At 37.1% G+C, this 115,343-nt stretch carries 113 protein-coding genes and 1 tRNA gene (2 of these 114 cut by a window edge); 53 read left to right on the top strand and 61 right to left on the bottom strand.

Features of this window, described 5'->3' with window-relative positions:
- The 6 genes in view from KTH84_RS01915 to KTH84_RS01890 are tightly spaced (at most 20 nt apart) and all read right to left on the bottom strand, a layout consistent with a single transcriptional unit that may run on beyond the window.
- Positions 1-1,438: the 5' portion of an ABC transporter ATP-binding protein gene (locus KTH84_RS01915; RefSeq protein ID WP_262471759.1), read on the bottom strand. It extends 296 nt beyond the left edge of the window; only the first 1,438 of its 1,734 coding nucleotides appear in the window; the start codon lies at positions 1,436-1,438; its stop codon lies beyond the left edge, outside the window.
- 13 nt (positions 1,439-1,451) lie between these two features.
- The gene (locus KTH84_RS01910) at positions 1,452-2,594 is read right to left on the bottom strand and encodes an ABC transporter permease (RefSeq protein WP_133973825.1); all 1,143 of its coding nucleotides are present in this window, start codon (positions 2,592-2,594) and stop codon (positions 1,452-1,454) included.
- Between the two features lie 7 nt (positions 2,595-2,601).
- Entirely contained in the window at positions 2,602-3,540 is a 939-nt protein-coding gene (locus KTH84_RS01905; RefSeq protein ID WP_133973827.1) for an ABC transporter permease, read from the bottom strand.
- A 12-nt stretch (positions 3,541-3,552) separates the two neighbouring features.
- Positions 3,553-5,565 carry a M3 family metallopeptidase gene (locus KTH84_RS01900; protein ID WP_262471758.1) on the bottom strand — a complete coding sequence of 671 codons (2,013 nt, stop codon included), beginning with the start codon at positions 5,563-5,565 and terminating at the stop codon, positions 3,553-3,555.
- A gap of 20 nt (positions 5,566-5,585) precedes the next feature.
- Positions 5,586-7,409, bottom strand: coding sequence for an ABC transporter substrate-binding protein (locus KTH84_RS01895; RefSeq protein WP_262472472.1), 1,824 nt, complete (start codon positions 7,407-7,409; stop codon positions 5,586-5,588).
- Between the two features lie 15 nt (positions 7,410-7,424).
- Positions 7,425-9,203, bottom strand: a complete 1,779-nt coding sequence (locus KTH84_RS01890) for an ABC transporter substrate-binding protein (protein ID WP_005041044.1) — start codon at positions 9,201-9,203, stop codon at positions 7,425-7,427.
- 782 nt (positions 9,204-9,985) lie between these two features.
- Between KTH84_RS01890 and KTH84_RS01885 the strand changes: the two genes are divergently transcribed.
- From KTH84_RS01885 to KTH84_RS01865, 5 genes are all read left to right on the top strand, one after another.
- Entirely contained in the window at positions 9,986-12,658 is a 2,673-nt protein-coding gene (locus KTH84_RS01885) for a TonB-dependent receptor (protein ID WP_262471757.1), read from the top strand.
- A 144-nt stretch (positions 12,659-12,802) separates the two neighbouring features.
- On the top strand, positions 12,803-13,516 hold the full coding sequence (locus tag KTH84_RS01880; RefSeq protein WP_262471756.1) for an energy transducer TonB: 714 nt from the start codon (positions 12,803-12,805) through the stop codon (positions 13,514-13,516).
- A 40-nt stretch (positions 13,517-13,556) separates the two neighbouring features.
- Positions 13,557-14,435, top strand: a complete 879-nt coding sequence (locus KTH84_RS01875) for a MotA/TolQ/ExbB proton channel family protein (protein WP_004642645.1) — start codon at positions 13,557-13,559, stop codon at positions 14,433-14,435.
- A gap of 15 nt (positions 14,436-14,450) precedes the next feature.
- Positions 14,451-14,873 (top strand): ExbD/TolR family protein, encoded by a 423-nt coding sequence (locus KTH84_RS01870; RefSeq protein WP_003651506.1) that lies wholly within the window; start codon positions 14,451-14,453, stop codon positions 14,871-14,873.
- Positions 14,874-14,892: 19 nt separating this feature from the next.
- Positions 14,893-15,306 carry an ExbD/TolR family protein gene (locus KTH84_RS01865; RefSeq protein WP_000525670.1) on the top strand — a complete coding sequence of 138 codons (414 nt, stop codon included), beginning with the start codon at positions 14,893-14,895 and terminating at the stop codon, positions 15,304-15,306.
- 56 nt (positions 15,307-15,362) lie between these two features.
- Here KTH84_RS01865 and KTH84_RS01860 read toward each other — a convergent pair whose 3' ends face one another.
- The 4 genes from KTH84_RS01860 to KTH84_RS01845 all read right to left on the bottom strand — a co-directional run bounded on the left by KTH84_RS01860 (position 15,363) and on the right by KTH84_RS01845 (position 20,697).
- Positions 15,363-15,824 (bottom strand): GNAT family N-acetyltransferase, encoded by a 462-nt coding sequence (locus KTH84_RS01860; RefSeq protein WP_056479648.1) that lies wholly within the window; start codon positions 15,822-15,824, stop codon positions 15,363-15,365.
- A gap of 98 nt (positions 15,825-15,922) precedes the next feature.
- Positions 15,923-18,088, bottom strand: a complete 2,166-nt coding sequence (locus tag KTH84_RS01855; protein ID WP_262471755.1) for a malate synthase G — start codon at positions 18,086-18,088, stop codon at positions 15,923-15,925.
- A gap of 366 nt (positions 18,089-18,454) precedes the next feature.
- Complete coding sequence (gene zapE, locus KTH84_RS01850) at positions 18,455-19,597, bottom strand: cell division protein ZapE (protein WP_133973845.1); 1,143 nt, start codon at positions 19,595-19,597, stop codon at positions 18,455-18,457.
- Between the two features lie 77 nt (positions 19,598-19,674).
- Positions 19,675-20,697 carry an AraC family transcriptional regulator gene (locus KTH84_RS01845; protein WP_262471754.1) on the bottom strand — a complete coding sequence of 341 codons (1,023 nt, stop codon included), beginning with the start codon at positions 20,695-20,697 and terminating at the stop codon, positions 19,675-19,677.
- A 161-nt stretch (positions 20,698-20,858) separates the two neighbouring features.
- On the opposite strand from KTH84_RS01845, the gene KTH84_RS01840 reads away from it, so the two are divergent.
- Together KTH84_RS01840 and KTH84_RS01835 are read left to right on the top strand one after the other, a co-directional pair.
- Positions 20,859-22,367 (top strand): flavin-containing monooxygenase, encoded by a 1,509-nt coding sequence (locus KTH84_RS01840; protein WP_410374397.1) that lies wholly within the window; start codon positions 20,859-20,861, stop codon positions 22,365-22,367.
- 49 nt (positions 22,368-22,416) lie between these two features.
- On the top strand, positions 22,417-23,328 hold the full coding sequence (locus tag KTH84_RS01835; RefSeq protein ID WP_262471752.1) for a lysine exporter LysO family protein: 912 nt from the start codon (positions 22,417-22,419) through the stop codon (positions 23,326-23,328).
- Here the strand turns inward: KTH84_RS01835 and pyrF are convergent.
- The 28 genes from pyrF to KTH84_RS01695 form a co-directional block, all read right to left on the bottom strand.
- On the bottom strand, positions 23,325-24,023 hold the full coding sequence (pyrF, locus tag KTH84_RS01830) for an orotidine-5'-phosphate decarboxylase (protein WP_262471751.1): 699 nt from the start codon (positions 24,021-24,023) through the stop codon (positions 23,325-23,327). The genes KTH84_RS01835 and pyrF overlap by 4 nt on opposite strands.
- A gap of 185 nt (positions 24,024-24,208) precedes the next feature.
- Positions 24,209-24,574 (bottom strand): lipopolysaccharide assembly protein LapA domain-containing protein, encoded by a 366-nt coding sequence (locus KTH84_RS01825; RefSeq protein WP_005041071.1) that lies wholly within the window; start codon positions 24,572-24,574, stop codon positions 24,209-24,211.
- A gap of 26 nt (positions 24,575-24,600) precedes the next feature.
- Positions 24,601-24,903 carry an integration host factor subunit beta gene (locus KTH84_RS01820; protein WP_003651488.1) on the bottom strand — a complete coding sequence of 101 codons (303 nt, stop codon included), beginning with the start codon at positions 24,901-24,903 and terminating at the stop codon, positions 24,601-24,603.
- A 156-nt stretch (positions 24,904-25,059) separates the two neighbouring features.
- Complete coding sequence (gene rpsA / locus KTH84_RS01815) at positions 25,060-26,733, bottom strand: 30S ribosomal protein S1 (RefSeq protein ID WP_042896511.1); 1,674 nt, start codon at positions 26,731-26,733, stop codon at positions 25,060-25,062.
- 111 nt (positions 26,734-26,844) lie between these two features.
- A complete protein-coding gene (gene cmk / locus KTH84_RS01810; RefSeq protein ID WP_262471750.1) occupies positions 26,845-27,525 on the bottom strand; it encodes a (d)CMP kinase in 681 nt (226 codons plus the stop codon).
- A gap of 10 nt (positions 27,526-27,535) precedes the next feature.
- Positions 27,536-27,976 carry an SRPBCC family protein gene (locus KTH84_RS01805; RefSeq protein ID WP_262471749.1) on the bottom strand — a complete coding sequence of 147 codons (441 nt, stop codon included), beginning with the start codon at positions 27,974-27,976 and terminating at the stop codon, positions 27,536-27,538.
- A gap of 70 nt (positions 27,977-28,046) precedes the next feature.
- Entirely contained in the window at positions 28,047-28,550 is a 504-nt protein-coding gene (gene tadA / locus KTH84_RS01800; protein ID WP_075431386.1) for a tRNA adenosine(34) deaminase TadA, read from the bottom strand.
- A 5-nt stretch (positions 28,551-28,555) separates the two neighbouring features.
- The gene (locus tag KTH84_RS01795) at positions 28,556-29,680 is read right to left on the bottom strand and encodes an enoyl-CoA hydratase/isomerase family protein (protein ID WP_262471748.1); all 1,125 of its coding nucleotides are present in this window, start codon (positions 29,678-29,680) and stop codon (positions 28,556-28,558) included.
- Positions 29,677-30,390 (bottom strand): uracil-DNA glycosylase, encoded by a 714-nt coding sequence (gene ung, locus KTH84_RS01790; RefSeq protein WP_262471747.1) that lies wholly within the window; start codon positions 30,388-30,390, stop codon positions 29,677-29,679. Before ung ends, KTH84_RS01795 begins: the two co-directional genes overlap by 4 nt.
- Positions 30,391-30,439: 49 nt before the next feature.
- On the bottom strand, positions 30,440-31,036 hold the full coding sequence (locus tag KTH84_RS01785) for a 6-pyruvoyl trahydropterin synthase family protein (protein WP_262471746.1): 597 nt from the start codon (positions 31,034-31,036) through the stop codon (positions 30,440-30,442).
- A gap of 228 nt (positions 31,037-31,264) precedes the next feature.
- Positions 31,265-32,224 carry a type II secretion system minor pseudopilin GspK gene (gspK, locus tag KTH84_RS01780; RefSeq protein WP_262471745.1) on the bottom strand — a complete coding sequence of 320 codons (960 nt, stop codon included), beginning with the start codon at positions 32,222-32,224 and terminating at the stop codon, positions 31,265-31,267.
- Entirely contained in the window at positions 32,224-32,925 is a 702-nt protein-coding gene (gene gspJ / locus KTH84_RS01775; protein WP_262471744.1) for a type II secretion system minor pseudopilin GspJ, read from the bottom strand. The genes gspK and gspJ overlap by 1 nt, the downstream gene beginning before the upstream one ends.
- Positions 32,925-33,305, bottom strand: a complete 381-nt coding sequence (gene gspI / locus KTH84_RS01770) for a type II secretion system minor pseudopilin GspI (RefSeq protein WP_262471743.1) — start codon at positions 33,303-33,305, stop codon at positions 32,925-32,927. Before gspI ends, gspJ begins: the two co-directional genes overlap by 1 nt.
- Complete coding sequence (locus KTH84_RS01765; protein ID WP_262471742.1) at positions 33,295-33,849, bottom strand: type II secretion system protein; 555 nt, start codon at positions 33,847-33,849, stop codon at positions 33,295-33,297. The genes gspI and KTH84_RS01765 overlap by 11 nt, the downstream gene beginning before the upstream one ends.
- A gap of 9 nt (positions 33,850-33,858) precedes the next feature.
- The gene (locus tag KTH84_RS01760) at positions 33,859-34,467 is read right to left on the bottom strand and encodes a TetR/AcrR family transcriptional regulator (protein ID WP_042896519.1); all 609 of its coding nucleotides are present in this window, start codon (positions 34,465-34,467) and stop codon (positions 33,859-33,861) included.
- Between the two features lie 36 nt (positions 34,468-34,503).
- Positions 34,504-35,277 carry a TatD family hydrolase gene (locus KTH84_RS01755; protein WP_262471741.1) on the bottom strand — a complete coding sequence of 258 codons (774 nt, stop codon included), beginning with the start codon at positions 35,275-35,277 and terminating at the stop codon, positions 34,504-34,506.
- 17 nt (positions 35,278-35,294) lie between these two features.
- Entirely contained in the window at positions 35,295-35,636 is a 342-nt protein-coding gene (locus tag KTH84_RS01750) for a PilZ domain-containing protein (RefSeq protein WP_042896523.1), read from the bottom strand.
- Between the two features lie 10 nt (positions 35,637-35,646).
- Positions 35,647-36,627 (bottom strand): DNA polymerase III subunit delta', encoded by a 981-nt coding sequence (locus tag KTH84_RS01745; protein WP_262471740.1) that lies wholly within the window; start codon positions 36,625-36,627, stop codon positions 35,647-35,649.
- A 13-nt stretch (positions 36,628-36,640) separates the two neighbouring features.
- Positions 36,641-37,402 carry a 3-deoxy-manno-octulosonate cytidylyltransferase gene (gene kdsB, locus KTH84_RS01740; RefSeq protein ID WP_262471739.1) on the bottom strand — a complete coding sequence of 254 codons (762 nt, stop codon included), beginning with the start codon at positions 37,400-37,402 and terminating at the stop codon, positions 36,641-36,643.
- Between the two features lie 9 nt (positions 37,403-37,411).
- On the bottom strand, positions 37,412-38,422 hold the full coding sequence (gene lpxK, locus KTH84_RS01735; protein ID WP_262471738.1) for a tetraacyldisaccharide 4'-kinase: 1,011 nt from the start codon (positions 38,420-38,422) through the stop codon (positions 37,412-37,414).
- Between the two features lie 2 nt (positions 38,423-38,424).
- Positions 38,425-40,158 (bottom strand): lipid A export permease/ATP-binding protein MsbA, encoded by a 1,734-nt coding sequence (gene msbA / locus KTH84_RS01730; protein ID WP_133973871.1) that lies wholly within the window; start codon positions 40,156-40,158, stop codon positions 38,425-38,427.
- Positions 40,155-40,583, bottom strand: a complete 429-nt coding sequence (locus KTH84_RS01725) for an ExbD/TolR family protein (RefSeq protein WP_004642621.1) — start codon at positions 40,581-40,583, stop codon at positions 40,155-40,157. Before KTH84_RS01725 ends, msbA begins: the two co-directional genes overlap by 4 nt.
- 14 nt (positions 40,584-40,597) lie before the next feature.
- Entirely contained in the window at positions 40,598-41,233 is a 636-nt protein-coding gene (locus KTH84_RS01720) for a MotA/TolQ/ExbB proton channel family protein (protein WP_202742260.1), read from the bottom strand.
- A gap of 50 nt (positions 41,234-41,283) precedes the next feature.
- The gene (locus KTH84_RS01715) at positions 41,284-42,171 is read right to left on the bottom strand and encodes a ParB/RepB/Spo0J family partition protein (RefSeq protein WP_075431381.1); all 888 of its coding nucleotides are present in this window, start codon (positions 42,169-42,171) and stop codon (positions 41,284-41,286) included.
- Positions 42,168-42,950 (bottom strand): ParA family protein, encoded by a 783-nt coding sequence (locus tag KTH84_RS01710; RefSeq protein ID WP_003651453.1) that lies wholly within the window; start codon positions 42,948-42,950, stop codon positions 42,168-42,170. The genes KTH84_RS01715 and KTH84_RS01710 overlap by 4 nt, the downstream gene beginning before the upstream one ends.
- A 21-nt stretch (positions 42,951-42,971) precedes the next feature.
- A complete protein-coding gene (gene rsmG, locus KTH84_RS01705; protein ID WP_133973875.1) occupies positions 42,972-43,604 on the bottom strand; it encodes a 16S rRNA (guanine(527)-N(7))-methyltransferase RsmG in 633 nt (210 codons plus the stop codon).
- An 87-nt stretch (positions 43,605-43,691) separates the two neighbouring features.
- Positions 43,692-44,381: an N-acetylmuramate alpha-1-phosphate uridylyltransferase MurU gene (gene murU / locus KTH84_RS01700; protein ID WP_262471737.1), complete on the bottom strand. Its 690-nt coding sequence runs from the start codon at positions 44,379-44,381 to the stop codon at positions 43,692-43,694.
- Positions 44,381-45,394 carry an aminoglycoside phosphotransferase family protein gene (locus tag KTH84_RS01695; protein ID WP_262471736.1) on the bottom strand — a complete coding sequence of 338 codons (1,014 nt, stop codon included), beginning with the start codon at positions 45,392-45,394 and terminating at the stop codon, positions 44,381-44,383. Before KTH84_RS01695 ends, murU begins: the two co-directional genes overlap by 1 nt.
- Positions 45,395-45,514: 120 nt before the next feature.
- On the opposite strand from KTH84_RS01695, the gene KTH84_RS01690 reads away from it, so the two are divergent.
- Positions 45,515-47,953 carry an LPS-assembly protein LptD gene (locus KTH84_RS01690; RefSeq protein WP_262471735.1) on the top strand — a complete coding sequence of 813 codons (2,439 nt, stop codon included), beginning with the start codon at positions 45,515-45,517 and terminating at the stop codon, positions 47,951-47,953.
- On the top strand, positions 47,953-49,263 hold the full coding sequence (locus tag KTH84_RS01685; RefSeq protein WP_262471734.1) for a peptidylprolyl isomerase: 1,311 nt from the start codon (positions 47,953-47,955) through the stop codon (positions 49,261-49,263). Before KTH84_RS01690 ends, KTH84_RS01685 begins: the two co-directional genes overlap by 1 nt.
- Positions 49,264-49,381: 118 nt before the next feature.
- On the opposite strand, the gene fba is transcribed toward KTH84_RS01685, so the two are convergent.
- From fba to KTH84_RS01670, 3 genes are all read right to left on the bottom strand, one after another.
- Positions 49,382-50,419: a class II fructose-bisphosphate aldolase gene (fba, locus tag KTH84_RS01680; RefSeq protein WP_003651441.1), complete on the bottom strand. Its 1,038-nt coding sequence runs from the start codon at positions 50,417-50,419 to the stop codon at positions 49,382-49,384.
- A gap of 121 nt (positions 50,420-50,540) precedes the next feature.
- Positions 50,541-50,786: a hypothetical protein gene (locus KTH84_RS01675; protein WP_262471733.1), complete on the bottom strand. Its 246-nt coding sequence runs from the start codon at positions 50,784-50,786 to the stop codon at positions 50,541-50,543.
- Positions 50,787-50,909: 123 nt separating this feature from the next.
- Positions 50,910-52,097: a phosphoglycerate kinase gene (locus KTH84_RS01670; protein ID WP_262471732.1), complete on the bottom strand. Its 1,188-nt coding sequence runs from the start codon at positions 52,095-52,097 to the stop codon at positions 50,910-50,912.
- 138 nt (positions 52,098-52,235) lie between these two features.
- Between KTH84_RS01670 and KTH84_RS01665 the strand changes: the two genes are divergently transcribed.
- From KTH84_RS01665 to putP, 14 genes are all read left to right on the top strand, one after another.
- Positions 52,236-52,619, top strand: a complete 384-nt coding sequence (locus KTH84_RS01665; RefSeq protein WP_003651438.1) for a DUF2237 family protein — start codon at positions 52,236-52,238, stop codon at positions 52,617-52,619.
- On the top strand, positions 52,619-53,212 hold the full coding sequence (locus tag KTH84_RS01660; protein WP_262471731.1) for a Maf family protein: 594 nt from the start codon (positions 52,619-52,621) through the stop codon (positions 53,210-53,212). Before KTH84_RS01665 ends, KTH84_RS01660 begins: the two co-directional genes overlap by 1 nt.
- 31 nt (positions 53,213-53,243) lie before the next feature.
- The gene (locus KTH84_RS01655) at positions 53,244-54,407 is read left to right on the top strand and encodes a cupin domain-containing protein (RefSeq protein WP_262471730.1); all 1,164 of its coding nucleotides are present in this window, start codon (positions 53,244-53,246) and stop codon (positions 54,405-54,407) included.
- A gap of 368 nt (positions 54,408-54,775) precedes the next feature.
- A complete protein-coding gene (locus KTH84_RS01650) occupies positions 54,776-55,339 on the top strand; it encodes a TetR/AcrR family transcriptional regulator (RefSeq protein WP_042896539.1) in 564 nt (187 codons plus the stop codon).
- A gap of 467 nt (positions 55,340-55,806) precedes the next feature.
- The gene (locus KTH84_RS01645; protein WP_002121379.1) at positions 55,807-56,118 is read left to right on the top strand and encodes an ArsR/SmtB family transcription factor; all 312 of its coding nucleotides are present in this window, start codon (positions 55,807-55,809) and stop codon (positions 56,116-56,118) included.
- 411 nt (positions 56,119-56,529) lie between these two features.
- The gene (gene sstT / locus KTH84_RS01640; RefSeq protein WP_202742269.1) at positions 56,530-57,732 is read left to right on the top strand and encodes a serine/threonine transporter SstT; all 1,203 of its coding nucleotides are present in this window, start codon (positions 56,530-56,532) and stop codon (positions 57,730-57,732) included.
- 5 nt (positions 57,733-57,737) lie between these two features.
- Positions 57,738-58,418, top strand: a complete 681-nt coding sequence (locus KTH84_RS01635; protein WP_133973893.1) for a YoaK family protein — start codon at positions 57,738-57,740, stop codon at positions 58,416-58,418.
- Positions 58,419-58,421: 3 nt separating this feature from the next.
- Entirely contained in the window at positions 58,422-58,958 is a 537-nt protein-coding gene (locus tag KTH84_RS01630) for a DUF2058 domain-containing protein (protein ID WP_075431380.1), read from the top strand.
- 367 nt (positions 58,959-59,325) lie between these two features.
- The gene (locus tag KTH84_RS01625; RefSeq protein ID WP_262471729.1) at positions 59,326-61,173 is read left to right on the top strand and encodes an ABC transporter ATP-binding protein; all 1,848 of its coding nucleotides are present in this window, start codon (positions 59,326-59,328) and stop codon (positions 61,171-61,173) included.
- The gene (locus tag KTH84_RS01620) at positions 61,173-61,613 is read left to right on the top strand and encodes a MaoC family dehydratase (RefSeq protein WP_202742272.1); all 441 of its coding nucleotides are present in this window, start codon (positions 61,173-61,175) and stop codon (positions 61,611-61,613) included. The genes KTH84_RS01625 and KTH84_RS01620 overlap by 1 nt, the downstream gene beginning before the upstream one ends.
- 107 nt (positions 61,614-61,720) lie before the next feature.
- On the top strand, positions 61,721-62,746 hold the full coding sequence (locus KTH84_RS01615; protein WP_042896545.1) for an AraC family transcriptional regulator: 1,026 nt from the start codon (positions 61,721-61,723) through the stop codon (positions 62,744-62,746).
- Positions 62,747-62,783: 37 nt separating this feature from the next.
- The gene (gene gcvH / locus KTH84_RS01610) at positions 62,784-63,158 is read left to right on the top strand and encodes a glycine cleavage system protein GcvH (protein WP_042896546.1); all 375 of its coding nucleotides are present in this window, start codon (positions 62,784-62,786) and stop codon (positions 63,156-63,158) included.
- Positions 63,159-63,256: 98 nt separating this feature from the next.
- The gene (locus KTH84_RS01605) at positions 63,257-63,964 is read left to right on the top strand and encodes an SIR2 family NAD-dependent protein deacylase (RefSeq protein WP_262471728.1); all 708 of its coding nucleotides are present in this window, start codon (positions 63,257-63,259) and stop codon (positions 63,962-63,964) included.
- 410 nt (positions 63,965-64,374) lie between these two features.
- Entirely contained in the window at positions 64,375-65,865 is a 1,491-nt protein-coding gene (putP, locus tag KTH84_RS01600; protein ID WP_133973901.1) for a sodium/proline symporter PutP, read from the top strand.
- A 34-nt stretch (positions 65,866-65,899) separates the two neighbouring features.
- Here putP and KTH84_RS01595 read toward each other — a convergent pair whose 3' ends face one another.
- Positions 65,900-66,388: an Lrp/AsnC ligand binding domain-containing protein gene (locus KTH84_RS01595; RefSeq protein ID WP_042896550.1), complete on the bottom strand. Its 489-nt coding sequence runs from the start codon at positions 66,386-66,388 to the stop codon at positions 65,900-65,902.
- A 125-nt stretch (positions 66,389-66,513) separates the two neighbouring features.
- Between KTH84_RS01595 and putA the strand changes: the two genes are divergently transcribed.
- From putA to KTH84_RS01575, 4 genes are all read left to right on the top strand, one after another.
- The gene (gene putA / locus KTH84_RS01590; protein WP_262471727.1) at positions 66,514-70,266 is read left to right on the top strand and encodes a trifunctional transcriptional regulator/proline dehydrogenase/L-glutamate gamma-semialdehyde dehydrogenase; all 3,753 of its coding nucleotides are present in this window, start codon (positions 66,514-66,516) and stop codon (positions 70,264-70,266) included.
- A 107-nt stretch (positions 70,267-70,373) separates the two neighbouring features.
- Positions 70,374-70,853 (top strand): GrpB family protein, encoded by a 480-nt coding sequence (locus KTH84_RS01585; RefSeq protein WP_262471726.1) that lies wholly within the window; start codon positions 70,374-70,376, stop codon positions 70,851-70,853.
- Positions 70,854-70,955: 102 nt separating this feature from the next.
- Complete coding sequence (gene trmA, locus KTH84_RS01580; RefSeq protein ID WP_262471725.1) at positions 70,956-72,041, top strand: tRNA (uridine(54)-C5)-methyltransferase TrmA; 1,086 nt, start codon at positions 70,956-70,958, stop codon at positions 72,039-72,041.
- Between the two features lie 249 nt (positions 72,042-72,290).
- The gene (locus tag KTH84_RS01575; RefSeq protein WP_003651412.1) at positions 72,291-72,521 is read left to right on the top strand and encodes a hypothetical protein; all 231 of its coding nucleotides are present in this window, start codon (positions 72,291-72,293) and stop codon (positions 72,519-72,521) included.
- Positions 72,522-72,557: 36 nt separating this feature from the next.
- Here KTH84_RS01575 and KTH84_RS01570 read toward each other — a convergent pair whose 3' ends face one another.
- Positions 72,558-73,304, bottom strand: a complete 747-nt coding sequence (locus tag KTH84_RS01570) for a phosphodiester glycosidase family protein (protein WP_262471724.1) — start codon at positions 73,302-73,304, stop codon at positions 72,558-72,560.
- Between the two features lie 194 nt (positions 73,305-73,498).
- Between KTH84_RS01570 and KTH84_RS01565 the strand changes: the two genes are divergently transcribed.
- Entirely contained in the window at positions 73,499-74,089 is a 591-nt protein-coding gene (locus KTH84_RS01565) for a lecithin retinol acyltransferase family protein (RefSeq protein ID WP_133973908.1), read from the top strand.
- 43 nt (positions 74,090-74,132) lie between these two features.
- On the opposite strand, the gene KTH84_RS01560 is transcribed toward KTH84_RS01565, so the two are convergent.
- Positions 74,133-74,714 carry a YceI family protein gene (locus tag KTH84_RS01560; protein ID WP_133973910.1) on the bottom strand — a complete coding sequence of 194 codons (582 nt, stop codon included), beginning with the start codon at positions 74,712-74,714 and terminating at the stop codon, positions 74,133-74,135.
- A gap of 218 nt (positions 74,715-74,932) precedes the next feature.
- Here KTH84_RS01560 and KTH84_RS01555 point away from each other — a divergent pair, with 218 nt between their 5' ends.
- Positions 74,933-75,340 (top strand): OsmC family protein, encoded by a 408-nt coding sequence (locus KTH84_RS01555; protein ID WP_045432773.1) that lies wholly within the window; start codon positions 74,933-74,935, stop codon positions 75,338-75,340.
- A gap of 57 nt (positions 75,341-75,397) precedes the next feature.
- On the opposite strand, the gene tkt is transcribed toward KTH84_RS01555, so the two are convergent.
- Positions 75,398-77,386, bottom strand: a complete 1,989-nt coding sequence (tkt, locus tag KTH84_RS01550; protein WP_262471723.1) for a transketolase — start codon at positions 77,384-77,386, stop codon at positions 75,398-75,400.
- A gap of 539 nt (positions 77,387-77,925) precedes the next feature.
- On the opposite strand from tkt, the gene metK reads away from it, so the two are divergent.
- Entirely contained in the window at positions 77,926-79,092 is a 1,167-nt protein-coding gene (gene metK / locus KTH84_RS01545; RefSeq protein WP_016138342.1) for a methionine adenosyltransferase, read from the top strand.
- Between the two features lie 123 nt (positions 79,093-79,215).
- Here metK and KTH84_RS01540 read toward each other — a convergent pair whose 3' ends face one another.
- The gene (locus tag KTH84_RS01540) at positions 79,216-79,464 is read right to left on the bottom strand and encodes a hypothetical protein (RefSeq protein ID WP_016138343.1); all 249 of its coding nucleotides are present in this window, start codon (positions 79,462-79,464) and stop codon (positions 79,216-79,218) included.
- Between the two features lie 258 nt (positions 79,465-79,722).
- Between KTH84_RS01540 and KTH84_RS01535 the strand changes: the two genes are divergently transcribed.
- The gene (locus tag KTH84_RS01535) at positions 79,723-79,917 is read left to right on the top strand and encodes a hypothetical protein (protein ID WP_262471722.1); all 195 of its coding nucleotides are present in this window, start codon (positions 79,723-79,725) and stop codon (positions 79,915-79,917) included.
- Positions 79,918-79,979: 62 nt separating this feature from the next.
- On the opposite strand, the gene KTH84_RS01530 is transcribed toward KTH84_RS01535, so the two are convergent.
- Positions 79,980-80,543, bottom strand: a complete 564-nt coding sequence (locus KTH84_RS01530) for an FxsA family protein (protein ID WP_202742284.1) — start codon at positions 80,541-80,543, stop codon at positions 79,980-79,982.
- A gap of 494 nt (positions 80,544-81,037) precedes the next feature.
- Here KTH84_RS01530 and blaOXA point away from each other — a divergent pair, with 494 nt between their 5' ends.
- Positions 81,038-81,859, top strand: coding sequence for an OXA-213 family carbapenem-hydrolyzing class D beta-lactamase (gene blaOXA / locus KTH84_RS01525; protein ID WP_262471721.1), 822 nt, complete (start codon positions 81,038-81,040; stop codon positions 81,857-81,859).
- A gap of 67 nt (positions 81,860-81,926) precedes the next feature.
- On the opposite strand, the gene KTH84_RS01520 is transcribed toward blaOXA, so the two are convergent.
- Together KTH84_RS01520 and KTH84_RS01515 are read right to left on the bottom strand one after the other, a co-directional pair.
- Positions 81,927-82,472, bottom strand: a complete 546-nt coding sequence (locus KTH84_RS01520) for a GNAT family N-acetyltransferase (protein WP_262471720.1) — start codon at positions 82,470-82,472, stop codon at positions 81,927-81,929.
- A complete protein-coding gene (locus tag KTH84_RS01515; protein ID WP_262472470.1) occupies positions 82,469-83,062 on the bottom strand; it encodes a helix-turn-helix domain-containing protein in 594 nt (197 codons plus the stop codon). The genes KTH84_RS01520 and KTH84_RS01515 overlap by 4 nt, the downstream gene beginning before the upstream one ends.
- A 238-nt stretch (positions 83,063-83,300) precedes the next feature.
- Here KTH84_RS01515 and ruvC point away from each other — a divergent pair, with 238 nt between their 5' ends.
- Positions 83,301-83,846 carry a crossover junction endodeoxyribonuclease RuvC gene (ruvC, locus tag KTH84_RS01510; protein WP_003651385.1) on the top strand — a complete coding sequence of 182 codons (546 nt, stop codon included), beginning with the start codon at positions 83,301-83,303 and terminating at the stop codon, positions 83,844-83,846.
- A 4-nt stretch (positions 83,847-83,850) separates the two neighbouring features.
- Here the strand turns inward: ruvC and KTH84_RS01505 are convergent, their stop codons facing one another.
- Positions 83,851-85,311: an NAD(P)H-hydrate dehydratase gene (locus KTH84_RS01505; protein WP_262471719.1), complete on the bottom strand. Its 1,461-nt coding sequence runs from the start codon at positions 85,309-85,311 to the stop codon at positions 83,851-83,853.
- Between the two features lie 26 nt (positions 85,312-85,337).
- Here KTH84_RS01505 and queG point away from each other — a divergent pair, with 26 nt between their 5' ends.
- A complete protein-coding gene (queG, locus tag KTH84_RS01500) occupies positions 85,338-86,429 on the top strand; it encodes a tRNA epoxyqueuosine(34) reductase QueG (RefSeq protein ID WP_262471718.1) in 1,092 nt (363 codons plus the stop codon).
- A 96-nt stretch (positions 86,430-86,525) separates the two neighbouring features.
- Complete coding sequence (gene bioB, locus KTH84_RS01495) at positions 86,526-87,515, top strand: biotin synthase BioB (RefSeq protein ID WP_262471717.1); 990 nt, start codon at positions 86,526-86,528, stop codon at positions 87,513-87,515.
- Between the two features lie 52 nt (positions 87,516-87,567).
- On the opposite strand, the gene KTH84_RS01490 is transcribed toward bioB, so the two are convergent.
- Positions 87,568-87,780 carry a hypothetical protein gene (locus tag KTH84_RS01490; RefSeq protein ID WP_042896569.1) on the bottom strand — a complete coding sequence of 71 codons (213 nt, stop codon included), beginning with the start codon at positions 87,778-87,780 and terminating at the stop codon, positions 87,568-87,570.
- A 63-nt stretch (positions 87,781-87,843) separates the two neighbouring features.
- The gene (locus tag KTH84_RS01485) at positions 87,844-88,194 is read right to left on the bottom strand and encodes a hypothetical protein (RefSeq protein ID WP_262471716.1); all 351 of its coding nucleotides are present in this window, start codon (positions 88,192-88,194) and stop codon (positions 87,844-87,846) included.
- A gap of 408 nt (positions 88,195-88,602) precedes the next feature.
- Here KTH84_RS01485 and KTH84_RS01480 point away from each other — a divergent pair, with 408 nt between their 5' ends.
- From KTH84_RS01480 to KTH84_RS01450, 7 genes are all read left to right on the top strand, one after another.
- Positions 88,603-89,175 carry a fimbrial protein gene (locus KTH84_RS01480; protein ID WP_262471715.1) on the top strand — a complete coding sequence of 191 codons (573 nt, stop codon included), beginning with the start codon at positions 88,603-88,605 and terminating at the stop codon, positions 89,173-89,175.
- A 73-nt stretch (positions 89,176-89,248) separates the two neighbouring features.
- Positions 89,249-89,992 carry a molecular chaperone gene (locus tag KTH84_RS01475; RefSeq protein ID WP_262471714.1) on the top strand — a complete coding sequence of 248 codons (744 nt, stop codon included), beginning with the start codon at positions 89,249-89,251 and terminating at the stop codon, positions 89,990-89,992.
- Between the two features lie 139 nt (positions 89,993-90,131).
- Positions 90,132-92,588: a fimbria/pilus outer membrane usher protein gene (locus KTH84_RS01470; RefSeq protein ID WP_262472468.1), complete on the top strand. Its 2,457-nt coding sequence runs from the start codon at positions 90,132-90,134 to the stop codon at positions 92,586-92,588.
- The gene (locus tag KTH84_RS01465) at positions 92,585-93,604 is read left to right on the top strand and encodes a fimbrial protein (RefSeq protein ID WP_133973930.1); all 1,020 of its coding nucleotides are present in this window, start codon (positions 92,585-92,587) and stop codon (positions 93,602-93,604) included. The genes KTH84_RS01470 and KTH84_RS01465 overlap by 4 nt, the downstream gene beginning before the upstream one ends.
- A 557-nt stretch (positions 93,605-94,161) precedes the next feature.
- Positions 94,162-94,341 (top strand): hypothetical protein, encoded by a 180-nt coding sequence (locus KTH84_RS01460; protein WP_017390526.1) that lies wholly within the window; start codon positions 94,162-94,164, stop codon positions 94,339-94,341.
- Between the two features lie 84 nt (positions 94,342-94,425).
- Positions 94,426-95,430, top strand: a complete 1,005-nt coding sequence (locus KTH84_RS01455; protein ID WP_262471713.1) for an AraC family transcriptional regulator — start codon at positions 94,426-94,428, stop codon at positions 95,428-95,430.
- Between the two features lie 97 nt (positions 95,431-95,527).
- The gene (locus KTH84_RS01450) at positions 95,528-96,154 is read left to right on the top strand and encodes a sterol desaturase family protein (protein WP_133973934.1); all 627 of its coding nucleotides are present in this window, start codon (positions 95,528-95,530) and stop codon (positions 96,152-96,154) included.
- A 90-nt stretch (positions 96,155-96,244) separates the two neighbouring features.
- Here the strand turns inward: KTH84_RS01450 and KTH84_RS01445 are convergent, their stop codons facing one another.
- Positions 96,245-97,096, bottom strand: coding sequence for a LysR family transcriptional regulator (locus tag KTH84_RS01445; RefSeq protein ID WP_202742292.1), 852 nt, complete (start codon positions 97,094-97,096; stop codon positions 96,245-96,247).
- Positions 97,097-97,189: 93 nt separating this feature from the next.
- Here KTH84_RS01445 and KTH84_RS01440 point away from each other — a divergent pair, with 93 nt between their 5' ends.
- The 3 genes from KTH84_RS01440 (at position 97,190) to KTH84_RS01430 (ending at position 100,492) form a co-directional block, all read left to right on the top strand.
- Positions 97,190-98,119, top strand: a complete 930-nt coding sequence (locus KTH84_RS01440; RefSeq protein WP_262471712.1) for a DMT family transporter — start codon at positions 97,190-97,192, stop codon at positions 98,117-98,119.
- A 247-nt stretch (positions 98,120-98,366) separates the two neighbouring features.
- Positions 98,367-98,831, top strand: a complete 465-nt coding sequence (locus KTH84_RS01435) for a hypothetical protein (RefSeq protein ID WP_133973938.1) — start codon at positions 98,367-98,369, stop codon at positions 98,829-98,831.
- Positions 98,832-99,076: 245 nt separating this feature from the next.
- A complete protein-coding gene (locus KTH84_RS01430; RefSeq protein ID WP_262471711.1) occupies positions 99,077-100,492 on the top strand; it encodes a purine-cytosine permease family protein in 1,416 nt (471 codons plus the stop codon).
- A gap of 59 nt (positions 100,493-100,551) precedes the next feature.
- Here KTH84_RS01430 and KTH84_RS01425 read toward each other — a convergent pair whose 3' ends face one another.
- Positions 100,552-100,989: a PACE efflux transporter gene (locus KTH84_RS01425; RefSeq protein ID WP_042896576.1), complete on the bottom strand. Its 438-nt coding sequence runs from the start codon at positions 100,987-100,989 to the stop codon at positions 100,552-100,554.
- An 89-nt stretch (positions 100,990-101,078) separates the two neighbouring features.
- Here KTH84_RS01425 and KTH84_RS01420 point away from each other — a divergent pair, with 89 nt between their 5' ends.
- Together KTH84_RS01420 and KTH84_RS01415 are read left to right on the top strand one after the other, a co-directional pair.
- Positions 101,079-101,963 carry a LysR family transcriptional regulator gene (locus KTH84_RS01420; RefSeq protein ID WP_262471710.1) on the top strand — a complete coding sequence of 295 codons (885 nt, stop codon included), beginning with the start codon at positions 101,079-101,081 and terminating at the stop codon, positions 101,961-101,963.
- A gap of 1,219 nt (positions 101,964-103,182) precedes the next feature.
- Positions 103,183-103,259: transfer RNA gene (locus tag KTH84_RS01415), tRNA-Ile, on the top strand.
- A 185-nt stretch (positions 103,260-103,444) separates the two neighbouring features.
- Here the strand turns inward: KTH84_RS01415 and KTH84_RS01410 are convergent.
- Positions 103,445-104,308, bottom strand: coding sequence for an iron-containing redox enzyme family protein (locus KTH84_RS01410; RefSeq protein ID WP_197730903.1), 864 nt, complete (start codon positions 104,306-104,308; stop codon positions 103,445-103,447).
- Between the two features lie 278 nt (positions 104,309-104,586).
- Here KTH84_RS01410 and KTH84_RS01405 point away from each other — a divergent pair, with 278 nt between their 5' ends.
- The 3 genes from KTH84_RS01405 (at position 104,587) to KTH84_RS01395 (ending at position 106,792) form a co-directional block, all read left to right on the top strand.
- The gene (locus tag KTH84_RS01405) at positions 104,587-105,159 is read left to right on the top strand and encodes a TetR/AcrR family transcriptional regulator (RefSeq protein ID WP_133973948.1); all 573 of its coding nucleotides are present in this window, start codon (positions 104,587-104,589) and stop codon (positions 105,157-105,159) included.
- A gap of 176 nt (positions 105,160-105,335) precedes the next feature.
- Positions 105,336-105,881 carry a 1-acyl-sn-glycerol-3-phosphate acyltransferase gene (locus KTH84_RS01400; protein WP_042896580.1) on the top strand — a complete coding sequence of 182 codons (546 nt, stop codon included), beginning with the start codon at positions 105,336-105,338 and terminating at the stop codon, positions 105,879-105,881.
- A gap of 161 nt (positions 105,882-106,042) precedes the next feature.
- Positions 106,043-106,792: a YebC/PmpR family DNA-binding transcriptional regulator gene (locus KTH84_RS01395; RefSeq protein ID WP_003651352.1), complete on the top strand. Its 750-nt coding sequence runs from the start codon at positions 106,043-106,045 to the stop codon at positions 106,790-106,792.
- Between the two features lie 44 nt (positions 106,793-106,836).
- On the opposite strand, the gene KTH84_RS01390 is transcribed toward KTH84_RS01395, so the two are convergent.
- Positions 106,837-107,307 carry an Lrp/AsnC family transcriptional regulator gene (locus KTH84_RS01390; protein WP_004642558.1) on the bottom strand — a complete coding sequence of 157 codons (471 nt, stop codon included), beginning with the start codon at positions 107,305-107,307 and terminating at the stop codon, positions 106,837-106,839.
- Between the two features lie 344 nt (positions 107,308-107,651).
- Here KTH84_RS01390 and KTH84_RS01385 point away from each other — a divergent pair, with 344 nt between their 5' ends.
- Positions 107,652-108,953, top strand: coding sequence for a DcaP family trimeric outer membrane transporter (locus KTH84_RS01385; protein WP_262471709.1), 1,302 nt, complete (start codon positions 107,652-107,654; stop codon positions 108,951-108,953).
- A gap of 51 nt (positions 108,954-109,004) precedes the next feature.
- Here KTH84_RS01385 and KTH84_RS01380 read toward each other — a convergent pair whose 3' ends face one another.
- The 5 genes from KTH84_RS01380 to KTH84_RS01360 all read right to left on the bottom strand — a co-directional run bounded on the left by KTH84_RS01380 (position 109,005) and on the right by KTH84_RS01360 (position 113,571).
- Complete coding sequence (locus KTH84_RS01380; protein WP_042896581.1) at positions 109,005-109,748, bottom strand: amino acid ABC transporter ATP-binding protein; 744 nt, start codon at positions 109,746-109,748, stop codon at positions 109,005-109,007.
- Between the two features lie 13 nt (positions 109,749-109,761).
- Complete coding sequence (locus tag KTH84_RS01375) at positions 109,762-110,439, bottom strand: amino acid ABC transporter permease (RefSeq protein ID WP_133973950.1); 678 nt, start codon at positions 110,437-110,439, stop codon at positions 109,762-109,764.
- Positions 110,440-110,441: 2 nt separating this feature from the next.
- Positions 110,442-111,284 carry an amino acid ABC transporter permease gene (locus KTH84_RS01370; RefSeq protein ID WP_133973952.1) on the bottom strand — a complete coding sequence of 281 codons (843 nt, stop codon included), beginning with the start codon at positions 111,282-111,284 and terminating at the stop codon, positions 110,442-110,444.
- A gap of 92 nt (positions 111,285-111,376) precedes the next feature.
- A complete protein-coding gene (locus KTH84_RS01365) occupies positions 111,377-112,270 on the bottom strand; it encodes an amino acid ABC transporter substrate-binding protein (RefSeq protein ID WP_262471708.1) in 894 nt (297 codons plus the stop codon).
- A gap of 536 nt (positions 112,271-112,806) precedes the next feature.
- Positions 112,807-113,571 carry a glutathione S-transferase family protein gene (locus KTH84_RS01360; protein WP_042896583.1) on the bottom strand — a complete coding sequence of 255 codons (765 nt, stop codon included), beginning with the start codon at positions 113,569-113,571 and terminating at the stop codon, positions 112,807-112,809.
- Positions 113,572-113,915: 344 nt separating this feature from the next.
- On the opposite strand from KTH84_RS01360, the gene KTH84_RS01355 reads away from it, so the two are divergent.
- Positions 113,916-115,151, top strand: a complete 1,236-nt coding sequence (locus KTH84_RS01355; RefSeq protein WP_133973956.1) for an SfnB family sulfur acquisition oxidoreductase — start codon at positions 113,916-113,918, stop codon at positions 115,149-115,151.
- Positions 115,152-115,163: 12 nt separating this feature from the next.
- Positions 115,164-115,343 carry the beginning of an SfnB family sulfur acquisition oxidoreductase gene (locus KTH84_RS01350; RefSeq protein ID WP_262471707.1) on the top strand. The gene runs 1,044 nt beyond the window's last position, so only the first 180 of its 1,224 coding nucleotides appear in the window; it begins with the start codon at positions 115,164-115,166; its stop codon lies off the right edge, out of view.

Here is a 115,343-nt window from a genome sequence, read left to right as displayed (position 1 = left end):
AACATCGTGCAATCGCAATACGTTGACGTTGTCCTCCTGAAAATTCATGAGGATATCGATAATAAGCTTGCTCAGGTAAATTCACTCGTTCAAGCAGTTCAAGCGCAATTTGTTTACGCTCAGCATCATCTTTACCAATGTTATGGATTTGCATAGGTTCTAATAAAATCTGCCCAACCGTAAAGCGTGGATTAAGAGAGGCATATGGGTTTTGAAAGATAATCTGGATTTTCCGTTGATATTTAGCAAACTCTTTTTCAGTTAATGAAAGAATATCTTTTCCTTCAATGAAAGCCTGCCCACCAGATGCTTGATGTAAACGCATGAGTAATAGACCTACCGTCGTTTTACCTGAACCTGATTCGCCGACTAAACCTAAAGTTTTTCCTTTAGCAAGTTTAAAAGAAACTCCTTTTACTGCCTGAAACTCTTCTTTGCCAAATAATCCTTTACGGCTATAAAAGCTTTTTTTCAGATTTTTTACTTCTAAAATAATTTGCTCATCGCCATTTAAGCCACGTTTACGTTGTGGAATTTCGGAAGCATCAAAACTTTGCTCAACCAAGACATTATCTTCTTGGCGCATAAAATCACTGGTCACAGGCAACCGATAAGGACGCTGTGATATTTGGGGGCGACAGTAAAGTAATGCTCGGGTATATACATCTTGAGGTTGATCAAGAACCTGTTCAGCAGCGCCTTGCTCTCTAATCTCCCCCTGACGCATCACAATGACTTTATCTGCAATTTCACCGACCAACGCCAAATCGTGGGTAATAAAAAGCATCGACATTTGACGGCGCTTACGCAATGACTCGAGTAAATCAATGATCTGTTTTTGAATCGTGACATCAAGTGCTGTCGTCGGCTCATCGGCAATTAGTAGCTTAGGTTCACAAGCAATCGCCATTGCAATCATGACACGTTGCTGTTGACCACCAGAAAGTTGATTGGGATAGGCATCAATTTTAATTTCAGGTGAAGGAATACCGACTTCTTTAAGCAACTCCAAAACACGCTGGCGAGCCTGTTTACGGCTCAACCCCATGTGCAAACACAACACTTCAGCAATTTGATTACCAACCGTAAAAACTGGGTTTAATGATGACATCGGTTCTTGAAAAATCATGGCAATATCTTTACCACAGATTTTCCGCATGTCTTTACGAGATAAACTGAGTAAGTCTTTACCTTCAAATATAATTTTACTTTGATCATCAATTTTGCTTTGCCCTACAGGTAATAACCCCATAGCAGCTAATGAAGTTACCGATTTACCACTGCCCGACTCACCGACTAAAGCAACTGTAGTATTTGCTGGAATATCAAAAGAAATTCCTTTTACGGTTTCAATATATTGCTTATCTTCACCTTTAAAACTTACTCGTAAATTTTTAACATGAAGTAACGGCGCATTTTTATTTTCTTGTTCTATCATTTGGACCTTCCTCTTATTTTAGCTTTGGGTCTAACGCATCACGAAGTGCATCAGTAAACATTGAAAATGCGGTCACCAAAATAGCCATTGCGACAGAGGCTGCGACTAGCTGCCACCATTTACCTAAAAGAAGTTCACTTTGTGCTTCATTTAACATGCTGCCCCAAGACACCACACCGACTGGTACACCAAAACCCAAGAAACTCAAAATGACTTCAGATTTAATAAAAGAAACCACCAAAATCGACATTTGAACTAAAGCGATATGGCTGACGTTTGGAAAAATATGAATAAACATACGACGGAAATGTCCAACGCCAATTGCTTTAGCTGCAAGAACGTATTCACGTGCAGTATGCTTCATATATTCGGCACGAATTAACCGATAAACCCCGGTCCAACCCGTTAAACCTAAAATCAGAACAATAGATAAAATACCTTTTTGTTGAAGTACGGCAGCAATCGCAAGCACTAATAATAAATATGGAATTGAGGTAAAAATGTTGTAAAACCAGTTGAGAATATCATCGACCCAACCGCCAAAATATCCTGAAATTGCACCTAAAAGCGTACCGATACCTACTGCAAGTAAAGCAGATATAACCCCAACAAGAATTGAAGTTTCAGCCCCTTTAATTGTTTTCTTTAAAACATCTTGTCCCCACTTATCAGCTCCAAAGACAAGTGTACTTTTCAGTTCTGTTTGCTGGTCTAAAAGATGTCCACCAAGTTGCTGATCAATGGCTTTCATATCATCAGCTAATGGATCAGCTACGCCATAGTAATCAATCGCGTCCCCTGAACTCTTGCTTTGTTTAATCTGCGCATTCAGTTCTTTGATAACATCTTTTAAAGGATCTACCGGATTTATTGGTAACTCCTCGTCAACCGCCGCAGCATTTTGTTCAGCATCTGTTGTCTTATCTGCACCTATAAATGTGGGAGGTGCGTAGCTCACTGCAACCTCTTTATTCCAGTCAGATGCAATCACACCCGTCATTGATAGAACCAAGATAATAAAATAAAGCAATACGATCGCTAACGATGACATTGCGATCTTGTCAGCCCGAAGACGTCGCATGGCAAGTTTCCACAGACCAGATGAATGAGCTTCGGCTTTTGTTTGTTGTTTTCTTTTTGATAAAACGCTCAGCATAGCCCACCTACTTCAACTGTACACGTGGATCAACCACTTTGTAGACTAAATCAGCAATCAGATTAAAAATCATGGTTGCAGCTGCGATGTATACTGTAATTGCCTTAATAACAGGAAAATCACTTCGTTCAACTGCAATAATGACCTCTCGACCAATACCAGGAATACCAAAAAAACGTTCAATTAAAAATGCGCCTATGAGTAACGCCGGTAAAGTAGACATCACATCGGTAATAATCGGAATTGAAGCGTTACGTAGTACATGAACTCCCAAAATTCGGCTTTCACCGACACCTTTAGCACGTGCCGTTCTAACGTAATCTTGATTAATCTCATCAAGCACAAAACTACGATACAAACGTAAGGTCGGTGCAATACTCACAACCAACATGATTAAAACTGGAAGTAAGGCAAATTTAAATAAATTCTCAGTAAAGGTGTCACTCCAGCCTTGTACAGGGAACCAACTGAGCTGATAAGCCAGAACATATTGAAAAACAATAATGTAAACTAAAATGCTGATCGACATAGCAATAGTACATAACATCATTACCATACGGTCTGTTAGAGAACCTCGTACCGCTGCAACAGCTAAGGCCAAAATAATTGAAATAACGGTCTGTAAAATAGTGAGCGGAATTAAGAGCGTGAGCGACGGCCCTAAGCGGGTTAAAATAATTTGGGAAACAGGTTCGCCAGTACTCCAACTTGCACCATAATCAAAAGTTAGTATTTGTTTAATGAAAATCCAAAGCTGAACGTAATACGGCTGATCGACACCTAGCTGTTTACGAATGTTTTCGATCTGCTCAGGATTAGACATCTTGCCTGCTAAAATATATGCAGGATCTCCACCGACCCAGTTAAAAAGAATAAAAATAAGTAAGACTACCCCCAACATGGTTGGAATCATCTGCCATAAACGCCGAATAACATATGCCAGCATAGTGATAATTCCTTATTTAACCCGTTGTCCGGTAATTTCATTAAAGAACGCTTTGTTGTCAGGCTCACGACCAAGAAAATCTTTCACTAACTCAGCTGCTGGCTTTTGACTACCCTGCGATAAAATCGTTTGACGGTAACGTTGGCCTACTTGTGGATTATTGAGGTTATCACCATACGCAGAAAGCATGTCTAAAGCCAAAACTTCAGACCACATATAGCCGTAATAACCTGCTTGATATCCACCCATCAAATGCCCAAACTGACCTGGAAACTCGGTTGTTGGCACATAACCTAAGGCTGTAGCAGCTTCCATTTTTTGCCAATTTTCTAAAGGTTTTACTTTTAAAGCATCAGCAGTATGTAGTGACATATCGTACTGTGCATAGAGTGTCTGACGTGCATAACGCAAACCACGCCCATAGTTATGTACCGCTTTTAAACGTGCAATTAACTCATCATCAACGCGCGGGCATGCTGGATCACAATAATCAGCAACTTTAGATAAGGTTTCTTTACGGCGCGCCCATTCTTCATACATTTGAGAAGGTGCTTCTACAAAATCACGTTCTACGGATGTTCCTGACTGACTGGCATAACGTGTATTTGACAAAATGCCATGTAAGGCATGACCAAACTCATGAACAAAAGTTTCTAACTCATCGCTATTTAAACCTTTGCGGTTAAAGTTGGTAACTAGTGCTGAAACTGGTAAGCGGTTGGTTAAAGTGCTGCCACCATATACTCCCCAAACTGCGGCATGGCCATATTTCCCCTCACGAGGGAATTTATCCATATACAGACCACCCAAAAGCTTTCCTGTCTTTTTATCAACTACATCGTAATATTCAACTTCGTTCTGCCATGCTTTTACTTTGACAGGTTTAAAGTCAATACCGTAAAGGTCAGATGAAATGGCAAACAACCACTTTTGAGCAGCTAAAGTTGGGAAATAATCACGAAGCTTTTCCTGATCAATCTGATATTTACTCTTACGAAGTTTTTCACTCCAGTAAGCTTCACTCCAACGTGTTATCTCGGTTTTATCTAATGGCGTTTTTAAAGTTTGCGCTTTAAATGCTCGGAGTTCTTCGACTTCTTTACGTTCAAGTGGTGCTACTGTTTTTTGTACGTCTGCCAAAAACTGGTTTACAGCATCAGGGGTTTTAGCCATACGATCTTTTAAAACCCAATCCGCATAACTTGCTTTTCCAAACAATTGTGCCAACTCATAACGCAAATCTATTGCCTGCTTGAGTAGTTTTAAATTTTGCTCGGTACCACGTCTTGTAAAAGCAATCTGATACCTTTTTCGGGCATCATCATTATCTGCCAACTCCATAAATGGCCGATATTCTGGATATTCAAAACTAACCAAATAATTTCCTTTCGCATTCTTTTTCAAACCTGAAATATAACTTTCTGGTAAACCCTTCATCTCTTCAGGAGTAAACTCAAGTTTTTCAGGGTTATCACGAACGTTACGGGCATATTCTTGTTCTAATTTAGTCAATTCATCCAGAATAGCTTTCATTCTTGCGCGTTTTGTAGGTTCAAGTTGAACACCTGTATCTTCAAATTGGCTCAAGATATCTTGACGATATTTTTTATCAACTGGGTCAGTTGCTTGTGTGTTTTTAATTAAGTTATATAGTTTGGGATTTTGAAATATATCGGTGTGAAACTGATTAATTTTGATTTCACAATCTTCCGCCGCTTTACGCAATTTTGCATCTGGGTCTACGTTGCTATATAAGCTTATCGGACCTGAAAAATCTTCAAAATGAGCAAAAATTTTATCCCATTTTGCCAAAATAGGTGCCGCTGCTGCGTTGGCATCAACAGGTGTTTTCTCAAAGTCTGTAATCTGTTGCTGAATTTTTTTTAAATTAGAATCACACCATGTTGGAAGCTGTTTTGCTTTAAGTAATGGCAATGTAGCACGAGTTATTTCAGCTGAAGCATATTGGTTTATACCTATAGCTAACATACATAGCGTTGTCATTTTTAGTGTTTTATTCTTCATCATATCTCCAGATTTTTCATTTAATGATTAGATTTAGTATTTGTATCAATATCAATGTACATCCACTCAGCATGTAAAATTGGATGCTTCTTATATCCAATAATTTGTGGCTGGGCCAACATATTTCGGTAGCGGGCATAGGACATCTGCACAGGCATATAGACTTCTAACAAACGCGTCATTTTTCGATAAAGTGCATCCCGTTCAGGGCCAGCTTTCATTTGTTGAGTTTGGCGATACAACTGGTCAAACTCTGGAATCGGACCACAAGACCAGTTCGTCATATGTGTATTTGGACCATAAAAATTCTGCATAAAATTATCACCATCAGGATAATCCGCAATCCATGCAGAAGCACCAAACATACCTTCACATTGTTTTTGTGCACGAATTAGATCTGCAAACAGCATGGGTTTAAACACCATTCGAATATTCAAACTATCAAAGTTTTTTTTCCAAAGTTCAGCACTTTGCTGACCAATACTGTCACTGCGCGCCATATATTCAATGACGAGGGGCTTCCCGTTTGGTTGTGTGCGCCAACCTGATGCATCTTTTTTATAGTGATATCGATCTAATAGTAAATTTGCTGCTTTCACCGAATACGGCGTACTGGTTCTATACTGAGGGTCATATCCCACGACACCGGGTGGTACTGGAAAATGTAGACGCTCGGCATCATCATTTCTTACTAATTTAATTTCTTGATCTAGTGAGCGAGACATTGCAATTGCACGGCGTAATGCAATTTTTTCCTTACCCATTCCTCCAACGACCGGATTTTTAAGGTTCCAATAAATATAGCTAATTTCAGGATCAACAATACGAGATAAATGAACACCTTCTTTGGCAAGCTCAGGTCTTAATTTACCGTCTTTAATCGCCTTCGCGACCAATTGCCCTTCAAGCTGAAATATATCAATTTCACCACGCTGAAATGCCAGCCATCGTGATTGATTTTCTTCCATAACCTGAATATCAATTGTACCAATTTGAGGCATTTTTTTGCCTTTCAGGCGCTTCACAATTGCCTCATCCTCAGGGCTACTGGCTGCAAAGTTCCAAGTGAAACCACGAAAATCTGGATTAGATTTTAAAACAATACGCGAAGCAGGCACCCATTTACTGAGTACATAAGGTCCTGTACCTACAGGATGTCCCATGACAAAACCAGCTTTGTCTTTATACTTTTCGATGACTTCACGCGCCACAGCACCTGTCGGGTCATGTGCCAGTAATAAAGGAAAGTTATAGTCAGGCTGAACTAAACGAATAACTAAAGTGTATCTATCCGGTGTTTGTAAACCACTTACCTTTTGGTCATAGTTAAATTTTCCGGTTTTATTGGCTGCTTTTATTAGTGCATCCATACCTTCAATTTTGTTCTCTAACAACCAGCTGTTGGGAGAACGTAAATTCGGATCCAACAACCGTTTAAAAGAGTACGCATAATCATTGGCCGTTAACTCTCTAGGCTTCCCTTTAAAAACAGGGTCTGGCGTAAAATAAATGCCTTTTTTAATGTGAATGGTATAAGTCAGGCCGTCTGCACTCACTTCGGGCATCATGGTTGCAACTTGTGGGACGAGTTTGGCTGGCCTTGCTAAATAATCATAGGTATATAAAGTTTCAAATATTGAAGTGGTTACATGCGCCGAATATAAATCATGTGAGTACGCTGGATCGAAACCTGTTTCAGCTGTCGGGAATACATAACGTAAAACTTTATTTGGATCGGCTGGGCTTTTCGCAAAAATACTTGTAGATCCAGTTAATGCCATACTGGCGAATAATAGGCTGACACTACAATGCTTGAGCTGTTTTATTAAATTTTCAGTCATAATTATCTTTATCTAAAATTATTTTTTAACAGGAGTAATATCAAGATATTGCCAGTTCGTATTCATTATTGGATGAGGTTTAAATCCCTGAACTTGCGGCTGTATCAACCAGTTACGAAGTCGAGTTACATGAATAATCCACGGATTGTCAGCTTCAATCTGGCGGTTAAGCTTTTCATAATATGGTAGACGTTGTTGGGGTGGCAAATGAGTGACTTGATTATAAAGGGCATCATAAGTTTTAGACTGGTAACAAGCATGGTTTCCTTGCCCCGCGTTTGGACCATAAAGTAATTGTGCAAAATTGTCTCCTTCAGGATAGTCAGCAATCCATGCTCCACTCCAAATCATATATTTACATTGAGTTGCAGCTTTTAAATTATCCGCAAAATTACTCACCTTGAAGTCAGCGCGAATGCCAATGGCATCCAGATTTTTTTTCCAGAGTTCAGAATGAATAACCGATGCTGAGCTATTTTCATTATTAATTTTTAAAACCAAAGGTTTCCCGTTTGGTAAGTTTCGGTAACCATCAGCCCCTTTTTTATAACCATAATGATCAAGTAGTTTATTGGCTAATAGCGGATTGTATCCTACGCTACTTCTGTACTTCGGGTTATATCCATTTACACCTTCAGGTATAAACATTTCTGCTCTAACAGCTTGCCCTTTGTAAGCTTGTCTTATACTTTCTTTTTGATCATATGCCAAAGTAATTGCTCGACGAAGAGCTATCTTGTCTGGGCTAAAACCGCCAATCACCGGATCACGCATGTTCATCATCGTATAGGTAATTTCAGGTTCTTTATTAGGGAAATGCTTAATTCCTTTTTTTTGAAAAGATGCTTTAAGTTGTCCCTTATCTAAAGCTTGAGGAACTGCATTCGCAGTAAGTCTATCAAAATCCAATTGACCAGACTGAAAAGCTAACCATCGTGACTGTTGTTCTTCAATAATACTGACTACAACTTTACCAATTTGCGGCATTTTCTTACCGCTCATTTCTTTAACAAGCTGGTTATCCCAAGGTGTTCCTGTCGACTTAAAGTTCCACACGAACCCCCGATAATCAGGATTAGCAACCAATTCGACCTTACTTCTTGGAACATATTTACTTAACATGTAAGGTCCAGTACCTACTGGATGCATGCCAATACGATCACCGTAATAATCAACAACCTCCTTAGCAACACCACCAAATGCAATATAGGCAAGAATATAAGGAAAATTATAGTCTTGACGTGTCAAAGTGAATTGTAGAGTATATCGATCAAGCGCTTTCACTCCTGCAATGGGTGCGGCGTAATCAAATTTTCCAGTTTTCTTTGCCTTAGCTACAACCACATCGGCACCTAACAATTTCCCATCAATGAATGAAACAGAAGGTGCCCTATTTTCAGGATCTAAAATGCGTTTAATTGTATAGACGTAGTCTTCGGCTACCAGCTCACGGCGTTTACCTTTAAAAGCAGGATCATTGGTAAAATAAATACCTGGCCTAATTTTAAATGTATAAACTTTACCGTCTTGTTCCACCTTAGGCAGGCTTTCAGCCGTATAAGGAACTAACTGTACTGGACGAGCTAAATAATCATATTTGAGTAAAGGCTCGAAAATAGCTTCCACTATACTACCACTATAAAAATTGGTGGTTTTAACCATGTCAAAACCATCATCAGGCGCTTCATAAGCAACATGTAATATTTTGTTTGGTTGTGCAGGCGTTTGGGCGAAAGCACAAGAAACTGATGTAATAGCCAGACTTAAAATGGCGAGCTTAAAAATTTTTAATTTCAAGTTCCTACCTACTTAATTAATATTTTAAAGATATTATCCTTTTGAGTAACATCTAAATCCGCATAAGAAAAGTTCTTTCTCAACGGACTACTTTCTTCTTTGTAAATTACTAACCGTTTTATTCAATCTTTTATTTGATCAAATGGAAAAAGCTAACAATAAAATTAGAAAGCTGTAACTATCTAATATAAAGCGAATTTCATGCCATATTTTATGATCAAGAATAATCCATATAAAAATATTTAAAATTTACATTTTTATTAGGCACTTAAAACTTTTGGGACTATATAAATAAAAGTAAGTTTTTGCCAAATATTATATTTATATAACCTATCCACCATTAACCTATAATGCACAATTAAAAGTCATAAATGTTTCATTCTAGTTCAAAAAAAATAGTTATTTTTCACAAAAAACAACAGATCAATACTTTGATTTATAAATAGAAGTATATGAAATTATCATAATGTTACGTTATATAATTACATTTAACTAGGTTCTAAAAAGATACAGAAATGGATATGTATTACATGAAGATTCAAACAATGATTATTTTTTATACAAATAAATTTGAAACTTTTCGCCAACTCATTATTTTTTTCCAAATAGAAAAATAATTTGTTTGATTCCACCCTCTGAATTACAGCCGCAACCATAATAAAATCAATATTTATCAATATTTTGCATAAACTAAAAAAAGAAAAATATATAGTTGGCACTTGCTTTGCTTAAACACTTTTCAGCAATATCGCTAACTACAACAAAAAGGGATCAAATCCACGATGAAAAAAAAATACAATGTTCGATCTCAGGTAACCCCCAAGATCGGCAAAACAATTCTTAAATTAAGCACCCTTAGTTTAAGCATGATGTGTCTTACCCTGGCACAAGCAGCAGAAACTGAACCATCAAGTAATGATGATAAACCAACAAAAGTCGTCAAAGTTGCCGTTACAGGTTCTTCAATCAAAGGTGTTGCAGCGCAAAGTGCTTCACCCATTACTATCGTGAAAGTTGATGAAATTTTAAAACAAGGGGTAACAACAACAGAGGAAGCATTATCTAAAATCACCGCAAACCAAGCGGGATTTGTTACAGCACAAAATGTAGGAGCTAGCGGTACAGCTGGTTCAACAGCAAACCTACGTGGTATTGGCGCCAACAAAACCCTGATTTTACTCAATGGACGACGCCTAGCAGCCAATGCTTACGACAGTGGTGTGACTAACCTCAATATCATTCCACTTGCAATGTTAGAGCGCATTGAAGTGTTACGTGATGGAGCCTCTGCCATTTACGGGACAGATGCTATTGGTGGCGTTATTAATTTCATTACAAAAAAACAATTCACTGGTTTAAATATCAGCGCCGGGTTGACCCAGCCAGAACAAACTGGTGGAGATACGCAAGACATTAGCGTTTTTGGCGGTTTTGGTGATCTAGATGAAAATGGTTTCAACGTTTTTGGTGTTGTAGACTATCGTCATGGTAATGACATCATGGCCCAAGATCGTAAGGTTAGTAAGCGCGGTGGCTTACTTCCTGAACTAGGTGTTACAAGAGGTAGTAGTGGTGCATTTCCTGCAAATATTTCAAAAAATTTAGGGAATCCTTATGCTGCAACAGGTTGTGGAGATAATCCTCTTGTTTACGTTGATGGAAATACCTGCCGCTTCAATAGCCAAGCGGTAATCGGTATTGTTCCAAAAACAGAAGACATCTCAGCAATGGGACGTGCAACCTTTAAACTCAATGATAATTTTAGTGCTATAGCTGAATATGTATATGCGCGTAATGAAGTCACTACTTCGGTTGCACCAGATGTATTCTTCGACTTACCACTTGAAGGAAATAGTAAATACTATCCAGGTAACGGCATTACTCCTGCATTAACAGGCGTCAATGGACAAGACATTACCCTATCTCTACGCTCGCAAGCTGGTAATCGTGTAAATACAAGTGTCAATGAATCCCATCGTATCTTTGGCGGTATAGAAGGTGACGCTTATGGTTGGGATATCAATACAGGCATTACCTATGCAAAAAGTAAAGCCTCAGATGCGTTAGACAGCGGCTACTTAAACTACGGTAAGACTTCTGAAGCACTACTTGCAGGGAAACTTAACCCTTTTGGTCCACAACAACCTGAAGATGCTGGTTTATGGGGTACTTTAGGCGTAACTGGTAAATATATGGATGCCGATGTTGATTCAACCACAGTTGATTTCACAGCAAGCAGACCAATTTATACATTACCAGCAGGCGATGTAGGTTTCGCAGTCGGTGCTAGTTACCGTCGTGATGACTGGACATCGAAAGTAAATTCAGAAATCGCAAGTCTCGCACCGAGTACTGGTGTAGATCCAGATGAACCTGTCAACACAGGTAAACGTGAAATCAAAGCTGCTTTTACCGAGCTACACATTCCACTCCATAGAACATTAGAAGCTCAACTTGCCGCACGTTATGATGATTACAGTGACTTTGGCGATACTTTTAACCCTAAATTTGCACTACGTTGGGAACCAATCAAACAATTAATGTTCCGTACTTCTTATAGTACAGGTTTCCGTGCCCCTACTCTTTGGGAAATGAATGCACCAAACTCTATAACTAATACATCTGCCAGCTACGATGATCCAATTCTCTGCCCAGGTGGAAAAGTAAACGAAGCCGCTGGCGGTGATAAAAGCCGCGATTGTAATATGCAATTTGACCGTAAAAATGGTGGTAACAAAGACTTAGATGCAGAGGAATCAAAATCATTCACAGCCGGCTTTGTGTTAGAACCAATCAAAAACCTAGTCTTAACTTTAGACTATTACAATATCGAAGTTGAAAAACAAATTTCAGCTCTTCCAGAAAGCGATATTTTTAACAATCCAACCAAATATGCAGATAAATTTGTACGTAATTCTGATGGTTCACTCGCATATATCATCACTACTCAACAAAATATGGGAGATTTAAAAACCTCTGGCATTGATGTCAGCTTAAACTATGCTACACCAATGACAGCAACAGGCCGTTATAGCTTTGGTATTGATGGTACTTATGTCATCAAATATGACTATCAAAATGAAAAAGATGGTGAATGGATTCACAATGTAGGCAGCTACGAAGGTACTGGTCCAATCATTCGATGGAAACATGTTGCCAACCTAAACTGGAATTACCAAGACTGGGCACTCAACTTCCAACAACAGTTCACTCGTGGTTATGACGATCAAAACGCCAATGACCAAAACCATAAAGTCAGCGACTACACACTCTACAATGTTTCAGGCACATATAAAGGCTTTAAAAATTTAGAGTTAACGGCTGGTATCAAAAATATCTTCGATGAAGAACCCGCTGCAACCAATGTTGAGGACAACTTTCAAATGGGTTATGACCCTCGTTACAGCGACCCTACAGGCCGTACGTACTTCCTACGTGGTACTTACAAGTTCTAAATGGGTGTTTTTGCAAATATGGCTCCATAACGTTGATGGACCATGTTTGCAAAATGAAATTCTCACTTAGCCAAACAAGAAATGCATAAGTCTTTATCCAAGCATTTCAATATAAATTGTTTGTCTACAGTTTCAGGAGTAACTATGGGCATGACTTTTACAGACATAGAAAATAAATCTGCCAAACGCCTAATTGGTATTGCCGCAGTACTTTTTCTGCATCTTCTTGTTGCCTATATTCTGATGTCAGGTTTAGCAAACAATATTCAAAAACCAGCAGAAAAACCTGTGGAATTACAAATTATTCAGGATATTAAGCCACCGCCTCCTCCAAAACTAGAGGAGCCCAAGCCTAAGGAAAAACCGCCTGAGCCACCTAAAATGGTAGAAAAGGTAGCCAAATTACCTGAGCCGCCTAAACAAGTAGAGAAAGTAGCAACACCGGTACAAAAAACGACACCGGTAGCTCAACCAACTAAAGTGGCTACTCCAGCTCCTGCTGCACCTAGTACCCCATCACCAAGCCCTGTTGCCGCACCTGCTCCAGTGGCTGCTGCGCCGGCACCCAAACCAGCTGGTGTAAGTCGTGGTGTTTCAGAGGGTTCTGCTGGCTGTGAAAAACCAGAATATCCACGTGAAGCACTTATGAATGAAGAACAAGGGACAGTGCGTATACGTGTTCTGGTTGATACATCCGGCAAAGTTATTGATGCCAAAGTAAAAAAATCGAGTGGCAGCAAAATTTTAGATAAGGCGGCAACTAAAGCTTACAGCTTATGTACGTTCAAACCAGCAATGAAAGATGGCGTGCCTCAGCAAGACTGGTATGAAATTGAATATCCATTCGTAATTGAATAAACAACTGAATTAGCAAGAAATTAAAAATATTGGAGATAATATGATGAAAAAACCAACTCAACACCTAGTACGCTTCGCTTCTGCAAGTTTAATCGCAGCATGCTCTTTACTTCCATTAAGCTCGGTTTTTGCAGAAGAAACGAATACTCCTGTTGCAACAGCAACTACTGAAGCCACTTCAAATGCAAATACTCCAACTCCACCACCAAAGCCAGCAACTAGCGAAACTGTTAAAAATCCCTATGGCCTAGAAGCGCTTTGGCGTGAGGGAGATTTAGTTGCTAAATCTACTTTATTTATATTAGTACTCATGTCGATTGGTACGTGGTACATCATTATTTCTAAATTCTTACAGCAAGCTAAAGTAAAGCGCCAAGGTAAAGAAGCAGAGAAAAGTTTTTGGGAAGCAACTTCACTAGATAATGCAGCCGACAATCTAGAGCAAAGTAGTGCATATCGCTTTATTGCAGAAAAAGGCATTAATTCAACTAAATCACACGGCGGCTCTTTACTTGAACGTATTGACTTTAATACATGGGTAAGCATTTCAATTCAACGCGCAATTGAAAAAATACAAAATCACTTAGGTGGTGGTTTAGCTTTCTTGGCAACAGTTGGATCAACGGCACCATTTGTTGGTCTTTTTGGTACGGTTTGGGGAATTTATCACGCATTAACAGCTATCGGCATTTCAGGTCAGGCATCTATTGATAAAGTTGCTGGTCCTGTCGGTGAAGCTTTAATTATGACAGCTATTGGCCTCGCAGTCGCAGTACCTGCTGTACTTGGTTACAACTGGCTAACTCGCCGTAATAAAGCAGTTATGGAAAATGTCCGTTCGTTTGGTTCAGATTTGCATGCGGTTTTATTAAGCGGAGAAATTAATACCAATAACTCCATTAACCGCAGCATTAAATAATCAGGAGTAAACATTATGGGTATGAGTGTTGGCTCTGAAGATGATGATGAAATGATTGGCACAATTAACACGACGCCTCTCGTGGATGTCATGTTGGTTTTACTTATTATTTTTCTCATTACAATACCGGTAGTTACACATACGGTTCCTGTGAAACTACCAGAAGAAAAAAATACTCCGTACGCAACCACGCCTGAAAATATTCAACTGTCTGTGAACAAGCAAGGAGATATTTTTTGGAATGAAAGCTATGTGCCTAATAAAGAAATATTGTTATCAAAACTCCAAGCAGTTGCACAAAAAAGACCTCAGCCAGAGGTACATATTCGTGGGGATCAGCTTACCCATTTTGAGGCAATAGATCAGGTGATTAGCACGACCAAACAAGCCGGTATTGGCAAAATTGCCTTTGTTACTAGCCCTCCAGCCTCCCCGTAATTAACTTAAGGAGAATTTTATGGGTATGAATGTCGGCTCAAATAATGATGATGACGTGATGTTAGAAGTCAACATGACACCTCTTATTGATGTCATGCTGGTACTCATTATTATGTTTATTATTACCATACCTGCGCCAAACAACGCGATTAATATTAATTTGCCAAATGGTACACCGCCACCAACAAATGAAAAGCCACCTGAAGTCATTGATGTTCGTATTGATGCTGCTGGCAAAGTATTTTGGAATAACCAACAGGTTTCTGACCGCAAGGCACTAGAAACTTTATTTCAAGGTGTTGTTGCCAAAAAAGATCAAGACCAGATCAAACTTAAACCTGACCAAATGGCTGAATATAAAAACGTAGCAATGGTTATGGCTACAGCACAGCGTTTAGGTGTCACTAAAATTGGAATTGTGAGCAGTAACTAATATTGCTTTTAAATCTATTTAATTCTATTAACTCCTACGCTAACTTGAATCTTCAGTTAGCGTTTTTTTTGAAGGGAAATATTCAACTCTAAAATAATATCTCCACACTCATCATGTTCTCCAGTTTCTATAAAACCTATTTTTTTATAAAGTTTATTAGCAACGTGATTAGATGATTTATACATCGTTCGAATGCGTTTAGCTCCTTTTGTGAATATTTCATCAATCGCCATTTGCAAAGCTGCGGTACCATAACCTTTGGCTTGATTATTTGCATCAATCATAAAGCGAAACAACCAAAACAATGTCTCATCAGGTGGATCAATTTCGACACAATACATTAAGAAACCAACGACTTCATCATCAAAACAGATCACTCGTGGACAGTAATGTTCTTCCACTTTAGACTCAGCAATAGAATATACATTTGGTGCAACATAGTCTTTTTGAGATTCATCCAATGATAATCTTGCACATTGAATCCAATTCTTTCGATTGAGATTTTTTAAATTAATCAAACTTAAAACCTTTTAGCTATAAATCTACTTCTATAAGCACAAAATATACCGAAAATAAAAAAAGCCTCCGAAGAGGCTTTTTTTATGACAGGTTAAAATTAGTCACCTGTATAACCTTTTAACTTTAAACGAGCAGCGTGTAGTAACGGCTCAGTATAACCTGAAGGCTGTTCACAACCTTTAAAGATGAGGTCAGAAGCTGCTTGGAAAGCAATATTGGTTTCAAAGTTAGCTGCCATTGGTTTGTACAATGGGTCATTCGCGTTTTGCTCATCAACAATTTTTGCCATGCGTTTAAGCACTTCTTCAACTTGTTCACGAGTCACAATACCGTGACGTAACCAGTTCGCAACGTGTTGAGAAGAAATACGTAATGTTGCACGGTCTTCCATCAAGCCCACGTTGTTAATATCAGGAACTTTCGAACAACCCACACCTAAGTCAACCCAACGAACTACATAACCCAAAATACCTTGGCAGTTATTTTCAAGTTCGTTGTTGATCTCTTCTGCTGACCAATTTGTTTCTGGTGCAAACGGCGGAGTCAACAAGTCGTCTAATGACAACATTTCTTCAGCTTTTAACTGATCTTGACGCGCTTTTACATTAACTTGATGATAATGCATTGCATGAAGTACCGCACCTGCCGGAGATGGAACCCAAGCACATGATGCACCCGCATTTGGATGTGCAGCTTTAGTTGCTAACATATCTTTCATGCTATCTGGTTTTGGCCACATGCCTTTACCAATTTGTGCTTTACCTTGTAAACCAGACTTCAAACCAATTGCAACGTTACGGTTTTCGTAAGCAGCAATCCATTTTTGTGTTTTTACAGCTTCTTTACGAACAACTGGTGCAGCTTCCATTGACGTATGAATTTCATCGCCAGTACGGTCCATGAAACCAGTATTAATAAAGATAGTACGGTCTTTTGCAGCAGCGATACAGTTTTTCAAGTTTACAGATGTACGACGTTCTTCATCCATAATACCGATTTTTAATGACTTCGCTGGTAATCCTAACGCTTGCTCAGCACGTTCAAATAACTCTACAGCAAACGCAACTTCTTCTGGACCATGCATTTTTGGTTTAACAATATACATAGAACCTTTACGCGAGTTCTTGTTTTCGTTTTCACTACGAATGTCCGCAACTGACAACAATGGTGTTACCAATGCATCCATAATTCCTTCGAAAATTTCTTCACCATCTACCAAAATAGCTGGGTTAGTCATTAAATGACCTACGTTACGGAGTAACATAAGTGAACGACCATGAAGTTTTGTTGTGCCACCAATTAAATTTTTAATTTCGCGGTCTTTATTTAAATCACGAACAATCGTTTTACCATTTTTCTCGATAGATTCTTGAAGTGTACCCTTCATTAAACCTAACCAGTTACGGTAACCTTCAACTTTTTCTTCAGCGTCTACTGCTGCAACAGAATCTTCTAAATCCTGAATTGTTGTTACGGCTGCTTCGAAAGTTAAGTCTTTAACACCCGCTAAATCAGTTTGACCAATTGGGCTAGATGCATCAATTTCGATAATGACATGAAGGCCATTACTTAGAAGTACAACTTCTGTAGGATTCGCATCTTCACCGTTAAAGCCAACAAACTGAGCTTCATGAGCTAAACTTGTTTTTGAACCATCTTTCAAAGTTACAACAAGTTTATTTTGCTCAATCGCATATTTTGTCGCATCGGCGTGTGAACCTTCTGCAAGTGGAAAAACTTCATTTAAGAAATTTTTAGCAAACTCGATAACTTTTGCACCACGTACAGGATTATATCCTTTACCTTTTTCAGCTCCGCCTTCTTCAGAAATTACATCGAAGCCGTAAAGTGCATCATATAAAGAGCCCCAACGAGCATTTGCTGCATTTAAGCAATAACGTGCATTACGCACAGGCACAACTAACTGCGGCCCTGCCAATAATGCAATTTCTTCATCAACATTTTCAGTTGTAATTTGAAAATCTTCAACTTCTGGCAATAAATAACCAATTTCAGTTAAGAACGCTTTATAAGCACCTAATTCAAATTTATTATTGCGGTGCCATTCATCAATTTTTGCTTGTAATTCATCACGCTTAGCCAGTAGTGCTTTATTTTTTGGGCTAAGATCGACAACAACTTGCTCAAAGTTCTTCCAGTAAGTTTCACTATCTAAACCAGTACCTGGTAAAGCTTCATTTTCGATAAAATCGTAAAGTTCTTTAGCAATCGCTAACTTGCCTTTTTGAATACGTGCAGTCATTGTCTTTCCTGAAGTTGCTACTTTTTATACCAAGAGAATCCTAGTATACCGATTTAAATTAAGCTGAATACTAATATCACATTCCTAAATAGTAAGCATTTTCCCTTGTAAAACTATTGACAAAGATAAATTTTTCTATATAGGAAATATTAAAATTCTAACTAGGATTCCCAACAATTTATTCAATATTTAAAGATACTGAAACTAGACTTTTTGTTAACAGACAAAAAATTCCACTATCTTATTTTTCTAAAGCGTATTTAGTTATATCAAACTTTGCAGCGTGAAAAAGCATTATTTAACGAAATTTATCTATTTTTGTTGTAAAAAAAGCGCCCTATATAGAGCGCTTTTCATATCTATTTTTTATGCGTTTTTAGCTTCATCAATATGGCGATGCTCTGAATGCAAATATTCATCTGATTGCATTTCTAACAAACGTGAGCGAGTACGCTCAATTTCAAATGCTAACTTTTCGCCTTGATAAATATCAATAATACTATCTTGAGAAGTTAAAAGTAATTTTACGCCACGGTCATAAAACTCATCGACTAGATAAATAAAACGACGTGTACCTTCAGACAAGAAATCTGTTAAATGAGGAACATTACTCACCAGAACCGTATTATAGATATTTGCAATTTCAATAAAATCTGCTGGGCTACGCGGTTTAAAACAAAGTTCAGAAAACTCACACCACAACACATCTTCTGTATGTCCTAGCGTCTCAACAATACGATTATTGATTACAATAGGCTCTTGAGAATGAGCTTGTGTATGAGTTAATGCACTAAAACGTTCTGACATCCAGTTTTGGACTTCATTACTTAATGGTGATTTAAATAATTGAGCTTGCTTTAATACACGTAAACGATAATCTACGCCTGCATCTACATTTAAAACAGCGCAATTCTTTTTAACCATTTCAATTGTTGGTAAAAAGCGATCACGGTGAATACCGTTTTTATATAAACCGTCTGGTGCAATATTTGATGTTGCAATTAATGTCACACCACGAACAAATAATTTTTGAAATAAATCACTTAAAATCATTGCATCCGTTACATTTGACACAAAGAACTCATCAAAACAAATAACGACTGCATCTTTATAAATTTGGTCAGCTACGATTTCAAGTGGATTACGTTGGCCTGAAAGCTTATTTAACTCTTTATGAACATGTTGCATGAAATGATGAAAATGCATACGTGTTTTACGGCGAAATGGCACTGACTCATAAAATTGATCCATCAGCCAAGTTTTTCCACGACCTACTCCACCCCACATATAGACACCTTTAGGTGAAGTTTGGCGGCGAAAACGACGGAAAGCTTTTTTAGAGGCTTTATAACGGTTTAAAAGTTCTTTCCATACGCGATCTAATTCTTGCACTGCCTGTGCTTGCGCATCATCTGCCATAAACTGGCCTGAAGCTAAAGCCTCAGCATAGCGTTCTGCTGGGGAAGAAGGTGAGAATGCGGTACTATGAGAAGATTTTAAATTTAACATATCGTTTTATTTCAATTTTAACTGATAGGAGTATAGCGAACATTTTGTTCAACCACATTAGCTTTTAGCATCAAGAATTACGACGATGACTCTTTGCCATATTGTCGAGGACTTTGTCCAAACCATCGTTTAAATGCATGATTAAATGCTGCTGGTTCAGAATAACCGAGCAATTCAGCAATAACTTCTATTGAGTATTCCCTATATTCCATAAGCTTTAATGCCTTATTCTTGATAATTTGTTCACGAATTTGCTTATAACTCGTATTTAACTGTTGCAATTGATGCCTTAATGTCCTTTCAGGCATTTTCAATGCAAAAGCAGTTTCCGCCATGCTCGGGATAATTCCTTGCTGCAATTCAAGATAATCTTGCACACATTGTATGATATGTGGAGTTTGGTGATCTTGTTGATTTAATCTTGTTATTTCTGTAATACATTTTGATTCATAAATACGATGTGTAATGATATCCGCTGAAGGGATTTTGATTTCAAGCACGTCCTTGCTTAGGCTAAATGCTGCATATTTACCATTAAAGTGCACATCATCGCCATAATATGCAAAATAGCGAGATAAAGTATCTGAGTCAGTTGGTTTTTCAAATGGGAGTTCTATACGCATAGCGGGCATTTGTAATCCCATCATCGTATAAATATCTTGAATAAATTTATAAGTACCTGAAACTTCACATTGCGCCCGTAACTGTCCCACTTGAGTTTTCAAATCAACAGGCAAATAACTTAAAATTGTACGCTCATCAGTCTCATATAGACCTAAAGCACTAAATAAATGAGTAAGTCTTTGATATTTTATTCCTTTATTTAATGCAGTTTGAACATCATTACTTGTTACAAGCAACATAAGCAATGGTCCGTAACCCGCTAAAGCATAGTGCTGCCCAATAAATAGGCCCTTTTCAGGCTCTACATTTTCACTAATAATTTGTTGAATATCCCATTCTAAGCGATCATGAATTGTGGAACTCGGATCTAAAGCATCAACCTTAATTCCTATACCAGCCAAACGTGAGTCGACATCAATGCCTGCATTGCGCATTCCTTGAATTAAATACATTAAACCAAGTATCGACCGTTTCATTCTTCTATTAATTTCCCTAGACTCAAATGTTTTACTATAAAGATGAAAGAAAATTAATTGCCGAATCTATCAATTTTCACGTCGTTACAATCATGTTTAAACTGATCAAAAAACGTTAGTCTTGCATGCAATCCTCTTTTTCAGCTTATGCAGGGTTTCCAATGCTAAACGCAAAGCAAGATACTATTCAAAAAACTAAAATCGCTATTATTGGTGCTGGATTTGGTGGCCTAGCAATGGCAATCCGTTTACTGCAAAATCAACAGCAAGACTTTATTATTTTAGAAAAATCAAATGATGTTGGTGGAACTTGGAGAGAAAATCGCTATCCCGGTGCGGCATGTGATGTTCAATCTCATATGTACTCCCTCTCTTTTGCACCCAAAACTGACTGGTCAAAACGTTACGCTGAAGCACCAGAGATTTTCCAATATATTCAAGATATTACAAAAAAATATAAGATTAAAGATTACTGTAAGTTTAACCATGATGTAACTCATGTCCAATATGATGAAGCACGTCACGTGTGGACTCTAGATTTTAAAAATCAACCTTCGATCGAAGCTCAATTTGTTGTTTTTGCTTCTGGTCCTTTACACATTCCGCAAATTCCCCATATTCAAGGCATCGAAAAATTTAAAGGTAAAGTTTTCCATTCATCACAATGGGAACATGACTATAACTTAAATGGTAAATCAGTCGCATCGATTGGTACAGGTGGTAGTGCAATCCAATATATTCCAGAAATAGCTGGAGATGTTAAGCAGCTCTATGTATTTCAAAGAACGGCAGCGTGGGTAATACCACGAGATGAACGCAAATACTCAGGTTTGAGTAAAGCATTATTCAAATCTTCTAATATTTATCGCCAAATTCATCGTAGTCGTCTTTATTGGAGTAATGAGTCACGCGTTGTACCGATTGTTCAACCTCAAATTATGAAATATGGCCAAAAGTTGGCAGAAGCTTTCATCCGCTTCCAAGTGAAAGACAAAGAAGTGGCCAAAAAACTCACCCCGGACTTTGTGATGGGATGTAAACGTATTCTTATTTCAAATAAATACTTCCCTACATTTAACCGTAAAAATGTCGAACTAATAACGCATAGCATTCAAGAAATTAAAGAAAACAGTATTATTACTAAAGATGGTAAAGAACGGACTATTGACTGTTTAATTTACGGCACAGGTTTTATTACTGATCCACGTATTTACTTAAAACATTTCACTTGTATTGGACGCAATCAAATCGAATTAAAACAAGCATGGAAGGATGGCGCAGAAAGTTATTATGGCATTATGACTAAGAACTTTCCCAACCTATTTCAATTAGTCGGCCCTAATACAGTATTAGGTCATAATTCGGTTATTTTTATGATTGAATCTCAAGTAAATTACATTTTACAACTGATTCAACTTGTAGAAAAGTCTGGTCAAAAAGCAATTGAGATCAAACCAGAAGTTCAAGATGCTTTTAACGAGCGGGTTCAAACTCAGCTTCAGGGGACTGTATGGCAAGCTGGAGGTTGTAGTAGTTGGTATCAATCTGCCGATGGGAAAAACTTTTCGCTCTGGCCAACCTATACATGGAAGTACTGGTTAGAAACACGCAAAGTTAATCCTAAAGATTACCTACTCTTAAATAAAAGCTCACAGAGCTATGCAGCTTAAAATGTTCGAGACATAATAGGTGGGTTAAAAACAATCCATCTATTATTATATGCAATCTTTTTATCTCATCATTCAAATTTTTTTAGCACTTGCTTCCGGCTATTTTCTAGCACCCAAACTATCTCTAAATATCCGACAGTTTATTTTCAAAATACTGCCCTATTTTTCTTATATTCTCTTAGCGAGTGTGGCTTTAGAGTTAACACTGGCACTTGATCAAATTGAGAACCCTTCTGCGATACTTCCACCAGCTATAATCATTGCACTTACCACATCTTTTGGCTCTTTTTTTACATGTTTATTGGCTTATACAATTTTTGATAAACAAAGTGTAAAAGGAAAAATTTCACTTCAACTTTTTGTAAATGCTTTAAAGAATATTGCAAAAGCTTTTCTGGCCTTAGGTATCGGTGTTCTATTAGGAGCTATCGCCACTCAATTCAATTCACATATAGCATTTAATAGTTGGTATTTATTGTTACTATTTATTTTATTAATTGGCATTGAGCTTGCGTTTACTCACTTTAATCGTACGTGGTTAAGCTGGAAAATTTTAATTGTACCCTTAGCTGCTTTTATAGGTTCATGTATCGCCGGCTTCTTCAACTACTTTTTGCTTAACAAGCATTTTGCACTAAATGAAACGTTAGCATTAGCGCAAGGTTATGGCTGGTATTCAATGTCAGGCATTTTATTTACGCAGTTACACTCGGCAGAACTAGGTGGTATCGCGTTATTAACTGATTTATTTAGAGAAATTGTTGCTATATTTTTAATGTATACAATGGGATGGCGTTTTCCACGCCCTGCTATCTCAAGTGCTGGCGCGACTTCAATGGATGTTACATTAGCAATGGTGAAACAGTCATGCGGTACACATTATGTACCACATGCCATGATGAGCGGCTTATTATTAAGCCTACTCGCCCCGCTATTAATTAGCTTATTCCTAAATTTTTAATCAATTGAAGCAAGAATAGACTTCAACATTGCTGTTGGATCTTCTGCTTTAGTAATCGGTCGACCAATTACCAAATGTGTAGAACCATCAAGCATAGCTTGCTTCGGAGTTACAATACGTTTTTGGTCATCCGCATTTGTTCCTTCTGGACGAATACCAGGCGTCACCAAAGAGAAGTCTTGTCCAATCAACTCGCGAAGAATTTTAGCTTCTTGTGCAGAACAAACCACACCATCCAAGCCACTTTCTTTAGTGAGTTTAGCTAAGCGCTTTACATGCTCTACCAGTTCAACATCCAAACCAATATCTTTTAAATCTTCACGCCCCATTGAGGTCAACACTGTGACCGCAATTAACTGCGTTTGATAGTTACCTGCTTTTAAACGCTCTACACAAGTTTCCATCATTTTACGACCACCTGAAGCATGGACATTTACCATCCACACTCCTAAGTCAGCTGCTGCACAAACAGCCTGAGCGGTAGTATTTGGAATATCATGAAATTTAAGATCAAGAAAAACCTCAAAATTTTGTTCTTGAAGTTTTTTTACAACAGATGGACCTTCATGAGTAAAAAGCTCTTTACCCACTTTTACACGACATAAAGTAGGATCAAGTTGTTCAACAATTTTTAAAGCGTCATATTGGCTTTTTGCATCTAACGCAACAATGATACTCAAGAGACTTTCTTCCATCACATAAAATCAGCATCATTATAATAGACAAGTTATCAAGTAATAAAGGAATGTATAAGGAAGGCTTTCAAATTTAGAAACAATAATGCCAAGAGAACTGATTTTTAGAAAAATAAAAAGAAGAAAACACTGATAAATTAAGGAAGATACTACTCTTTACTCGTAAATAAAGAGTAGTGTTCGAATTATAACGGAGTAGAGTTTTTATCTTGAGGATAAACATCTAAAACAGTTTTTTCATGTCTTACATTTGCAGCGGCTTCTGCTGCTGCTAATTGAGCACTTTGAATTTGTTCTTTTCTCAAATGGTCAATATCTTTACGAAGACGTTTAATTTCCCAGCTTTGTTGAAACACTCTGAAAACCTGTACACCTAGCAAAAGACCAACCACCGTTCCAAGTACTAATGTGAGTAGCAATAATAAGCCTAATCGCATAGCTGGAACTTGGGTAAATAACAAATCAACAGAAAGCTCTGTTGGATTTTGCAATACAAGTGCTAAAGAATAACCAAATACAACAATAAGCAATGCAATTAAAATATAACGCATAGGCACACCCACTTATAAATTTTTATTTATTTCCCGGATTCGTTGACTGCATCACGCAGTGCTTTCCCAGGTTTGAAATGTGGAACAGCTTTAGCTGCCACTTCAACTGATCTTCCCGTTTTAGGATTGCGACCAACTCTTGGGTCACGGTGGTGTAAAGCAAAGCTACCAAAACCACGGATTTCAATTCGATTATCAGTTGATAGGGCTTCTATCATTTGATCAATCATAATTTTAACCGCCTCTTCCACTAAAGGTTCAGCTAAGTGTGGGTTTTTTAGCGCAATGCGTTCAATCAAATCAGACTTATTAAGAGCTTCAGTAGTCATCTACGACCTCGTTATTTATTGCTACTCTATGTCGTCTGATAATAACCTGTTTAAATACAAAACGGTAGCGCAGTATGTTGAATACTAGGCTACCGTTTACAGTAATTTGTATAAAAAGTACAATTCCGTTACATGAAACTGTACTTTGTTAACCTATTACTTCATTTGTGCTTTGATCAAATCACCAATAGTCTTAGGACCATTTTCTTGATTTGTTGTTACTGTACGTAAAGTAGCAACTGCTTCTTTCTCTTCAGCTTCGTCTTTCGCTTTAACAGACAAGTTGATAGAGCGAGATTTACGATCAACGTTGATGATTTTCGCTTCAACTTCTTGACCAACTTCTAAGAATTTAGTTGCATCTTCAACGCGGTCACGGTTGATTTCAGAAGCTTTAAGAGTAGCTTCTACTTCGTCAGCTAACTTAACAGTTGCGCCACGAGCATCAACTGCAGTTACAGTACCTTTAACTAAAGTACCACGTTCGTTAGCAGCTAAGAAATCATTGAACGGATCGCTGTTCAATTGCTTGATACCAAGGCTGATACGGTTACCTTCAGCGTCTACAGACAAGATAACAGCTTCAACAGTGTCACCTTTCTTGTAACGACGAATAGCTTCTTCGCCTTGCTCATTCCAAGAAATATCAGACAAGTGTACTAAACCGTCGATACCGCCATTCAAGCCAATGAAGATACCAAAGTCAGTGATAGACTTGATAGTACCAGATACTTTTTCGCCTTTCTCATGAGCTTTAGCAAACTCTTCCCATGGGTTAGCACGAGTTTGTTTGATACCAAGGCTGATACGACGACGTTCTTCGTCAACTTCAAGAACCATAACATCAACTTCATCACCAATCTGAACAACTTTAGATGGGTGGATGTTTTTGTTAGTGTGGTCCATTTCAGAAACGTGAACTAAACCTTCAACGCCTTCAGCGATTTCAGCAAAACAACCGTAGTCAGTTAAGTTAGTTACACGAGCTTTAACGATAGAACCTTTAGGGTAACGGTTCATGATCGCTAACCATGGATCTTCACCTAATTGTTTAAGGCCTAAAGATACGCGGTTACGCTCACGGTCAAATTTAAGTACTTTAACAGTAACTTCTTGACCAACTTCAACAACTTCTGAAGGATGCTTGATACGTTTCCAAGCCATATCTGTGATATGGAGAAGACCATCAATACCGCCAAGATCAACGAATGCGCCGTAATCAGTAAGGTTCTTGATAGTACCTGTAACTGTTTGACCTTCTTCAAGTTGAGCAAGTAATGCTTCACGGTCAGCAGAAGATTCAGCTTCCATAACAGCACGACGAGATACAACAACGTTATTACGTTTAGCATCAAGTTTGATTACTTTAAACTCTAACTCTTTACCTTCAAGGTGAGTAGTGTCACGGATAGGACGAGTGTCCACTAATGAACCTGGTAAGAATGCACGAACAGGACCGATGTCAACAGTGAAACCGCCTTTAACTTTACCAGAGATAACACCAGTAACGATTTCGCCATCTTCAAAGATTTTTTCAAGTTTAGTCCAAGTTTCAGCACGCTTAGCTTTTTCACGTGATAAAACTGTTTGACCCATACCGTTGTCAAGAGCTTCAACAACTACGTCAACAGTATCACCAACCTGAACTTCAAGTTCACGTTGTTCATTTAAAAATTCAGCACGGTCAACAATGCCTTCAGACTTTAGGCCAGTGTCAACAGTTACCCAGTCGCTATCGATGTTTACAACAACACCTTGGATGACTGCACCCTTTTCAACGTTGAGGTTTAATTCACTTTCTTCAAAGAGGGCTGCAAAAGATTCGGTCATGATATACCTGATAAATTCCGCGGTCTTGGATCAGACAAGGCCGGTTTAGTTAAGTATCGACATAGTCTTTATAGACTGATCAAGCTATGCGTCAACTGATAATTCTAATTGCTAAATGGTACGGCTATCGACATACTCAACCATCAACTTAAATACCTGATCGATCGTTAATTCCGAACTATCAATGATATAAGCGTCTTTGGCTGGCTTGAGTGGAGCAACTTCTCGCTCCATATCTCTTTTGTCACGCGCCTGTATATTAGCTAAAATGTCGTTTATTTTAGCATCTAGGCCCATGCCCTGCAACTGTTTTACTCTTCGCTCGGCACGCGACTCAGCAGAAGCCGTTAGATAAATTTTCGCATTTGCTTCTGGAAAAATAGCTGTTGCCATGTCACGACCATCTGCAACCAAACCAGGATTTTGTGCAAAAGCTCTTTGTCGCTCAAATAATGCCTGTCTAAGTTCTGGAATTGCTGCAACTTTCGATGCATATTCACCAATCCGTTCTGTACGAATTGTTTGGGATACATCCTCACCATCTAGAAAAACTAAAATTCCTGTTGTGGATGTTTCAAATTTAATATCTAGATGACGTGCATATTGAATGCATTCATCGAGCTGACTGTCTAATTTCTCTAATAAATCGTGTTTATGTAATGACAATCCTAATAAACGATATAAGGCACCCGAATCGAGTAAATGATATTGATAATGTGCTGCAAGTTTTGCGGCCAATGTTCCTTTACCCGAACCACTCGGACCATCAATAGTAATAATTTGAACTGTCATTGAACTCTCACTAAGAAGCAATTGCTTTAGCTAATCTCGAAAAGCCTAGTGTAATGGCTAGTTTTAGCTGTGCAAGGATTAATTTACTTACCACTGTAGCTTTTGCTGTTAACTCGATGCGGTATGTAACTAAAGTTATATATGGGGTGATTTCAGAAAACTCTATTCGACCTAAATGATGTTTAATCAAAGGATTGTCTATTAATTTATATTCAATACTTTTATTTTCTTCAAGTAATGTAATTTCTTCTTTAAGTGGCTTGATTGGACCAAATCCCATACGACGAACAGAGCCTAAACCATCAGGTCTTTTAGAATCTGCCGAGTCTTTCACACGTACAACTTGTAAAGGTGCAAAAGCAGTATTGTAAGTTGCATGTTTAGAGAGCAAGTTAAATACATCACTAAGAGGAGCATTAAATTCTTTTTTTACAGTAATTACATTACGCATTGAATATTTCCTATTAAATAGAATCATGGCAGTAAAATCGCGTTAGTTTGCCATAAGCTCGTGTTACTTTTTAATCATTTAAGGACGTTTTCTGTTGTTTTTCTTGTTTCTTTTGCTCACGTCTTTGTTTAAAAAAATGACTGAGTTGTTGGGCACATTTTTCTTGTAAACAACCTTGTTGAAAGGTAAATCTGTGATTGTAATAACCATGTTGTAGTAACTGACGAGCACTTACTAATGAACCTGCTTTAGGTTCTGTTGTACCAAAAACCACATGTTTGATTCTTGCATGTACTAATGCGCCTACACACATTGTGCATGGCTCAAGAGTGACATATAAAGTTGCATCTTCAGGCAATCGATAATTGTCTAATGATAAGCATGCTGCGCGGATAGCTTGAATTTCTGCATGTGCTGTTGGATCTAACAAACTAATTGGAGCATTATAGCCAGATCCAATTACTCGATTTTGGCTCACCACAACCGCACCAACAGGAATTTCACCCTGCTGTGCGGCTAATTCAGCTTGCTCGTATGCAAGCTGCATCCAATATTCATCACTATATTCAGTCATGTATTTTAGATGATCACACCATGTTGTTTAAGCAAAGCATTCCAGCTATCTATTGAAGTCACTGGCGGACAATCAGCTAATATACCTCTTAGGCTTAGGTCTTCACATGGTTTCCATTCTGGTGATAAATCTTTATCAACTAAGCGTGCACGAACGCCTTCTACAAAGTCTGGATGACGAATTTTCCACTCAGAAATTTGAGCTTCTAAGTCAAAGACTTCATCCCAAGAATGTATTTGTTTACCCCATTGCCACAGCAACCAAGTAATTGCCGCAGTACTAGGAGATCCTTTTTGCAAGTTCTCACTCGCTTGGCGAAGCCAATCACTGCTCGCATCACGCAAACTAACAATAGCTTGATAATCTTGTTCAAAATTAAAGCCACGGCAAACGCTATGAATCACATCAAGTGAGTTTTGCAATGGACCTGCCGCAACAGGACGATGCAAGCTATTTAAAGTATCATCAATTGCACGAAAATCCCCTGCAGGATAATGAGCCCAATTAATATTTAAAACTTTTTGCAAAACATTATCACGCTGTGCTTCACAAATATGAGTTGCCCAACCGATGCTATATGCTCCAGCGGCTGTCATGATTGAACCAGTTAAACCAGTAAACAAACCTATTGGACCACGATCTGCTAGGAAACGGCTCGCCCCGACATCTGGATATAAACCAATATTAATCTCAGGCATTGCCAAACGAGAATATGGGGTTACTAGACGGAACGGTGCTGCCATAAACAAGCCCAAACCACCACCCATAACATAGCCTTCGCCCCAAATAACCACAGGTTTAGCATAATTATGTAAAAGTAAATCTAAAGCATATTCTTGCTGAAAAAACTTATTCGCAGTATCTACCTCTTGATTTATAACAAGTTGACGCAATTTTCTAACGTCGCCACCTGCACAAAAAGCTTTTGGTGTAGTTGAATCTAACCAAATTGCTTTAACACTCTCATCATCACGAAAATCTTCAAATACACGTAATAATGCCGTTACGATTGACTCATCTAAAGCATGCAATGATTTAGGGCGATTCAATCGTACTATACGCCAGCCGTTTTTTGCTTCTTCAACCACCAAGTCCGGGTGATAGTTATTTACATTGGGAGAGTTCATCATGCGTCCAATTGCCAGTCTATGGGCTCAATGCCATGTTGTTTCAAATATTGATTTGTTTTTGAGAACACTTTACATCCAAAAAAACCGCCTCTGTTTGCAGCAAGAGGTGATGGATGTGCGGCGGTTAAAACCAAGTGTCTATCTCTATTTATACGTTGTCCTTTGCGCTGTGCATAAGCACCCCACAAAATAAATACCACATGTTCTCTTTGCTCATTCAAAACATCAATGACTTCATCAGTAAATGCTTCCCAACCTTGCTTTTGATGTGAAGTTGGCTGTCCAGCCTCAACAGTAAGCACGCTATTCAGTAAAAGCACCCCTTGTTTAGCCCATTTCGTTAAATCACCATGACGAGGAGCTGGAATACCCAAATCTGTATGTAATTCATGAAAAATATTACGTAAAGACGGTGGTAATGCAATACCTTTTTGAACAGAGAAACTTAATCCATTCGCTTGGTTCGGTCCATGATATGGATCTTGTCCCAAAATAACGACCTTCACATTAGCCAATGGTGTCGTATTTAGAGCACTAAAAATTTGTTTACTCGGTGGATATATTATTTTTTGTGCTTGTTTCTCTTGAAATAAGAAGTCACGCAAATTATCCATTTGAGGGCTTAACAAAAAAGGTGCTAAAGATATTTTCCAGCTTTCTTCTAATTGAACTTTACTGAGTTTATCTTGCTGTTGCTCAGTTAATTGCATTAATGTCATCCTAGATCAATTTTCAATTCTACAAATAGAGTAATTCGATTTACACTTCGACTTGCAAATCAACTTGAGGATTATTAAATTTCATCCCTTTTTTCAAGTCTTCATACATTTGCGGATTTGCCCACTCTATCTGAATTTGTTCTGAGAAAACAATTCTATCAAGACTTAAAATCCCCATTTGTTCATTTTGAATATCTTCAATAAAGCTTTGAGCATATCCAGTATCGGTCTCATGAACAATAACTGAATAAACCTCAACATCACCCTCCCCATTTTGAGTGTTTGTTGATTGCAAAACTTGCTGAGCTAGATAAAAGAAAATACGAGAGAACTGTTCAGCGGATGGCGAAACAGGTAAAGAAATCCAACGAGCACTAAAAGTCTGACAAGCATCAATATATTGAGAATCATCTTTTTCCCAAAAACAGATTGCATGATCAAAGCTATCAATCAGGTCTTTTATTACTCCTTTTAAAAGCCCAAAATCATAAACCATTTGTCCATGATCTAATTTCGAAGCTTTAAGCAATAATTCGACTTTGTAGCTATGTCCATGAATTGATCGCTTACAACGATCCGATGTACAGTTACGTACAATATGTGCATTTTCAAACTTAAATAACTTACGAATTAACATGTGCCAAATCGATCATTCCTTCTAGGAATATTATTATAAAGCAAAAGACAAAAACTTCGCACCACTTTTCAATTAGAAACAATTAGCGAAAAGTATGATAAGACTTGTGAAGAAATATTGAAGATAAACATATAGAAAATTTATATTTATTCTATTATGTCCACTAGAGAAATTCCTGACAACAACTTTTCAACAACATGACCAAAAAAATAAATTATAATTTTTCAACTAGTTAAATGGCGACATATTTCTAGAGTAGACATAAACCTGCTTATCATTACGCATGAGTGCACTTGTAAATTGTCTTTTCCGATTATTAAGCATAACCTCAATTTGTGCTTGAAAAAAACTCGACTTAACATCTAACAGGCTATTCACCTCAGTTCTGTTTTGAGTATCAACTGTTGAAAAAGCATTCAATTGCCATAATTCATCAACATTTTGAAAGAATTTTAAATTTTGTTGGCGCATTTGAAGCTCTTTTTCTACCGCCCCTAAATCTAATTTTTGATCAATACTCGCTAACACTAATGGTGAGGCGGTATTAATATTCACTTTTGTATTTTCGGGTAAAGCAGAAATATAAGGGGCAATTAAATCATATTTCTTGCCTTCAAAACCTCTTACTAATTTCAACTCTTCAATACGATGAAATTTAGCATTTGAAGCTAAGTAGCTAGGATCAAGTCCTTCATAATAACTACTTTCTGCGCCCATAGGTCCAAATGGTTCTTCATCTGGATCTTGCCAATCAATAATTGCTTGACTTAACTCTGCTGGCAAGCCTACACGTACAAGTAACCGCTCAAACCAGCTTTTAGCAGCTTCGTTTACCTTGCCTTCATTGGTCATTAAATTGTTTAGGTTAAATTTCCCTGACTCATCTATTAAACGCCCTGACACAGATCCATCTTCTATTGGAAAAGGAGGCATTGGCTGTGCCCATGTTTCTTTTAAATGATCAATGCCACCAGCATTGTTTGCATCTTGAATTAATAACTCAGAAAAAAAAGCTTCTGCACTTTTTGCATAGAGTAATGACTGATTTTGACGCATTAAATAACCAGTGTTTTCCATTGTATTGGTTTGATGCTTTGCAATAGAGGCAGCTAAAATTGTAGCCAATGCAACCATAATCAAAATTATGAGTAATGCTACACCTTGCTGGCTCTTTTTATTGTGCAACATTATACCCCTCCTTCTTTGGAGAGCGATAAATTCCCTTGGTTTAAGCTATAAATCCACTCATAACTTACACCAGCAACCGTAAGTTGTATTTTTATTCCTTTCGGCAGTTTTCTAAACTCTTCAGGCTTTGTAGGATCAAGATTAATTTCTGGCCACTTTGTCACTTCTTGCGGCGTTAACACCATAATTTGAAACTGTTCGACCTGATTCAACAAAGTGCTAGATAAGGGCTGCTCTCTGTTCGAAGTATTTAAATTGCTATATTTAAGACGATAAAGTTTTTTTTGATCAGGATCATACCGATATTCAATACGCTCAAAAGGTGATAAACCTTGTTTTAAAGGATCAGTAACACCAGCCTTACTAAAATAGAGCACTTGATTATCAAGTTCTAAGGCTGGATGAAGCTTCCCGCCTTGATTTGCCGATAAAGGTATAATTTGTAATGTATCTCGCAAAACTTGTTGATACGCATCTTGTAATTCAAATAGTTGCACTTCATGTTGAGCATTACGATCACGAACTTTTAATAAATAATCAAAAATTTTCCAACCCAACAAAGATAAAACAGCAAAAATTGCAATTGCGACTAAAAGCTCAACTAAAGTAAATCCTGAGGCACGAGTTAATCGAGTACTGCTCGATCGTGCCGCAAGACGTGAACCTGTGCTTTGAAAGCGAAAATATTTATTTTTTATCATTATTTTACTTTTATTGGATAATTAAAAAATACTAAATGGGTAATACCATTTTGAACTTTCCCTTTATCAGAATCATATAAGCTAACTTGCAAATCTACTTTCTGAACATTCGGGCTGATTGTGGATTCTGCTGATTTATCAATTTGCCAAGTTTCACCTTGAGAAGTTACCTGCTTACTTTGAGTGCCTTGAAGCCATTCCTGATTAATCTCCATTAAAGCAACTTCATTCATTGCTACAAACTGTGCTTTTGTTCTAAGAATTGCATTTGAGGTAGATTGGGTATATTGCATGGCCACTTTAGTTAACGCGACAGCAGCTACTGCAAAAATTGCTAAAGCTACCATTACTTCTAATAGAGTAAAGCCTTTAGATTTCATTTATTTTACCCAAATGATCAATTTGTATTTCTGAACCAATTGGTTTTTGTTCAAAGTAAAACTGTATTTTAACTGTTTTAGCTTCACCATTGCCGAACCAGATTAATTGAGGAGCCTGCCCGCCAACTAAATCGGTATTCGTCGCTTTTGAATAGTTCTGCCCATCTAGCGGTTGCACTGTAAAATATACATGTTTAGGCAATTGGCGCGTAGTAAATTCTGGGTATTTCTGCCAACGGTTTTTTAATTCTTGAACCTGTAATTTACTCTGATCGTGGTATTCATACAGTTCATAGGAAAATGTAGAAACATCAGTCTCACTCATAGTAGATAAAGCTAAAACACGAGACTGATCAAGCGACTCTTTACCAATTTTATGTGCATCAAGCAAAAATAACTCTCTTGCTTGCATCGCTTTCTTTTGGTCAACCCCACCTATATTGAGTACAACGAGAGAGGTCATAATTGTCATAATAACAATCACCACCATCACTTCAATGAGGGTAAAACCTTTTTGTGATTTAGGTGGTGATTGAGATTTCATATCGACCTATTAAGCATATTGTTCAACAGCTTGTTTAGGTAAGGCTAATGCCTGATCAATATAAGCCACTCTTAACGTGTCCCTTGAACCTAAATACCGTTGGTAAAAACTTGAGTTAAGAATAGCTGCTGCACCATGAGTTAATGACCAAATAGATGCAAGATAATCTCGGGTTGTCATATTGCTTTGAATCGATTCTAAATAGTGATCTGTCATGCGAATGATAATTCGTAATCGCTGTTTACGCACTTGATAGAGTTCATTAAAAAGGTGATGTACACCCTGAGCCGTAATCGAAAGTTTTTCTTCAATTTGATGAAATAAAACTGTCCGCTCAGGATGATGTAAATGATGCAACATAAAAAAGGCCAAGTGTTCTGGAAAGGCCTTTTCAGTATCTTGAATCATTTCGAGTAACATACGTTCATTACGAATAATCAATAGCATGTACAATTCATCTTTACTTTGAAAGTGTTTGTACAAAGTTCCTTTTGCTAAATCAAGCTCAGCAGCCAAGACATCAAGTGTCATCCCAGCTTCACCATTTTCTAGCAATAATTGCTCCGCAACCTGAAATATTAATACTTCTCTTGCTCGGAACTGAGCCTGACGATCCATCTTCACGCAATTACTCTCTTATATAGTTTCTATAACTTAAATCGCTTTTAGCAAGTTCTCAAAATTTTGTGAGGTGATCATTGCAATTTCCTCAACCGATTTATCATATACATCACTGAGCGCTTTGGCTACATAAGGCACATATTTTGGTTCATTTGTTTTACCGCGATATGGAACAGGTGCTAAATAAGGACTATCTGTTTCAATTAAAAGTCGATCTAGCGGAACTTGTTTAGCTACATCACGCAAATCTTGTGCATTTTTAAATGACACAATACCTGAAAAAGAAATGTAATAACCACAATCCAGCACAGCCTTAGCAGTTTCCCAATCTTCAGTAAAACAATGCAAAATTCCATGCGTGGAGTTTTCTGCACGAATAATATCTACCGTGTCATGCTTTGCTGAACGCGTATGAACGACGACTGGTTTTTTTACAACTTTCGAAGCTTGGATATGTCTTGCAAAACATGCCTTTTGCTCTTCAATAAAATCTGTACTGTGATAATAGTCCAGTCCAGTTTCACCCAGAGCCCATACTTTTTCTGATTGAGCTAATTCAATCAAGTGCTCGGTTGTTGCACGTGCCATTGTGTCCACATCCTCACAAGGATGCACACCTACCGTATAACCAACGTCTTCATGTCTATTTGCAATTTCTGCTAGTGCAATATGGTCATCAAGATCAACGGAAATTGCCATAAATTTAGACACTCCTTCTGCTCGCGCTGCAGCGAGCGCAAGGTCCAGGTCACCGTTATAAGGCGTTAAATCTAACATCGTTAAATGGCAATGCGTATCAACAAACACTTTTCTATCCTATTTGACTACATGGTATAACTTGGACGATCTAGAGACATACTACCAGCCAAAACTCTTTCTGCCTCAGCTTTATAGTAAATTCCCTTATCTCCACTTAATTGAATAGCGAAACCCTGAGGTTTAAATCCACTTTGCTTATGTGATATCCAAATCACCTTACCAGTGAGAGGAATTTTTTGAGATTGCTCAGGCAAAGTAGCTAAAATGAAAATTTCTTGTCCCATTTTTACTTTTTGTTTTGATGGTACAAATAGGCCTCCACCTTGCACATATCCCATATAGCTTGCTTGCAAAGTAGCTCTATCAGGAACATTTACCTGAATAATACCCCCCATTTGCGGCTGCATAATTTTCCCCTTAAATATTCATTAACGTTATAAACAATTGATCTATAATAAGTTGACTTTGTACATTTTGCTCAACAAGTTTTTTTGCTTGTTGTAGTTCACTATAAATATTAAATAAGCTTTCTAAATCGTAATATGGACTTAATTGATCAAAATCTAAATCCGTATTTTTCTGTGGCTGATTTAGCTTGACACAAATTAAATCTCCCAACAAGTACTCAAAAAGTACGATAAAATCGCTAAAACTTAATTCTTTTTGCCATTTTCCTGAGAAAAATAAAGGCATATTTTTTTGAGCTACAATTTTTAACCAGTCATTTAAGAAAATCTGTCGCTTTGTAAACCAATCACTTTTTGCAATTTCTATTGCTTGTAAAGGCATATCATTAGATAGACCAAGTAGTAAATCAGGTTGTACTTCTGCAAGTTCAGATAAATGCTCATTCAAATATGAAGTAGCTTGTTCATATGAAACGCGATCTAAAGCAAAATGCTGCAATCGGCTACGAATAGTGGCAGGTAATTTAAGGTAGTGATCAGCCAATAAAATTAAAACAACGCGTTCACCGGGTTCTTCTAAAGTTTTTAATAGCGCATTTGAGGATGCCAAGTTAAGAGCTTCAGCAGGCTCAATAAGAATAACGCGCCAGCCCTCGCCGGTTTGTTGCACGAAAGGCAGTAAATCTCGAATCTTTTCAATTTTTATTTTTGCATTCTGCTTTTTATTTTCTTCATCTGTTGTGATATGAACATAATTCGGATGAGTGTCTGATTTTAACCATTGGCAGCTACTACACTCACCACAAGCGCCATGAGACTGCTTATTGAGGCAAAGCACCCACGCCAAAAAATGCTTAGCAAAAGCATGTTTCCCACAGCCTTGCTTGCCATAAAATAATAGGCCATGTCCAATATTGGGGAACCTTGTTGTTAAGGTATCCCATGTTGTTTTTTGCCAAGGATAAACCTTTGAAGTTACATTCGGATTCATTAAAAATTAACGCTTATTCAAAAGATTCGACAGGCATTTTATTTAAGCGATCAAGATCAGCTTGAGTGTCCACACCAGGAGGTAAGTTTGCTTGAGCGACAGCAATGGCAATACGATGTCCATTTTCTAAAACACGTAATTGTTCAAGACTTTCTAACTTTTCAAGCTTACCCATATCCCAGGTCACATATTCTTGCAACAAGCTCACTCGATACGCATATAAACCTAAATGGCGAAATGCTTGGTTATGTAAACTTGGCTCAGCTTGCCCAGCCCCATCACGGTCGTACGGAATAGTTGCCCTGCTAAAATATAACGCTTCATTTTGCTTAGACATAACTACTTTTACAATGCTATCACGTTGAAATTCATCTAAGGTATGAATAGACTCGCACAATGTAGACATTGAACAATTTGGTTTATCGACCAAGAGTTTTGCAACTTGTTGAACAAGTTGAGCTGGCAATAAAGGTTCATCTCCCTGAACATTTACAATAATATCATCTGCTGCCCACCCCTTAATACGAGCAACTTCGCTTAATCGGTCTGTTCCTGACGGATGATTAGGACTCGTAAGCACAACGTCCACACCATCTGCACGGCAAATCTCAGCAATACGCTCATCATCTGTTGCCACACATAGATCATCAAAACCTTCGACTTTTTTTGCTTGATCCACCACACGTAAAATCATAGGACGGTCATGAATAAGCAACAATGGTTTACCTGGCAAACGCGAACTTGAGAAGCGTGCTGGAATGACGATGTGTTTCATTTTTTCTTCCTAAGATAATTGGATATCAAGTTTTTGCAGTTGCTGTTTTAAAACCTGATAACACTCTACAGACAGGATAGCTTTAACAGGAACAACCCAAATAGGCTGTTTAAATTCTGGATATTTTTCAAGCAAAGGTAATAATTTAACTGCATCTTTTTCAGTTGTAATAAGTGGCAGTTCATCATTAAAAATTAAATCATTGATTGAGTAATCATGATGGTCACGAAACGCATGTTCTTGAAACTGTTTCAAGCCTAAAACTTTAAGTGTCTGATAAAAGCGCTGTGGAAAGCCAATACCTACTACAGCATGATAACTATTTTGAGGATTGAAATTGTGCTCAGCCATTAAAGAAGGATTGAGTAAATATGGCTGTCCTGCCTCGAGATGCATATTTAATTCTGTAGCAGGTTTATACGCATGTTCAATTACTGTTCCAGTTTCTAAACGCTCAACTGGCTCTCTCAAATATCCTTCTGGTAATAGTTTTTTATTTCCTAAGCCACGATTTTGGTCAAGTACAATCCACTCAATTTGTCGCCCCAATGCCCAATGCTGTAAACCATCATCACTAATAATTAAATCCAGTTGTGTTGATGCGACCAAAAGCTCTATTGCAGCCTGTCTATTAGGACCCACCGCCATTGGTACGCTCGTCGATTGAACAATTAATGCAGGTTCATCTCCAACCTGATTCGCTTGAGCACCAGAAGTAACCAACATAGGAAAAGGGCCAGTACCCCCATACCCCCGACTAATTACTCCAACTTTTACATTATGTTGTTGTAGATAATTCACCAATTGTATTAATAATGGAGTTTTCCCACTTCCACCCACCGTAATATTGCCAATCACCATGACAGGTACAGGTGCTTTATAGACTGTCTTCAACCCAGTAGTATAAAAATTACGATTTAATAGAAACCCAGCACGATACAAACAAGATAATGGACGTAAAGCAATCAACCAACTCGATTGCTTATTCCATGCATTCTGGATCAGCTGGGCCAATGACATGCTTAGTTATCCTCAAAGTTACGCTGATGTAATTGATAATAAGCTCCATGTTTTTCAAGAAGTTCTTGATGAGTACCTTGCTCAACAATTTCCCCTTGATCCATCACTACAATACGATCAGCATTTTCAATTGTTGACAAACGGTGCGCAATAACAATTGTTGTTCGATCTTGATCTTGCATCGCTTCATCAAATGCTTGCTGAATAAAATGCTCAGATTCATTATCGAGAGCACTTGTAGCTTCATCTAAAATTAGAATTGGAGCATTCTTTAAAATTGCTCGAGCAATTGCAATTCGCTGACGCTGACCACCTGATAGGTTTAGACCTTGTGCCCCTAAAATAGTGTCATAACCGTTTGGTAAATTCATAATGAAGTCATGTGCATATGCTGCTTTTGCCGCTGCATAGATTTTTTCATCTGATGCACCTTCCAACTGACCATATGCGATGTTTTCACGAACAGTACGGTTAAACAATATAACTTGTTGATTTACCATTGCAATTTGTGTGCGTAGACTAGAAAGCTCAATATCATTAATTGGCAAATCATCTAAATAAATTTGCCCACTCGATACTTCTTGAAAACGTACCAACATATTGACTAATGAACTTTTACCCGCCCCTGAACGGCCAACCAATGCTACAGTTTGGCCTGGACGAATATCTAAAGAAAAATCTTTAATAGCTGCTACGCCATCAGCATAATTTAATGTTACATGGTCAAAACGGATTGCCCCATTTAACTTAGGTTTCAATTGACCGTTATTTTGCTCTTCAGGTAAATCTAGCAGTTCAAAAACAGAATGTGCTGCGGCCAAACCACGTTGTAACTTTTCATTAACATCAGTCAAGCTTTTAACTGGTTTTGCTAACAGACCAGCTGCTGTAAGGTAAGCCACAAACTCACCTGCACTTGTAGTGCCTAAAATCTGAGGTCGTAAAGCCAACCATACAATAAGAGCCATAGCACAAGCCATTACCACCTGAACAACTGGGCTATTCAGATTTTGTACAATTACCATTTTTAAACCGCGTTTTAAGTTCTCTTCTGATGACTTATAGAAACGTTTTTGTTCATATTCCTCACCAGCAAAACTTTTTACTACAGCATTACCATTAATACTTTCCTGGACGACGTGGTTCACATCCCCCATAGTATCTTGTACCTGTAATGAAAGTTTACGCATTCGTTTCGAAGCTTTACGTACTAAGACCCCAATTACAGGTAAAAATACAAAAATACATAAAGTAAGACGCCAATTGGTATAAAACAGATAGCCTAATAATCCGAGAGTAATCATCCCATCCCTAACGATGGTTCTCAATGACTCAGAAGAAGCAGCCGTAAGCTGTTCAACGTTATACATAATTTTGGCAGTAATATGACCAGATGAATTATCTAAGTAATATTGTGCTGGGAGTTTTAAAAGTTTCGCATAAACTTCCTGACGAATACTAAAAACCAAACTGCGTGAAATCACCGCAGTATAGTAGCCGCCCATAAATAGGCCTAAGCCGCGAAAAAATACTAATAAAATAATTAATAACGGGAACCAATCCAAATCTGCTCTACTGTTGTTTTGGATTGCATCAATAATAAATTTAATCAATTTAGCAACGGAAACTTCTGTTGCTGAGTTAATACCGAACCCGATAAGTACTAATAAGGCCACGCCCCAATAAGGTTTTAAATAGGCTATGAGACGCGTATAAACCTTAAAATCTTGATTCACTCAGAAAAACCTCTAGAAGGAACTTTGGTACTAATATTGATGTTAACAAAACCGAGTTGTCCTGCCACATCCATAACGCGAATTACATCCTGATGAGACGCTTTTGCATCCGCAGCAATGATGAACATAAAATCACGGTGCTCTTGAGCAACTTGCTTAATCGCAGTACTCAGATCAGCAACCTCTTTAGACGAAAGTGCTTGACCATTCACAGCATAATGACCAGCAGAGTCTACCACGACTTCAATTTTATGATCGTACTGTTTTGGTGGAACACCTTGTGCATCTGGTAATGTTAAATTGATGCGACTTGGCTGATTAAAAGTGGTCGACAGCAATAAAAAAACCAAAATGAACAACAAACAATCAATCATAGGCGTTAAATTGATATGAATGTCTTCAACCTGTGAACGTTTAAATTTCATCTGGCTTTCACTTCCTAACCAACACGGCGGTGTTCAGCTACAGACGCAGAACGCTTATAGAACAATGAGGCATGAAATAAGGTCGATTGCTGTTCTAATTCGGCAATATAATTTTGCACCACTCTTTGAAAATAGCGATAAGCAATTAAAGCAGGAATTGCAATTAACATTCCCACAGCTGTGGTAATTAATGCTTTAGAGATACCTGGGATCATTAAACTTGGACTACCAGCCGATCCAAAATCAATAACAAGAAATGACTCAATAATTCCCACTACAGTTCCAAGCAACCCGAGCAGCGGTGCTATAGCACTTAGAGTGCCCAAAAAATTAATATTTTTTTCCAAATAAGAAATTTCTTGAGAAGCTGCCACTTCCATTTGCGCACGAGCAAATTGCTCACCATGCTCGCGATGCTCAAAACCTGCTTTTAAAATATGTCCCAAGGCGCTACTTTGCGCTTCTACATTTTGTTCTAAACTTTCTACGACATCTTCAGCTCTTAAAGAGTCCTTACCGCTTAATGCTTCGGGTAGAACTTGTGAACGTCTTAACCGAACAAAACGTTCAATACTGATCGCAACAGTTAAAATCGAGCATAGAATTAAAGGCAGCATCAACCAGCCACCCGCTTTCACAAGTTCCCACATATGTTCTTCCCCAAGAATATAAAATTAGAAATACATGACCCAACTGCAAATTATTCTGGCAAACAAATATTTAAAATGCCATCTAACTCATCCAAGGTGTGATAATGAATAACAAGTTTACCCTTACCTTTTTGGTTATGATCAATTTTTACATTAGCGCCAAAACGCTCTGATAGTTTTTGTGTCAATTGCTCAATATCTGGTGCTACAGGCGCTTTTTCCTTCTCCTGCTTAGGCTCACTTCTATCACGCACCAATTGCTCTGTTTGACGAACTGACAATCCTTTCTCAATTACAATTTTAGCAACTTCTAATTGGTCTTTACCTTTTAACGTCAAAATTGCTCGAGCATGGCCCATATCAAGCTGACCTTGCTGCATAAAATCTTTAATGTCATCAGCTAAACTCAATAAACGCAATAAATTACTGACAGTAGTACGCGCTTTGCCTACTGTGTCAGCAATTTCCTGATGACTTAAACCAAATTCATCATGAAAGCGCTGTAGAGCCATTGCCTGATCAATTGGATTTAAATCTTGACGCTGAATGTTTTCAATTAACGCTAATGCAATTGCAACCTGATCATTTAAATCACGAATAATTGCAGGAATTTCAGTTAAACCCGCAAGTTGTGCTGCACGCCAACGACGTTCACCCGCAATGATTTCATATGGATGAGTTTCATCATCAACTGGACGGATGACAATAGGCTGCATCACGCCATGTTTTTCAATGGAAGACGCCAACTCTTGCAAATCATGCTCATGAATAAAACGACGTGGTTGATATTCACCACGTTTCAGTAAATTCACATCAACTTGCTTTAACTGTCCGTGGTCTAACGCCTGTGCTTCGAGTTGTAATTTTTCTTTTTGAATTGAACCAAGTAATGCATCTAAACCACGCCCTTTAGCCAATCCGCGTTTTTTGATGCTCATACTTTACTTCCTTTCTTCACTTTACTTCTCTTTAACATCTCAGCTGCAAGATTTAAGTATGCAACCGCACCTTTAGAACTTTTTTCAAAATAGATAACAGGTAAGCCGTGTGCTGGCGCTTCTGCTAAGCGAACATTACGTGGAACAACAGTATCATAAAGTTTTTTGCCGAAATACTGCTCTAACTCTGCAGAAACATCACGTGTTAAAGCATTTCGTGCATCGTACATCGTACGCAATACACCAATAATTTCTAAATCAGGATTGAGTGCCTTTTGAATGCGATCAATGGTTTGAGTTAAATCAGCTAGACCCTCTAGCGCATAATATTCACATTGCATTGGAATAATTACACTATCTACAGCCGCCAAAGCATTGACAGTAATCAAACTCAAGCTTGGAGCACAATCCACAATGATATAGTCAAATGAGTTTCTGATTTCATTCAAAGCATTCTTTAGAATAAATTCACGGCCTTCTTGCTCTGCAATAGCAAGCTCTACACCTGAAAGCTCACGATTAGAGCCTAAAACTTTATATCCAACTTCTGCTTTTTGAATGGCTGTTTCAATTGGAACTTCGCCAAGAAGAACATCTGTAATTGAATACAAAAGATCGTTCTTTTGAATACCAGACCCCATCGTAGCATTACCTTGTGAGTCCATATCTACAAGTAATACACGTTTCTTTAATACAGCTAGAGACGCTGCAAGATTTACTGCAGTCGTTGTTTTACCAACACCACCCTTTTGGTTTGCAATCGCAATAATTTGAGCCATGGTAACCTTAATACTTTTTATTTAGATACGTTGAAGTAAAAGTAAATGACGTTGTTCATCAAGTCTTGGTACGCGCAGTTCAATCACTTTACATGAAAAGTCCTGCTTGAGCTGCTCAATTTCCTCAACTGGCACTACACCTTTCATCGCTGCAATTATACTGCTCTGATGAAGGTATGGCTGAGCTGCATCCACAAAGTCCGTTAAAGAAGCAAAAGCTCGACTTGTTATGACATCAAACTGGCCAAGCTCATCAATTGTATCTTGATTCTCAACGCGTGTTTGTACTGCCACAACGTTGCTCAATTTAAGATCAGCAATAAATTGCTTCAAAAAACGAATTTTTTTACCATTAGAATCTAAAAGAACACATTGGCGTTGAGGCTGACAAAGCGCAATAATCATGCCAGGCATACCACCACCTGTACCCACATCAAGTAGTCTACCTTCAGGCAAATCTTTCAAAATACTTAGACTATCCAACAAATGCTTCACTAACATTTCTTTCGGATCACGAATTGCTGTCAGATTATATGCTTTATTCCAAAGTACCAAAGCATCTTGATACTTTAACAATAATACCAAAGCTTCATCGCTAAGCGATAAACCTAATTTTTGACTACCCTGTTGTAACTCTTGAAAAAACGGATGCATAAACAGATAACATCTAAGTAAAATTTAAAACAAAGTATACCCATTTATGCATCGTGGAACACTAGTTAACGATTAGGGATTACGCACTTAATCGTAGAAGCCTTCACGAATTTGCAAATCTAGCTCCATTAAACGCTCAGGCGTCCCCACATCTACCCATGCACCTTTAAGCTTTTCACCAGATATTTTTTGATTCTGCATCGCTTGCTTCAACAGTGGGGCTAAAGGACGCTTACCAGATTCCAATCCATCAAAAAGCTTAGGATGAATAACAGACACGCCACTAAAAGTGAGGTTCTCACCCATCACATCTTGATCGAATGTAAAAATGCGTCCATCGAACAATGTAAAGTCGCCTTCAGGATGCTGTTTAGGATTATCAACCAACACAAGATGTGCTAAATCATCATTTAGCTTAATTTGACATAGAGCTTCAAAATCCATCGTGGTCCATACATCTCCATTCACCAGAATAAACGGATCTGTTCCAAGCAGTGGCAAAGCATTAATAATTCCACCAGCTGTTTCTAGACCTTCATCTTCTCGTGTCCAACGGATATCCACACCAAATTGAGAACCATCCCCTAAGCTACTGATGAGCTTGTCAGCCAACCATGCAGAATTGATGACGATTTCGGTCACACCCATTTTCTTAAGTTTTTCAATATGCCACACAATAAGCGGCTTACCGCCTACCTCAAGCAGAGGCTTTGGTGTATATAGCGTGAGTGGACGCATACGATTACCCAAGCCAGCAGCAAGTATCATTGCCTTCATTATACTGCTACCTCGTAGTTACCATATTTCTCGATAAACTTTGGCATGACTATGTTATTTATAAATAACATAAACTCATCAAGCTCAGCATAACCGCGGCTTTCTTCAAGTAAATACCACATTACACGTGGTAAATCCTTTAAATACCCTGATTTACCATCGCGTTCAAACAGACGCACAAAAATGCCCAGAATTTTAATATGGCGCTGAATAGCCATTAAATCTGCATCACGTTTGAACTGTTCAAAACTACGGTTCTGTTTGGCAGACTCAGGTAATAAGTCATAAAAGACTCTAAACCATTGGTAAACACGCTCTGCATTCCACTGAACATATGCATCGCGAGTAATCGAGATTAAGTCATAAGTATCAGCACCAATCACGGCATCCTGAAAATCAATCACACCAAGCTCTGGTTCATCTGCAATTTTCATCAAATTACGACTGTGAAAATCACGATGTACAATCACTTGCGGCTGAGCCAATGCAGTTCTTGCCAATAGATCGAAAGCATCATCAATCACCTGTTGCTGTTCCACACTCGGAGTAATCTGCAAAGATGGCAGCATCCAGTCAGTCAACAGCTTCATTTCAGTTAACAATTTCTCATAGGAATATGCAGGAAACAGCTCCTGACCATTCACAGACTGCAAATGAATCAGCTGTTTAAAGCTTTGCTCATAATATTTATCGACTGTTTCCTCATTTAATAATGTCGACAACAGCACATCACCAAAATCTTCCAATAACAGAAAACCTTGAGCTAAATCTTTCGCGACGATCTGAGGGACGCGTACACCATGGCCTGCAAAAAATTCGTCAATGGTCACAAACGGAACACAGTCTTCTTTTTCTGGAGGGGCATCCATGAGCATATACGTTTTATTTTGTAACTGGATACGCGCATAACGGCGGAAGCTTGCATCACCTGCTAAAAAAGCGATCTTAAATTGATCATTTTCAAGAACAGATGTAAGCCATGTATATATCAATTGTTCACGTTGTGTATTCATTTGCAATAAAATCTAAAACAAGCTGAGATTTTTGAAGGGTTAAGTGTAGCCACTTATAAACTTTTTCTCTATGATGCGACAATAATTAATTGTGAATTAGCATACTTGGTTAATGAGACAATGAAGCATCAGTTTAAATTTAATCCTTTAGCGACAGCTATTTTTACGCTCTTATGTGGCTCCATACAATCAAGTTATGCTGAGTCAGCTGATGTTGTCTCCAATATAGACAATAATCAACTTAAAGCGAACATCAAAGAAGCCTACCCGGGTCAAGAGTTCTTTCAACAGTATTATGTTGATAAATCTGCACCTGAAGCACAGCTTCGTGATAATAAATATTTAAGCTCGGCATTTTGCCAGGGTACATGGGTTACACCGATTAACCCAGAGACCAAAGCCCTAGATGCAGATAAGACGACTTCGGTCGTTACGGCTAATTATGGACATTATAATCCTGCCGGTGACTCTGTTTTAGAAGGCGACGTCGTTATTGATCAGGAAGGGCGCACAGTTCGTGCCGATAAAGTTACGATTGATAAAACTCAAACCATTGCACATGCACAGGGCCGAGTACAATTAGCTCAAGGTGGATTACTTTCACAAAGTGATGAAATTAATTACAACTTAAAAACCCAAACCGGTGATTTAGACAATAGTTTTTATATTTCTGAACAGCAACATGCCCATGGTCATGCAGGAAAAATCGAAAGAACTTCTCCAAATATCATGGTGCTTAATGACGCAACGTACACGACCTGCCCACCTGGCCAAAAACCGGGTTGGAAAATTCAGGCTAATAAAATTGAGTTAAACCAGGAAACTGGACGTGGTGTAACTCGCGGAACAAAACTCTACGTTAAAGATGTTCCAGTTCTAGCAGTTCCCTATTTTAACTTCCCGATTGATGACCGTCGTACCACTGGTATTCTCAACCCACAATTTGGTTTCTCAAACGATGGCGGTGTTGAGCTTTCTGTTCCAGTTTATTTAAACCTTGCGCCTAACTATGATCTCACCCTTACTCCGCGTTATCTAGCAGACCGTGGTGCAATGTTAAAGGGTGATTTTCGATATTTAACTGATGGCTTTGGTGCCGGTGAAATGTGGGGTGGTTTCTTACCATCAGACAAAGGCTACAATGATAAAGATCGTAAAGATTTCCATTTTTTACATAACTGGGAAATCAATGATCAATGGTCAACCAATCTAGAATACAACTATGCCTCTGATAAAGACTATTTCTCAGATTTAGATAGCAGCCCTAACTCTAAAACAGACCTAAACTTACGTAGAGCATGGGAACTCAACTATCAACACGGCATTCCGGGTTTAAAAGCTCAGCTTAAAGTCGAAGATTTCCAGACACTTGATCCAGAAATTGCAGATGCAGATAAACCTTATGCACGTTTACCGCAATTCTTATTAAATTATGTGACTGGTAATCCATTAGGCTTACAATACGAATTCAATAACGATACTGCATACTTCAAGAAATCAATTACTGATGATTCTGCTCAGGAAAGTAGTGGTACACGTATCTACAACCAGTTTGCAACACGCTACAACTACCGCACACCAGCAGCATTCGTAATACCTGAAGTTTCCGTACGTTCTATTCAAACATTCTATGATAAGGACAGTATCGCATCTCAAGGGTTAGATGGCGGTTCTGAAAATAAATCAGTCGTTGTACCTCAATTTACATTGGACACTGGACTTAATTTTGAACGTGAAGGCAAGTATTTACAAACACTTACTCCTCGAGCATTTTATGCATATGCTCCATACAAAAACCAAGACAGCTATCCAAACTTTGACTCAACTTCAGCATCAGTAAGTTATGATCAATTATTTAACCCTTACCGCTTCTACGGACATGACCGCCTTGAAGACAACAACTTTCTATCACTTGGCGTAAGTTACAGCCTCTTTGACACAGTAGGCTTAGAACGTTTACGTGCAAGTGTTGGTCAAAGTTATTATTTTGAAGATCGTCGTGTGACATTAAAGCCACAAGATGAGATTGATACCGAACGTAATACTGGACCAGTTGTAAGTTTAACAAGCCAGTTAAACCAAAACTTCACTATCGCAGCCAACTCAGCATGGATGTCTAATGGTGATAACGCTCAGCGCGATTTCCAAGTTTATTATACTGGAGATAAAGGAAATCTTTATAACTTAGGCTATTTCTATCGCAAAGATATTGCAGGACGCCAAGATACTTACGATCAGGTTGTTGCATCGTTTATACAACCAATTAAAGACAATTGGCGTATTATGGGCCACGTACAATACGACATGGATAACGATGTTGCGCGTGAACTTTTATTAGGCGTTAACTATGAATCATGTTGCTGGGGTATTTCAGTCTATGGCCGCTCATACTACAACGACCTAGATGATCCAAAATCTCCAGATGTTAGTGAAAAACGCGCCATTATGGCCGAAATTACACTAAAAGGTTTAGGTGGTTTAAACAATAAACTCGCGTCTTTACTTGAAAATCGCGTTTTAGGTTTTAACAAAATTAATCAATCTTGGACACAACGTTAATGAAGACAAAGCATCTTAAACAGTTTTTTAAAGCAACTACCCTTGCTGCCCTAATCTCTTCATCAATGCATAGTTTTGCCCAACCCGCTGATGAAGTTGTGGCAATTGTGGACAATAGCGTAATTTTAAAAAGCGATCTTCAACAAGGGATGGCTGAAGCCGCTCACGAACTACAAGCACAAAAAAAAGAGGTTCCACCTCAGCAATATTTACAATTTCAAGTGTTAGATCAATTAATCTTGCGTCAGGCACAACTTGAACAAGTTAAAAAATATGGCATTAAACCTGATGAAAAAAGTTTAAATGAAGCTGTATTAAAAGTAGCAAGTCAATCTGGAACTAAGAGCTTAGAAGCCTTCCAGCAAAAGTTAGATGCTATGGCACCAGGGACTTACGAGAGTTTACGCGGTCGAATCGCTGAAGATTTAGCAATTAGCCGTTTGCGCCAACAACAAGTCATGTCTCGTATTAAAATTAGCGATCAAGATGTAGAAAATTTCTTGAAATCACCTCAGGGACAGGCGGCACTAGGAAACCAAGCACATGTAATCCATATGCGTATTACTGGTGATAATCCGCAGGAAGTTCAATCTGTAGCTCAAGAAGTACGTTCAAAGCTTGCGCAAAGTAATGATATAAACGTATTGAAAAAACTTTCAACTGCAAATGCAAAAGTTGATGGTGCTGACATGGGATTCCGCCCACTTTCAGACATCCCTGCCGAACTGGCAGCACGTATTACCCCATTACAAGAAGGCCAAACAACTGACTTAATTTCAGTACGTGATGGTGTACATGTTTTAAAGCTTATTGAACGTAAACAAAATGAGCAAAAAGCATTAGTACCTCAATTTCAAACTCGCCACATTCTGATTCAACCTTCAGAAGTGGTTAGCATTGAAAATGCCAAGCAAATTATCGATAACATCTATAAACGCTTAAAAGCTGGTGATGATTTTGCAACACTTGCGGCTACTTATTCAAATGATACGGGTTCGGCACGTGATGGCGGCAGCTTAGGCTGGGTAACTCCGGGCATGATGGTGCCTGAATTTGACAAAAAAATGCAGGAAATTCCTGTAGGTGAAATCAGCGAACCATTCCAGACTCAATTTGGTTGGCATATCTTGCAAGTAACTGAAAAACGTGAAAAAGATATGACTCACGAATATCAAGAGCGTATGGCACGTCAAATTTTAGGTGAACGCCAATTTAACACTGAAATCGATAGCTGGTTACGCGAAGTGCGTGCAAATGCATATGTAGAAATCAAAGATCCTAGTCTAGACAAAAAGAACTTACAAAAATAAGTCTTTTTCCCTTCATTAAAACCTGTGTTTATCGCAGGTTTTTTTATGAATAAAATTTACTTAATAAAAAACCGGTTATATAAATAACCGGTTTATATAAATTAAACCCTAACGGGAATTATTTATAACGATCAACCATTTTCTCTAAAGAAATTGGACGGATCTTGTCAGCATTTCCAGCTGTACCAAATGCTTCATAACGATCGATACAAATTTGCTTCATTGTATCAACTGTTTTAGCAAAGTATTTGCGTGGATCAAACTCAGATGGATTCTCCGCCATAAACTGACGAATAGCACCAGTTGAAGCTAAGCGTAAATCAGTATCAATGTTGATTTTACGTACACCGTGTTTGATTGCTTCTACAAGTTGCTCAACAGGTACACCATAAGTTTCGCCGATATTACCGCCGAACTCATTGATTACCTTTAACCATTCTTGCGGAACAGAACTCGAACCATGCATTACAAGGTGAGTATTTGGTAATGCTGCATGAATTTCTTTAATGCGGTCAATTGCCAAAATATCGCCTGTAGGTGGACGCGTAAACTTATACGCACCGTGTGAAGTACCTACTGCAATTGCTAGTGCATCAACATTTGTATCAGCAACGAACTGAGTCGCTTCTTCAACAGAAGTTAGAAGTTGAGAATGGTCAAGTACACCTTCAGCACCTACGCCATCTTCTTCACCTGCCATCCCAGTTTCAAGGCTGCCTAAACAACCAATTTCACCTTCGACAGAAACCCCACATGCATGTGCTAACGCAACAACGTTACGAGTCACATCAACATTGTATTCGTAAGATGTAGGTGTTTTACCATCTACACCTAATGAACCGTCCATCATCACTGAGCTAAAGCCAAGCTGAATTGAACGCTGACAGATATCAGGGCTTGTACCATGGTCTTGGTGCATTACCACTGGAATATGTGGCCATTCTTCAATTGCAGCCAAAATAAGATGGCGTAAGAATGGAGCGCCTGCATATTTGCGAGCTCCAGCTGATGCTTGAACAATTACAGGTGAATTGGTTGCATCTGCGGCAAGCATGATTGCGCGCATTTGTTCTAAGTTATTTACGTTAAATGCTGGTACGCCGTAGTTATGTTCAGCAGCGTGATCCAAGAGCTGGCGCATTGAAATGAGTGCCATAATATCCTCCCAGGTAGTGCGGGTTATTCTACCCTTTCATTTATTTCAATTCAGCAACAAATCACAGTATTTCAAAAAAAATCCCCGCATACGCAGGGATTTTTTAACAAAAAACAACAAATTAATGTGTTTCTGAAGCAGCAGCCTCACTTGGTACACTACCTTCAACCACATCGGTATTCTTTTCATCTAAAACTGGCTTGTCAATCGCATCAATTGCTGCTTGTTGCTCAGGTGTTACTTTTTCAGAAACAGCAGTAGAAGCTGCTGATTCTTGTCCAGCCTGAGATGCTTCGTCTTTCTTAGCACAAGCAGTCAACATCATCGGTACAATTAATAGAGCAGCAAATGTAAGCTTTAAATTCATCACTATTGTCCACAGTTGGTGATTTAATGCTCGCTATTTTATTGCAGATATATGACATTTTTATGACCTATCCATGAAAAAGGGACTGGTAACCCAATCCCTTTTTATTTTTAGATAACAGTATCAAGCACGCTCAAGTAAAACAGCCACCGCTGGCAAAGTCTTCCCTTCAACAAACTCAAGGAATGCACCACCACCTGTAGAAATATAACCAATTTGATCAGCAACGTTATATTTATCAATCGCAGCTAGAGTATCTCCACCACCAGCGATCGAAAAACCAGCAGATTGTGCAACAGCAAGAGAAAGTGCTTTAGTACCTTCACCAAACTGATCAACTTCAAATACGCCTACAGGACCATTCCAAAGAATCGTTTTTGATGTTGTTAAAATATTTGCAAATGCTTTAGCTGTTTCTGGCCCAACATCTAAAATCATATCGTTTGATGTTACGTCTTCTACTTTCTTCACAACTGCTTGCGCTGCTGCCAAAGAACCCAAGAAATCTTCAAAATTAATTTGTGATGCATCGGCAACTACTACATCTGTAGGAAGTGGAACACTTACTTTCGCAGCAATTTGTTTTGCAGTTTCAACCAAGTCAGCTTCGTATAATGATTTACCAACATTGAAACCAGCAGCTGCCAAGAATGTATTTGCAATACCGCCACCAACAATTAGTTGATCACAAATAGTAGAAAGTGAGTTTAAAACATCAAGTTTAGTTGAAACTTTAGAACCAGCAACAATTGCAACCATAGGCTTTTCAGGAGTTTGCATTGCACGGCCTAATGCATCTAATTCGGCAGCCAATAAAGGACCAGCTGCTGCAACAGGAGCAAAACGGGCTACACCTTCGGTAGATGCTTCTGCACGGTGAGCAGTACCAAATGCATCCATAACGAAGACATCACATAGTGCTGCATATTTTTGAGCAAGGTCTGGATTATTTTTCTTTTCACCATGGTTAAAGCGCACATTCTCAAGCAATACAACTTGACCAGCTTCAACTTCTACGCCATCTAGGTAGTCTGTTAACAATTTAACTTCTTGGCCCAATACTTCTGTTAAATAAGCAGCTACTGGTGCAAGTGATTGTTCTGGCTTTGGTTCACCTTCAACAGGACGACCCAGATGCGAAAACACCATCACAGCTGCACCTTTTTCTAAAGCAGCTTTAATAGTTGGTAATGCCGCGCGCAAGCGAGCATCGCTAGTAATCACACCATTTTTGACAGGAACGTTTAAATCTTCACGAATAAGGACACGTTTACCTGTTAAGTTAAGGTCAGTCATGCGCTGAAAATTCATGTAAAGCTCTCTTTATGATTTTAAAAACGCGCCAATTTTAAATGATTACATCAAAAAAGGTTAGTTTTTTTGCATAAAAGCTGTAGAAAGCCCCAGTTTTGATTATGATAGAGATAGTCATTTGATATTTCGTCCATTATGTCTATTCATCCAGATCCACAAATCAATCGTTTAAATGTTTTAGGGGAACCTTTAGCAAGCTGTTGTTTCGACCCTATTACTGGCTATTTTAGAAATGGCTTTTGCCACACAGCAGTAACAGACCTTGGTCAGCATACCGTATGTGCGCAAATGACCTCCGATTTCTTAAATTTCTCACAAAAAATTGGTAATGATCTTATTACCCCTTTACCAGAAGTTGATTTCCCTGGTCTAAAGCCCGGTGATTTCTGGTGTATCTGTGTTACTCGTTGGGTAGAAGCTTATCAAGCGGGTCAAGCCCCTCCCATCAAAATACATGCATGTCATCAAGCTGTATTAAGCTATGTGCCTTTAGATGTTTTAATGGAATTTGCAGTGTAATGGTACAGCCACAAATTATTTTGGCATCGAGTAGTCAAACACGCAAAGCCTTAATGGATCGCTTAGGGATTGACTATATCTGTGTTAGTCCAGATATTGATGAAAGTCCACGGGATGAGGTCCATGCAGATGAACTTGCGAAAAGATTGGCTTTCACAAAAGCCCAAGTGATTGCTGCACAAAACCCACATGCAATTATTATTGGTTCCGATCAGGTCGCATGGCGAGAACACGCCCCGAGTGATTTTATTGGTAAACCAATGACTATTGAAAATGCCCAAGCTCAGTTAGCAGAGAATTCTGGTCGAACTGTATTTTTTAGTACTGCACTCAGTGTGCAATGGCTTGAAAAGAATTTTGAGCAAACGCTTGTTGAACACTATCAAGTTAAATTCCGAACCTTAAACCAGGCCGAAATTGAACGATATATTGCATTAGATCAACCACTTCATTGTGCTGGTAGCTTTAAGTGTGAAAGTTTAGGAATTAGTTTGTTCGAAAAAATGACAGGCCAAGACCAAACGACTCTTATGGGTTTACCAATGATTCAACTTTGCCATATTTTAAGGCAGCTAGATCTCCAAATTCCTTAATTTTAGATATTTTTACAAATAGGTTATTTCCATGACAGAACCTTTAGCAGTTTTAGGCGGTATTACTGCCGAACAATTTTTAGCAGAGTATTGGCAAAAAAAACCTTTACTTGTGCGCAATGGGCTTCCCGAAATTGTAGGTCTTTTAGAACCCCAAGATGTGCAGGAACTTGCTTTGGAAGAACATGCAAGTGCCCGACTCATTCGTCAAAAAGATAGAAATCCAAATGAATGGCACGTCAAGTCTTCACCTTTAACCAAGGGTGACTTTCAAAAGCTACCAAAACTATGGACGCTTTTAGTACAAGCTGTAGACCACTACTCTTTTGATCTTTCTGAACTTTGGAAAAAATTTCCTTTTATTCCTCAATGGCGCCGCGATGATATTATGGTGTCTTATGCATCTAAAGGCGGTTCAGTTGGAAAACATTTTGATTTTTATGATGTGTTTCTCGTTCAGGGTCATGGACACAGGCGTTGGCAATTAGGACAAATGTGTGATGCAAACACTGCATTTGTACCTAATCAACCATTAAAACTTTTACCAGAAATAGACGTGCAATTTGACGAGGTCTTAGCGCCTGGTGATTTACTATATGTTCCACCTGGAATGGCACATTATGGCGTGGCCGAAGATGATTGCCTAACGTTCTCTTTTGGCTTTCGCATGCCAAACGTTGCTGGGATGATGGAACGTATTAGTGATCAATTTTCAGCTAATACTTTATTGCAAAATCCTGTTTTAGACATCACACGTAAGCAGATGAGTCAAATTGGTGAAATTAACGAAACTGAACTGAATCACTTAAAAGATTTAGTTTTAGCTCAATTACAAGATTCAGCAGCACTTGATGCCGCTATCATGTCTTATATGAGTGAACCTAAATATCCGGATAATATTCCAGAAGCGGATGAAATCGAAGCCGCTGACTTAAAAGAAATTTTACATGAAGGTTACGAAATTCTGTTAGAGCCAGCCTCTCGACTACTCTATACAGAGCAAAATGGAACCTTAAACTTTTGGGGAAATGGTGAAGCCTTATTTGTAGCTGAGTCCTTTGGGCAAAAATTAAAAGCAATTGCCAATGGAGAAAACCTGCCATTCGATAGCCAATTTAATAATGATGAAACACTAGAAAACGTTGCGCACTTATTAAACGAATCTATTCTGATGCTTTTACCCCCTGCAGAGTAAACATCTTAATAAAAAGTAGATTTTTTCATGAAAGTGGAAAAATCTACTTTTTAAATTAGATCTGAACTCAAATATATATTCTGTTATTACGCGTTAAATTTATCTACAAATCCTTAAATAGCGCGCAATTAAGATTATTAAGCTTAGAAATTTTGAAACGAGAATTAAAAATAGAAAGCCTTATTATTCACAAAATGAGCTACCTCTTACGTACTTTTCCCTTAAAATTTAAACGATACCGTTTAAAAAAATAATATCTTTTTTCTATCAATAACAAACAATACCTTGTAAAATTAAAGATCCAGATTCTCATTAATACAGATCACAGTTCAAGCGAATAGCAATTCATTTGTGAGAGGCTAAAAAATATGTCGAAGAAAGATGACATTATTAACACCGCATTAAGACTTTTTAACTCATATAGCTATAATTCTATAGGTGTAGATCGCATCATTAATGAATCTGGCGTTGCAAAAATGACTTTCTATAAGCATTTTCCATCGAAAGAAAAATTAATTGAAGAATGCCTACTTCTACGGAATACGCTTTTACAAAACTCGCTTACTTCTGCCTTATCAAAACATGATGAGTTAGAGCCTCTTGCGAGAATTAAAGCAGTATTTTTATGGTATTCCGACTGGTTTAATAGTGAAGATTTTAATGGGTGTATGTTTCAAAAAGCTTTGGAAGAAGTTTTAAAACAATATCCGTCAACACATCAACCTGCCACTTTGTATAAAGCTTGGTTGACTCAACTCATGCAAAATCTTCTTAACCAATATGATGTAAAAGAACCAGGTCCTTTATCTTTACTACTCGTTAATATATTGGAAGGTATGACCATTCAAGCTCAGGTCGAGCATGGTTCAATAAAAATTTATGATTATTGGAATCGAGTTGAAAAGTTAATCGACTTTGAAAGAGCTGCTTAAAAAATAAAGCGTGACATTCTTCTTCTTATATTAATATTCTTCTTATCTATCACGCTGCGTCTGAAAGTCATTTTGGTTCAAAATTAGACGTTTTTTTCGACCTTACTAAACCAAAATATACAGACCTGTCTGTACAAAACAGATTATATATTTAAAAAATAAAAACTCAATCATTTTTTATGTTTCATTCAAAGATAAATTGGATTTAACTATTTATTGGAGTGGAAAAGCACTTATTTCATGCTGATTTCAATTCACTTATACTTAACAATTAAACTTATAACACAATGCAACACTTTAAACACAAAAGAAATACAAACAACTGTTTTTAATTAAAAATACCACTTATTTATCAATTCCACTTATATTGCTTTTCAACAAAAACAATTGGATTGATTAGTTTTGCTACATTCATTTCATTAAGATCAATCTATACTATGCCCGCTATATTGATATAGGTATAAAGTATGAAAGATGGACTCCAAATTGAAGAAATGAAAAATGCGGCTGATTCAGTCGTTGGAATTCTCAAATCTCTGGCTAATACAGATCGTTTATTAATTTTATGTCATTTAGCTTATGAAGAGCTAAACGTCTCACAAATTGAAGAGAAGACCCAAATTACACAGCCCACTCTTTCACAACAGCTTATGATGTTACGTAAAAGTGATGTTGTATCAACTCGTCGTGATGGTAAGCAAATTTTTTATTCTATTAAGGATGACAATATGCATTCAATTTTAAATACGCTTCACCAGCTGTACTGTGCAAGTAAATAATATCTTTAAATTATAATTTTATAAAAATATTAGTAATTTCCTGAAATATGCGATTTTTCAGCTTGAAAGCTTAGAGTTTAGTATAAGCACAAAGTTTTGAAAATTCGCGTAGCTTTTCCAAAGTCTTATTTACCCCGTTTTCAGTTGCATCAATTCATAACTCTGTAGTTCACGTGGTACTTTCACAGCTTTTTGATATAATTCGTTTTCTTAACGAACAATTAACAAGCAAAGCCTCTAATAGAAAAAATTAAAGTTAAATAATAAATAAAATTAAAACAACACTTTAATATTACCAACCCTCATAAAAAGCTCTAGTTGGTATAAAAAAGCTTAAGATTCACATCACTTACGTATAAAATACTCCGCTTGTTCAACCTTTAGCCATGATTAGGTTAATAAGGCCTTTATATGCTTGCATTCTTTTCTCGATTAAGCTTAGTCACTAAGATTATTATCGCCATTATTTTAGGAATAGGCGTTGCATTACTATTTCCGAACGTTACGCCTTACTTAAGTTTATTTGGTGAGCTTTTCATTAAAGCCTTAAAATCGGTTGCCCCTATTTTAGTTTTTGTATTGGTGCTTTCTTCTATTGCCAACTTTCAAGTGGGTCATAGTGCAAATTTACGCCCAGTTCTACTTCTATATGTAATAGGAATGCTATTAGCCGCTTTTAGTGCTGTTATTGCAAGTTTATCTTTTCCAAGCACCTTATTCCTCAATACGATTTCACATAATGATTTACAAGCGCCTGGTAGTCTCGCAGATATATTAAAAAATTTGCTTTTAAGCTTTATTGCAAACCCTGTTCAAGCCATTAGTGAAGCTAACTTTATCGGTATTTTAGCTTGGGCAATTGGCCTTGGTTTAGCTATGCGCCATAGCTCAGATACGACAAAACAAGTAATGCAAGATGTTGCACATGCTGTCAGTGCTATTATTCATAAAGTAATTGCTTTTGCACCTGTCGGTATTTTCGGTCTAGTTGCTGTAACATTTGCTGATGCGGGTCTTGCGACACTTGAGAGCTATGCACACTTATTAGTCGTATTACTAGGGACAATGCTATTTGTTGCCCTCATAGTCAACCCTATTCTGGTAGGCTTAACTATCCGTGGTAATCCATATCCTTTAGTTTTTAAATGTTTAAAAGAAAGCGGTATTACTGCTTTCTTCACACGAAGTTCAGCAGCCAACATTCCAGTTAACTTAGATTTAGCAGAGCGTTTAGGTGTTAATCCATCTACGGCAAGTGTGTCTATTCCATTAGGTGCAACAGTAAATATGGCTGGCGCAGCAGTGACAATTACTGTACTCACGCTAGCCACTGTACATACACTTGGAATTCATGTTGATTTCGCAACAATGGTTATTTTATCAGTTGTTGCTACAGTTTCAGCATGCGGTGCTTCTGGTGTAGCTGGTGGTTCTTTACTTCTTATTCCCGTAGCTTGTAGTTTATTTGGTGTTTCAACTGAAATTGCTATGCAAGTCGTGGCTATTGGTATGATTATTAGTGTATTGCAAGACTCTACAGAAACAGCGCTTAACTCTTCTACGGATGTTTTATTTACCGCAGCTGTAGATATTCGTTCCAAACAAGCTTCCTAATCGAAATGCCATTTCAACGTCTACCAAACTGGTTCCAACTTGGGGCCTTTTTACTGGCATTTAATGCCGGAATGATTAATGTATTAGGGTTAATTACCCTTTTGCATCAATCTATTTCACATATGACTGGCAACGTTAGTATGCTAGCTATGAGTTTGGTAGAGTGGCAACCAGAACATATCATTTTCTTATTTCTGGTAATTATTTGTTATGTTTGCGGTTCATTTTATAGTGGTTTTATTTTAGGCAGCAGCCATTTTCGACTAGGTCGTCGCTATGGCTTACCTTTAAGCCTTGTTGCTTTATTCATTTTTCTTTGTTGGCTATTACTTCCTTATTTTCCACGCTATGGATTATTATGGGCTTGTACAGCAATGGGCCTACAAAATGCAATGGTGAGCCATTATAAAGGAACCATTATTCGAACTACCCATCTATCTGGCGTTTTAACAGATATTGGTTTAGCTCTGGGATATAAAGCTAGAGGCTTACCGGTAGAAAACCGACGTATTGTTTTACACTTACTTATTTTTGCAGGTTTTCTGCTGGGTGGAATTCTCGCTGCGCTAGTACATCCGCATTTAAAGTTACAAGCATTTTTATTGCCAGCAACTTTAAGCTTAGTCTTAAGTATTTCTTACTGGGTAGTTTACTTCTATAGCCCTTCAACTTCACATAAGGATTAAGTCATGGTTAAAAATGCCTTACAAGCACAGTTATTAAAAGCTGGGTTAGTGGATAATAAAAAAGCAAAAAAACTAACAAAACAAGCTCATCATGAACAACGTATCGGTCAAAGTGATGAGCCTGAAATCAAAGCGAATATTGAAAAAGCTCAACAAGAAAAGTTAGCTAAAGATCAGGCTTTAAACTTAGAAAAACAACAACAACTTGAGGAGAAAGCCCTCAAAGCATCAATCATTCAAATGATTAAACATCATAAAATTTCAAATACTGATGGTGATAGTGTTTATCAATTTATTGATGAAGGTAAGATCAAGAAAGTATATATTTCTCAGCAAGTATACAATGCCCTTGTTTCAGGCAGTTTGCTCATTGCTAAAGATCAAAATCAATATGCTTACCTACCTAAAGCATTAGCTGAAAAAATTGATCAGAAGATGAAAGGTTTTATTTTATTGAACAATGCTGAGTCCAATGAACAGACCACAGATGAAGAAGATCCTTATGCAGCCTATGTGATTCCTGATGATTTAATGTGGTAACACATACAATGGCCTTTATGATGTAAATATAAAGGCCTTTTCCCAATTAGTTTAAAAAGTATTAATTTAACAAATGATCAAAATATTAAGAAAAAATACTTAAAGAATAAATTCCTTCACCACTTTATCTATTAATCCCGATATAATAAATCATAATTTTTTAAGTCCTCGCGACATTCTTGAAGATTTCTTCAGGTATCCAAATTTTACGTCATGTACTCATGAATGACGTACAACATAATCAGTTCATGTGTATTTGCACATATTCAAAAGATCGAAAACTTAAGTGATCTTGATCTAACTGACTTTTTATAAATTTAATTGCAAAGACTTAATTAAGTGGCTTTTGTCTTAAAGGTAGTAATTCATGCTGAAGTGGTTTGAAAAACTTGTAGATCCCTACCCAACAAAAGGTCTGGATGAACCTTTACCAACTCGATTTTTTCCATTTGTATGGCAAGCAACGGAAGGCTTACGCCCTTACTTATTCTTACTTATTCTTTTTACAGCAGGTGCGGCAAGCTTTGAAGCCTTACTTTTTTCAAAGATTGGACAACTCGTAGATTGGTTAAGTAAAAGTCATCCTGAAAGTTTTTTAAGTCAGCACACGACTGATTTACTCCTTTTAATTGGTGTTTTATTTACCAACATCTTTTTTGTAAATATTCAATCTATTGTTAAACACCAGATTTTATATAGTACTTTTCCAATGCGTTTGCGTTGGCGTTTCCATAATCTTTTATTGAAACAAAGCTTAGATTTTTTTCATAACGACTTCGCTGGAAGACTTTCTGCAAAAGTGATGCAAACGGCCCTCGCAATCCGTGAATTCTGGATTATTTTGGGCGATATGTTGGCTTACGTCGCTATTTACTTTATTACCATTAGCATTGTTCTTGGGGCAATTTCACCAATTTTGTTAATACCACTTTTGGTTTGGTTAACTTTATTTTTATTAAGCGCATGGTTCTTTATCCCTCGTTTAAGTAAAGTTTCGCAGCAGCAAGCCGATGCTAGATCAGTTATGACTGGCCGTATCACCGATGCTTATACCAACATTCAAACTGTTAAATTGTTTGCTCATGCGGGACGTGAAAGCCAATATGCAAAAGCATCAATGAAAGAGTTTATGACAACAGTCTATGCTCAGATGCGTTTAGGCACTCTTTTTGAAATAAGTATCAACATGCTATCCGCCATTTTATTTATTGGCGTTATTGGTACTTCAGTATGGCTATGGACTCAAGGTTTAGCAGCATTAGGTGTAATTGCAGCAACTACTGCCATGATTTTAAAGCTGAATAGTATGGCTGAATTTATGATGTGGCATATGTCCGCGTTATTTGAAAATGTTGGAACCATTCAAGATGGTATGCAAACATTAGGTAAAAAAATCAATATTCAAGACAAACCAGATGCAAAAACGCTTAACGTTACCCAAGGCGAGATTGTATTTAAAGATGTAAGCTTTGCTTATAACAATAAAAATGTGATTGATCATTTCAACTTACATATTAAAGCAGGTGAAAAGATAGGAATTGTTGGACGCTCTGGAGCCGGAAAGTCTACGCTTATTCAATTGCTTTTACATTTTTATCATCTTAAGCAAGGTGCAATTTTAATTGACGGGCAAAATATTGAAGATGTGACTCAAGATAGTCTAAGAGCAAATATTGCCTTAGTGACACAAGACACTTCTTTATTACATCGTTCAGTGGCTGAAAATATTAAATATGGGCGTCCAGATGCATCTGATGCCGACATGGAAAATGCTGTAAACAAAGCAAAAGCCACCGAATTTATACCTCAGTTGGTTGATTTAAAAGGTCGTAATGGATATGACGCCCAAGTAGGTGAACGTGGTGTAAAACTTTCTGGTGGTCAAAGACAGCGTATTGCTATTGCACGTGTATTTTTAAAAGATGCACCTATTTTGATTTTAGATGAAGCCACTAGTGCATTAGATTCAGAAGTTGAAGCGGCTATCCAGTCAAGTTTAAATGACCTTATGGTTGATAAAACTGTTATTGCAATTGCACACCGATTATCTACTATTGCACAAATGGACCGTTTAATTGTTCTTGATGAAGGAAAAATTGCTGAGCAAGGAACACATGAAGAGTTAATTGCTCAAAATGGAATATATGCACAATTATGGAAACGTCAAACAGGCGGCTTCCTGTTTGAACAAAAAGTTTTACAGGGTCAAGATTAATGCTTTATTTAGAAGATTTGAAAATTGGTGACCGTTTCATTAGCCGTGAATATGAAATCACCTTAGATGAAATCAAAAAATTTGCAAATTCTTATGATCCTCAACCATTTCACACAGATGAAGAACAGGCTAAGCATGATCCTATTTTTCAGGGGATTGCTGCCAGTGGTTGGCACACTTCTGCCATCACTATGCGTTTATGGACAGAATGCATGCCTATTCATGGCGGTTTGATCGGTTCAGAATCGAGTTTGCGGTGGCCACGCCCCACCCGACCGGGTGATAGAATTCATGTTGAAACTGAAATTTCAGCAATCACACCATCCAAAACAAAATTAGATCGTGGTATTGTAAGTTACGTTACGCAAGCCTTAAATCAACATGGGGATGTCTTACTTATTTCAACAACAAAAATTGTTGTCTTTAAAAAAAATGTTTAAAAATGGTTGATATGATTGTCTAACAGTTTTTATAAACTCAGATTATATTTCATGACAAGATGTGTAAGAAATGCATGTGAAAAATTGATGAGAGCAATGGAACGCATATGAAAATTACCTCAGCTCGTCAAGATCAGGGTATTCCGGGTGTCTATGGCCTATTGCTATTAGATGTCGTTTCACGTTGGGGATACAATGATGAAACATTATTTGCTCCATTTCATCTTACCAGCGAGCAACTAGCTGACCCTGACTATCGTATTTCTACACCAGTAGCGAATGAACTGGTTAAACACGCGCTTAATCTAACTGGTGAAACTACTTTGGGTTACCATCTTGGTACTCAAATGCGTATTTCAATTCATGGTTTTATTGGCTATGCAATTATGACAGCCAAAGATATTACCGAAGCAATTGCTCTCGCAGCACGCTTTATTCAACTACGCTTACCCTTTTTACAATTATATTTCTCAACTTTTGGGCCCAAGGCGACCTTACAATTACAATGTGATATTGAACTAGAACCTTTGCGAACAGAAATTGTTTTAGGTCTAACTATTGGCATTATGAGCATGGCGAAAGCCATGACTGGTATTGAAGATTTAGCTGGTGATGTAGATTTAGATTTCGCAGAGCCAGAAGGTTTCGAGAAATATAGAAGTAAGTTAAGTAGTACGATTCGCTTTAACCAACCCCATTTAATTTCAAGTTTTGATAAAAAATATTTAGGACTTAAATTAATTAATTCAGATCCAATCGCCAGTCAAGTTGCCATTAATCAGTGTGAATCTGAACTTTCTGCTTTGGGTGAGCGCCGTCGTTTAGCAATGCGAGTTCGCGATATTTTAACTAACTCGGAACAACATTACTTAAGCATTGAAAATGTAGCAGAATACCTACATATGTCGGATCGCACCCTCAAACGTCAATTGGCAGCAGAAGGAACTTCATTTTCTACATTAGTTGATGAAGTACGCTATCGGCACGCAACATCTCTGCTTTCCCGTACAGATTATAGTCTTGAACAGATTGCAGACGAACTTGGCTATTCGGACGTTGCAAATTTTAGCCGTGCTTTTAAACGCTGGAGCGGCCGCAGTCCGAGCAACTGGCGTAAAGACCCATACTTATAATGTTTAAAACTATTGGACACAAGCTTAAGGAGTTACCATGAATCATCCTTCGGAACTGAAGTATGCACGTACACATGAGTGGGTAAAAATTGAAGGTGATCTTGTTATTACAGGGATTACTGACCACGCACAAGATGAACTGGGCGATTTGGTATATGTCGAAACTCCTGAAGTTGGTCGTCAAGTTACAGCTGGCGAACAAGCTGGAGTTGTTGAATCAGTGAAAACTGCTTCGGACATTCATGCTCCTGTTTCAGGCACTGTAGTGGAAGTAAATACTGACCTTGAAGATGATCCTGATTTCGTAAATGACGATCCATATGGTAAAGGCTGGATTTATAAAATCAAACCAGACAATATTGCAGATGTTGAAAAACTTTTAACAAATGCAGAATATGAAGCTGGCCTATAACATAGGTATCGTTTTCAAGATTTAATAAAAACCAGTTTAGATTTAAGCTGGTTTTTTCTTTGTTTATGCAGTTAATTTAAAGTCAGCTATCTGATTCGGTGACGTATATGACAAAACTTGTTGTGTTCTCTGGCGCGGGTATGAGTGCCGAAAGTGGAATTAGCACTTTTCGTGACAGTAATGGTCTATGGGAAAATTATGATATTCAACAAGTTGCTACACCAGAGGCGTGGGAAAAGAACCCTGCTTTAGTTCAACGTTTTTATAATGAACGACGTAAAAATATTTTAGAATCTCAACCCAATAAAGCTCATCAATATATTGCCAAACTACAAGATTATTTTGACGTACAGGTTATTACTCAAAATATTGATGATTTGCATGAACGTGCGGGAAGTCTCAACGTTTTACATTTGCATGGAAACATTCGTTTATCAAAAAGTTCAGGACCAGATGCACAATTCACAACTCGGTTTTATGACATTAATGGTTGGGAATTAGATTTAGATCGTGACATTTGCCCAGATGGCTACCCCCTTCGCCCACACGTTGTTTGGTTTGGAGAGGCTGTACCTGCTTATGAAGACGCAATTAGATTAGTGCAAAGTGCAGATGTTTTTATTGTAATCGGCTCAACATTAAGCGTATATCCTGTTGCTGGTTTAGTGCATGAAATTTCAGCTCAATGTAAAGCTTATTATATAGATCCAAAAGCAGATTATTTACGTGTTCCTCAACAATACGAATTGTTAAAGTTGTCAGCCACTCAAGGAATGCATCAACTTTTTGAAAATTTAACCAAATGACTGCAATTTTTAAGGACTAAATAAATTTAATTTGAATAAAAATTATTATTTTTTGGATAAAATTTTGTCGAATTCTCTAATTTTGTTTTAATTTTCGGCAATAAAATTTTGCCTACCACCCTTTTTATAAATAAAAATGGATTTATTTTTTATAAAACTTATTTTTCTTAGAATAATTTAAAAAAATAAAATATTAAAAAATTTATAACCAAATGATAAATAATATATTTTTCAAGTTTGTAATCTAAATTACACCAACTTACACAAAGATACAAAAATACAATGTAAAGATAACAGAGCAAAAAAATTCTTTTGTGGTTGAATCTCAACCTCTTGAATGCCGTACAAGAAAACAGCGACCTGGATTAGGTTACAATCACGGATTATGGATATAAGGACACACATCCATCATGAGTTATTTTGATCCCACCCTCATCATGTTTATGGTGTACATTTTAGCAATGGTACTTATTGGCTTATTTGCCTACCGTGCTACAAGCGACTTCTCAGATTATATTCTTGGTGGTCGTAGTTTAGGCAGTTTCGTTACTGCATTATCCGCAGGCGCATCAGACATGAGTGGCTGGCTACTCATGGGTTTACCAGGAGCGATTTATCTTTCTGGTCTATCTGAAGCTTGGATTGCAATTGGTCTAATTATCGGTGCTTGGCTTAACTGGCTACTGGTTGCTGGTCGATTACGCGTTCATACTGAAATACAAAATAATGCATTAACTCTGCCAGATTATTTTACCAGCCGTTTTGATGACCAGAAAAAAATACTTCGTATCTTTTCGGCGGTTATTATTTTAGTTTTCTTCGCAATTTACTGTGCTTCAGGCATGGTAGCTGGCGCACGTTTGTTTGAAAATTTATTCGGAATGTCCTACAACACTGCAATTTGGCTCAGTGCTATTGCGACCATCAGTTATGTTTGTGTTGGCGGATTCTTAGCAATTAGCTGGACGGATACTTTTCAAGCTGGCCTGATGATTTTTGCTCTGTTGTTAACTCCAATCGTGACCTACCTTGCGATCGGTGACACAACTCATTTCGTTACCCTCATTGAAACTGCTCGTCCGCATGCGTTTAATCTCATCTCGGATTTTGGTGTAGTAGCAGTTTTATCCTCCATGGCTTGGGGTCTCGGTTACTTTGGTCAACCGCACATCCTTGTACGTTTCATGGCGGCTGATTCAGTAAAATCTATTCCTGCTGCTCGTCGTATCGGTATGACATGGATGATTTTATGCTTAATCGGTGCTGTAGGTGCTGGCTTCTTCGGTATTGCTTATTTTGAACAACACCCTGAGTTAGCAGCCGTTGTAAGCAAAAATCCTGAAACTGTATTTATGGAATTGACTAAAATTTTATTCAATCCATGGATTGTTGGTATCATTTTGGCTGCAATTTTAGCTGCTGTTATGAGCACATTAAGCTGTCAACTTTTAGTATGTTCAAGTGCTTTAACTGAGGATTTATACAAAGGCTTCCTTCGTAAAAATGCATCTCAAAAAGAACTTGTATGGGTTGGTCGTCTCATGGTTCTTGCAATTGCAGTTCTTGCAATTTTTCTTGCAGGCAACCCAGACAGTAAGGTTCTTGGTCTTGTTGCTTATGCATGGGCCGGCTTCGGCGCAGCATTTGGTCCCCTTATCATCTTGTCATTGTTCTGGAAACGTATGAATTTACAAGGTGCTTTAGCGGGTATGATCGTTGGTGCAGTTGTGGTTATTGGCTGGAAAAATCTTTTCGCAGACACTGGTGTTTACGAAATTATTCCTGGCTTTATCCTTGCATTTATCAGCATCATTGTTGTTAGTCTTTTAACTAAAGCGCCAAATTCAACAGTAACTGGACGCTTTGAAAAAGCAGATGAACTCTACAAAGAAAGCGTATAAAACCATCTAAATAAATAAAGGGGCTTCGGCCCCTTTATTTATTTTTAGTTTTGATTTTAATTTTTGAAGTATCTTTCACTGCCTGCATCACTGGGTAACTCCGGGTTTCTTTTACCCCAGGTAACTGCCATAGCACTTGTCCTGCAATACGTCTAAATTCTTCCATACTTCCACTTCGTAATTTAATTAAAAAATCGAAGCCTCCACTTACCATGTGGCATTCCACAATTTCTGGATAGTGCACCACAGCATCAATAAACTCATCCAAAACATTAGGTGTCGTTTTATCCAGTAATATCTCAACAAATACCAGAAAATTAGCATTTAATTTGACAGGGTTTAACTTAGCCTCATATCCCAAGATGAATTCATCTTTCGTTAATTTTTGCACTCGAGCCATAACAGCGGTTGGTGATAAGTTCACAAGTTCGGCTAATTTACTGTTAGAAATTCGCCCATCTGTTTGAAGAATATCCAAAATTTTTAAATCAGTGCGATCAAGGCTTAATAATGGGCCATTCATCTGAATTTTCCTCTAAAAAATGGGCTAAATATAGTGAGTTATTCGGTGTTTCTTCTGTAATGATAAATTATCTAAACCTCTCTACTCAAGATAAATAGTATGAGAGCTAGTTGGCGGACACAGATATGAACACAATGGATACTTTTCATCAAATGGATAAATCTCACCAAGGCTATATCACCGAATTCAACGATAAAAGTGAGTTTGAACAACGCATTAATACAGCTTGGCGACGTGCGGAACCAGAAGCTGTAGAAGAATTATTACAAGCTGCGGCTGTATCTGACGATTTAGATCATAAAATTTATGATCTTGCTTTTAATCTTGCCCATAATTTACGTGAACGTAAAACTTCTTCGGGTAAAGCTGGAATTGTTCAAGGGTTATTACAAGAATTCTCTCTTTCTTCTCAAGAAGGCGTGGCGTTAATGTGTCTTGCTGAAGCTTTGCTTCGTATTCCAGACTCAGCAACACGTGATTTGCTTATTCGAGATAAAATCAATCAAGGTAACTGGAAAGAACACGTTGGCCAAAGTAGCTTAATGTTTGTAAATGCTGCTGCATGGGGCCTTATGCTGACTGGTAAACTCATGGAAACGCCAAAGCAAACTAGTCTTTCAAGTGTACTTACTGGCTTATTAGCGCGTAGTGGACGTGGCATTATTCGTAAAGCAGTCGATGTTGCAATGCGTATGATGGGCGAACAGTTTGTTACTGGTGAAACTATTGAAGAAGCCGTTGACCATGCAAAAGTATTGGAAGACAAAGGTTTCCGCTATTCTTACGACATGTTGGGTGAAGCTGCTTTAACCGAACATGATGCTGAACGTTATTTTAACGACTATACGCAAGCCATTCATGCAATTGGCAAAGCATCTAACGGTAAAGGCGTTTACGATGGCCCGGGTATTTCCATTAAGCTTTCTGCTTTACATCCTCGCTACCAACGTGCACAAATTGAACGTGTTCATCAAGAGCTTTACGGCAAAGTTTTTGAGTTAGCGCGTTTGGCTAAACAATACAACATTGGCTTGAATATTGATGCCGAAGAATCAGAGCGCTTAGAGATTTCTCTTGAGTTGCTTGAGCGTCTTTGTTTTGAGCCGGAACTTGCAGACTGGAAAGGCATCGGTTTTGTCATTCAAGCTTATCAAAAACGCTGTTTCTTCGTAGTTGATTATATCATTGACCTTGCGAAACGTAGCCAAAAACGTCTCATGATTCGCCTCGTGAAAGGTGCATATTGGGATAGCGAAATCAAGAAAGCTCAAATCGATGGTATGGATGACTACCCTGTCTTTACCCGTAAAGTACATACAGATTTATCTTATATTGCTTGTGCTAAAAAGCTACTTGCTGCACCTGACTATATCTATCCGCAATTTGCAACTCATAATGCACAGACATTGGCAACGATCTATCATTTAGCTGACCCAAGCAAATATTATGCTGGTCAATATGAGTTCCAATGCTTGCATGGTATGGGTGAACCACTTTATGAACAAGTCGTTGGCCCACGTGAGCAAAATAAATTAGGCGTGCCATGCCGTATTTATGCTCCGGTTGGTAACCATGAAACTTTGTTGGCTTACTTAGTTCGTCGTTTACTTGAAAATGGTGCGAATACTTCATTTGTTAACCGAATTGCAGACAAAACGCTTAAAGTTGAAGATCTCATTCAATCTCCAATTTACGATATTCGCAACGCAGCTAAACTTGAAGGTTTGGTAGGTTTAAAACACCCATCTATCCCGTTACCTTTAGACATGTATGGATCACTCCGTAAAAACTCTAAAGGCTATGATTTAGCAAATGACGAACCGCTTTCAGCACTTGACAATACAGCTCAACAACTCCGTAATCGTATCTGGCAAAGTCATCCATTATTGGCAACGACAGAAACATTAGAGCAAGGTCATTCCATTGCAATTACAAACCCAGCACAAAATGATGAAATTGTTGGGCATGTGCAAGAAGCTGATCTTAAGCATGTTGAAATTGCACTTAATGCAGCTGAGCAAGCTCAATCTGAGTGGTCCACTACGTCTAAAGATCAGCGCGCTCAGTACTTAAAACGTGCAGCAGACCTTATGGAAGGTCGTATGCAAGAACTTATGGTTCTGCTAAGTCGTGAAAGTGGTAAAACATATGCAAATGCGATTGCAGAAGTTCGCGAAGCTGTAGATTTCTTACGTTACTATGCAACTCAAGTTGAGAACCTTCCTACAAATACAAAAATTCAGCCTTTAGGTACTGTACTTTGTATTAGTCCATGGAACTTCCCTCTTGCAATTTTCTCAGGTCAAATTGCGGCAGCACTAGGCAGTGGTAACTGTGTTATTGCTAAACCTGCTGAACAAACACCTTTAATTGCAGCTCAAGCAGTTCAAATTTTATGGGAAGCCGGTATTCCACATGGTGCTGTACAGCTACTTCCAGGCCGTGGTGAAACAGTTGGTGCTCAGCTTAGCCAAGATAATCGTATCGATGGCATCATGTTTACTGGCTCAACTGAAGTTGCCAAGATTTTACAGAAAACTGTTGCAAAACGCCTATCTGAAAATGGCCAATCCATTCCTCTCATTGCGGAAACTGGTGGTCAAAATGCAATGATTGTGGACTCATCAGCTTTAACTGAACAAGTTGTACTTGATGTTGTCAGTTCAGCTTTTGATAGCGCTGGTCAACGTTGCTCTGCTTTACGTATTTTATGTGTACAAGAAGACAGTGCTGCAAGCGTCGTAAAAATGCTTAAAGGTGCAATGCAACAGTTGATTGTAGGTAACCCTGCTATTTTGAAAACTGACATTGGTCCTGTAATTGATGATGAAGCAAAACAGACAATTGATCAGCATATCCAAAAAATGAAGTCTAAGGGCTATCCAGTACATCAGCTGATGTTTGGTGCAACGAGCCAAAATGAATTAAGTAAAGGAACTTTTGTTGTACCAACAGCAATTGAGTTACCTAACCTTGATGATTTACAACGTGAAGTCTTTGGTCCAGTTTTACACATCATTACCTATAAGTATGGCGAACTGGAACAGCTCATCTCGCGAATTAATGCCAAAGGTTATGGTTTAACAATGGGTCTTCATACACGTATTGATGAAACGATCCAAACAGTGATTCGACATGCTGAAGTTGGTAATCTTTATATCAACCGTAATATTGTGGGTGCTGTTGTTGGTGTTCAACCATTCGGTGGTGAAGGTTTATCGGGTACAGGTCCAAAAGCTGGTGGTCCGCTTTACATGTATCGCTTAATGCAGCAGTGTTCAAACAAAGTATTGGCAACACCATTTGCCATGAAGACTGAGCAAACTGCTTTTGAAGGCTTTAACCGTGAGGTTTATCAGAGCTTACAAAATTGGGCGAAACAGCATTTACCGCAGGCAAATCGCAACATTGAACCATTTGGTGTTGGTAAGTTTTATGAGTTACAAGGCCCTACTGGGGAAAGTAACCAATATATTATTCTGCCGCGTCATCGAGTTCTTTCTATTGCTGACACAGAAGAAAACCAACTACATCAATTGCTTGCAATTTTTGCGGTTGGTAGTCAAGCTGCGGTAATGCCGAACAGCCCACTCTTGGCAAAATATAAACAAACCTTGCCGAAAGATGTGCTTGCTGCAATTACTACGGTCAAAAACATCGCATCAGATGCTTTTGATGCAGTTTTACATCACGGTAAACGTGAAGAAATCTTCTCATTACAGCAAGAAGTGGCTACTCGTTCTGGAGCAATTGTAGGTATTACACATGTTGAGCCAAATGAGAATATTCCACTTGAGCGTTTAGTGATTGAACGTGCAATTAGTGTGAATACAGCTGCGGCTGGTGGTAACGCAAGCTTAATGACAATGACTGATTAACGCATAACTTTTTAAAAAAAAGCCCAAATCTTAGTATTTGGGCTTTTTTATATACTGAAGTAATCTATTCTTAAATATATAAATTTTATCTCTTAGAGAATCTAATCATGATTTTTTTAGAACCAGAACAATATCAACAAAAATGCGCTCAGCTTTTTAATTTATACCAAAAAGATATTTCCACATTACTACCATTTGCAAGAATTGAGCATATTGGTTCATCTGCAATTCCTAATGCAATTTCAAAGGGTGATCTCGATATCTATATTGAAGTCATGCCTGAGCAGTTCGACTTTGCAATTGAACAGTTAAAAACACTTAACTTTATCGAAAAGCAAAATACGCTAAGAACACATGAACTTTGTATGCTTGAATCACTCAATAATGATGAGGTTGCTTTTCAAGTAGTGGCATCTCATTCGGAGTTCATATTTTTCTTAACCTTTAGAGATAAGCTTATGGAATCTCCAACCTTGGTCAACGAATATAATCAATTAAAATTACAATGTAGTCATTTAGATCCCGATCAATATAGAACAATAAAATCAGATTTTATTAGCCATGTTCTAAAAAGCTCATCATTTTAGATTATGCTCGCTCCTTAATGATATCGGGCTAAAATTGGCTCCTGTAACCCCGTTTTTTTTGATACCATTCACTATTTGATTCTGTCCAATTTTTCTTTGTCTATGACCTCTTCTTATCGTCAACAACTTCAAACTAAAATTGATCGCATTACTGCACAATTTTCTGAATATACACCACCTGCATTAGATGTGTTTGATTCACCTGAACAACATTTCCGGATGCGTGCTGAGTTTCGAATCTGGCATACAGATCATGATATGTTCTATGCAATGTTTGAACGTAATGATGATGACAAGCAAAAAACTGTTGTCCGCATAGACGAATTCCCTATTGCTGATAAAAGCATTAATGATTTAATGCCAAGGCTTTTAGAAGAACTTAAAGCAGAGCCTAAACTTTCCGCACGTTTATTTGAAGCTGATTTTTTAGCAACTCTTAGCGGTGAAATGTTAGTTACATTAATCTATCATCGTAAGCTTGATCAGGAATGGGAACAAGCAGCTAAAGCGCTTGCTGAGAAGTTAGATATTAAAATTATGGGTCGTAGTCGTGGCCAGAAAATTATTATTGGTGATGACTTTGTTGTTGAAGAGTTCGAACTATTAGGCCGTTCATTTAAATATAAGCAAATTGAAAGTAGCTTTACTCAGCCTAATGCAGAGGTTTGCAAAAAAATGCTGCAATGGGCCTGTGATGCTGCTGAAGGATCTAAAAAGCATTTATTAGAACTCTATTGTGGCAATGGGAACTTTACCCTTCCACTTTCATTAAAGTTCGAACGTGTTTTAGCAACCGAACTTGCCAAGTCTTCTGTTTATGCAGCTCAATGGAATATTGAGCAAAACCAGATTGATAATATTCAGGTTGCTCGTCTTTCAGCCGAAGAATTTACTCAAGCCTACCAAGGTGAACGTGAATTCCGCCGCTTACAAGAAGCGAATATTGATATTCAAAGTTATGACTTTGATACCGTATTTGTTGATCCCCCACGCGCAGGGATTGATGATGAAACCTTAAAATTGCTACAAGGTTTTGAGCGTATTATTTATATCTCGTGCAACCCAGATACACTGTATGAGAACTTAAAAATATTAGGTTTAACTCATCGTATTAGCAAGTTCGCTTTGTTTGATCAGTTCCCCTATACCCATCATGTTGAATCAGGTGTATTACTTGAGAAGATTTAAACAAAATCTTTCATTGTAAATGCTAAAAATAAGGAGGTTATATACCTCCTTATTTTTTATAGCCTTTTCATCTAAGTAATTAAATTTTCAAAAAATATCAAGTCATCTATTCGTCATAATTTCGTTTAACTCGAGCATTCCTATCGAAAATTCTTGAGTTCAATTGGTCGATTTATCACTTATAGAGACTTGTATTTTATTTTAGATTGGCTATATTTCGAGCTATGTTAGATTGTATATGAAGGCTCTATGAGTTTTTGGCAAAAGCTGTTCTTGGCAGATCAACAGCATAACGAGCATAAGAACCAAACTGCTTGTGTTGAAAATGACTGCTCATGTAAAACAAATGAACAACTTCTAAGTGCTCTTGCACTAGCAACAGATGAAGATGTCATTAAGGGAATAAAGAAAGTTCTTATTTCCCGTGGTTATAGCCGAAAAGAGTTGAATGAACTCACTCAAAAACCATCTATTCACTAATAAAAAAAGCCAGTCTTGTACTGGCTTTTTTATATTTCACTTCAAGCGACAATCTGTCTGATCTACCCAACCAACAATTGGCCCCATTGCAAATTGTTGATCATTACGTTTGTCTTTTTGAACGTATAAACTAGAAATAGAACCATCCAGATATAAAGCCTGCTCCACCCTAAGATTTCTTTGAAAAAACTGAGCAAACTTGTAAAAACTCACGCTATTCTTTGATATTACAAAGTAGAGTTTATTATTCCGAATTCCGACCCCATTACGAATTTTATTTGATTGAGAATCTGGTAAAAAAAGGGAGTTTATCTTTCCATCAATAACTAACATCGGTCCAGATTGCGTCGCATAATCAACGTTAAAATCTCGTCGACTATATTGCTGCGTTGTTAAAATAAATGCCTGTTTTTTATTCCAACCTAGCACGCCATTAGGCTGTAAAAAGAAATTCCCCAATCCTTTACTTTTATTTAGTGGCTGAATCACCTTAGTTCGTTCAACATACAGCCCTACTGGAGAAAATCCCGGATGGAACATTCCTGCATTCATTGCAAAAGAAAGTCGCTCACATTGCTTTAAATGTTCCTGCACACTATTAAAGCTTTTGTAATACTGTTGATTATTAGAATTCTTAAGAAACAAACGTAACTGTTTTAAATTGCTAATTGCAACCACATCATATTGGTCGCCTTCCGCTGTTTTAACTTGCTGGTGTTCTATTGCATAGACAGACTGAATCAGAAGCCCATATATAGTTAAGCACCACATCAACCATTTCATTTACTACCACCATACATGACATTTTTTCTTCATATTAAATCTTTAAATTAGATACAATAAACACAATTATAATTGGATATGTACCAAACTCATCCATTCGACGTAATCAATACACTCGAAAATGTCTATCTTGGTTATAATGATGAGCAGCTTTTCAATAAAAGCCATTTACACTTTATTGGATCAGCGTAAGCATGCAACAACCAAATAAGCTCTACCCTTTAGGGGCTCACCTCATTGTAAAGCATCTCGGCTATAGCCATCATGGTATCTATGCAGGGAGAGGTCGAGTTATCCATTATTCAGGCTTAGCGCATTTCATCAAAAAACGACCGATTGAAATCACTTCAATAGATACATTCTCGCATGGCAAAAAAATACATGTTCGCTCTTATGACACGCCACGTTATAAAGGAAAAGCTGTCGTGCGCCGAATGCGTTCACGCATGAATGAAAACCACTATCATCTGATTATTAATAACTGTGAACATTTATGTAGTTGGGCAATTACCGGCGTTGAAAGTAGCACCCAAGTCGAACGTATGATGCATCGATTAACGACCATTGGTTATGTAAGCTCAATTATGAGCTATATGAATGGTATGATGCTCACTGTTGCAACGACATGTTTTGCTCTTGTACTTTACATTAAAAAGAAACTACGCGAGCAGGCAAAAATGAAAGTCCCTACTTACCAATTCCTTAGAGAAAAATCTGAAAAAAGGAATATTGACCCTTCAGTACCGTTAGTATTTATAGATCCAGATAAAGAAGAACCAATTTAATAAAAAAGCCCTCAAATATGAGGGCTTTTAGAAAACTTAAAACTTATTTTTTATCAACTGTTGCTTCAGTTGTAATATTTACAGTGATTTTATCACCCACGTTTGGAACGTAATTACCTAAACCAAAGTCAGAACGTTTGAACGAAGTTGTAGCATTAAAACCAATTGCTGGAACTTTTGCCATTGGGTGTTCGCCTTGCTTGTTTAAAACAGCGTCAAGTACCACAGGCTTAGTTACGCCTTTAACCGTTAAGTCACCAGTAATTTTAAAGTGTTTTTTGTCTTTTGTTTCAACTTTAGTACTTTTAAACGTGATATTTGGATATTTAGCAGCATTAAACCAAGCTTCTTCTTGGAACTCTTTATCTAAAGCAGGAACGTTTGTATTTACGCTGCTTAAAGGAATAGTCACATTTACAGATGAATTTGCTGGTTTAGCATTATCAACTTTAATTACACCTTGGATATCCGAGAAGTTAGCGCTTGGAGTAGAGAAACCAAAGTGATTCCACGAGAAAACAGTAGCTGTATGTGTTGGATCAATTTTGTAGTCCACTGGCGCAGCTAAAGTAACTGAACTAGCCAATGCTACTGCCAAACCGAAGCTTAATGTTTTAAGATGCATTTTTCGTATCCTTTATTGATATAGTCGTTAGTGTATACATCAAGTAATTTAATTCACTATTCTTTATAAAACGATATGTTTCATCCATGCAACAATAAAAGCGTTACAGTTATTATTTAAAAACAATATTATAAAATATCGGTATTGTCATACCGTTTCCGAATTTTCAAATTAATTCGTTTTTATTTCGACTTTATTGATCAATAACAAGGTAAAACATGGCTAATACTGCTCAAGCACAAAGTACTTCCACTCCATATCGAGTAACTCTGACCGATCCTTCGGGTCACCAATGGTTTGCTGATGAACCTACAGATAAAGGTGGTCTAGATACTGCTCCAAACCCAGTTCAAATCTTACTGTCTGCTTTAGGCGCCTGTACCACCATCACATTAGAGATGTATGCGAATCTTAAAGGTATTAAGCTTGATCATGTTCAAGTTGATTTAGTATTAAACCCAAATGGTGAACCTGAGAAAGGTCAAAATAATATTGAACGCAAAATCACGCTCAAAGGTGAATTCAGTGAAGATCAACACAAGCGTTTATTAAAAGTTGCTGAGAACTGTCCTATTCATAAGTTACTCACTTCACAAATCAATATTCAAACCGAACTTAGCATTTAACCTTTCAGATATAAAAAAGCGCTCCCTATGGAGCGCTTTTTTACACTAATTTGATATTTAAGCAGTTAATTCTTTTACTGCTGCAACAACAGCTTCAGTTGTAATACCAAAGAATTGGAACAAATCTTTTGCTGGTGCAGATTCACCATAAGTTGTCATACCAATTACTTTGCCATCAAGTCCAACAAACTTCCACCAGTAGTCAACATGAGCAGCTTCAACAGCAACACGCGCACGGATATGAGCTGGTAATACAGCTTCACGATATGCAGCGTCTTGTTTCATAAATTCTTCTGCACATGGCATAGAAACTACACGTACACCGTCAAGTTGAGCATAAGCTTCCATTGCTAAAGAAATTTCAGAACCAGTTGCAATAATAATTGCTTTTAATTCGCCTTTTTCTTGAGCAAGAACATAACCACCTTTTGCAACATTTTGAATTTGCTCTTCAGAACGTGTTTGGAATGGTAAGTTTTGACGAGAGAAAATGAGTGCTGTAGGGCCATCTTTACGCTCTAAAGCAGATTTCCACGCAGTAGCAGTTTCTACGGTATCAGCAGGACGCCATGTATTTAGGTTAGGCGTACCACGTAAAGAAGCAATTTGTTCGATTGGTTGGTGAGTTGGACCATCTTCACCCAAACCAATTGAGTCATGTGTATAAACATGAATTACACGTTGTTTCATCAATGCAGACATACGTACTGCATTACGCGCATATTCCATAAACATTAAGAATGTTGCAACGTAAGGAACAAAACCACCATGCAATGCAACGCCATTGGCAATTGCAGTCATACCAAACTCACGTACGCCATAATATACGTAGTTACCAGCTGGGTTTTCTTGAATGCCTTGGCAACCTTTCCAAAGCGTTAAGTTAGAACCCGCTAAGTCAGCAGAACCACCTAGCAATTCAGGCAATAAAGGACCAAATGCTTGTAATGTGTTTTGGCTCGCTTTACGTGTTGCGATTGTTTCGCCTTTCGCATTTGTTTCACGAATGAATGCCTCTGCTTGCGCTGCAAATTCTGCTGGCAAGTCACCGCTAATACGACGAAGTAACTCAGCTGCTTCAGTTGGATATTTTGCTTGATACTGTGCAAATACTGCATTCCAAGCTGCTTCAGATTCAGTACCTTTTGCTTTCGCATCCCATGCAGCATATACGTCAGAAGGAATAACAAATGCTTCTTCTTTCCAGCCTAATGCTTCACGAGTTAAAGTAATTTCATCTTTACCTAATGGTGCACCATGACAGTCTTCTTTACCCTGCTTATTTGGTGAACCTAAACCAATAATGGTTTTACACATAATAATGGTTGGTTTTTGATTTTCAGCTTTTGCTTCGATTGTTGCTTGACGAATCGCATCAGCATCATGACCATCTACACGAAGAACTTGCCAACCATAGGCTTTGAAACGCTCTTCTGTATCATCGCTGAACCAGCCTTCTACTTCACCATCAATTGAAATGCCATTATCATCATAATAAGCAATCAATTTACCAAGTTGTAAAGTACCTGCTAAAGAACATACTTCGTGAGAAATACCTTCCATTAAACAGCCATCACCTAAGAAACAGTAAGTGAAATGGTCTACAACTTTTAAATCATCTTTATTGAACTGGGCAGCTAAAGTCTTTTCTGCCAATGCAAAACCAACAGCATTAGCAATACCTTGACCTAAAGGACCAGTCGTTGTTTCTATACCCGGCGCATAACCATATTCAGGATGGCCCGGAGTTCTAGAATGCAATTGACGGAACTGTTTTAAATCTTCAATTGAAAGATCATAACCTGTTAAATGAAGCAAAGCGTATTGCAACATTGAACCATGGCCGTTTGATAAAACGAAACGGTCGCGGTTTACCCATTGTGGGTTAGTTGGGTTGTGATTTAAAAACTCGCGCCAGACGACGTCAGCAATATCTGCCATCCCCATTGGAGCACCAGGATGCCCTGAGTTTGCCTGTTGCACAGCATCCATTGCCAATACACGAATTGCATTTGCAATACGACGTTCGTTTAAAGGGGTCGTCATAAGATCAGAATCCAATTTTAATAGATTGATGAAAAGAAGAAGATGAATAACAATTCAATGCCGCTATATTGTCTTAAAAAAAGGGCTGAGGGTAAACCCCAACACGGTATATTTCTTTATTTTTAATCGTTTCTTGGTTACACAAAAAACATTTAGATCTTTAAGTTATATAAAACAGTGATCATTTTCTTAAATACTGCTCCCCTATGCGGGCAGGCAGTTCTATTAGACTTTGATATATAGATAAAATATTTGGAAATATCTATCTAGCTCAATCATGTTTCTTTTCTTTAGAATCTAGCTTGTGGGACACAATTTTTTTTGTTAAGTCATATGTCTAAAAAATGCACTAATAACAACTTATTAAAATACCAATACTTTAACTAAACACTCTTTATATCAATTTTACTAATACACTTATCAATTAAAACACAGTATAAATGAAACAAATTCATGCTTTTTGGTCAGTATGAACTGGTCCTCAAGCTCAAGTCGATGTAACATATTATGTCTTTTGAAATAACCAAGATAGGACTTTCATGCGCGAGTACGCTGTTTTTACCTCGGAATCTGTAAGCGAAGGTCATCCCGATAAAATGGCCGACCAAATTAGCGACGCTATTTTGGATGCAATCTTAAAAGAAGACCCATACGCACGTGTTGCTTGTGAAACACTGGTAAAAACAGGCGCTGTTGTACTTGCTGGTGAAGTAACAACGACTGCTAATATTGATGTTGAAGCTGTTGTTCGTAATACCGTTAACGGTATTGGATATCACCACTCTGATCTTGGCTTTGATGGATCGACATGTGCTGTAATCAATATGATTGGTAAACAATCACCTGAGATTGCACAAGGTGTAGATCGTCAAAAACCTGAAGATCAAGGTGCTGGTGACCAAGGTTTGATGTTCGGTTACGCAAGCCGTGAAACAGATGTGTTAATGCCTGCTCCGATTTCTTATGCTCACCGTTTAATGGAACGTCAGGCTGAACTTCGTCGCTCAGGCGCACTTCCATGGTTACGCCCAGATGCAAAAAGCCAAGTTACTTTTGCATATGAGAATGGCAAGCCTGTACGTTTAGATGCAGTCGTTTTGTCTACTCAACATGATCCTGAAATTACTCAAAGCCAGCTTAAAGAAGCGATCATTGAGGAAATTATCAAGCCGATCATTCCTGCTGAAATGTTCCATGCTGCTACTAAATTCCATATTAACCCAACTGGCATGTTCGTTATTGGCGGACCTGTGGGTGACTGTGGTTTAACAGGTCGTAAAATTATTGTTGATACATACGGTGGTATGGCTCGTCACGGCGGTGGTGCTTTCTCTGGTAAAGATCCATCTAAAGTTGACCGTTCTGCTGCATATGCAGGTCGTTATGTTGCAAAAAATATTGTAGCTGCGGGTCTAGCTGACAAATGTGAAATTCAGGTGAGTTACGCAATTGGTGTAGCAGAACCTACTTCAATTTCAATTAATACGTTTGGTACAGCAAAAGTTTCTGATGAGTTGATTATTCAACTTGTACGTGATCATTTCGATTTAAGACCGTTTGGTATTACTCGTATGTTGGATCTTATTCAGCCAATGTATAAACAAACTGCGGCTTATGGCCACTTTGGTCGCGAAGGATCAGACACTGCATTTACATGGGAAAAAACTGATAAAGTTGAAGCTCTTAAAGATGCTGCTGGCCTCTAATAGAATTTCATAAAAAAGCCCGCCAATGAGCGGGTTTTTTTATAGTTAAAATTTTCTAGTATGTAGGGTTTACTCTTCTAGCAACCATCCTTGATGCCATATCATTTGTAACTTTGAACAAAATTATTGCCTTGTCGTTTTATCATCCTGATTTAGCACATCAAGTAATGTTGACTGCATTGGCGTATCTTGATGGTTCTGGACATAAATATGGACAACTTTAAATACGACGACAACCGCTAGACAGGCCATCACACAAAACATCCACAAACCATATGGGCTTCGAATATGTTGCGAACCGCAATATGGACATGATTTATCAGTTGATGCCACAACTTTGTCACAACACGCACAATGGTATTGATATAGCATAGGTAACCCTCCTTCCCTCATTTCAACCGTTGTTGTTTTAATAGGTTTGCTACATTTTTAATTTATACATCCTTTATATTTATCCTATGTGAAATGAAAAGATAATTCAATCTGAATGAACAATTGAGTCAATTTAAAAATTTTATTAAAATACAAAAAGATAAGTTAAATATTATTTTTTTAGCACTATTTTTCTTATTTTGATATTTTACCGAATTTGTTAAAATAAGCGAATAGTCTCACATTCTAGGCAAATGCATGTCACATACAAAGCTCATTAATAAGGGTGGCTTTCGCGAAAGAGCGAACAGAAGTCGAGGTTATCAACAATCTGAAAACAAGCAAACCGCTCTACCTTCAAATAAATATCAACCGCAGTCGAAATCACAAGAAGAAAACAAATCAGAAATGAAAGATATTGATTCATCTACTTCAGTTTGCCAGAATAAATAATAGTTTTAAAAATAAAAAAAAGCTTAAACCCATGAGGTTTAAGCTTTTTCACAACACATTTATTAGTCTTTATTTTTATGTTCTATTTTTTTGTGGTCTGGAGTAATGTCTCGCGCTTCACCATCAATAATGTTTGAATCATGGTATTGGCCTTGACCACCACCCTGCTGATTCTGCATATCTTGCATTTGACGCATTAAATCAGCAAATGGGTTTTGTCCCGAAGCATTACCGCCCATGCCACCCATCATTTTATTCATCATAGCTTGCTGACGTTTTGCAAGAGTTCTCATCGCTATATTACGAAATGCAGTTTGAACACCAGGAATCAAAATTAAAACAGCTAAAACATCAGATACAAGACCTGGTAGCATTAATAGGAAACCTGCAAAAGCATAAGCAAGTTTTTTAGTTACTGTTGGATCACTACCTAGCTGGCCTGTCATTTGCATTTGTTGTAATTGAGGCATAATACCCGCAGTACTTCTACGAATAAGCCCAAAACCAATAAAGAAAGCAATAATGAACCAAAAGAACACGTACCAGCCACTGATGAACTGTGCTACGCCAATCCATACGGCAATTTCAACAATCGCACCCAGAACTACAATAAGAAGTAAATTCATTTAAAACTTTATCTATCTCAAAAAGAAAATTCATTGCAGTTTTATTTGACCTAACCTTATCTAAGTTACAAATAAGGACTAAGCATTCCTCTTCGCTCCGATTGTTCCATCTAATTTGTAAAAATTAACATAAGCAATCGTAACAACAAGAGTCTGCAATACTAGAGTACATTTGATTTTAACTCGATAAAAACAAACATGCTTTATTATTAATGAGTGCTGTATCAACTTTATCAAGTGCCACTTCAAGCAGATTTGAATTTTTTTACTCTATTTAAGTAAAAACTCATTCAAAAAAGGGCTCTTTATTCAAATAAAGTCTTATCTGCTGAGCGAAATTAGAAGCATTTCTTTGTTTATGTTCTACTTTTAGAGAACTTTAAAAGTAATACCTAATATAAAATTTCCTAGATAGCTTACATTTCCACTATCTAAGGCTGTTCTATTCAAGTTAAATTAATTAGTAATATTTCAAATTAAACTTAGTCAAACTTATGTATAAAAAAGCCCTTATCGTTGCAACAAGCCTCCTATTTTTATCTGCCTGTTCTTCTAATACGGTGGAACAACATCAAATATATTCTATTGCTGCCAATAAAAATTCAGAAGAAATTAAATCGCTGTTTGATCAAGCGCAGACCACAGGCGTTTTGGTTATTAAGCGAGAGCAAAAAGAAGAAATTTATGGCAATGACCTTAAAAGAGCATCAACTGAATATGTTCCAGCTTCTACCTTTAAAATGTTAAATGCTTTAATTGGACTTGAACACCATAAGGCAACTGCAACTGAAGTGTTTAAATGGGATGGGCAAAAACGTTTATTTCCTGACTGGGAAAAAGACATGACGCTGGGCGATGCCATGAAAGCTTCTGCAATTCCAGTTTATCAAGAATTAGCCCGACGAATTGGTCTAGACCTTATGTCTCAAGAGGTGAAACGAATTGGTTTCGGTAATGCCAATATTGGTTCAAAAGTAGATAATTTTTGGCTTGTTGGTCCCCTAAAAATCACACCTCAACAAGAAGCCCAGTTTGCTTATCAATTGGCCCATAAAACACTTCCATTTAGCAAAAATGTACAAGAACAAGTTCAATCAATGGTATTCATAGAGGAAAAGAATGGACGTAAAATTTATACTAAAAGTGGTTGGGGATGGGATGTTGAACCGCAAGTTGGTTGGTTAACAGGCTGGGTCGTTCAACCACAAGGAGAAATTGTCGCATTCTCACTGAATTTAGAAATGAAAAAAGGAACTCCTAGCTCTATTCGCAAAGAAATTGCTTATAAAGGCTTAGAACAACTGGGTATCTTATAAATTGAACTCTATAGCCCAAGCATAGACTGGGCTATTATTCTGTTTTTTTGAAATGTGAAGTTTTTAATTATCCATCGATAGGATGAAATGGTGTGCTCAAATTTAACTGGTAAAAAGCAGCATCGAGCCATTCCCCAAATTTAAAACCGACTTGTTTAAAAGTGCCTGCATGAGTAAAGCCCATTTTTTCATGTAAACCGATGCTTGCCTGATTGGTCGCATCAATACAACCAATCAATACATGGAGCTCGGCCTTTTGAGCTCGCTGAATCAACTCTTCCATTAAAATTTTGCTTAATCCGCTACCACGATGCTCATGATGAATATAAATACTATGTTCAACGGTATATTTATAGGCAGGAAAAGCCCTAAAGGTTCCCCAGCTTGCAAAACCCAATAACTTGTCAGTCTCATCAACAATCCCTATCACGGGAAAGCCATTTTCTCTTTTAACTGAGAACCAATTTTTCATCGACTCTTCGGAACGCGGTACATAATCATATAGAGCGGTAGAATTGATAATTGCTTCATTCAGAATCTCTAAGATAGCCACTGAATGTTCTGCTTCATTACAATCAATTAAGTGGAAATTAGAATCGAGGGCATAGGTCATAAAGATTCCTTAACGGCAGAGACAAGTTGACTAGAGACAACTAAAATATAGCGAGCGACTTGAGATGAATTATTACTGTATATAACGGGCTGGTTTAGTTGCATTGCCAAACAATCCCCTGTGCTTAAAGCATAAGAAGATTCACCTAATTGAATATCAATTTTCCCTTCCACTACCCAAAGTTGCTGTTGTACCACCTTGGAAGTTTCGCTAATTTCATAAGTAATTCTTGACTGAGCTGGAAACTCAATTTCAACAATCTGAAATGGAGACTTCCAATTTGGAGGTGAAATTTGACGGCGAATATAACCTGTTTCTGGATCTTTCCATTCTGATTGTTGACTACGCCGAACAATGGGCTCAGGTGATTGATTATCTTGTTGGTTAGCGAAGAGTTGAGTCAAAGGTACATCTAAACCATTTGCCAGCTTTTCAAGGACAACCGCAGTTGGGCTTGCCTCACCTCTTTCAATTAAAGAAATTGCAGAGCGGCTCACCTGACATCGTGTAGCAAGAACATCAAGGGTATATCCACGAGCTAAACGCAGTTCACGTACTTGCTGTGCAATGCGAATATTAATATCTTCCATACAACCACAAACTTCACTTCCAAAATTCAAGATAAATATTCCACTAAACTAGAATCTTGTCAATTATCAAAGATTTTTTCTTTTTTAGAAATCTTGAAAAACTATACTTTGTAATAATCCCAAAAAATCTATTTAAAAAACGAAAAATAACCATTCATAAATGACTTGCTTAAATAACTCATGCAGATCATATTTTGGTATGTAACAATACCTTTAAATTATTTATGTAAGCCTTCGCATGTCTTTGATTATTGGGATTGACCCTGGTTCACGCTTAACAGGTTATGGAATCATTGAAAAAGATGGTAGCAAATTACGTTTTATTGATGCAGGAACCATTCGAACAGAAACTAAGGAAATGCCCGAACGCTTAAAACGTATCTTTGCTGGTATTGAACGTATTGTTAAATTTCATGGTCCAACCGAAGCTGCCGTTGAACAAGTGTTTATGGCCCAAAACCCAGATTCGGCTCTAAAACTTGGGCAAGCACGAGGTGCAGCAATAGCCGCTTTAGTTAATTTAGATTTACAAGTTGCAGAATATACCGCCCGCCAAATTAAACAATCCGTTGTTGGTTATGGAGCCGCGGATAAAGAACAAGTACAAATGATGGTCATGCGATTACTTAACCTGACCATTAAACCTCAGGCGGATGCGGCAGATGCACTAGCAGCAGCCATTTGCCATGCTCATGCATCTGGAAGTATGAGTAAACTGTCGGTTCTTAATGCCTTAGGTGGTATGGCACGTGGACGAAGTCGCTCTAGCAGTCGTAGACGTTAAAGTTTTATTGGTTCACGACTTGAGTAATTGCCTGATTCATCTCAAAAGCCTGTAAACCCCGCATACCTTGTTTTGCAAGTCGGTCACCAGCTTGAGCATGAAGGGTAACAATTTCATGTAATGCAACTGCCTTATGGAATTGTGCTTTTAGACTTGCAATCATTCCTGCTAGCACATCTCCCATCCCTCCAGTTCCCATACCAGCATTACCTTGGGTACAAATATAAAGAGTATCTTCTAAAATCAGACTACCTGCTCCTTTAAGCACCCACTGCCCTGCATATTTTTGTTGTAAGGCATAAATCGCAGAGATTCGGTCATTCTCAATCTGAGTAGTGGAACACCCAAGTAATGTTGCAGCTTCTCCTGGGTGAGGCGTTAAATAAATATGTACATTCAATTTTTGGGGTTGTTTTGCTAAAAACCATAAAGCATCTGCATCTAAAACAATTTCGAGGTGTGTACTCTGATTTAACAAATTAAACCATTGTTGGTAGATCTGCTTTGCCCAATCATCACGCCCCAACCCCATTCCAAAACATACTGCATCAACCTGAGATAAAATATCCTTAATAGACTTTTCAGTTAAGGCATTAATATCACGGAGCATAATATTTGGTGAACGAGACAAAATAGCCTGATGATGCTTTTGATGACAAACTACCGTGACTTTACCTGCTCCTGCATGAAAAGCAGCTTCGGCAGCCATAATTACAGCACCGCCCATTTGTTCATGCCCGCCAACGACTAAAACATGCCCATAACTCCCTTTATGACCAAATGCTAATCGCTTAGGAAGTTTAATATTTGTTGATGTTAAATAGGCTAATGGTTTCAGCTCTTGGTCTATAGGAATTAAATCAATTAAATGAAGCTCACCTGTATATTCTTTACCTTGACCTGTAAATAATCCGGCTTTAAGTCCTAAAACTGTAAATGTATGATCAGCTCGTATTGCGCAAGGTAAGGTACAACCTGTATTTGCCTGCAAACCACTTGGAATATCAACAGAAACTTTTAGGCCCGTTTGTTCATTAAATTGTTGAATAGCCTGTTTCCAATCGGCATTCAACTCACGATTCAAGCCAATACCAAATAAAGCATCAATATGACAATCAAAAATTCTTTCAACATTAAAATTTTGATGAATCGGGACTTTCTTTTCTATAGCGAATTGCACAGCACAATGTAGATTAGCTGACTGGCCTAATTCAGCCGCAAATATTTCAACGTGGAATCCTGCTCGTTTTAGATAACTTGCTATAAAGTAGCCATCGCCAGCATTGTTGCCCTGTCCACACCAAACAGCAATATTTTTAATAGACTGCTCTTTAAAAAATTTAATTAACTGTTGAGCAATTGACCAAGCCGCTTGTTGCATTAAACCTAATGATGAGTTTTGTGCAGCAAACCAGCGTTGCTCCCATGCTTGAATAGCATCGCTATGGTAAACTACCGTCTGCATATTATTATCCTCTTCTGTTTTGGTTTATGACATCTTCCGATACATCACGCATTACGGTGCAACAACTTGATCTTCATGAATTAAAAGCATGGATCAAGGCTCAAGCATTAGACTTGGGTTTTGCTGATTGTGTCATTGCAAAACCAGATGCTCAAGAGCAAATGCCTCGTTTTTTAGAGTATCTTGAACGTGGCTATCATGCAGATATGACCTATTTAGAAGAAAATCTAGAAAAGCGGGCTGACCCCAAGTTATTAGTTCCCGGCACAAAAAGTATTATTTGCGTTCGTATGAACTATTTGGTTGAGTCACCAAAGCCGCGTTATGTACCTTTCGAACCGAACTCTGCCATTATTGCCCGTTATGCACGTGGTCGAGACTATCACAAGGTCATGCGTGGTAGATTGAAAACTTTAGCCACACGCATTCGTGAAAAAGTTGGTGATTTTGAATCACGTCCTTTCGCTGATTCAGCCCCTATTTTTGAAAAATCACTAGCTGAAAGTGCCGGAATGGGCTGGACGGGTAAACATACATTGCTCATTCACAAAAAGTCAGGCTCTTTTTTTGTATTAGGTGAACTATTTACATCTCTAGATTTACCGTTCGACGAACCTACAACAGCACATTGTGGTTCATGTAGTGCTTGTATTGATATTTGTCCAACTCAAGCAATTGTCGAGCCTTATATGCTCGATGCACGGCGTTGTATTGCATATTTAACCATCGAATATAAAGGAATCATTCCAGAAGAATTACGTGCTGGTATTGGTAACCGAGTTTTTGGTTGTGATGACTGTCAATTAATTTGCCCTTGGAACAGTTTTGCCAAAACTGCATCCATTAGCGATTTCAATCCTAGAAATGGCTTAGACAGCATCAGTCTTTTAGACATCTGGCAATGGGATGAAACCACTTTTTTAGCTAATACAGAAGGCAGTCCAATTCGCCGAACAGGTTATCAATCATTTAAACGTAATATTGCTATTGGTTTAGGAAATGCTCCCTATTCAACGGAAATTGTAGCTCAACTACAAAATGGCAAAATTTTGCATGATGATATTGTCAATGTGCATATTGATTGGGCAATTGAGCAACAACTCAACCAACTTCAATGATCAAATTAAAAAAATGATGTTTTTTGCCCTATAGCTTTAATACGAATTCTGTATGATTATGTGTAGTGAATTAATGCCATCATCATGGATATGACAATGACTCTACGTAATGATTGGAATCGTGAAGAAATCCAAGCTTTATATGAACAACCCTTCTTGGATTTAGTTTTCAAGGCTCAGCAAGTACATCGCGAGCACTTCACTGCCAATGCGATTCAGGTCAGCACCCTTTTATCAATTAAAACGGGTAAATGCCCTGAAGATTGCAAGTACTGCTCACAATCTGCACATTACGAATCAAAATTAGAAGCAGAAAAACGTATTGCTGTAGAAAAAGTGATTAGCGAAGCAAAAGCTGCAAAAGATTCAGGTTCTTCACGTTTTTGTATGGGCGCAGCTTGGCGTAACCCACATGAACGCGATATGCCTTATGTGTTAGAAATGGTACGTGAAGTAAAAGCGTTAGGTATGGAAACCTGTATGACTTTAGGCATGCTTAACCAATCTCAAGCAGAGCGCCTACAAGTTGCTGGTTTAGATTATTACAACCACAACCTAGATACATCTCGTGAGTATTACTCTCACATCATTAGCACACGTACTTTTGATGATCGTTTAAATACCCTAGATTATGTTCGCCAAGCTGGAATGAAAGTTTGTAGTGGTGGCATTGTGGGTCTAGGCGAAAGTCGTGAAGACCGTGTTGGTTTATTACATGAATTAGCTACCCTACCAATTCATCCTGAATCTGTACCAATTAACATGCTTGTTCCAATTGAAGGAACGCCTTTAGCAGATGTTGAAAAGCTTGATGTAATTGAATGGATCCGTACTATTGCGGTTGCACGTATTATTATGCCGCATAGCTATATTCGTTTATCTGCTGGTCGTGAGTCATTAAGTGATTCAGATCAAGCATTAGCATTTATGGCGGGTGCAAACTCATTATTCTCTGGTGATAAGTTACTCACCACACCAAATGCAGGTGAAGGTAAAGACCAAGCGTTGTTTAATAAGCTAGGCTTAACTGCAGAAAAACCAAAAGCAACAGTTGCTGAATTATCAGTAAATGCCATGAGTGCGTAACTCAAGGCATTAAAATAAAAAAAAGCCCTGATTATTCAGGGCTTTTTTTTATTTAGACAGAAGTAACTAAAATTCCATAAGTGGCATTAAGAAATGTCCCTACTCGAATAATGTCTTTTCCTGCTGCATGCGTTACAGACAACTCTTGGCTCAACACATCAAAATTAAAAGCATCAAAAACATCTTGATGATGTAAAAGCCAAGACACTGTATCTGCTATATTATCATCCGCAATATAAGTTAAGGCCTTAAAGTCTTTACTCATAAACAACTCTTAAAATTAAATTTTATGAATTTTATATGAGTTAACTCTACCTTAAAAGCAAATCTAAGCTGCTTTAGGGTTTAGTAAAGAATGACCTGACAATAAGCTTGTCAAAGCTTGTGGTGAAAATTCCAAAGAAAGCACATGATTCTTGAGATTAACAGAGTGCTTATTGATCAATGGAAGTAACCCTTCTTCTGTTTCAAAGACATATTCATCTGCAATATTTAAGATACCTTCAAGATTAGTTGTACTTGAAGCAAGATCATGGCTAAAGATGTCATAAATCGTTTGTAAGTTAAACGATGTCTGCTGCTCCGTTGGGTGCTTAATGAGATAATCCTTCAAAAACAAAACTAGTTTATGAGCAAAGAAAAAGTAATTAGGTTTATAGCTATACTTCATACTATTCATGGAACGGAACTCCAGATTATCTTTTATTGAATTACAACTAAGACAGTAGGAATTGAATCTTAAAAAATTCTTAAAAAATAAATATATTTACAAGATAAATTAAAAAATACTTTTTATATATAAAACAACATCTTAAACAAAAATAACAAGCAATTCTTATCTTAAATATTTCAAAAATAAATTAATTTAATAAAATACAAATACTTAAATATTACTAATTTTTTAATTTTATTTTAAAAATGAATAAAAAGATATTTTACCAAATGATAAAAAATATATTTTCAAAATATTCATTAATAAAAATAACTGATCAAAATATATATAAATATAATGTTTTTCTTGTTTTTTGATTGAAAAGTGATATATTTCCTTCGCCTTACTTAAGCAGAATAAACTTGCTAAAAAGTAATGGATTTTATTTTAAAAGGCTATTCTGGGGATTTTATGAAAAAGTTTATTTTTATAGCGGCAGTTTCTCTCTTAAATATAACAAATGCACAAGCTGCAGATGGCACAATTACTATTAATGGTCTTGTCACTGATAATACTTGTACGATTGATACTGGAGATAAAAATCTAACAATCAACCTGCCTACAGTTTCATCTCAAACCTTAAAAAATGCAGGTGATGTGGCTGGTCGTACTCCATTTCAAATTAATTTAACGAACTGTTCTTCTGCTGGCAAAGTAGCCACTTATTTTGAGCCGGGCGCTACCGTTGACTTTAATACGGGTCGTTTATTAAACCAAGCAACCTCGAGCGGGGCAACAAATGTGAATATCCAGTTGTTAGGCAGTAATAACGCTGTAATTCCTGTACTCGCTACAGGCACAAATGGAGCTCAGACCAATTCACAATGGGTGAATGTTTCGGCAGGTGGTGATGCTGACCTTAACTATTATGCTGAATACTATGCTACAGGTGCTTCTACTGCGGGTACGGTAACATCGCAAGTAAAATACACCATTATTTATCAATAAAATTAAAATTGAAGCTTCTATTTAAAGATAGAAGCTATCTCCTATCTATTATTCATTATTGAGAATATGACTCATGCTTTTTCGTGGTCGTAAGTTTTTTTGGGGATTAGTTTGCCTACAGGTAGCACTGACTACCACCGGTCATACTGAAATTGTTTTACATGGAACTCGTGTCGTTTATCCTTCAAATGCACGTGAGATCACTTTGCAACTGAGTAATAACGGTACAGCTCCGTCTCTTGTTCAGGCTTGGATTGATGATGGAAATGCAAAATTAACTCCTGATGAAGCAAATGTGCCTTTCATTATTACTCCACCGATTTCACGAGTAGAAGCAACTAAGGGCCAAACTTTAAGAATTACAGCTCTACCTAATACTTCTCAATTAAGTCAGCAACAAGAATCAATTTTTTGGCTTAATGTTTTAGATATACCTCCTAAACCTGAAGGTAAAACTCAACAAAACCAGACCACTTCTATTTCTAATAATTTTTTACAGCTTGCTGTTCGTTCGCGCATTAAATTTTTTTATCGCCCTATAAATCTAAAAGAAAATATTGAACAACTAAGTGAGAAAGTTCAATGGAAAATGAATGATAAATATCTAGTAGTGAAGAACCCGACACCCTTTTTCCTCACTATTACATCCATTTTTCAAGGAGGTGAAAGCCATAAAACAGACTTATTACAACAAGGTTTAATGGTTGCTCCATTTTCCGAAGATAAAATAAAAATAAAAAATAAAAATGTAGCAGATATGAGCTTTGTATATATCAATGATTATGGTGGAAGAGTTGAGCACCCAATAAAGTTCTAACCTTACTGTATTACTTAAAAAACCTAAATACCTATCATGAATAGGCTCTAAAACTATGTCTAAATGGTTTATACCTTATATATGTTTAAAAAGCCCTTTTACTTATTATGTGGCCTCAAGTATTGCGGTATGTATGCCTTTGGCTGCATATGCCGAAAATAGTACTGATGTTTCAGGTTTCTCAAAAGCAGAGTTTGATAGTAATTTTTTAGTAGGTAATGCGCAAAAAATTGATATTGGTCGTTTCAAATATGGAAACCCCATCTTAGCTGGTGAATATAGCTTAGATGTCTATATTAATGGTCAATGGCTGGGTAAGCGGCGCATGCGCTTTAATGCCAGCTCTCCTAACCTACATGCCGAAACCTGTTTTACAGAAGCCATGTTACTAGAATATGGCATAAAAGCTGATGTGCTTAACAAACATTCTCATACATCGTCTCTTTCTTGTGACGCACTCGGAACTTGGATAGATAATGCTTTTTATTTATTTGATAGCTCCCGTTTAAGAATTGATATTTCTATTCCCCAAGTCACATTAGAAAAAAATGCACAGGGCTATATCGACCCACATTTGTGGGATCGAGGTATTAATGCAGCTTTTTTGACATATAACGCGACTGCTTATCGGATAGTTAACGAACAACATGAAAGTACATATGCCTTTATGGGGACTAATCTTGGAGCAAATTTAGCAAGTTGGCAATTTCGCCATAATGGACAATGGAAATGGCAAGACCATACTGATTTTCAAACTGATCATTCTTCTTATACTTCAACAAATACATATATACAAAAAGCATTTCCAAAAATTCATGGGGTTCTGACTTTAGGCGATTATTTTACTAATAGTGATTTTATCGATTCGTTACCGTATCGCGGCGTAAATATTTCAAGTGATGACCGAATGCTTCCCAACAGTATGCTTGGTTATGCTCCCAGAGTAAGAGGTTATGCAAAAACCAATGCGAAAGTCGAGGTTAGGCAACAAGGCAATTTAATTTATCAGACAACGCTCCCCCCCGGAAACTTTGAAATTAATGATCTTTACCCAACAGGATTTGGAGGCGAGCTACAAGTTTCTGTAATTGAGTCTAATGGAGTAATTCAAAAATTCTCTATTCCATATGCCTCTGTCGTCGAAATGCTACGCCCTCAAATCAGTCGATACTCTTTTACTTTAGGGCAGTTTCGAGATTCAAACCTTAGCCTAAATCCATGGCTGATACAGGGTAAATATCAACGAGGAATTAATAACTACCTCACAACTTACAGTGCGGTTCAAGCAACCCAGCAGTATCTCTCGTTATTAGTAGGCACAGCTTTTTCAACACCCATTGGAGCTGTCTCTTTTGATGCCACTCAATCAAAAGCTGAGTTTGATCATCAATCTAAAATGACAGGGCAAAGTTATCGTTTAAGTTACAGCAGATTATTTTCATCAACAAATACTAATTTAACATTGGCTACTTATCGCTATTCAACAGAGAACTATCTCAAATTACGTAATGCAATTTTAATTCAAGATTTACAACAACAAAATATTGATAGCTTTTCCGTAGGCAAACAAAAAAGTGAATTCCAGATTACTTTAAATCAAGTTCTTCCAAAGCAATGGGGAAATTTTTATTTAGTGGGTTCATGGATAAACTATTGGAATCAACCCACGACCAATAAACAGTTCCAATTAGGTTATAGCAATCAATTTAAAGATTTAACTTATAGTTTATCTGCAATGAGCAGCAAAGTTGAAGAAGGTGGTACTCGCACAGGTCAAGATACGCAGTACCTAGCTTCTTTATCTTTTCCACTCGATTTTAAGAAAAATTCTTTAACTTTTAATAGTGTTGTTGGTGAGGATAGTCAGACTTTAAGCTTCAGTGGCTTTACAGGAAGTCGCTTAAACTACGGCGCATCAATTTCTAATCAGGACCATGGTCAAACCAACCTAAATATTAATGGGACCTATAAAACAAACTATACAACACTAGGTGCCTCATTAAGTCACGCAGATTCCTACCAACAAGAAATGCTTAGCTTCAGTGGCAATGTTGTTGCTCATTCCCAAGGAATTCTGTTTGGGCCAGATCAGGCTCAAACCATGGTGTTGGTCTATGCACCGGATGCTACTGGAGCACAAGTCGGCAATACATCAGGGCTCAGTATTAACAAAAAGGGATATGCAGTTATTCCCTATGTTACGCCTTACCGTATGAATGACATCAGCCTTGATCCACAAAACATGTCCACACAAGTTGAACTTGGTGAGAGCAGTTTACGGATTGCCCCTTATGCAGGTTCAATCACTAAAGTTCAATTCTCAACAAAAAAAGGTTATGCACTTTTTATTAGTACAACAACATTAGATGGCTCACATCTACCTTTTGCCGCACAGGTATACAACCAGAATAACGAAGTAATAGGCATTGTCGCGCAAGGCAGTCGCATTTATTTACGAACACCCTTAACCCATGACCGTTTATATGTGAAATGGGGAAATACGAGTACTGAAAAATGTGAAATTGAATACGATATAGCGGATCAAATAAAGCATAACAACCAACCAATTATTATGACAAAGGCAGTCTGTAAATGAATAATATTTTAAAAAAAATTGGATTTTTGGCAGTGAGTTTATTTGCTTATAGCCATACAAATGCAAATTGTAATTTAAGTAAAGGATTTACTACCGTCGATATTCCAATGAATATAGGTAAAATCGTAGTAAAACCAAATGATCCAATAGGAACAATCTTACAAAAGAATACTTTTACAATATCTCCTAATAATTCAACTGCAACTTGTAATCGTGCAAGTGATCAAATTATTGCAGCTCTCCCCTTAAATTATCCAATTAGCCCAATAGGTAATAATGTTTATGCGACTAATATTCCCGGTATCGGTATTCGTCTTTATCGCGAAGCAGCCGATGCTTCAGATTTTTCAGGATATTATCCCTATAGACGCACATTAACACCAAATAAAGCATATACGCTTTCCCCAGGGTATTTTGTCATGGAGGTGATTAAAACTGCCATGACAACAGGTTCTGGAGCACTAGTAGCAGGCCGTTACAGCACTTATTATGTATCAGGTCAACAGAACCGCCCATTTTTAACCACTACCGTATTAAGTAATGCCCCTATTCTTATTGCATCCTCATCTTGTGAAATTCAAAATGGTGTAGATTCACCAGTTCAACTTCCAACCGTGATGAAATCAGGCTTTAGAGCGATTGGGTCAACCCAAGGAGAACAGAATTTTAATCTGTCAATCTTATGTAATGGCGGCGAAAACAACTCTGGGATCGCTACGAGCAATACGATCAGCTTAAGTTTTGATTATAATTCTGATAACTCAAATAATCAGGTGATTAACAACAGTGCCGCGAATTCAATCAAAGCCAACGGTGTGGGTGTCGAACTGTTATGGAATATGAATGGAGCAAATCAGCCGATTCAAAAAGCAAGCAAACTAAATATAGGTATGGTGAGTTCCAACCAAACTGTTGAATATGATATTCCTTTAACTGCTCGTTACTATCAGACTGCCACCAATGTAACCGCAGGTGAGGTTAAAGCCACAGTGACGGTGACGATTCAATATGATTAACAACTATCTATAAAATTACTAAAAAATAAGCTCAATGCTACCAAGAGAACTCAAAAACTCATAATTTTCAAACTTTGTAGTTCTATTAAAAAATCACATAAAAAAATGCTCATAAGCAAAAATAGCAAATGAGCATTAGTGATAACCACTTAACCTGAAATACAAATTGTGGGAAATAGATCACAATTTGCATGAGTATAATTTCAAAAATCAGCTTAAAGATCAAGTCTTTTTTTTAACAAAAATTCTAAAAGACAACATAAGACATTGTTCTAAATAAATTAAATAAATAAATTTTATTTATAAAAGCTATTTTATAGTGTTTCTAAAGAATTATCATTCTATTAATTAATAAAAACTTAATTTTAAGAAAAATTAAAAGATAGCCCTCAAGTCACCCAAATAAAAATTTATTTTTAATTTCAAATATTTAAGTCAAAACCATAAAAATTTAAATTTCAGAGAATTACATAATTTATAATAAAAAAAACATAAATAAATTTAGAAATCCCCTTCAATTGCCAATAATATCTTTAGACTTTTTATCAGAACGTAACATGCTCATTTTTTGGAAAATATTATGTATCTTATTACTAAGTCTAGGTGCTACAAGTATAGGTTTTGCGATTAGTAACATTGATCTTTTTCTTTTTTTTATAGGTTTACTTTTATTAACCTCCTTTATCTTAGCTTTAAAACAAGCACGTGAAGATGCGGGTTTCTTTCCTGATAATTAAACTAATATAAGTTTCTTAGATATAGAATCAGCAATAAAATCATGGTTGAATATGCGCTATAGTTTATAGGGTGGTCATCAAATTATGTCTAAAAATTCTTCAGACGCTGGAATTTTTTTATGGATGACTTACCAGACTATGCAAAAGATGGGCTTAGATGCAGCATCTATTTTTGCAAGTGTAAATTTGCCTAATCAACCACCCGATAAAAATATTCGCAGAGATAATTCTACCCAACAACGATTTTGGACAGCCGCTGAAGAAATTAGCCAAGATACAGACATTGGTCTACATGTAGGTAAGCAAATGCCCCCTTTCAGAGGGTTGGTCATTGAATATTTATTTTTGAGCAGCTCTACATTTGGTGAAGGATTGCAGCGCGCACTAAGATATCAAACTCTACTTACAGATGTATTTAGCCTTTACTTAACCATTAATGAAGATAAAGCTATATTATCGGGTTTTGAGCATCCCGTAAGACATTATCTAGAATGTGGAATTGGTATTTTTCTTAATTTTTTTAAATATATTACGAATAATGAATTCAGACCTACTCACATTACTCTACCTTATCAACAAGGTGCCTCGCCTGAAACTTATCAAGAGATGTGGGAATGCCCCGTCATTCTAGACCAAACAAAAGGTACTATTGTTTTTCCTAGTGTACTATTAAATAAGAGCTCGCCAGCTGCTGAACCAGAATTATTAAAAATCCATGAAACTCTTGCGGAACAACAGTTATTAAATTTAGAAAAGCACCAGCTCATTCATGCGATTGAACGTTTGCTTAGTAATGGATTACTTGAATCTGGGCAATTTGATCAAAAATTGATTGCAGAACAATTAAACCGCAATCCTCGGACTCTTCGCGCTGATTTACAAGCTATTAATACAAATTATGAAAAGATTCTAAATCAACATAGAGAAAAACTTGCCAGACGGTTGCTTGCTAATACACAAGAAACTATTGATCAAATTGTTTATTTAACCGGTTTTTCAGAGCCCTCTGCATTCACACGCGCATTCAAACGATGGACCAATGAAACTCCAAGTGCTTATCGACACCGCAAACAAAAACAATCAAATTGATTCTAAAGGCAATTGGTCTACTGCCTATTAGGTCAAAGGGATAAAACGTTCTTCTTTTACAATGAATTTAAATTGTGATTAAGAAGAAGTACTCAATATGTTTGGATTTCCTGTAGGTGTTTTTGTTGCCAATGGTCTTGAATGGTACTTTCATAAAGTCTGGTTACATGAATTTCCAAGCAAGTATCGCAATAGTCCACTTTTCACCCATATCGCACATCATAAGCGTGCCCGTTTAAATGGCTTTCATGATGAAGGCTATGCCGAATCTATGCTTAAAAATGCTGAAATTTATAATGAAAAAACAGCCTTAATTGGATTAGCAGGTGCTGCTACCATTTTTTTACCTGTAGCTCCTTTTTTTGCAGCGGGCCTTTATTATGGTATATGGAATTATTGGCGTGTGCATGCTAAGTCTCATTTAGATCCAGAATATGCAAAAAAGCGTATTCCTTGGCATTATGATCACCATATGACAAGTAATCAGAATGCTAATTGGTGCGTTACTAAACCTTGGTTTGACTATATTATGGGAACAAGAGTAACTACCGAAGTATCTCAGACCGAAACTAATCCTTTAGGGATAAAATTACCTAAATGGGTAGAAAAACCTATTAATTCAGCTGCTAGACGTTTACTTGCTAAGTCTTTTGCCAAAATTGATTTAAACTCTCGTCAAGATGAATCTAATTTACGTGAAGGCATAGAAGTTAGTCTGACCTAGTGTATTGATCTAACTAAATTCAAAAGAAGCTGTGGAAAAATGGCAGCTTCTTTAAACAGACGTCTAAGATTTAGCATTTATTAGCCAAGTTTATATTCTAAAAGACTCGAAACAACTCACCAGAAAATCCATGACTACACGTATTGCAGGGCTATGCCGTAAATCTTCATGGGTTACCAACCAGATTTCAGCACTCATAGGATGATCGTCTTGCAATCTTATCAAGTTACTCAGTGTTCCTAAAAAATCAGGTAAGACAGCTAACCCAGCTTCACCACATGCTGCTCTCCACTGAAGTTCAGGATGGTTTGTGACCATTATAGGTTCTTTATGGCCTAATTTTTCTTTTAATTTCTGCTGTTTTTGGCCATGTACTCCACCTACCTCTACGCTAATCCACTCATAATTTTCAGGCTCTGTTGAAGCCAAATAATTTGAAGCAGCATATATTCCAAAAGGAATTTCACCTACTTTACGAGCAACTAAATTTTCATCCTTAGGACGTCCAAATCGTACAGCAATATCAGCTTCACTATGCTGTAAAGATACATAATGAACATCACCGAGCACACGTAATTTTAATTGTGGATAATGACGATAAAATCTTCCCAGATGAGGCATGATAAGATGCGCCGCCGTTAAAGGAGGCATACTAATAGAAACACTCCCCATTACTTCTTGCTGACCTGCCTGAGTTAAACGTTCAATAGAAAAAGTTTCTTCCATCATACGACCGACGACTTGTGCAAGACGTTCCCCATCTGGGGTAAGTATGTATGTGCGTGGTCTACGATCCACTAATTTAAGTTTTAAGTTTTGTTCTAGCTGCGCAATTCTTCTGGATACAGTTGCATGATCTACGCCCAATTTTCTTGCGGCAGCAGACAGTGACTTCTCTTCAGTAAAAACTGAAAAGTAATGTAAATTTTCCCAATCTATCATTGTGCAAATTTTCACATCAGAAGTGTATTAATACGGAATTGTACACCTTTATATAATTGCCCAGAATAAAACCTTTCTTAAGGGAGCCTGTCGATGAACAGAACGGTGGCTTATGCCTATGCTGGTGTTGTAATAACGATGTTTTTTTGGGGATCAGCATTTAATGCAATGTCTTATATTATTCAACATATGCCTCCGCTATCTGCCGCATCTGAACGGTTTTCAATTGCAAGCCTAGGCTTACTCCTGATCTTTTCAATAACAGGCAAACTAAGATGGGCAGCCTTAAGTCAGAATTTATTTATCTATCTTATTATTGGGGTTGTCGGCATTGCGGGATTCAACATAGGTTGCTTTTATGGTTTACAGACTACATCTGCGGTGAATGGGGCCTTAATTATGGCAACTACACCGTTGATGACCTTATTAATGACAATTGTATTGGACGGTGAAAAACTTACCCCTAGTAAGTTTTTAGGCGTTTTATTCGGCTTAAGTGGCGTATTACTCGTCATTAGTCAAGGACATATAACAACGTTACTTCACCTAAAAATAGATATTGGAGACCTATTTATATTGTTAGGGGCTTTTGGATTTTGCTTAGCTAATGTTTTATCTCGCCGCTATGTAAAAAATGCCACTCCGCTAGAAACAACGACTTTTTCTATGATGTTCGGTGCCATAACACTTAGCGTGTTGAGTATGATATTTGAAGATCCTCTTACGGCCCTTACCTCTGCGCCAATAAATGCACATTTAGCCATGGGATATGTGATTATCTGCTCTACAATGATTGCTTATTTATTCTGGTTTAATGGCATACAAAAGTTAGGCGCTGGACGTGCTTCCGTCTTTTTTAACTTTGTACCAGTGTTCAGTATGCTGATCGCCCTCCTTACAGGACAGTCTCTCAATATCTGGCAATTGGTAGGTACAGCTTTAGTCATGCTTGGTGTAATAAGTAGCGGAGGTCTTTTAAAAATTAAAGGAACGCCTCTTATAGTTAAACATTGTACAAAATAGGAAATATACTGCTACATTAAAAATTCTATATTTATCATGTAGCAGTATTTTCAAATATAAAAAACTATTTATTTAATAACTTCTTTAATTTTATAAGTTTTATTTTTAAAATATATTTTTACATTTTTGATTATTTATCACAAAAGCTCATCTTAATTATTCCGTTGTAACAAATAATATATGTTTCTTTAAAACTTAATCAAAGATTGCCATATATAGTTTTAAAACAACCAATGGAGATATTAAAATGAAGCTGGATTTTACAACCATTGAAAAGCAAGCTAAATTGCTACAAGAAGAGCAAGAAAAAATAGAGCAACAAGATCATGACTTTCAAGTTGCTTTAGATAAGCACAGAGAATCTTTAAAGAATTTATTTAAAGATCTTTTCTCTGACCATGAAATTAAAACAGAAAATGGAGGTCATTTTTGTGTGAATTTTGGAAATTTTAAAATTTCTTTATTAATTGAAACTGCTAAATTTGAGAACGGTGTTCCTGTAAAATTAAATTCGGTGAACCCTGTTATTGTTAAATTTAAAAAAGACAAGCCAGTTGCAAAAGCACAATTTACCGATGCAACTCAATATTTAGATAATTATTCAGAAACTCCAAACTATCAATATTATTATAAACAAGAAGATAAAACTCAACTCGTCCAATTCTCTGAACTTCCAACTTTTTTTCAAGCTATATTAGACACGAATGTATAAAGTCAGGCCCTCAATAGAGGGCTTTTTTATATATTATTTTTTTATCATTTAAATCTATTAAAAACAAAATCAATCTAATTAATTTTTTATTTATCTATGAAATATTTAAGCCACTTTTAGGTTCTACAGCCTCAAAAAGTATTTGATTCTTTCCAAAATTACTTGTATATACATGTTTGTATTTGTTTGTACAAATGCGGACTTAATAAAAATAGAGTGGACTCTTAAAGGACAGGGAGAGTGTAATGGACTCATCGGCTGAGAAACCAAATAGTAGTTTTATTGAAAACCGAAGTATTGATTTTATTCCAGAGAATGAAAGACATGGCAGAGTGTTTGCTCAATTCACTCTCTGGTTTGGTGCCAATTTGCAAATCACGGCCATTGTGACGGGTGCACTAGCAGTTGTATTAGGTGGAGATGTTTTTTGGTCGATTATTGGTTTATTTGTGGGACAGTGTTTTGGTGCTGCTGTCATGGCTCTACATGCTGCTCAAGGTCCAAAACTTGGCCTTCCGCAAATGATTTCAAGTCGTGTTCAATTTGGGGTATATGGTGCGTGTATTCCAATCATACTCGTCTGTCTCATGTATATTGGATTTACAGCAACTGGAGAAGTACTCGCAGGTAAAGCAATAGCGCACCTAGCACATGTCAGCAATACAACTGGCATCTTAATTTATGCTTGCTTTATTATCTTATTTGCAACGATTGGATATCGTTTAATTCATGTGGTAGGCAAAGTAGCCAGTATTATTGGCTTGATTGCTTTTGTTATCATTTTGACTCAAATTTTAGCTCTTTCTCATTTCTCAGAACTCTTAGCAGTACGTCATTTCAGTTGGTCTTCATTTTTACTAGCAGTTTCACTTTCTGCTTCTTGGCAAATCTCTTTTGGACCATATGTTGCAGACTACTCTCGTTATCTTCCAACCAAAACATCTTCATCTCGCGTTTTCTGGGCGGTTGGTTTAGGTTCTTTATTAGGTTCACAAATTTCAATGACCTTAGGCGTTTTGATTGCTCAGGTTGCAAACGGGAATTTTGTTGGAAATGAGGTTCAATATGTGGTTGGAATGAACCCTATTGCCCTAGCCGTGACCTTTTTATATTTTAGTATTGCTTTCGGGAAAGTTACTCTGACGACCTTAAATGCCTACGGTAGTTTTATGTGTGTTGCTACGATTTGGAATAGTTTTAAATCGACAAATCAAATTTCAAAAATAACAAGATTGCTCATTGTTCTTGCTATGGTTATGATCTCGACCTTTATAGCAATTATTGGCGAGCACACTTTCTTAAGTGCTTTTAAAGCATTTATTTTGTTTTTACTGACTTTTTTTATTCCATGGAGTGCAATTAATCTTGTTGATTACTACTTTATCTCTAAAGAAGAATGCGATGTAGATGCGCTCTATGATCCAAATGGCAAGTATGGCCGTTGGAATCGAATCGGTATTACTTGCTACTTTTTAGGTATTTTGATTCAACTGCCATTTATTGATAGTAAATTCTATACGGGGCAAATTGCTGCCATGTTAGGAGGAATCGATTTATCATGGCTTGTTGGACTGATCACTACAGCACTGATTTATTATATTTTCGCAAAAAAGGCTCAACTCAAATTTTCTAAACAGTTAGTCATTGACCAAATTAAATAGTAAAACTCAATAAGCTATCAAAGTCGAATACCTTGATAGCTTACTAATATCATTTGGGGCTATTCTTGTAAGGCTTTACCCTGTGCTGAAATAGGTAGCCCAAATAATTTATCGAAGCTCCAATTAAAAATAAAAGTGTAGATGGGAATAATGATAATAAAGGCCACGTCTAACCAAAAAGCAGCAATCAGAGAGATATCCATCCACCATGCAATAAGAGGAATTAAAAACAGAACTAAGGTAAGCTGAAAACCAATTGCATGCCCAACCCTACGTTTGACTGTACGAATATTACTACTTTGCCCTGCCTCCCATTTTTCATATAAAACATTGTAGATAAAATTCCAAGTTACAGCGATGGTCGTAATCATGACAGAAAGTGGTCCTGTATGTTCCACACTATCACCTGCCAAAAAAGCTAACCCTACTGATGAAATAATCATTCCAATCACTTCATAAGAAGAAACATATACGATTCGACGCTTTACACCTTGCATAATCAACAAACTCTACTTAATTCTTTATATTTTAATTTCAGTTAAAATCATATATAAAGTTAATAGCTTTCAGTTTTGCTGACATCAAAATGAATTTTAACAGTGAAAATATTGAACTCTTCATTACTGTACTCGATACGGGTTCTTTCTCTGCGGCCGCTCGTAAACTAAATCGAGTACCCTCAGCAGTCAGCATGGCCATTGCTAATTTGGAAGCAGAATTGGGATACACCTTATTTGAACGAACTCCTCGAAAGGTCATTCCAACCTCTACGGCATTAGCTTTAGAGCCTCAAGCTCGCATTATTTCTGAACAGCTTAGGCTATTTAGTACGCATGCCCATGAACTTTCTTTAGGGCTTGAAACTAAATTACGCATTGGCGTTGTTTCAGATGTAAATACCAAATTATTATTTTATTCAATAAAAAAACTAGCCGATAAATTCCCATTACTTAATATAGAAGTTATTACTGCCCCTCAAGATGACATCGTCAATTTACTTTATACGGAAGAAATTAGTCTCTGCTTAGCCGGCTCAGACCTAAATATAAAAATGCGTGAAAATTTGCAATTGGTAATGACGGAAACAGTAGTTGCCACGATTTCGTCTAGTCATAGTCTTCTACAAGAGAAAACAAAGCAGTTTTCTATTGAAGAGTTAATCAATATTAGGCAAATTGTAGTAGCGAGTAGTGACCATGAAGTGACAGATTCTCGTTCAATTATTGGTGCAATGTACTGGAAAACGAATAGTTTACAAACAGCAATTAATATAGTTGAAGCAGGACTCGGCTGGGGAAATTTTCCTTTATCATTAGTACAAGAAAAAATCGATCAAGGTCATTTAGTTCTTTTAGATTTTAAAAATACCAAAAATCATTTACCTCTATCCATTTACTTAATTTGGCTTCAAGACCGTCCATTATCTAAAGCGGCTCGAGAACTCATCCAAATGATTCAAGAAAATTTATAACTTTTATATTTTAGTTCTGAGCAAGCATAAGTCTCTCTTTATGGTTTTATTTCTGGTTATATGTATTTATTTTAAAAGTTTAGAATATTGTTCTGCCCTATTTTCTCAATATTACAAAAAGCAAGAAGCCTACTTAAAAAAGCAGGCTTCTTACTGTATTTCAGGACTAAGCAATAGTTTTTTATTTTGGAATAATACGTTTATACTTTATTAAAACCTAGCATTTTAGTCAAGAATAAAATCAATAAAATACAAACATTTGACTTCAGTGTGAAAACAATCACATTTTAAGTTTTATATAGAAAACATATTAGAAAAAGAAAGAAATTTCAATGAAAAAAATCTCATTTTCTCTACCCAAAAGCACTAATTTTTTAATAAAATGAGATAAATCGCTTAATTTTAAGATGACCTCACTTTCATTCATTATTTTTTATTTCACCCTTAAAGCTTTACTTATCAACTTTAGATACTTTGCTTCTTAATATTCTATGAGTAATTTAAGATCATATCCTATATTTAAAAGCATGAAAAAAATTATTCACATATTCTGAAACAAAATTAATTTTATAAATATTATTTTTATTCTTAGTTTTAGAATGTTAATTAGGGGCTCTAATTCAAATCAATTAGAAAAAATTTAATTATCTTTAATATATTTATTACAATTTCTATAAATTCACAGAAAAATCCATATTAAAAATAATAAATCATCAATTCTATAAATATAATTTCCTGATTTAATTTTATTCAAAATATTTTTATAGTTATTATTAAAATAATTTTCGATCAAAAATTTATAAATTGTGCACAATACATATATATACAAATCAGCTTGTGCTCTACTACTTTTCATTAAACTGATCTAACTTTATTTTGTCAGCATTATCCAAACAACCTCCCACAACTTGGTTAAATTTCAAACGATATGTATTTTAAAAGCATTAATAATTCGAATCGAAAAGACAATGAGGACTCTATCGCTATAAACTGCTGGCTGGAATAAGTTCTAATTGATCGATAAATAACTTAGTACACTTTACTCGTGAAGTACTCATACGCTAGAATCCATATCGCTTGTAATACTTAACCAAAATAACACAATTTTTTTTGAGTCTGCTATGCACCTACTTTAGAAAATGACTTGTGTTTAATTAAAAAATTGATTAGTATTGCACGCACTGAAAAGCCTTGAGATTAAAAGCTTTTCTTGTATATAGGGCCTATAGCTCAGTTGGTTAGAGCAGCGGACTCATAATCCGTTGGTCCACAGTTCAAGTCTGTGTGGGCCCACCAAATACGAACCTCATAAACCAAAAAGTTTATGGGGTTTTTTAATATGTATTCGAACAGAATATGGCTCACCGTTATAAACAATACTTAAAATTTAATTATCAAATTTTAAAATATATTTTTATTTCCAAATTTTAACTTTTTTAAAATAAATTTTCTTCTTGTGCTGAATATTTCTATTGCATCAATTAGGCTAAGATTTGTTTCCGCATAGTTTCCGAATGCTCTAATTGAGTATCCCAGAACTTTTCCCATAAATCACAATACTCTAAGCATATCTTTTCAATATAGTTATAATCTTCTTCTGTACAAGCTTGCATCAAGACATACCACAAGTCTTCTTCATGATCATCATCCGCGGCTTCGGCACTCTCATCTTCAGAAATACCATGTACATGATAATAACCACCACCCTCCACCTCCAAACCTACGGCTTTAGTTGCTTTACGTAAAGGTGGACTGTAAAGGATGACCTCTTCTTCCGCGACTGCTAATAAGGCTGAAACAGCTTTATAGTCATGATAAGCATTTTCTAAAAACACTCTAACTTGATCTGCAATATCACTTGGTTGATAAGTCAAACGATCTTCTTCTGTAATACCAAAATCATTTAATACATCTTCAAATAAAGGATAATGGGCATATTCTGGGTTTCCCTGATAATAACCATCTTTGTCTAAACCTGGTCGAAACCCAAACTCATCAAAGATATTTAGACTTAAAAGAAAACGTGGAAACATTTTTGCGCCAGCATGCAACCTTGGCTCTAATTGTTTAGTTTGAAATTGGGCCATGAGCAGTGCATCAGTAAAAGTTTGTACAATTGCATGACGATATTCTAAGTGAATTTTTTTTAAATTTTCTTTATTAATTTTTCCGTTATTTAAAATATCAATTGCAGGATGATGTGACACAGCATGTTTAGCAATTTTTGTTCTTAATTGGGTCAAAAAGTCTGAATTTTTTTCCCATAGTTCGGCTGAAATGCTTTGCTTCATCCCTGCGAGAGCTTTCTTTCTAGGATTATTAAAATTCTCAAATTTCTTAGGCATATCTACTCTCATTAAACTTATTGAAGCCTGATCGATTTTTACATATTTTATTATAAAAACAATGACTTAAATTAATATTTAAATATGTTCCCTCATTAATCAATATTAGAATTAAAATCATACGAAATCAAATAGAAATTTAAAAAAAACTTAAGCTAATGATAATCATTATCACAATATAAACTTGTATCCAAGCCCTTTTTTTACTATGATAATTGATATTAAAATTTTAATTTTTTAGATTAAGTTATAATTAGTTCTAACTATATGGAATAGTAATGTCAAAAAAAGAAGATATTATAAATACTGCTTTAAATTTATTTAATCAGATTGGCTACAATGCAACAGGTGTTGATCGTATTATTGCTGAATCTAACGTTGCAAAAATGACATTTTATAAATATTTCCCTTCGAAGGAAAAATTAATTATGGAGTGTTTGCAGCATCGAAATTTAAATATTCAAAATTCAATTAATGAACAACTAAATTTACGTCAAGATGCTAACCCACTTGAGAAAATTCAAATTATCTTTAATTGGTATATTGAATGGATCAATAGTGAAACATTTAATGGATGTTTATTTAAAAAAGCATTTATTGAAGTATCTAAACAATATACTTCAATTCGTGAACCATTTTACGAATATACGAAGTGGTTAACTCATTTACTACAAGAACAGCTCACTAAATTAGGTATAGAAAACCCTACTCCACTTACTCACATCATTATTTCTATTATTGATGGGATGATTATTGATGGAACAACAGATAAAACGCTTATTAACCCTGAAAAAATTTGGCAATATATTGAATATTTAATTCATGAAGAGATACCTCAGCAGGTCTCTTAATTTTAAAATTATCTAGGTTTATTAAGTTTAAAAGAAAAATAAAAAAGAACTTTTTAAATCTTCTATAGCTTAGATAAGCTTAATTCTTAATGCGCTACTTTAGCTTTCATAATTTTTCTAGGCTTTTTTACAAACTCATATTAGAATCCTGAAAATTTATCACCTTGCACTGATCTATGAAAAAATTTCTAGGTAACTCTATCTTTAAAGCTGCTGGCTGGACCTATAATGTAGATCCCAAAATTCTTGAAAAAAAACAAGTTATTATTGGCTTTGAACATACCTCAAATCTAGACGCAGTGCTATCTATTGCTCTCTTCCAAATTTTAGATATTAAGATTCATACTTTAATAAAGAAAGAACTTTTTAAAGGTCCCCTTAAGCCAATTTTAGAAAAACTTGGTGGCATTCCCGTTGACCGTAAAGCAAGTAAAGATATTGTTTCTCAAATGGTTGAACAATTTCAAAATCATGAAACATTTAACTTGGTGATTGCTCCGGAAGCTACTCGTGCCAAAGATGGCTCTGAACGTAAAGCTATCCGTACAGGTTTTTGGCATATTGCCAAGGCAGCTAATGTTCCTATTGTACTGATGTATGCCAACGCACGAAGTAAACAAGGCGGGATTCTAGGCAAAATTTACCCAACAGACTTACAAAAAGATTTGGAAACTATTAAAGAGCTATATGCGCAATTTGATATAGACGTCAAAATTAACTAAATCAAATTGGACTTGATTCGGCCTAATCTCATTCATTAGGCCTTAAAGCTTATTATTCTTATTCAATTGGCTAACAAAACGCAGGGCAACAGTTTTCAACAAAACTAAGCCTATGCTAATATTCCAGCACTTTTGCATTTTCTTTTTTGGAGTTCACGTCCATGGCGGGTCATTCTAAATGGGCCAATATTAAGCATCGTAAAGCGAAACAAGATGCAAGTCGCGGTAAAGTTTTTACTAAATATATTCGTGAAATTGTGACTGCTGCCAGACTTGGTGGTGGAGATGCTGCTAGCAACCCTCGTCTGCGTGCAGTAGTTGAAAAAGCTCTTTCAGTTAATATGACACGTGACACCATCAACCGTGCAATCCAACGTGGTGCCGGTGGTGAAGATAATGATGATTTAAAAGAAGTAACTTACGAAGGTTATGGTGTTGGCGGTGTTGCTGTACTTGTTGAAACAATGACAGACAACTTGAACCGTACAGTACCAGATGTACGTCACTGTTTTAGTAAAACAAATGGTAACTTAGGTACAGCAGGTTCTGTCGCTTATCTGTTTACTAAACGTGGTGAAATTACTTTCGAAGATGTGTCTTTAGAAGACAAAATCATGGAAGTTGCTTTAGAAGCTGGCGCTGAAGATATTGAAATTTCTGAAGATGAAATTTTGGTCATCACGTCGCCAGAAACTTTTGGTGAAGTTCAAGATGCTCTTACTGCTGCTGGTTTGAAATCTGACAACGCAGAAGTGGTCATGAGTCCATCAACAAAAGCCGAAATTACTGATGTCGACCAAGCAAAACAAATTCTTAAAATGATTGATATGTTTGAAGATCTCGATGATGTACAAAACGTTTATACCAACGTTGAGTTCACAGATGAGGTTTTGGCTCAACTTGATGCCTAAATCAAACATTTGAATTAAAAAAACGCACCTAATGGTGCGTTTTTTTATAGTTTATTTAGTAAGTTATAACAGTTAAAAACATTATATTTTTTAATAACAAAGCTGGAATGCAACGCAACCACATTGTCAATTTTTCCAATACGTCTTAATAAAATTTCACTGTAATCATCCATGTTACGTGCTACAAGTTCCAAAATAAAATCGGCACTTTGCCCTGTCACTAGAAATGCATTGGTCACTTCAGGAATTGCTTCTATTTCGGAAAGGAACTTATCAAATGTTTCAGTGTCATGCTTACTCAATGAAACTTGCAATAAGATGTGCAAGGTAAAGCCGAGTTTACTAAAATTAATTTCCCTTTTGAGCTGTCCCATAACGTTGGCTTCAATCAGGTGCTTAATCCGGCGATGCACAGAACTGACTGACAGATTGATCCGTTCTGAAAGTTCATTCAAATTTAAGTCTTCATGAGACAAAATTTCTAGAATTTGTTTATCAAAACGATCCAACTCCATTGTTATCTCCAGCCAGCATTTTACAGTGAGGACAGTATACCCTATACAACTCCTCTGCATTTAAAATAGGAAGATTTAAAAATAGCTAAAACGTTTATTTCTTTTATATATTTTATTACAGCTATGCATTTTAACCGTGCAAATAGCGATGCATATGAATCATTTTAGAGAGAACAGTTCATGCTCTTATTTAATTTTTTCAATATAAAGTCTTATTCCCACTACTATTCGGACGTAGACCGATGATAATCATGGAAATTTGATTATTTTTCTAAACTCTTAAAGTTGGCATTATTATTGTTATGTATTTACAGGAAAATTTTTATCCATGTCGGGGAGTTCCTGTGAATAAGATCAAAACATTAGTATTGGCAATGAGTACTTTAGGCATAACTAGCATAACAATGCCTTTACATGCCGCCACAGATGCTGAAGTTAATGCATTACGGAATGAAGTAAATGATTTAAAACAACTCGTCCAGAAACTATCTGATCAACAAAAGGCAGCTTTGTCAGTCAGTGCTCCAGCAACATCTACTGCTTCTACCTCTCCTGTATCAAAACCGGGTTGGATGGCAATGACGGATGGGCAAACCCAAGTTAAGCTTTATGGTAATGTCCGTGTAGATGCAACCTATGACTTTAAAGGATCAAATGGCAGCATTTCAAATGGCGCCAATTACCCTTTAAATAAAGATGACCCAAGACAAGATTCTTTAAATGTATCTGCGGCAACCTCACGAATTGGCCTAGATATTACTCGACCTACTCAATACGGAGATTTAACCGGCAAAATTGAAGCCGATTTCATGGGTGGAAATGGAGATAATGGCAATGGAACCTTCCGTGTTCGCCATGCCTATATGTCTTTAGGTAAATGGTTAGCAGGTCAAACCACTTCACCTTTTGTAAATACAGATACATCGCCAGAAACTCTAGATTTCACTGGAGCTGTTGGTACAGGCACTACGCGTACAGTACAAGTTCGTTACACTCAGCCAATTAATGCACAACAGAAAATATTAGTTGCTTTAGAAGGTGGTGATGTTGAAAAAGTGAGTAATGCTGCTGGAGGAAGTCGTTTCCCTGCTCTCACAACCCGATATGATTTTAAAACCACTGATAACAAAGGCCTATTACAATTACATGGTCTTGCCCATGAAAACCGAGTAGCACCGAAAGATGGCACTTCTGAAGAAAAATTTGGTTGGGGTGTAGGCGTTGGCGGTAAATATGATTTAACTCCTCAAGATAGCTTGGTTGCTAATTATTATCATGTTAAAGGAGACGGCCGCTATTTATCTTATAGTAATTCTGCTTATGCCTATGACACAACAACACAGGATATTAATTTAGGTGAATTTGATAGTGCCGTGATTGGATATCAACGAAAATGGAGTCCTATTCTTCGTTCTACTTTTGCAATAGGAGGTATTCAATATAAAGATGATAGCGTTTACGCAAATAGCAATTTAACCAGTACCAGTTATAACAAAGAAATTTATAATGCCTTAGTCAATTTAATCTGGAATCCAGTTAAAAATATTGATTTAGGTGCAGAATATACTTATGGTCAGCGAGAAACTTTCGCAGGTGATAAGGGTGATTACTCGCGTGTCAATTTATTAGCAAAATATAATTTCTAAAAATTCGATGTAAAAAAAGAGCCTTTAAAAGGCTCTTTTTTATTAGCGGTATTAATGCATGGCTTGAATTTTTTCTAAGAAAAGCTTCGCACGCTCGTGACGAGCATCTAAATTATCAAAAAATTCATGCGTTGGGCAATCTTCTAAAATCTTACCTTCATCCATAAAAATTAAACGGTTAGATACTCTTTTAGCAAAACCCATTTCATGGGTAACACACATCATGGTCATACCTTCATGTGCAAGTTGTACCATCACTTCAAGTACTTCACCGACCATTTCTGGGTCAAGTGCAGAAGTTGGTTCATCAAACAACATACAGATTGGGTCCATGGACAAGCCACGCGCAATCGCTACACGTTGCTGCTGTCCACCAGACAATTGCCCCGGAAACTTATCTTTATGCGCAAGCAAACCTACACGCTCTAAATATTTCAGACCTTTTGCGCGAGCGTCAGCAACTGAACGCTTTAACACTTTAACTTGAGCAATTGTTAAATTTTCCAAAACAGTCATGTGTGGAAAAAGTTCAAAGTGCTGAAAGACCATTCCCACTCGTGAACGGAATTTAGCCAGATCCGTTTTTGGATCCTTCAGAGAAACACCATCAACAATAATGTCACCTTGTTGAAATGGTTCTAACGCATTTACTGTTTTAATGAGTGTTGATTTTCCTGAACCAGACGGTCCGCAAACAACAACGACATCACCTTTTTCAATACTCGTCGTGCAATCTGTTAAAACCTGAAAATCACCATACCATTTAGAGATATGTTGGATGTCTATCATTGGCATTTAAAATCTCCAATTAGCGAATGATGGCAATTTTTTGCTGTAAGCGTTTGACTAATTGCGACAGCACAAACGAACTACAGAAGTACACTACAGCGACGATTAAATAGAATGTTGCTTTCGTTTCAGGACCATAAGTATTCGCCAATGTATCTGCACGACCTAAAAAGTCTGGGGCACTAATTACATAAACTAATGAGATATCCTGAAATAAAATAATTGTTTGAGTTAATAATACTGGGAGCATGTTACGAAAAGCTTGAGGTAAAACTACGTAACGCATTGATTGACCATAGGTAAAACCTAGCGCGTAACCTGCATTTACCTGACCTCTTGAAATAGACTGAATGCCTGAACGTACAATTTCCGAGAAAAATGCAGCCTCAAAAATAGCAAAAGTCACAACACTCGAAAACAACGGTCCCCAATATGTATCAGATTGAAACTCAAATATTTTCGGCAACAAAAAGTAGAAAATAAAGATGACCTGAATCAATGGAATACCACGAAACAGATCGACATAAAATTTTGCGAAATTACTTGCGATGGCATTGCTAGACAAACGCATCATTGCCAATGGGGTTCCGATCAGGATACCACCCATCATCGCCAATACAGTCACAGTAAGGGTAAAAACGAAACCTTCTTTGAGTGCCGCGATCACATCAGGATTCTGTAATAAAGAAAAATCCATAATTACTTCCCTCCCGAACCTAAGCCAGGTACAGCCATTCGTTTCTCAATCCATGCCATGATAAATTTAATGCTATAAGTAATAATTAAATAAACAGGTGTAGAGAGAATAAGAATAATGATGTCCTGAGAAGTTTCTTCCCGCATAGTTTTTGTATAAGCGAAGAAGTTCAAGACACTCAGAGCATATAAAACAGCCGAGTTTTTGAAAACGTTCATTGCTTCAGAAGTAATCGTTGGCCACACAGTACGATATGCAACAGGTAAAATGACATAACGATAGCTTTGTGCAGTGGTAAAGCCTACTGCGGAAGCAGCAAATTTTTGTCCTGTTGAAACGGTATTAATTCCGGCACGTATATGTTCAGATACACGTGCAGCAGTGTAGAGACCTAATGCAAAAACACCAATAACAGCGGGTTGCTGATTCAGAATGTTTTTCCACCATCCACCTGCAACTACATCCCCACTACCAGCGCTTAAGCTATCTGGTAAAAATTCCGGAAAAACAAAAGCCCAGAAAAATAGCTGCACAATAAGCGGAATATTACGGAAGATTTCAACGTAACAATTGCCAATAAATGCGAGAGGTTTGTTGGGTAACGTACGAATTACCCCAAGGAGAGAACCTAATAAAAATGCGATAAGAAAGGCTATAACCGCTGTCCAAACCATAGTAAAGACGCCTGAGCCTAACATTTGTAACCATGTGGGCGCTTCTGAATAAGCATTGTAGCTTGTGCTACCAATCGCTTTACAGACTGATTCTGCCCATGCGGCTTTATCGACACCATATTCATTAGACTCCGCACAGAATATAGTCCAGTTTAGTGAGCCGACTGACATGTTTGCCCCTTAATGAATATCTTTAGAAAAATAGACCACTTGTGCAAGTAAGCTTTAACTTGCACAAGTAAATTTAGGACAAAAAGATCTTATTAGATCCCTGCATCTGTTGGACGAGCTTTTAATTTTTTATAAGATGAACTTTGTGGCATGTTCAAATTTGTATTTTTTGGTGGAATTGGTGACAAGAACCACTTTTTATATAAAGCGTCCATTTGTCCGGTTTTCCATAAATTATTTACAGTGCGGTCAGCAATCGCTTTAAATTTCGGATCATCTTTAGCAACCATAATTCCGTATGGTTCTGATGAAAGTACTGGACCAACAATTGCAAAAGATTTAGGGGTTGAAGACTTGGCAACTAAGCCCGCTAAAATATTATCATCCATTACAAATGCAGCCGCACGACCTGATGCCATCATGGCAAAAGAATCTGCATGATCTTTACCATAGATATTTTGAACATTGATCGCTTGACCTTTTTCATTCATCTTAATGTATTTATCAGATGTTGTACCTTGAGTTGTAACAACGGCCTTACCGTTTAAATCTCCCAAACTTTTAATGCCAGAAGTCGCTTTAACTGCCATACGTACTTCAGTTGCATAGTAGTTCGTTGAAAAGCCAACTTGTTGCTGACGTTGTTTAGAGTTAGTAGTTGTACCACACTCCATATCAATATTACCTGCTAAAAGTTCAGGAATACGTGTTGATGAAGTTACTGCCTTGTATTCAACTTTTAGCCCAGGCATTTTCAATTCTTTTTTAATGTCATTTGCAAACTGGTTACAGATATCGACTGCATAACCTACTGGTTTACCTGCAACAACATATGAAATTGGGTCAGAGGATTCTCGGTGGCCAATTACGATTTTTCCGGTACTTTTAATTTTAGCTAATGTATCTGCTGCCTGAATTTGAGAAGTAGCACCAACCGTACAAAGCATGAATGTTGAAACAATGAGAGAGGTTGCAGAACGTTTCATAAGAACTCCTTGATGATCATTCTCTCTATTTATCTATAGAATCATTCATATAGAGCAATAGAGTGATTTATTATTAAATTGCAATTATCGCGCCAACTTTTCCAAGTAGGACACATCCATTTGCTTCACTTATTTTATTCAGTCTGTTTTGCAGAGTTAATACCTTTAAAACTGCTAACATGTTTCTACTTTAATCTATGTTTTAATCTTCTGTCTATTATTAAGCTCATCTATTTACACTTAAATGTGGCAATTATTGATTACAATGTAAACACATGCACAATAAAGTGGCTTAACTTCAGCTAAAAACTGTTTTTAGAAAAATTTTATTTTATGAAAAACCATAAAAATTAATTTTATTAAAGATTTAGCAATACAATAAATTCACTTTGTAAAAAGCAACTTAAACATCAAAATAATATATACAAATGGTTTAATAAAAATCATTTAGTAAATTGATAGTAATATTTAGTTAAATGAGTGAACTTAGAAATATTACAAAAATGCCCCGAGAAAATCAGGGCATTTTATAAAGTTTAAATTCCTCGCCAATCTACGCGAGCATTTCTTTCAGTTTGATATATTCTTAAAACATATTGCCCTAGAGGTAAATCAAGTAAATATTTTTGATAATTACCCCATTCTGTAGAAACTTCTTCTGCCTCTTCTCGCTCCCACGGCGTACCTTTTACCTCTAAAAGTGGTGCAAGCATTGAACAGACAGAAATATCGGCAAGACTTAATCGATCTCCGACCATATAACGCGCTTGATTTTCTATTAGATATTGGTTTAGTTCATTTATGAGTTCGTCCATGCGCTCTTTGGACTGGCTCACTAACTCCTCTTCAAGCTTATAGTTCTTCTTAACTAAAGTCTTAAGGAAAGGTTTTGATATTTTTTCAAACTGACGTAAATAACCTTGTTCACCCATCATAATTTCTAAAGCATGGTCTCCTTGGGCTAAATTATGTGCTAATGCCCAACGGCGCACATGTATACCTAACTCATCAGCCAAACTATCAATTTTAAGGGTTTGTTGTCTAAGTTGCTCATCACGGCGTAAAAGCACGTGTTCTGGGTAGGTATCATCCAGATAAAGTGCAATTTTGGTTGATTCAGCGATCCATTGATGATCATCTTTCAAAATTGGCAGTAAATTTTGTCCCGTTTTGAGTTGTGCGAAAGCACGATGAAACCCAGGAATCAAGTTATGAGCCACATAATCAAGTTCTTTATGGTCTAACAACCAGCGAGCTTTTTCACAATAATGGGACAAAGGAAACTGATACAAAACCCGCATAAAATCTCCACGTTTATTTTTATTTGACTATTTGTACAAAAATGGTCGATGGTAAGTAGATACTTTAAAAGCTATTTTTATTTAAAACAATGGATATTGTGCTCATTTTTGCTGACAGTTAAGTCTATTGTTTTTATATCTTTTTTTACCGTGCTTATTGCTCTTTTTCATATTAAAATTAATTTTATTATTAATTTTTTGCATAAAAACAATAACCAATTGATTTATAAAAGTTTTTAATATACTTATTTCTTCATTAAAAATCTAAAAAAATGCTTTGCACTTTATTTCATAAGCTGAGCATAAGTCCTCGTTTAGTGGAAAAATATTTCTTTTGTAAGGTAGTGACAGCAATACAAGGTGTCATTATGTCTAATTCTCTATCTAAAACGACGGCATACGTCCAAGTCATTCAAAATGATCAACAAGCCATTAATGCCGCTTATCAAGTGGCGGATTATGCTTTAGAGGGTCGTAATACACGTGATCAACAACGCTTATTACCTCATGAGCAAATCGAAAGCTTTAGCCAAAAAGGCTTAGGCGGAATTCGCATTGCAAAAAAATATGGCGGTGCTTTTGTTTCCAATAAAACCTTGGCACAAGTTTTCCGTATTTTAAGTAAAGGCGATGCGAACGTTGGTCAAATTCCACAAAATCAGATTAGCCTTTTAAACCTGATCGAAATCATGGGCACAGAACAACAAAAACAATTTATCTTTTCAGAAATATTAGCAGGAAAACGTCTTGCTAACGGTGGCCCAGAACGTAATACACATGACTCAAAAACTTTAGAAACCACACTTAAAATTGAAAATGGCAAATATATTTTAAATGGCGAAAAATTTTATTCGACTGGAACAAGTTTTGCTCACTGGCTTGCAATTAAGGCCGTTCATCCTGAAGGCCATGTCGTTTTAGTGATTGTGAATCGAGATACCCAAGGCATTGAAGTTATTAATGACTGGAATGGTTTTGGTCAGCGTACAACTGCGAGCGGCACAGTTAAATTAAATGATGTTGAAGTTAATCCTGAACTTATTTTTGATGAACGCTTATTAACACAAGCCCCAACCTATCGTGGTGCCTACTCACAATTATTACAGGTTGCCATTGATGTAGGCATTGCAGAAGCCGCTTTTGAAGATACCTTATCAACCATTCATAAAGCACGCCCGATTATTGATGCAAAAGTTGAAAAAGCCAGTTTTGAACATTACACCCTGCAAGAGGTGGGTAAGTTAAATATTCTGCTTGATGCTGCAATTTTATTGCTTGACGAAGCTGCTGAATATTTAGATGAACTTGACCAACTTCAAAATGTGACTGATGAACAAACAGCAAAAGCATCTATTTTAGTTGCTGAAGCGAAAGTCTATGCCAATGATGCTGCTCTACAAATCTCTGAAAAATTACTGGAACTTGGGGGAAGTCGCTCAAGTTTAAGCCAGCACAATTTAGATCAACATTGGCGAAATGCCCGTGTGCATACGTTACACGACCCTGTTCGCTGGAAATTACATGCCATTGGCAATTATTACCTGAATGGTCATTTCCCTGCCCGACACGCGTGGATTTAAGGAGAAATTGTCATGACTTCATATCAATCGGTTCAAACTAAACAAACATCGGCATCAAACCAAGCACAGATTATTCAAAATGATGCTGAAGCTTTAGAAGTTGCAAAACAATTTGCTGAGCAATTTAAAAAAACCGCAGTAGAACGCGATACAAAGCGAATTTTACCGTATACCGAAATTGATGCCTTAAGC

This window comes from Acinetobacter sp. WU_MDCI_Abxb74, assembly GCF_025513915.1.
Classification (GTDB): Bacteria; Pseudomonadota; Gammaproteobacteria; order Pseudomonadales; family Moraxellaceae; genus Acinetobacter; species Acinetobacter calcoaceticus_C.
The sequence above is the reverse complement of the archived record's forward strand: the minus strand, read 5'-3'. Positions and strand labels throughout refer to the sequence as shown.

Excerpts from the sequence above, each read along its gene's own strand:
- KTH84_RS01710 (WP_003651453.1), bottom strand. The coding sequence starts at position 42,950 with ATGGCTCAAATTATTGCGATTGCAAACCAAAAGGGTGGTGTTGGTAAA.
- KTH84_RS01485 (WP_262471716.1), bottom strand. The coding sequence starts at position 88,194 with ATGAATAGTATGAAGTATAGCTATAAACCTAATTACTTTTTCTTTGCT.
- KTH84_RS01725 (WP_004642621.1), bottom strand. The coding sequence starts at position 40,583 with ATGAAATTTAAACGTTCACAGGTTGAAGACATTCATATCAATTTAACG.
- KTH84_RS01435 (WP_133973938.1), top strand. The coding sequence starts at position 98,367 with ATGAAGCTGGATTTTACAACCATTGAAAAGCAAGCTAAATTGCTACAA.
- KTH84_RS01575 (WP_003651412.1), top strand. The coding sequence starts at position 72,291 with ATGAGTTTTTGGCAAAAGCTGTTCTTGGCAGATCAACAGCATAACGAG.
- blaOXA (WP_262471721.1), top strand. The coding sequence starts at position 81,038 with ATGTATAAAAAAGCCCTTATCGTTGCAACAAGCCTCCTATTTTTATCT.
- KTH84_RS01535 (WP_262471722.1), top strand. The coding sequence starts at position 79,723 with ATGTCACATACAAAGCTCATTAATAAGGGTGGCTTTCGCGAAAGAGCG.
- KTH84_RS01460 (WP_017390526.1), top strand. The coding sequence starts at position 94,162 with ATGCTCATTTTTTGGAAAATATTATGTATCTTATTACTAAGTCTAGGT.
- KTH84_RS01360 (WP_042896583.1), bottom strand. The coding sequence starts at position 113,571 with ATGCGGGTTTTGTATCAGTTTCCTTTGTCCCATTATTGTGAAAAAGCT.
- metK (WP_016138342.1), top strand. The coding sequence starts at position 77,926 with ATGCGCGAGTACGCTGTTTTTACCTCGGAATCTGTAAGCGAAGGTCAT.
- KTH84_RS01865 (WP_000525670.1), top strand. The coding sequence starts at position 14,893 with ATGGGTATGAATGTCGGCTCAAATAATGATGATGACGTGATGTTAGAA.
- KTH84_RS01480 (WP_262471715.1), top strand. The coding sequence starts at position 88,603 with ATGGATTTTATTTTAAAAGGCTATTCTGGGGATTTTATGAAAAAGTTT.
- zapE (WP_133973845.1), bottom strand. The coding sequence starts at position 19,597 with ATGTTAAATTTAAAATCTTCTCATAGTACCGCATTCTCACCTTCTTCC.
- KTH84_RS01690 (WP_262471735.1), top strand. The coding sequence starts at position 45,515 with ATGAAGCATCAGTTTAAATTTAATCCTTTAGCGACAGCTATTTTTACG.
- KTH84_RS01585 (WP_262471726.1), top strand. The coding sequence starts at position 70,374 with ATGATTTTTTTAGAACCAGAACAATATCAACAAAAATGCGCTCAGCTT.
- KTH84_RS01900 (WP_262471758.1), bottom strand. The coding sequence starts at position 5,565 with ATGAAGAATAAAACACTAAAAATGACAACGCTATGTATGTTAGCTATA.
- KTH84_RS01505 (WP_262471719.1), bottom strand. The coding sequence starts at position 85,311 with ATGCAGACGGTAGTTTACCATAGCGATGCTATTCAAGCATGGGAGCAA.
- KTH84_RS01395 (WP_003651352.1), top strand. The coding sequence starts at position 106,043 with ATGGCGGGTCATTCTAAATGGGCCAATATTAAGCATCGTAAAGCGAAA.
- gcvH (WP_042896546.1), top strand. The coding sequence starts at position 62,784 with ATGAATCATCCTTCGGAACTGAAGTATGCACGTACACATGAGTGGGTA.
- KTH84_RS01430 (WP_262471711.1), top strand. The coding sequence starts at position 99,077 with ATGGACTCATCGGCTGAGAAACCAAATAGTAGTTTTATTGAAAACCGA.
- tadA (WP_075431386.1), bottom strand. The coding sequence starts at position 28,550 with ATGACTGAATATAGTGATGAATATTGGATGCAGCTTGCATACGAGCAA.
- murU (WP_262471737.1), bottom strand. The coding sequence starts at position 44,381 with ATGAAGGCAATGATACTTGCTGCTGGCTTGGGTAATCGTATGCGTCCA.
- KTH84_RS01370 (WP_133973952.1), bottom strand. The coding sequence starts at position 111,284 with ATGTCAGTCGGCTCACTAAACTGGACTATATTCTGTGCGGAGTCTAAT.
- KTH84_RS01660 (WP_262471731.1), top strand. The coding sequence starts at position 52,619 with ATGGTACAGCCACAAATTATTTTGGCATCGAGTAGTCAAACACGCAAA.
- KTH84_RS01375 (WP_133973950.1), bottom strand. The coding sequence starts at position 110,439 with ATGGATTTTTCTTTATTACAGAATCCTGATGTGATCGCGGCACTCAAA.
- trmA (WP_262471725.1), top strand. The coding sequence starts at position 70,956 with ATGACCTCTTCTTATCGTCAACAACTTCAAACTAAAATTGATCGCATT.
- KTH84_RS01675 (WP_262471733.1), bottom strand. The coding sequence starts at position 50,786 with ATGAATTTAAAGCTTACATTTGCTGCTCTATTAATTGTACCGATGATG.
- KTH84_RS01785 (WP_262471746.1), bottom strand. The coding sequence starts at position 31,036 with ATGTTAATTCGTAAGTTATTTAAGTTTGAAAATGCACATATTGTACGT.
- KTH84_RS01845 (WP_262471754.1), bottom strand. The coding sequence starts at position 20,697 with ATGAAACGGTCGATACTTGGTTTAATGTATTTAATTCAAGGAATGCGC.
- pyrF (WP_262471751.1), bottom strand. The coding sequence starts at position 24,023 with ATGGAAGAAAGTCTCTTGAGTATCATTGTTGCGTTAGATGCAAAAAGC.
- KTH84_RS01390 (WP_004642558.1), bottom strand. The coding sequence starts at position 107,307 with ATGGAGTTGGATCGTTTTGATAAACAAATTCTAGAAATTTTGTCTCAT.
- KTH84_RS01425 (WP_042896576.1), bottom strand. The coding sequence starts at position 100,989 with ATGCAAGGTGTAAAGCGTCGAATCGTATATGTTTCTTCTTATGAAGTG.
- KTH84_RS01715 (WP_075431381.1), bottom strand. The coding sequence starts at position 42,171 with ATGAGCATCAAAAAACGCGGATTGGCTAAAGGGCGTGGTTTAGATGCA.
- KTH84_RS01530 (WP_202742284.1), bottom strand. The coding sequence starts at position 80,543 with ATGAATTTACTTCTTATTGTAGTTCTGGGTGCGATTGTTGAAATTGCC.
- KTH84_RS01760 (WP_042896519.1), bottom strand. The coding sequence starts at position 34,467 with ATGGATCGTCAGGCTCAGTTCCGAGCAAGAGAAGTATTAATATTTCAG.
- KTH84_RS01440 (WP_262471712.1), top strand. The coding sequence starts at position 97,190 with ATGAACAGAACGGTGGCTTATGCCTATGCTGGTGTTGTAATAACGATG.
- KTH84_RS01645 (WP_002121379.1), top strand. The coding sequence starts at position 55,807 with ATGAAAGATGGACTCCAAATTGAAGAAATGAAAAATGCGGCTGATTCA.
- KTH84_RS01750 (WP_042896523.1), bottom strand. The coding sequence starts at position 35,636 with ATGCAGCCGCAAATGGGGGGTATTATTCAGGTAAATGTTCCTGATAGA.
- rsmG (WP_133973875.1), bottom strand. The coding sequence starts at position 43,604 with ATGCATCCGTTTTTTCAAGAGTTACAACAGGGTAGTCAAAAATTAGGT.
- KTH84_RS01695 (WP_262471736.1), bottom strand. The coding sequence starts at position 45,394 with ATGAATACACAACGTGAACAATTGATATATACATGGCTTACATCTGTT.
- KTH84_RS01665 (WP_003651438.1), top strand. The coding sequence starts at position 52,236 with ATGTCTATTCATCCAGATCCACAAATCAATCGTTTAAATGTTTTAGGG.
- KTH84_RS01805 (WP_262471749.1), bottom strand. The coding sequence starts at position 27,976 with ATGCGTAATGTAATTACTGTAAAAAAAGAATTTAATGCTCCTCTTAGT.
- putA (WP_262471727.1), top strand. The coding sequence starts at position 66,514 with ATGAACACAATGGATACTTTTCATCAAATGGATAAATCTCACCAAGGC.
- KTH84_RS01720 (WP_202742260.1), bottom strand. The coding sequence starts at position 41,233 with ATGTGGGAACTTGTGAAAGCGGGTGGCTGGTTGATGCTGCCTTTAATT.
- KTH84_RS01595 (WP_042896550.1), bottom strand. The coding sequence starts at position 66,388 with ATGAATGGCCCATTATTAAGCCTTGATCGCACTGATTTAAAAATTTTG.
- gspK (WP_262471745.1), bottom strand. The coding sequence starts at position 32,224 with ATGTTGCACAATAAAAAGAGCCAGCAAGGTGTAGCATTACTCATAATT.
- KTH84_RS01905 (WP_133973827.1), bottom strand. The coding sequence starts at position 3,540 with ATGCTGGCATATGTTATTCGGCGTTTATGGCAGATGATTCCAACCATG.
- KTH84_RS01685 (WP_262471734.1), top strand. The coding sequence starts at position 47,953 with ATGAAGACAAAGCATCTTAAACAGTTTTTTAAAGCAACTACCCTTGCT.
- KTH84_RS01455 (WP_262471713.1), top strand. The coding sequence starts at position 94,426 with ATGTCTAAAAATTCTTCAGACGCTGGAATTTTTTTATGGATGACTTAC.
- gspI (WP_262471743.1), bottom strand. The coding sequence starts at position 33,305 with ATGAAATCTAAAGGCTTTACTCTATTAGAAGTAATGGTAGCTTTAGCA.
- KTH84_RS01620 (WP_202742272.1), top strand. The coding sequence starts at position 61,173 with ATGCTTTATTTAGAAGATTTGAAAATTGGTGACCGTTTCATTAGCCGT.
- cmk (WP_262471750.1), bottom strand. The coding sequence starts at position 27,525 with ATGACAGTTCAAATTATTACTATTGATGGTCCGAGTGGTTCGGGTAAA.
- KTH84_RS01855 (WP_262471755.1), bottom strand. The coding sequence starts at position 18,088 with ATGACTGCACGTATTCAAAAAGGCAAGTTAGCGATTGCTAAAGAACTT.
- KTH84_RS01835 (WP_262471752.1), top strand. The coding sequence starts at position 22,417 with ATGCAATCTTTTTATCTCATCATTCAAATTTTTTTAGCACTTGCTTCC.
- bioB (WP_262471717.1), top strand. The coding sequence starts at position 86,526 with ATGACTCTACGTAATGATTGGAATCGTGAAGAAATCCAAGCTTTATAT.
- tkt (WP_262471723.1), bottom strand. The coding sequence starts at position 77,386 with ATGACGACCCCTTTAAACGAACGTCGTATTGCAAATGCAATTCGTGTA.
- KTH84_RS01635 (WP_133973893.1), top strand. The coding sequence starts at position 57,738 with ATGCCATTTCAACGTCTACCAAACTGGTTCCAACTTGGGGCCTTTTTA.
- KTH84_RS01650 (WP_042896539.1), top strand. The coding sequence starts at position 54,776 with ATGTCGAAGAAAGATGACATTATTAACACCGCATTAAGACTTTTTAAC.
- KTH84_RS01670 (WP_262471732.1), bottom strand. The coding sequence starts at position 52,097 with ATGAATTTTCAGCGCATGACTGACCTTAACTTAACAGGTAAACGTGTC.
- gspJ (WP_262471744.1), bottom strand. The coding sequence starts at position 32,925 with ATGATAAAAAATAAATATTTTCGCTTTCAAAGCACAGGTTCACGTCTT.
- fba (WP_003651441.1), bottom strand. The coding sequence starts at position 50,419 with ATGGCACTCATTTCAATGCGCCAGCTCTTGGATCACGCTGCTGAACAT.
- KTH84_RS01540 (WP_016138343.1), bottom strand. The coding sequence starts at position 79,464 with ATGCTATATCAATACCATTGTGCGTGTTGTGACAAAGTTGTGGCATCA.
- KTH84_RS01515 (WP_262472470.1), bottom strand. The coding sequence starts at position 83,062 with ATGGAAGATATTAATATTCGCATTGCACAGCAAGTACGTGAACTGCGT.
- KTH84_RS01400 (WP_042896580.1), top strand. The coding sequence starts at position 105,336 with ATGAAAAAATTTCTAGGTAACTCTATCTTTAAAGCTGCTGGCTGGACC.
- KTH84_RS01490 (WP_042896569.1), bottom strand. The coding sequence starts at position 87,780 with ATGAGTAAAGACTTTAAGGCCTTAACTTATATTGCGGATGATAATATA.
- rpsA (WP_042896511.1), bottom strand. The coding sequence starts at position 26,733 with ATGACCGAATCTTTTGCAGCCCTCTTTGAAGAAAGTGAATTAAACCTC.
- kdsB (WP_262471739.1), bottom strand. The coding sequence starts at position 37,402 with ATGAAACACATCGTCATTCCAGCACGCTTCTCAAGTTCGCGTTTGCCA.
- lpxK (WP_262471738.1), bottom strand. The coding sequence starts at position 38,422 with ATGTCATTGGCCCAGCTGATCCAGAATGCATGGAATAAGCAATCGAGT.
- KTH84_RS01825 (WP_005041071.1), bottom strand. The coding sequence starts at position 24,574 with ATGCGTTATATTTTAATTGCATTGCTTATTGTTGTATTTGGTTATTCT.
- ruvC (WP_003651385.1), top strand. The coding sequence starts at position 83,301 with ATGTCTTTGATTATTGGGATTGACCCTGGTTCACGCTTAACAGGTTAT.
- KTH84_RS01630 (WP_075431380.1), top strand. The coding sequence starts at position 58,422 with ATGGTTAAAAATGCCTTACAAGCACAGTTATTAAAAGCTGGGTTAGTG.
- ung (WP_262471747.1), bottom strand. The coding sequence starts at position 30,390 with ATGCAATTAACTGAGCAACAGCAAGATAAACTCAGTAAAGTTCAATTA.
- KTH84_RS01555 (WP_045432773.1), top strand. The coding sequence starts at position 74,933 with ATGGCTAATACTGCTCAAGCACAAAGTACTTCCACTCCATATCGAGTA.
- sstT (WP_202742269.1), top strand. The coding sequence starts at position 56,530 with ATGCTTGCATTCTTTTCTCGATTAAGCTTAGTCACTAAGATTATTATC.
- KTH84_RS01745 (WP_262471740.1), bottom strand. The coding sequence starts at position 36,627 with ATGAATCCGAATGTAACTTCAAAGGTTTATCCTTGGCAAAAAACAACA.
- KTH84_RS01475 (WP_262471714.1), top strand. The coding sequence starts at position 89,249 with ATGCTTTTTCGTGGTCGTAAGTTTTTTTGGGGATTAGTTTGCCTACAG.
- KTH84_RS01380 (WP_042896581.1), bottom strand. The coding sequence starts at position 109,748 with ATGCCAATGATAGACATCCAACATATCTCTAAATGGTATGGTGATTTT.
- KTH84_RS01410 (WP_197730903.1), bottom strand. The coding sequence starts at position 104,308 with ATGCCTAAGAAATTTGAGAATTTTAATAATCCTAGAAAGAAAGCTCTC.
- KTH84_RS01450 (WP_133973934.1), top strand. The coding sequence starts at position 95,528 with ATGTTTGGATTTCCTGTAGGTGTTTTTGTTGCCAATGGTCTTGAATGG.
- KTH84_RS01420 (WP_262471710.1), top strand. The coding sequence starts at position 101,079 with ATGAATTTTAACAGTGAAAATATTGAACTCTTCATTACTGTACTCGAT.
- KTH84_RS01655 (WP_262471730.1), top strand. The coding sequence starts at position 53,244 with ATGACAGAACCTTTAGCAGTTTTAGGCGGTATTACTGCCGAACAATTT.
- KTH84_RS01795 (WP_262471748.1), bottom strand. The coding sequence starts at position 29,680 with ATGATGAACTCTCCCAATGTAAATAACTATCACCCGGACTTGGTGGTT.
- KTH84_RS01870 (WP_003651506.1), top strand. The coding sequence starts at position 14,451 with ATGGGTATGAGTGTTGGCTCTGAAGATGATGATGAAATGATTGGCACA.
- KTH84_RS01465 (WP_133973930.1), top strand. The coding sequence starts at position 92,585 with ATGAATAATATTTTAAAAAAAATTGGATTTTTGGCAGTGAGTTTATTT.
- KTH84_RS01615 (WP_042896545.1), top strand. The coding sequence starts at position 61,721 with ATGAAAATTACCTCAGCTCGTCAAGATCAGGGTATTCCGGGTGTCTAT.
- KTH84_RS01565 (WP_133973908.1), top strand. The coding sequence starts at position 73,499 with ATGCAACAACCAAATAAGCTCTACCCTTTAGGGGCTCACCTCATTGTA.
- KTH84_RS01840 (WP_410374397.1), top strand. The coding sequence starts at position 20,859 with ATGCTAAACGCAAAGCAAGATACTATTCAAAAAACTAAAATCGCTATT.
- queG (WP_262471718.1), top strand. The coding sequence starts at position 85,338 with ATGACATCTTCCGATACATCACGCATTACGGTGCAACAACTTGATCTT.
- KTH84_RS01365 (WP_262471708.1), bottom strand. The coding sequence starts at position 112,270 with ATGAAACGTTCTGCAACCTCTCTCATTGTTTCAACATTCATGCTTTGT.
- KTH84_RS01445 (WP_202742292.1), bottom strand. The coding sequence starts at position 97,096 with ATGATAGATTGGGAAAATTTACATTACTTTTCAGTTTTTACTGAAGAG.
- KTH84_RS01765 (WP_262471742.1), bottom strand. The coding sequence starts at position 33,849 with ATGAAATCTCAATCACCACCTAAATCACAAAAAGGTTTTACCCTCATT.
- KTH84_RS01560 (WP_133973910.1), bottom strand. The coding sequence starts at position 74,714 with ATGCATCTTAAAACATTAAGCTTCGGTTTGGCAGTAGCATTGGCTAGT.
- KTH84_RS01405 (WP_133973948.1), top strand. The coding sequence starts at position 104,587 with ATGTCAAAAAAAGAAGATATTATAAATACTGCTTTAAATTTATTTAAT.
- KTH84_RS01820 (WP_003651488.1), bottom strand. The coding sequence starts at position 24,903 with ATGACTACTGAAGCTCTTAATAAGTCTGATTTGATTGAACGCATTGCG.
- KTH84_RS01880 (WP_262471756.1), top strand. The coding sequence starts at position 12,803 with ATGGGCATGACTTTTACAGACATAGAAAATAAATCTGCCAAACGCCTA.
- KTH84_RS01885 (WP_262471757.1), top strand. The coding sequence starts at position 9,986 with ATGAAAAAAAAATACAATGTTCGATCTCAGGTAACCCCCAAGATCGGC.
- KTH84_RS01910 (WP_133973825.1), bottom strand. The coding sequence starts at position 2,594 with ATGCTGAGCGTTTTATCAAAAAGAAAACAACAAACAAAAGCCGAAGCT.
- KTH84_RS01570 (WP_262471724.1), bottom strand. The coding sequence starts at position 73,304 with ATGAAATGGTTGATGTGGTGCTTAACTATATATGGGCTTCTGATTCAG.
- KTH84_RS01875 (WP_004642645.1), top strand. The coding sequence starts at position 13,557 with ATGATGAAAAAACCAACTCAACACCTAGTACGCTTCGCTTCTGCAAGT.
- KTH84_RS01625 (WP_262471729.1), top strand. The coding sequence starts at position 59,326 with ATGCTGAAGTGGTTTGAAAAACTTGTAGATCCCTACCCAACAAAAGGT.
- KTH84_RS01520 (WP_262471720.1), bottom strand. The coding sequence starts at position 82,472 with ATGACCTATGCCCTCGATTCTAATTTCCACTTAATTGATTGTAATGAA.
- putP (WP_133973901.1), top strand. The coding sequence starts at position 64,375 with ATGAGTTATTTTGATCCCACCCTCATCATGTTTATGGTGTACATTTTA.